This is a genomic window from Bradyrhizobium sp. 215_C5_N1_1 (assembly GCF_052075935.1).
GTDB classification, from domain to species: domain Bacteria; phylum Pseudomonadota; class Alphaproteobacteria; order Rhizobiales; family Xanthobacteraceae; genus Bradyrhizobium; species Bradyrhizobium barranii.
In genome coordinates this window covers 3,455,692-3,563,793 of record NZ_CP197228.1, presented here as the reverse complement: position 1 = coordinate 3,563,793, position 108,102 = coordinate 3,455,692, and the positions used below count along the sequence as shown (strand labels likewise).

General features: G+C 63.3%; 129 protein-coding genes and 1 pseudogene (1 of these 130 only partly in view). 73 read left to right on the top strand and 57 right to left on the bottom strand.

Annotated features, from left to right (window positions below; translation table 11 throughout):
- Positions 1-553 carry the 5' portion of a DUF2975 domain-containing protein gene (locus AB7G19_RS16950; protein ID WP_166342389.1) on the bottom strand. Its footprint begins 11 nt before the window's first position, so the window shows 553 of its 564 coding nt (coding positions 1-553); it begins with the start codon at positions 551-553; its stop codon lies off the left edge, out of view.
- A gap of 172 nt (positions 554-725) precedes the next feature.
- On the opposite strand from AB7G19_RS16950, the gene AB7G19_RS16945 reads away from it, so the two are divergent.
- Both AB7G19_RS16945 and AB7G19_RS16940 read left to right on the top strand, forming a co-directional pair.
- A complete protein-coding gene (locus AB7G19_RS16945; RefSeq protein ID WP_008549760.1) occupies positions 726-1,271 on the top strand; it encodes a response regulator in 546 nt (181 codons plus the stop codon).
- 31 nt (positions 1,272-1,302) lie between these two features.
- Complete coding sequence (locus AB7G19_RS16940; protein WP_166342390.1) at positions 1,303-1,881, top strand: Hpt domain-containing protein; 579 nt, start codon at positions 1,303-1,305, stop codon at positions 1,879-1,881.
- 176 nt (positions 1,882-2,057) lie between these two features.
- Here the strand turns inward: AB7G19_RS16940 and AB7G19_RS16935 are convergent, their stop codons facing one another.
- The 4 genes from AB7G19_RS16935 to folE (AB7G19_RS16920) form a co-directional block, all read right to left on the bottom strand.
- A complete protein-coding gene (locus AB7G19_RS16935; RefSeq protein ID WP_283016909.1) occupies positions 2,058-3,233 on the bottom strand; it encodes a DUF2336 domain-containing protein in 1,176 nt (391 codons plus the stop codon).
- A gap of 180 nt (positions 3,234-3,413) precedes the next feature.
- On the bottom strand, positions 3,414-4,433 hold the full coding sequence (locus tag AB7G19_RS16930) for a lytic transglycosylase domain-containing protein (RefSeq protein ID WP_224517342.1): 1,020 nt from the start codon (positions 4,431-4,433) through the stop codon (positions 3,414-3,416).
- Positions 4,434-4,572: 139 nt separating this feature from the next.
- Entirely contained in the window at positions 4,573-4,995 is a 423-nt protein-coding gene (gene hisI, locus AB7G19_RS16925; RefSeq protein WP_166342393.1) for a phosphoribosyl-AMP cyclohydrolase, read from the bottom strand.
- Between the two features lie 45 nt (positions 4,996-5,040).
- Positions 5,041-5,733, bottom strand: a complete 693-nt coding sequence (gene folE / locus AB7G19_RS16920) for a GTP cyclohydrolase I FolE (protein WP_166342394.1) — start codon at positions 5,731-5,733, stop codon at positions 5,041-5,043.
- Positions 5,734-5,974: 241 nt separating this feature from the next.
- Here folE (AB7G19_RS16920) and AB7G19_RS16915 point away from each other — a divergent pair, with 241 nt between their 5' ends.
- Positions 5,975-6,430 carry an iron-sulfur cluster assembly scaffold protein gene (locus tag AB7G19_RS16915; protein ID WP_014494348.1) on the top strand — a complete coding sequence of 152 codons (456 nt, stop codon included), beginning with the start codon at positions 5,975-5,977 and terminating at the stop codon, positions 6,428-6,430.
- Positions 6,431-6,542: 112 nt separating this feature from the next.
- Here AB7G19_RS16915 and AB7G19_RS16910 read toward each other — a convergent pair whose 3' ends face one another.
- Positions 6,543-7,439, bottom strand: coding sequence for a hypothetical protein (locus AB7G19_RS16910; RefSeq protein ID WP_441267975.1), 897 nt, complete (start codon positions 7,437-7,439; stop codon positions 6,543-6,545).
- Positions 7,440-7,687: 248 nt separating this feature from the next.
- Here AB7G19_RS16910 and yidD point away from each other — a divergent pair, with 248 nt between their 5' ends.
- Together yidD and AB7G19_RS16900 are read left to right on the top strand one after the other, a co-directional pair.
- Entirely contained in the window at positions 7,688-8,026 is a 339-nt protein-coding gene (yidD, locus tag AB7G19_RS16905; RefSeq protein ID WP_085405345.1) for a membrane protein insertion efficiency factor YidD, read from the top strand.
- A gap of 100 nt (positions 8,027-8,126) precedes the next feature.
- Positions 8,127-8,336 carry a hypothetical protein gene (locus AB7G19_RS16900; RefSeq protein WP_085405563.1) on the top strand — a complete coding sequence of 70 codons (210 nt, stop codon included), beginning with the start codon at positions 8,127-8,129 and terminating at the stop codon, positions 8,334-8,336.
- A gap of 128 nt (positions 8,337-8,464) precedes the next feature.
- On the opposite strand, the gene AB7G19_RS16895 is transcribed toward AB7G19_RS16900, so the two are convergent.
- Complete coding sequence (locus AB7G19_RS16895; protein ID WP_175627366.1) at positions 8,465-9,673, bottom strand: hypothetical protein; 1,209 nt, start codon at positions 9,671-9,673, stop codon at positions 8,465-8,467.
- 2 nt (positions 9,674-9,675) lie between these two features.
- A complete protein-coding gene (locus tag AB7G19_RS16890) occupies positions 9,676-11,043 on the bottom strand; it encodes an APC family permease (protein ID WP_283016910.1) in 1,368 nt (455 codons plus the stop codon).
- Between the two features lie 329 nt (positions 11,044-11,372).
- On the opposite strand from AB7G19_RS16890, the gene AB7G19_RS16885 reads away from it, so the two are divergent.
- Entirely contained in the window at positions 11,373-12,698 is a 1,326-nt protein-coding gene (locus AB7G19_RS16885) for an alpha/beta hydrolase (RefSeq protein WP_166342397.1), read from the top strand.
- 168 nt (positions 12,699-12,866) lie between these two features.
- Complete coding sequence (locus AB7G19_RS16880; protein ID WP_166342398.1) at positions 12,867-13,193, top strand: GrlR family regulatory protein; 327 nt, start codon at positions 12,867-12,869, stop codon at positions 13,191-13,193.
- 60 nt (positions 13,194-13,253) lie between these two features.
- Here the strand turns inward: AB7G19_RS16880 and AB7G19_RS16875 are convergent, their stop codons facing one another.
- On the bottom strand, positions 13,254-13,631 hold the full coding sequence (locus tag AB7G19_RS16875) for a hypothetical protein (RefSeq protein WP_028150242.1): 378 nt from the start codon (positions 13,629-13,631) through the stop codon (positions 13,254-13,256).
- 91 nt (positions 13,632-13,722) lie between these two features.
- Positions 13,723-14,898: an MFS transporter gene (locus AB7G19_RS16870; protein WP_166342399.1), complete on the bottom strand. Its 1,176-nt coding sequence runs from the start codon at positions 14,896-14,898 to the stop codon at positions 13,723-13,725.
- 185 nt (positions 14,899-15,083) lie between these two features.
- On the opposite strand from AB7G19_RS16870, the gene thrS reads away from it, so the two are divergent.
- From thrS to AB7G19_RS16855, 3 genes are all read left to right on the top strand, one after another.
- On the top strand, positions 15,084-17,126 hold the full coding sequence (gene thrS / locus AB7G19_RS16865) for a threonine--tRNA ligase (protein WP_166342400.1): 2,043 nt from the start codon (positions 15,084-15,086) through the stop codon (positions 17,124-17,126).
- A gap of 93 nt (positions 17,127-17,219) precedes the next feature.
- A complete protein-coding gene (locus AB7G19_RS16860; protein WP_028154760.1) occupies positions 17,220-17,783 on the top strand; it encodes a nitroreductase family protein in 564 nt (187 codons plus the stop codon).
- A gap of 63 nt (positions 17,784-17,846) precedes the next feature.
- Positions 17,847-19,109, top strand: coding sequence for a serine hydrolase domain-containing protein (locus AB7G19_RS16855; protein WP_441267974.1), 1,263 nt, complete (start codon positions 17,847-17,849; stop codon positions 19,107-19,109).
- On the opposite strand, the gene AB7G19_RS16850 is transcribed toward AB7G19_RS16855, so the two are convergent.
- The gene (locus AB7G19_RS16850) at positions 19,095-21,557 is read right to left on the bottom strand and encodes a putative bifunctional diguanylate cyclase/phosphodiesterase (RefSeq protein WP_283016912.1); all 2,463 of its coding nucleotides are present in this window, start codon (positions 21,555-21,557) and stop codon (positions 19,095-19,097) included. The two genes, AB7G19_RS16855 and AB7G19_RS16850, sit on opposite strands and share 15 nt — an antisense overlap.
- 872 nt (positions 21,558-22,429) lie before the next feature.
- Here AB7G19_RS16850 and AB7G19_RS16845 point away from each other — a divergent pair.
- From AB7G19_RS16845 to AB7G19_RS16810, 8 genes are all read left to right on the top strand, one after another.
- Positions 22,430-23,614, top strand: a complete 1,185-nt coding sequence (locus AB7G19_RS16845; protein WP_441267973.1) for a tyrosine-type recombinase/integrase — start codon at positions 22,430-22,432, stop codon at positions 23,612-23,614.
- A 125-nt stretch (positions 23,615-23,739) separates the two neighbouring features.
- Positions 23,740-24,195, top strand: coding sequence for a hypothetical protein (locus tag AB7G19_RS16840; RefSeq protein ID WP_231142062.1), 456 nt, complete (start codon positions 23,740-23,742; stop codon positions 24,193-24,195).
- Between the two features lie 67 nt (positions 24,196-24,262).
- Positions 24,263-24,496, top strand: a complete 234-nt coding sequence (locus AB7G19_RS16835) for a hypothetical protein (protein ID WP_231142061.1) — start codon at positions 24,263-24,265, stop codon at positions 24,494-24,496.
- 124 nt (positions 24,497-24,620) lie between these two features.
- A complete protein-coding gene (locus AB7G19_RS16830; RefSeq protein WP_441267972.1) occupies positions 24,621-26,297 on the top strand; it encodes a hypothetical protein in 1,677 nt (558 codons plus the stop codon).
- The gene (locus AB7G19_RS16825; RefSeq protein WP_231142059.1) at positions 26,294-27,343 is read left to right on the top strand and encodes a helix-turn-helix domain-containing protein; all 1,050 of its coding nucleotides are present in this window, start codon (positions 26,294-26,296) and stop codon (positions 27,341-27,343) included. Before AB7G19_RS16830 ends, AB7G19_RS16825 begins: the two co-directional genes overlap by 4 nt.
- A gap of 137 nt (positions 27,344-27,480) precedes the next feature.
- The gene (locus AB7G19_RS16820) at positions 27,481-27,867 is read left to right on the top strand and encodes a hypothetical protein (protein ID WP_231142058.1); all 387 of its coding nucleotides are present in this window, start codon (positions 27,481-27,483) and stop codon (positions 27,865-27,867) included.
- Complete coding sequence (locus AB7G19_RS16815) at positions 27,864-28,214, top strand: hypothetical protein (RefSeq protein ID WP_354102299.1); 351 nt, start codon at positions 27,864-27,866, stop codon at positions 28,212-28,214. The genes AB7G19_RS16820 and AB7G19_RS16815 overlap by 4 nt, the downstream gene beginning before the upstream one ends.
- Before the next feature lie 70 nt (positions 28,215-28,284).
- Positions 28,285-29,343, top strand: coding sequence for a hypothetical protein (locus AB7G19_RS16810; RefSeq protein ID WP_231142057.1), 1,059 nt, complete (start codon positions 28,285-28,287; stop codon positions 29,341-29,343).
- Positions 29,344-29,680: 337 nt separating this feature from the next.
- Here the strand turns inward: AB7G19_RS16810 and AB7G19_RS16805 are convergent, their stop codons facing one another.
- The 5 genes from AB7G19_RS16805 to AB7G19_RS16785 form a co-directional block, all read right to left on the bottom strand.
- Positions 29,681-30,241, bottom strand: coding sequence for a hypothetical protein (locus AB7G19_RS16805; protein WP_231142056.1), 561 nt, complete (start codon positions 30,239-30,241; stop codon positions 29,681-29,683).
- A gap of 55 nt (positions 30,242-30,296) precedes the next feature.
- Positions 30,297-30,959, bottom strand: coding sequence for an SOS response-associated peptidase (locus tag AB7G19_RS16800; protein WP_231142055.1), 663 nt, complete (start codon positions 30,957-30,959; stop codon positions 30,297-30,299).
- Positions 30,960-30,974: 15 nt separating this feature from the next.
- Positions 30,975-31,451, bottom strand: a complete 477-nt coding sequence (locus AB7G19_RS16795; RefSeq protein ID WP_354102296.1) for a hypothetical protein — start codon at positions 31,449-31,451, stop codon at positions 30,975-30,977.
- Positions 31,452-31,579: 128 nt separating this feature from the next.
- A complete protein-coding gene (locus tag AB7G19_RS16790) occupies positions 31,580-31,993 on the bottom strand; it encodes a hypothetical protein (protein ID WP_231145304.1) in 414 nt (137 codons plus the stop codon).
- Positions 31,994-33,827: 1,834 nt separating this feature from the next.
- Entirely contained in the window at positions 33,828-34,019 is a 192-nt protein-coding gene (locus AB7G19_RS16785; RefSeq protein WP_231142052.1) for a hypothetical protein, read from the bottom strand.
- 453 nt (positions 34,020-34,472) lie between these two features.
- On the opposite strand from AB7G19_RS16785, the gene AB7G19_RS16780 reads away from it, so the two are divergent.
- Positions 34,473-34,637, top strand: a complete 165-nt coding sequence (locus AB7G19_RS16780; protein ID WP_354122516.1) for a hypothetical protein — start codon at positions 34,473-34,475, stop codon at positions 34,635-34,637.
- A gap of 545 nt (positions 34,638-35,182) precedes the next feature.
- Here AB7G19_RS16780 and AB7G19_RS16775 read toward each other — a convergent pair.
- From AB7G19_RS16775 to AB7G19_RS16765, 3 genes are all read right to left on the bottom strand, one after another.
- Entirely contained in the window at positions 35,183-35,392 is a 210-nt protein-coding gene (locus tag AB7G19_RS16775) for a hypothetical protein (protein ID WP_011087399.1), read from the bottom strand.
- 470 nt (positions 35,393-35,862) lie between these two features.
- Complete coding sequence (locus AB7G19_RS16770; RefSeq protein WP_354102295.1) at positions 35,863-36,111, bottom strand: hypothetical protein; 249 nt, start codon at positions 36,109-36,111, stop codon at positions 35,863-35,865.
- A 764-nt stretch (positions 36,112-36,875) separates the two neighbouring features.
- The gene (locus AB7G19_RS16765; RefSeq protein ID WP_354096242.1) at positions 36,876-38,492 is read right to left on the bottom strand and encodes an alpha/beta fold hydrolase; all 1,617 of its coding nucleotides are present in this window, start codon (positions 38,490-38,492) and stop codon (positions 36,876-36,878) included.
- A 152-nt stretch (positions 38,493-38,644) separates the two neighbouring features.
- Between AB7G19_RS16765 and AB7G19_RS16760 the strand changes: the two genes are divergently transcribed.
- The 3 genes from AB7G19_RS16760 to AB7G19_RS16750 are packed head-to-tail and all read left to right on the top strand — an operon-like array spanning position 38,645 to position 40,164.
- Positions 38,645-38,908 carry a hypothetical protein gene (locus tag AB7G19_RS16760; RefSeq protein WP_166340950.1) on the top strand — a complete coding sequence of 88 codons (264 nt, stop codon included), beginning with the start codon at positions 38,645-38,647 and terminating at the stop codon, positions 38,906-38,908.
- Between the two features lie 50 nt (positions 38,909-38,958).
- Positions 38,959-39,741, top strand: a complete 783-nt coding sequence (gene mddA, locus AB7G19_RS16755) for a methanethiol S-methyltransferase (protein WP_207794761.1) — start codon at positions 38,959-38,961, stop codon at positions 39,739-39,741.
- A gap of 21 nt (positions 39,742-39,762) precedes the next feature.
- Complete coding sequence (locus AB7G19_RS16750; RefSeq protein WP_038944930.1) at positions 39,763-40,164, top strand: nuclear transport factor 2 family protein; 402 nt, start codon at positions 39,763-39,765, stop codon at positions 40,162-40,164.
- Positions 40,165-40,233: 69 nt separating this feature from the next.
- Here AB7G19_RS16750 and AB7G19_RS16745 read toward each other — a convergent pair whose 3' ends face one another.
- Positions 40,234-41,082, bottom strand: coding sequence for a LysR family transcriptional regulator (locus tag AB7G19_RS16745; RefSeq protein ID WP_166353227.1), 849 nt, complete (start codon positions 41,080-41,082; stop codon positions 40,234-40,236).
- Positions 41,083-41,185: 103 nt separating this feature from the next.
- Between AB7G19_RS16745 and AB7G19_RS16740 the strand changes: the two genes are divergently transcribed.
- Positions 41,186-42,178 (top strand): zinc-dependent alcohol dehydrogenase family protein, encoded by a 993-nt coding sequence (locus AB7G19_RS16740; protein WP_346283366.1) that lies wholly within the window; start codon positions 41,186-41,188, stop codon positions 42,176-42,178.
- Positions 42,179-42,222: 44 nt separating this feature from the next.
- Here AB7G19_RS16740 and AB7G19_RS16735 read toward each other — a convergent pair whose 3' ends face one another.
- Positions 42,223-42,453: a hypothetical protein gene (locus AB7G19_RS16735; protein WP_014494328.1), complete on the bottom strand. Its 231-nt coding sequence runs from the start codon at positions 42,451-42,453 to the stop codon at positions 42,223-42,225.
- Between the two features lie 288 nt (positions 42,454-42,741).
- The gene (locus AB7G19_RS16730; RefSeq protein ID WP_231142216.1) at positions 42,742-43,725 is read right to left on the bottom strand and encodes an aldo/keto reductase; all 984 of its coding nucleotides are present in this window, start codon (positions 43,723-43,725) and stop codon (positions 42,742-42,744) included.
- Between the two features lie 103 nt (positions 43,726-43,828).
- Between AB7G19_RS16730 and AB7G19_RS16725 the strand changes: the two genes are divergently transcribed.
- Positions 43,829-44,722, top strand: coding sequence for a LysR family transcriptional regulator (locus AB7G19_RS16725; protein ID WP_166342404.1), 894 nt, complete (start codon positions 43,829-43,831; stop codon positions 44,720-44,722).
- 275 nt (positions 44,723-44,997) lie between these two features.
- Here the strand turns inward: AB7G19_RS16725 and AB7G19_RS16720 are convergent, their stop codons facing one another.
- Positions 44,998-46,071 carry a hypothetical protein gene (locus tag AB7G19_RS16720; protein WP_166342405.1) on the bottom strand — a complete coding sequence of 358 codons (1,074 nt, stop codon included), beginning with the start codon at positions 46,069-46,071 and terminating at the stop codon, positions 44,998-45,000.
- A gap of 245 nt (positions 46,072-46,316) precedes the next feature.
- Here AB7G19_RS16720 and AB7G19_RS16715 point away from each other — a divergent pair, with 245 nt between their 5' ends.
- Entirely contained in the window at positions 46,317-47,360 is a 1,044-nt protein-coding gene (locus AB7G19_RS16715) for a patatin-like phospholipase family protein (protein ID WP_063982500.1), read from the top strand.
- A 19-nt stretch (positions 47,361-47,379) separates the two neighbouring features.
- Here the strand turns inward: AB7G19_RS16715 and AB7G19_RS16710 are convergent, their stop codons facing one another.
- Both AB7G19_RS16710 and AB7G19_RS16705 read right to left on the bottom strand, forming a co-directional pair.
- Positions 47,380-47,808, bottom strand: coding sequence for a CBS domain-containing protein (locus AB7G19_RS16710; RefSeq protein ID WP_166342406.1), 429 nt, complete (start codon positions 47,806-47,808; stop codon positions 47,380-47,382).
- 190 nt (positions 47,809-47,998) lie between these two features.
- On the bottom strand, positions 47,999-48,805 hold the full coding sequence (locus AB7G19_RS16705; RefSeq protein ID WP_166342407.1) for a rhomboid family intramembrane serine protease: 807 nt from the start codon (positions 48,803-48,805) through the stop codon (positions 47,999-48,001).
- A gap of 466 nt (positions 48,806-49,271) precedes the next feature.
- On the opposite strand from AB7G19_RS16705, the gene AB7G19_RS16700 reads away from it, so the two are divergent.
- From AB7G19_RS16700 to AB7G19_RS16690, 3 genes are all read left to right on the top strand, one after another.
- A complete protein-coding gene (locus tag AB7G19_RS16700; RefSeq protein WP_041958462.1) occupies positions 49,272-49,826 on the top strand; it encodes a PAS domain-containing protein in 555 nt (184 codons plus the stop codon).
- Positions 49,827-49,890: 64 nt separating this feature from the next.
- Positions 49,891-50,319 (top strand): cupin domain-containing protein, encoded by a 429-nt coding sequence (locus AB7G19_RS16695; protein ID WP_028150261.1) that lies wholly within the window; start codon positions 49,891-49,893, stop codon positions 50,317-50,319.
- Between the two features lie 143 nt (positions 50,320-50,462).
- Positions 50,463-51,257 carry a Crp/Fnr family transcriptional regulator gene (locus AB7G19_RS16690; protein ID WP_283016914.1) on the top strand — a complete coding sequence of 265 codons (795 nt, stop codon included), beginning with the start codon at positions 50,463-50,465 and terminating at the stop codon, positions 51,255-51,257.
- Positions 51,258-51,549: 292 nt separating this feature from the next.
- On the opposite strand, the gene AB7G19_RS16685 is transcribed toward AB7G19_RS16690, so the two are convergent.
- Both AB7G19_RS16685 and AB7G19_RS16680 read right to left on the bottom strand, forming a co-directional pair.
- Positions 51,550-52,041 (bottom strand): phasin, encoded by a 492-nt coding sequence (locus tag AB7G19_RS16685; RefSeq protein ID WP_224517346.1) that lies wholly within the window; start codon positions 52,039-52,041, stop codon positions 51,550-51,552.
- Between the two features lie 529 nt (positions 52,042-52,570).
- Complete coding sequence (locus tag AB7G19_RS16680; protein ID WP_166342408.1) at positions 52,571-52,957, bottom strand: COG4315 family predicted lipoprotein; 387 nt, start codon at positions 52,955-52,957, stop codon at positions 52,571-52,573.
- Between the two features lie 145 nt (positions 52,958-53,102).
- Here AB7G19_RS16680 and AB7G19_RS16675 point away from each other — a divergent pair, with 145 nt between their 5' ends.
- Both AB7G19_RS16675 and AB7G19_RS16670 read left to right on the top strand, forming a co-directional pair.
- Positions 53,103-53,609, top strand: a complete 507-nt coding sequence (locus AB7G19_RS16675) for a GNAT family N-acetyltransferase (protein ID WP_283018892.1) — start codon at positions 53,103-53,105, stop codon at positions 53,607-53,609.
- 117 nt (positions 53,610-53,726) lie between these two features.
- On the top strand, positions 53,727-54,023 hold the full coding sequence (locus AB7G19_RS16670; RefSeq protein ID WP_135216652.1) for a hypothetical protein: 297 nt from the start codon (positions 53,727-53,729) through the stop codon (positions 54,021-54,023).
- Between the two features lie 77 nt (positions 54,024-54,100).
- Here the strand turns inward: AB7G19_RS16670 and AB7G19_RS16665 are convergent, their stop codons facing one another.
- Positions 54,101-56,074: a DEAD/DEAH box helicase gene (locus AB7G19_RS16665; protein ID WP_354096239.1), complete on the bottom strand. Its 1,974-nt coding sequence runs from the start codon at positions 56,072-56,074 to the stop codon at positions 54,101-54,103.
- A 244-nt stretch (positions 56,075-56,318) separates the two neighbouring features.
- Between AB7G19_RS16665 and AB7G19_RS16660 the strand changes: the two genes are divergently transcribed.
- The 3 genes from AB7G19_RS16660 to AB7G19_RS16650 all read left to right on the top strand — a co-directional run bounded on the left by AB7G19_RS16660 (position 56,319) and on the right by AB7G19_RS16650 (position 57,862).
- Positions 56,319-56,648, top strand: a complete 330-nt coding sequence (locus AB7G19_RS16660) for a hypothetical protein (RefSeq protein WP_354096238.1) — start codon at positions 56,319-56,321, stop codon at positions 56,646-56,648.
- 54 nt (positions 56,649-56,702) lie between these two features.
- Positions 56,703-57,443, top strand: coding sequence for a metallophosphoesterase family protein (locus tag AB7G19_RS16655; RefSeq protein ID WP_354125865.1), 741 nt, complete (start codon positions 56,703-56,705; stop codon positions 57,441-57,443).
- A gap of 65 nt (positions 57,444-57,508) precedes the next feature.
- Positions 57,509-57,862, top strand: coding sequence for a cupin domain-containing protein (locus tag AB7G19_RS16650; protein WP_166342411.1), 354 nt, complete (start codon positions 57,509-57,511; stop codon positions 57,860-57,862).
- 23 nt (positions 57,863-57,885) lie between these two features.
- Here the strand turns inward: AB7G19_RS16650 and AB7G19_RS16645 are convergent, their stop codons facing one another.
- From AB7G19_RS16645 to AB7G19_RS16630, 4 genes are all read right to left on the bottom strand, one after another.
- Positions 57,886-58,398, bottom strand: coding sequence for a hypothetical protein (locus AB7G19_RS16645; RefSeq protein ID WP_063982492.1), 513 nt, complete (start codon positions 58,396-58,398; stop codon positions 57,886-57,888).
- A 95-nt stretch (positions 58,399-58,493) separates the two neighbouring features.
- Complete coding sequence (locus AB7G19_RS16640; RefSeq protein WP_166342412.1) at positions 58,494-58,910, bottom strand: VOC family protein; 417 nt, start codon at positions 58,908-58,910, stop codon at positions 58,494-58,496.
- Between the two features lie 105 nt (positions 58,911-59,015).
- Positions 59,016-59,498, bottom strand: a complete 483-nt coding sequence (locus AB7G19_RS16635; RefSeq protein WP_166342413.1) for a DUF5680 domain-containing protein — start codon at positions 59,496-59,498, stop codon at positions 59,016-59,018.
- 3 nt (positions 59,499-59,501) lie between these two features.
- Complete coding sequence (locus AB7G19_RS16630; protein ID WP_166342414.1) at positions 59,502-60,653, bottom strand: zinc-binding dehydrogenase; 1,152 nt, start codon at positions 60,651-60,653, stop codon at positions 59,502-59,504.
- Between the two features lie 176 nt (positions 60,654-60,829).
- On the opposite strand from AB7G19_RS16630, the gene AB7G19_RS16625 reads away from it, so the two are divergent.
- The 6 genes from AB7G19_RS16625 to AB7G19_RS16600 all read left to right on the top strand — a co-directional run bounded on the left by AB7G19_RS16625 (position 60,830) and on the right by AB7G19_RS16600 (position 66,386).
- Positions 60,830-61,309: a GNAT family N-acetyltransferase gene (locus AB7G19_RS16625; protein WP_166342415.1), complete on the top strand. Its 480-nt coding sequence runs from the start codon at positions 60,830-60,832 to the stop codon at positions 61,307-61,309.
- A 37-nt stretch (positions 61,310-61,346) separates the two neighbouring features.
- Positions 61,347-62,144 (top strand): alpha/beta fold hydrolase, encoded by a 798-nt coding sequence (locus tag AB7G19_RS16620; RefSeq protein WP_354097534.1) that lies wholly within the window; start codon positions 61,347-61,349, stop codon positions 62,142-62,144.
- Positions 62,145-62,286: 142 nt separating this feature from the next.
- Positions 62,287-63,534 (top strand): MFS transporter, encoded by a 1,248-nt coding sequence (locus AB7G19_RS16615; protein WP_354097533.1) that lies wholly within the window; start codon positions 62,287-62,289, stop codon positions 63,532-63,534.
- A 51-nt stretch (positions 63,535-63,585) separates the two neighbouring features.
- Positions 63,586-64,752, top strand: a complete 1,167-nt coding sequence (locus AB7G19_RS16610; RefSeq protein WP_166342418.1) for an MFS transporter — start codon at positions 63,586-63,588, stop codon at positions 64,750-64,752.
- Positions 64,753-64,820: 68 nt separating this feature from the next.
- Positions 64,821-65,432, top strand: a complete 612-nt coding sequence (locus AB7G19_RS16605; protein WP_063982484.1) for a PilZ domain-containing protein — start codon at positions 64,821-64,823, stop codon at positions 65,430-65,432.
- A gap of 330 nt (positions 65,433-65,762) precedes the next feature.
- Positions 65,763-66,386: a transglutaminase-like cysteine peptidase gene (locus AB7G19_RS16600; protein ID WP_028154093.1), complete on the top strand. Its 624-nt coding sequence runs from the start codon at positions 65,763-65,765 to the stop codon at positions 66,384-66,386.
- A 119-nt stretch (positions 66,387-66,505) separates the two neighbouring features.
- Here AB7G19_RS16600 and AB7G19_RS16595 read toward each other — a convergent pair whose 3' ends face one another.
- The gene (locus AB7G19_RS16595; RefSeq protein WP_441267971.1) at positions 66,506-68,269 is read right to left on the bottom strand and encodes a CYTH and CHAD domain-containing protein; all 1,764 of its coding nucleotides are present in this window, start codon (positions 68,267-68,269) and stop codon (positions 66,506-66,508) included.
- A gap of 451 nt (positions 68,270-68,720) precedes the next feature.
- Entirely contained in the window at positions 68,721-70,073 is a 1,353-nt protein-coding gene (locus tag AB7G19_RS16590) for a metal-dependent hydrolase family protein (protein ID WP_166342420.1), read from the bottom strand.
- Between the two features lie 358 nt (positions 70,074-70,431).
- On the opposite strand from AB7G19_RS16590, the gene AB7G19_RS16585 reads away from it, so the two are divergent.
- On the top strand, positions 70,432-70,638 hold the full coding sequence (locus AB7G19_RS16585; protein ID WP_063982481.1) for a hypothetical protein: 207 nt from the start codon (positions 70,432-70,434) through the stop codon (positions 70,636-70,638).
- A 14-nt stretch (positions 70,639-70,652) separates the two neighbouring features.
- Here AB7G19_RS16585 and AB7G19_RS16580 read toward each other — a convergent pair whose 3' ends face one another.
- A complete protein-coding gene (locus AB7G19_RS16580) occupies positions 70,653-71,360 on the bottom strand; it encodes a GntR family transcriptional regulator (protein WP_354097530.1) in 708 nt (235 codons plus the stop codon).
- A gap of 268 nt (positions 71,361-71,628) precedes the next feature.
- On the opposite strand from AB7G19_RS16580, the gene AB7G19_RS16575 reads away from it, so the two are divergent.
- The 6 genes from AB7G19_RS16575 to AB7G19_RS16550 all read left to right on the top strand — a co-directional run bounded on the left by AB7G19_RS16575 (position 71,629) and on the right by AB7G19_RS16550 (position 77,214).
- Positions 71,629-72,615, top strand: coding sequence for an ABC transporter ATP-binding protein (locus AB7G19_RS16575; RefSeq protein ID WP_063982479.1), 987 nt, complete (start codon positions 71,629-71,631; stop codon positions 72,613-72,615).
- Between the two features lie 42 nt (positions 72,616-72,657).
- Positions 72,658-73,947: an ABC transporter substrate-binding protein gene (locus AB7G19_RS16570; protein ID WP_028150047.1), complete on the top strand. Its 1,290-nt coding sequence runs from the start codon at positions 72,658-72,660 to the stop codon at positions 73,945-73,947.
- Positions 73,948-73,951: 4 nt separating this feature from the next.
- A complete protein-coding gene (locus AB7G19_RS16565; RefSeq protein ID WP_041958636.1) occupies positions 73,952-74,911 on the top strand; it encodes an ABC transporter permease in 960 nt (319 codons plus the stop codon).
- Between the two features lie 3 nt (positions 74,912-74,914).
- Entirely contained in the window at positions 74,915-75,793 is an 879-nt protein-coding gene (locus AB7G19_RS16560) for an ABC transporter permease (RefSeq protein WP_166342422.1), read from the top strand.
- 20 nt (positions 75,794-75,813) lie between these two features.
- Positions 75,814-76,545, top strand: coding sequence for an aspartate/glutamate racemase family protein (locus tag AB7G19_RS16555; protein WP_166353239.1), 732 nt, complete (start codon positions 75,814-75,816; stop codon positions 76,543-76,545).
- A gap of 177 nt (positions 76,546-76,722) precedes the next feature.
- Complete coding sequence (locus AB7G19_RS16550; RefSeq protein WP_166342423.1) at positions 76,723-77,214, top strand: hypothetical protein; 492 nt, start codon at positions 76,723-76,725, stop codon at positions 77,212-77,214.
- 221 nt (positions 77,215-77,435) lie between these two features.
- On the opposite strand, the gene AB7G19_RS16545 is transcribed toward AB7G19_RS16550, so the two are convergent.
- The 15 genes from AB7G19_RS16545 to AB7G19_RS16475 all read right to left on the bottom strand — a co-directional run bounded on the left by AB7G19_RS16545 (position 77,436) and on the right by AB7G19_RS16475 (position 85,033).
- A complete protein-coding gene (locus AB7G19_RS16545; protein WP_354097529.1) occupies positions 77,436-77,798 on the bottom strand; it encodes a hypothetical protein in 363 nt (120 codons plus the stop codon).
- Positions 77,799-78,004: 206 nt separating this feature from the next.
- The gene (locus AB7G19_RS16540) at positions 78,005-78,535 is read right to left on the bottom strand and encodes a gamma carbonic anhydrase family protein (RefSeq protein WP_166342424.1); all 531 of its coding nucleotides are present in this window, start codon (positions 78,533-78,535) and stop codon (positions 78,005-78,007) included.
- Positions 78,536-78,615: 80 nt separating this feature from the next.
- A complete protein-coding gene (locus AB7G19_RS16535; protein ID WP_014494286.1) occupies positions 78,616-78,945 on the bottom strand; it encodes a DUF6949 family protein in 330 nt (109 codons plus the stop codon).
- Between the two features lie 196 nt (positions 78,946-79,141).
- Positions 79,142-80,260 (bottom strand): tyrosine-type recombinase/integrase, encoded by a 1,119-nt coding sequence (locus AB7G19_RS16530; protein ID WP_441267970.1) that lies wholly within the window; start codon positions 80,258-80,260, stop codon positions 79,142-79,144.
- Between the two features lie 83 nt (positions 80,261-80,343).
- The gene (locus AB7G19_RS16525) at positions 80,344-80,622 is read right to left on the bottom strand and encodes a helix-turn-helix transcriptional regulator (protein ID WP_441267969.1); all 279 of its coding nucleotides are present in this window, start codon (positions 80,620-80,622) and stop codon (positions 80,344-80,346) included.
- Between the two features lie 276 nt (positions 80,623-80,898).
- On the bottom strand, positions 80,899-81,312 hold the full coding sequence (locus tag AB7G19_RS16520) for a hypothetical protein (protein ID WP_441267968.1): 414 nt from the start codon (positions 81,310-81,312) through the stop codon (positions 80,899-80,901).
- Entirely contained in the window at positions 81,296-81,640 is a 345-nt protein-coding gene (locus AB7G19_RS16515; RefSeq protein ID WP_441267967.1) for a hypothetical protein, read from the bottom strand. The genes AB7G19_RS16520 and AB7G19_RS16515 overlap by 17 nt, the downstream gene beginning before the upstream one ends.
- A gap of 13 nt (positions 81,641-81,653) precedes the next feature.
- Positions 81,654-81,908 (bottom strand): hypothetical protein, encoded by a 255-nt coding sequence (locus tag AB7G19_RS16510; protein WP_441267966.1) that lies wholly within the window; start codon positions 81,906-81,908, stop codon positions 81,654-81,656.
- A 162-nt stretch (positions 81,909-82,070) separates the two neighbouring features.
- Positions 82,071-82,238: a hypothetical protein gene (locus tag AB7G19_RS16505; RefSeq protein WP_441267965.1), complete on the bottom strand. Its 168-nt coding sequence runs from the start codon at positions 82,236-82,238 to the stop codon at positions 82,071-82,073.
- On the bottom strand, positions 82,238-83,167 hold the full coding sequence (locus tag AB7G19_RS16500) for a hypothetical protein (protein ID WP_441267964.1): 930 nt from the start codon (positions 83,165-83,167) through the stop codon (positions 82,238-82,240). Before AB7G19_RS16500 ends, AB7G19_RS16505 begins: the two co-directional genes overlap by 1 nt.
- A gap of 1 nt (position 83,168) precedes the next feature.
- A complete protein-coding gene (locus AB7G19_RS16495; RefSeq protein WP_441267963.1) occupies positions 83,169-83,462 on the bottom strand; it encodes a hypothetical protein in 294 nt (97 codons plus the stop codon).
- Entirely contained in the window at positions 83,459-84,391 is a 933-nt protein-coding gene (locus tag AB7G19_RS16490; protein WP_441267962.1) for a PD-(D/E)XK nuclease-like domain-containing protein, read from the bottom strand. The genes AB7G19_RS16495 and AB7G19_RS16490 overlap by 4 nt, the downstream gene beginning before the upstream one ends.
- Positions 84,388-84,597 (bottom strand): hypothetical protein, encoded by a 210-nt coding sequence (locus AB7G19_RS16485; RefSeq protein WP_441267961.1) that lies wholly within the window; start codon positions 84,595-84,597, stop codon positions 84,388-84,390. Before AB7G19_RS16485 ends, AB7G19_RS16490 begins: the two co-directional genes overlap by 4 nt.
- Positions 84,594-84,839, bottom strand: coding sequence for a hypothetical protein (locus AB7G19_RS16480; RefSeq protein ID WP_441267960.1), 246 nt, complete (start codon positions 84,837-84,839; stop codon positions 84,594-84,596). Before AB7G19_RS16480 ends, AB7G19_RS16485 begins: the two co-directional genes overlap by 4 nt.
- A 2-nt stretch (positions 84,840-84,841) precedes the next feature.
- Positions 84,842-85,033 carry a hypothetical protein gene (locus AB7G19_RS16475; protein ID WP_441267959.1) on the bottom strand — a complete coding sequence of 64 codons (192 nt, stop codon included), beginning with the start codon at positions 85,031-85,033 and terminating at the stop codon, positions 84,842-84,844.
- 539 nt (positions 85,034-85,572) lie between these two features.
- Here AB7G19_RS16475 and AB7G19_RS16470 point away from each other — a divergent pair.
- The 4 genes from AB7G19_RS16470 to AB7G19_RS16455 all read left to right on the top strand — a co-directional run bounded on the left by AB7G19_RS16470 (position 85,573) and on the right by AB7G19_RS16455 (position 89,317).
- Positions 85,573-85,944, top strand: a complete 372-nt coding sequence (locus tag AB7G19_RS16470) for a hypothetical protein (protein ID WP_441267958.1) — start codon at positions 85,573-85,575, stop codon at positions 85,942-85,944.
- A 4-nt stretch (positions 85,945-85,948) separates the two neighbouring features.
- Positions 85,949-86,470 carry a hypothetical protein gene (locus AB7G19_RS16465; RefSeq protein WP_441267957.1) on the top strand — a complete coding sequence of 174 codons (522 nt, stop codon included), beginning with the start codon at positions 85,949-85,951 and terminating at the stop codon, positions 86,468-86,470.
- A 9-nt stretch (positions 86,471-86,479) separates the two neighbouring features.
- Positions 86,480-88,549, top strand: coding sequence for an AAA family ATPase (locus tag AB7G19_RS16460; RefSeq protein ID WP_441268829.1), 2,070 nt, complete (start codon positions 86,480-86,482; stop codon positions 88,547-88,549).
- Positions 88,550-89,098: 549 nt separating this feature from the next.
- The gene (locus AB7G19_RS16455) at positions 89,099-89,317 is read left to right on the top strand and encodes a hypothetical protein (protein WP_441267956.1); all 219 of its coding nucleotides are present in this window, start codon (positions 89,099-89,101) and stop codon (positions 89,315-89,317) included.
- A 145-nt stretch (positions 89,318-89,462) separates the two neighbouring features.
- Here AB7G19_RS16455 and AB7G19_RS16450 read toward each other — a convergent pair whose 3' ends face one another.
- Positions 89,463-89,702 (bottom strand): hypothetical protein, encoded by a 240-nt coding sequence (locus AB7G19_RS16450; protein ID WP_441267955.1) that lies wholly within the window; start codon positions 89,700-89,702, stop codon positions 89,463-89,465.
- 468 nt (positions 89,703-90,170) lie between these two features.
- On the opposite strand from AB7G19_RS16450, the gene AB7G19_RS16445 reads away from it, so the two are divergent.
- The 3 genes from AB7G19_RS16445 (at position 90,171) to AB7G19_RS16435 (ending at position 91,459) form a co-directional block, all read left to right on the top strand.
- Positions 90,171-90,320, top strand: coding sequence for a hypothetical protein (locus AB7G19_RS16445; protein ID WP_441267954.1), 150 nt, complete (start codon positions 90,171-90,173; stop codon positions 90,318-90,320).
- Between the two features lie 250 nt (positions 90,321-90,570).
- On the top strand, positions 90,571-90,882 hold the full coding sequence (locus AB7G19_RS16440; protein ID WP_441267953.1) for a hypothetical protein: 312 nt from the start codon (positions 90,571-90,573) through the stop codon (positions 90,880-90,882).
- Entirely contained in the window at positions 90,869-91,459 is a 591-nt protein-coding gene (locus tag AB7G19_RS16435; RefSeq protein WP_441267952.1) for a hypothetical protein, read from the top strand. Before AB7G19_RS16440 ends, AB7G19_RS16435 begins: the two co-directional genes overlap by 14 nt.
- A 545-nt stretch (positions 91,460-92,004) precedes the next feature.
- Here the strand turns inward: AB7G19_RS16435 and AB7G19_RS16430 are convergent.
- Positions 92,005-92,223 (bottom strand): hypothetical protein, encoded by a 219-nt coding sequence (locus tag AB7G19_RS16430; RefSeq protein ID WP_441267951.1) that lies wholly within the window; start codon positions 92,221-92,223, stop codon positions 92,005-92,007.
- 234 nt (positions 92,224-92,457) lie between these two features.
- On the opposite strand from AB7G19_RS16430, the gene AB7G19_RS16425 reads away from it, so the two are divergent.
- The 6 genes from AB7G19_RS16425 (at position 92,458) to AB7G19_RS16400 (ending at position 97,596) form a co-directional block, all read left to right on the top strand.
- Positions 92,458-92,820 (top strand): hypothetical protein, encoded by a 363-nt coding sequence (locus AB7G19_RS16425; RefSeq protein ID WP_441267950.1) that lies wholly within the window; start codon positions 92,458-92,460, stop codon positions 92,818-92,820.
- 57 nt (positions 92,821-92,877) lie between these two features.
- On the top strand, positions 92,878-93,249 hold the full coding sequence (locus tag AB7G19_RS16420) for a response regulator transcription factor (RefSeq protein ID WP_441267949.1): 372 nt from the start codon (positions 92,878-92,880) through the stop codon (positions 93,247-93,249).
- A 255-nt stretch (positions 93,250-93,504) separates the two neighbouring features.
- Complete coding sequence (locus AB7G19_RS16415) at positions 93,505-94,311, top strand: ParB/Srx family N-terminal domain-containing protein (protein ID WP_441267948.1); 807 nt, start codon at positions 93,505-93,507, stop codon at positions 94,309-94,311.
- On the top strand, positions 94,304-95,206 hold the full coding sequence (locus tag AB7G19_RS16410) for a hypothetical protein (protein WP_441267947.1): 903 nt from the start codon (positions 94,304-94,306) through the stop codon (positions 95,204-95,206). Before AB7G19_RS16415 ends, AB7G19_RS16410 begins: the two co-directional genes overlap by 8 nt.
- Positions 95,199-95,582: a hypothetical protein gene (locus tag AB7G19_RS16405; protein ID WP_441267946.1), complete on the top strand. Its 384-nt coding sequence runs from the start codon at positions 95,199-95,201 to the stop codon at positions 95,580-95,582. Before AB7G19_RS16410 ends, AB7G19_RS16405 begins: the two co-directional genes overlap by 8 nt.
- Before the next feature lie 334 nt (positions 95,583-95,916).
- Positions 95,917-97,596: an arylsulfatase gene (locus AB7G19_RS16400; protein WP_441268828.1), complete on the top strand. Its 1,680-nt coding sequence runs from the start codon at positions 95,917-95,919 to the stop codon at positions 97,594-97,596.
- 286 nt (positions 97,597-97,882) lie between these two features.
- Here the strand turns inward: AB7G19_RS16400 and AB7G19_RS16395 are convergent, their stop codons facing one another.
- From AB7G19_RS16395 to AB7G19_RS16385, 3 genes and pseudogenes are all read right to left on the bottom strand, one after another.
- Entirely contained in the window at positions 97,883-98,116 is a 234-nt protein-coding gene (locus tag AB7G19_RS16395; protein WP_441267945.1) for an RHS repeat domain-containing protein, read from the bottom strand.
- A 1-nt stretch (position 98,117) separates the two neighbouring features.
- A pseudogene (locus AB7G19_RS16390) lies at positions 98,118-98,426 on the bottom strand (DUF6876 family protein); the annotation flags it as partial.
- Between the two features lie 126 nt (positions 98,427-98,552).
- Positions 98,553-99,056 carry a hypothetical protein gene (locus AB7G19_RS16385; protein WP_441267944.1) on the bottom strand — a complete coding sequence of 168 codons (504 nt, stop codon included), beginning with the start codon at positions 99,054-99,056 and terminating at the stop codon, positions 98,553-98,555.
- Between the two features lie 30 nt (positions 99,057-99,086).
- On the opposite strand from AB7G19_RS16385, the gene folE (AB7G19_RS16380) reads away from it, so the two are divergent.
- The 14 genes from folE (AB7G19_RS16380) to AB7G19_RS16315 all read left to right on the top strand — a co-directional run bounded on the left by folE (AB7G19_RS16380) (position 99,087) and on the right by AB7G19_RS16315 (position 107,039).
- On the top strand, positions 99,087-99,875 hold the full coding sequence (gene folE, locus AB7G19_RS16380; RefSeq protein ID WP_441267943.1) for a GTP cyclohydrolase I: 789 nt from the start codon (positions 99,087-99,089) through the stop codon (positions 99,873-99,875).
- Positions 99,866-100,285 (top strand): 6-pyruvoyl trahydropterin synthase family protein, encoded by a 420-nt coding sequence (locus AB7G19_RS16375; protein WP_441267942.1) that lies wholly within the window; start codon positions 99,866-99,868, stop codon positions 100,283-100,285. The genes folE (AB7G19_RS16380) and AB7G19_RS16375 overlap by 10 nt, the downstream gene beginning before the upstream one ends.
- A complete protein-coding gene (gene queE / locus AB7G19_RS16370) occupies positions 100,261-100,938 on the top strand; it encodes a 7-carboxy-7-deazaguanine synthase QueE (protein ID WP_441267941.1) in 678 nt (225 codons plus the stop codon). The genes AB7G19_RS16375 and queE overlap by 25 nt, the downstream gene beginning before the upstream one ends.
- A complete protein-coding gene (locus AB7G19_RS16365; RefSeq protein WP_441267940.1) occupies positions 100,935-101,522 on the top strand; it encodes a hypothetical protein in 588 nt (195 codons plus the stop codon). The genes queE and AB7G19_RS16365 overlap by 4 nt, the downstream gene beginning before the upstream one ends.
- A gap of 7 nt (positions 101,523-101,529) precedes the next feature.
- Complete coding sequence (locus AB7G19_RS16360; protein ID WP_441267939.1) at positions 101,530-103,398, top strand: terminase gpA endonuclease subunit; 1,869 nt, start codon at positions 101,530-101,532, stop codon at positions 103,396-103,398.
- Positions 103,399-103,410: 12 nt separating this feature from the next.
- Positions 103,411-103,884 carry a helix-turn-helix domain-containing protein gene (locus AB7G19_RS16355; protein ID WP_441267938.1) on the top strand — a complete coding sequence of 158 codons (474 nt, stop codon included), beginning with the start codon at positions 103,411-103,413 and terminating at the stop codon, positions 103,882-103,884.
- Positions 103,881-104,189, top strand: coding sequence for a hypothetical protein (locus AB7G19_RS16350; protein WP_441267937.1), 309 nt, complete (start codon positions 103,881-103,883; stop codon positions 104,187-104,189). The genes AB7G19_RS16355 and AB7G19_RS16350 overlap by 4 nt, the downstream gene beginning before the upstream one ends.
- Positions 104,179-104,427, top strand: a complete 249-nt coding sequence (locus tag AB7G19_RS16345) for a hypothetical protein (RefSeq protein WP_441267936.1) — start codon at positions 104,179-104,181, stop codon at positions 104,425-104,427. Before AB7G19_RS16350 ends, AB7G19_RS16345 begins: the two co-directional genes overlap by 11 nt.
- A gap of 136 nt (positions 104,428-104,563) precedes the next feature.
- A complete protein-coding gene (locus AB7G19_RS16340; RefSeq protein ID WP_441267935.1) occupies positions 104,564-104,704 on the top strand; it encodes a hypothetical protein in 141 nt (46 codons plus the stop codon).
- Positions 104,705-104,716: 12 nt separating this feature from the next.
- Complete coding sequence (locus AB7G19_RS16335) at positions 104,717-105,466, top strand: hypothetical protein (RefSeq protein ID WP_441267934.1); 750 nt, start codon at positions 104,717-104,719, stop codon at positions 105,464-105,466.
- Between the two features lie 132 nt (positions 105,467-105,598).
- Positions 105,599-105,808, top strand: coding sequence for a PRC-barrel domain-containing protein (locus tag AB7G19_RS16330; RefSeq protein WP_441268827.1), 210 nt, complete (start codon positions 105,599-105,601; stop codon positions 105,806-105,808).
- 116 nt (positions 105,809-105,924) lie between these two features.
- Positions 105,925-106,137, top strand: coding sequence for a hypothetical protein (locus tag AB7G19_RS16325; RefSeq protein ID WP_441267933.1), 213 nt, complete (start codon positions 105,925-105,927; stop codon positions 106,135-106,137).
- Positions 106,138-106,305: 168 nt separating this feature from the next.
- Positions 106,306-106,545, top strand: coding sequence for a DUF6894 family protein (locus tag AB7G19_RS16320; protein WP_441267932.1), 240 nt, complete (start codon positions 106,306-106,308; stop codon positions 106,543-106,545).
- 77 nt (positions 106,546-106,622) lie between these two features.
- Positions 106,623-107,039 (top strand): hypothetical protein, encoded by a 417-nt coding sequence (locus AB7G19_RS16315; protein ID WP_441267931.1) that lies wholly within the window; start codon positions 106,623-106,625, stop codon positions 107,037-107,039.
- 86 nt (positions 107,040-107,125) lie between these two features.
- Here the strand turns inward: AB7G19_RS16315 and AB7G19_RS16310 are convergent, their stop codons facing one another.
- On the bottom strand, positions 107,126-107,407 hold the full coding sequence (locus tag AB7G19_RS16310; RefSeq protein WP_441267930.1) for a LuxR C-terminal-related transcriptional regulator: 282 nt from the start codon (positions 107,405-107,407) through the stop codon (positions 107,126-107,128).
- 126 nt (positions 107,408-107,533) lie between these two features.
- Positions 107,534-108,046: a phasin family protein gene (locus tag AB7G19_RS16305; protein WP_441267929.1), complete on the bottom strand. Its 513-nt coding sequence runs from the start codon at positions 108,044-108,046 to the stop codon at positions 107,534-107,536.
- Positions 108,047-108,102 lie beyond the last annotated feature (56 nt).

Here is a 108,102-nt window from a genome sequence, read left to right as displayed (position 1 = left end):
CGCTGTTCTCGTGCCACATGCGAACGGCATCGGCCATCACGGTCGCGAAGGCGACGAGCGCGAGGCCACTCAGCACCGACAGCACATGCGACTGCTCGATCCCGAACATGACCACGAGCTGGCCCGGCTGGTTGGCCCGCGTCAGGTTGAGCGTGGTGAGCATCTGCACCAGCGGCGACATCAGCGCGTTGACGATCAGCGCGAGGCCCATCCGGCGGATGCGCCAGGCGTTCTCGGTCACGAAGACCTCGCCGCGCGCGAAACGGGAGAACAGCATCGAGAGCTGCAACAGAGCGTAGAGGACAGGCGCAAGTCCGATCAGGCTGATCAGGGCGCCGGCGAGGCGCGTACTGAGGTTGAGTGTGAAGGGCCGTGCCCCCAGCGGGGATTGGGTCGCGATCCAGTGCCGGAGCATCTCGTCGCTCGACCAGAGCAGCGGCACCGCAAGCACGGCGCCGGCGACGCACAGGAGCGCGCCGACGGCCACGATCCGTCCGATGCGCCGCAACCGCGGCTCGACCGGCGCAGGAAAAGGAAACGCGACGACGCTCATCGGACCAGCTCCCATTTAATTGTATATTTTTATCGTTTTACAATAAAAAATGGCAGAATTACGATATTAAACCCTTCCCTCGTCACGTACTCCGCGAAATGCCGACAGCAACCCTTCCTTAACCCCCGCCGCGATATGGTTAACGAAAGTTGACCGCTCCGGCCCAGGCGTCATGTTCCGCATCGATTTCAACAAGCTGCGCTTCCTCGTCTGCGACGACAATCCGCACATGCGCCGCATCCTGCGGACGCTGCTGCACTCCTTCGGCGCGCGCGAGGTTTACGAGGCCGAGGACGGCGCCACCGCGCTGGAAATGTACAGCCATTACGTGCCCGACATCGTCATCACCGACTGGGCGATGCCGATCTTCGACGGGCTCGAGCTCGCGCAGATGATCCGGCAGCCGGAATCCAAGGGCAATCCTTACGCGCCGATCATCATGCTGACCGGTCATTCCGAGAAACGCCGCGTCACGGTCGCGCGCGATGCCGGCGTCACCGAATTCCTGGCCAAGCCGATCTCCGCCAAGGGCCTTTACCAGCGTATCCTCAACGTCGTCGCCAATCCCCGGCCCTTCATCAAGACCAAGACCTATTTCGGTCCGGACCGGCGCCGCAACACCAACTCCGCCTATATGGGCCCCGAGCGCCGCGTCGGCGAAAAGCACGAGGTGCTCCAGCAACCCTCGCTGCTCGACAAGGCTCGTTCCTCCATCTAGCGCAACGTCTCACGCGATCGGGGCAGACATCATGGCGAAGAACGGCGCAAAGGACATCGAGGTCACGGCCTTCGCCACGCACCAAGTGATCACGCAGCCCAATCCGCTGCGCAAGGTTCTGCGCCGGGTCGAAGAAAAGGACCTGGACGATCCGGTCGCCCGCGCCGAGCGGGCGCTCGCGGGCCTCTCCAGTGAGTTCAAGGACTGGATGACGACCGAGGTCAATCGTCTGTCGGCCGCTTACGTCGCTGTTCGCCATGAGGGCTTCACCAAGGAGCGGCGTGACGAGCTGTTCCGCGCCGCGCACGACATCAAGGGCGACGCTGCGACGTTCGGCTATCCGGCGGCGGCGGGAGTTGCGGAGAGCCTGTGCCGCGTCATCGAGCACGCGCCCGATCTCGACAAGGTGCCGGCCGAGCTGTTCACGCACCACATCAACGCCATCCTCGCCATCGTGCATGAAAACACCAAGCTCGACAGCATCAGCGTCTCCGCCGAGCTCAGCCGCCGACTGCGCAAGGTCGCCGACGACTACCTCGCCCACGCCAACCGCGACCGCCCCGAGCATCTCGAGGTGATTTTGGCACCGAGCATCGCGCCGGCGGAGTAGCGGCTCCCGCTCTCTCCTCTCGTTATTGCGAATGCAAGTGTCGTAGGGTGGGCAAAGCGACTCGTCCGCCGTAGCTCGAAGAGCGAAGGCGGAAGCGTGCCCACCTACTAATATAAGCCGTGCGGATCAATGGTGGGCACGGCGCTACGCGCCTTTGGCCACCCTACGGCGTCTCGCTACGCCGCGATCAAATCGTCATACACGGGATCGAGCGCGTCATCCGCGACGAGCTCGTCGCAGAACAGCCTTGCCTCTTCGCGCGCGGATTCCGTGGCGAAGCGGCGGAGCAGGACCATCAGCGGTTCGGTGGCGCCACGGTCGGTCTCGCAATGGGTGAGCACGCGCTCGACCATGCGCCGGCGCAGCCGCGCCGCGCCGTCGTCAGTATCGACAAAACCTTGCTCGTGGCAGGCATCGAGCGCGACCTGGAACGCCGCGAAGGTCGCCTCGGGAAGTCCGGCGCGGCGGAGTAGCGCGTGCAGGCTGTTGCCGCCACGGTCGTGCAGCAGCGCGCAGACGCGTGCCAGCGGCAGGTCGGCGAGCTCGGCGAGCGCGGCATCGAACAAATCGAGATTGCTCGACAGCAGCGCACGCAAGATCAGGCCCGCGGTGAGCTGGCCGGTGACGCGCAGATGATGCACCAGGCCCTGCATATCCTCGCCGCGCGACCGCGCCGCGATGTTCATGGTGGAGCGATCGCGCGCCTCGACCGTGATGCGCTCGGCACGATCGGCGCTCAGCCAGTTCCGCGCCACGACGAATTGCGCAAGGGTCTCGGAGAGCTTGGCCACCAGAGCGGCGCGCGTCGCGGCCGGCAGATCCTCCAGCACCAGCATCGCCTCGCGGATCGCGGCGAGATGGCCGTGGCGCTCGACGATGCGATTCCAGGAGAACGGCGCGAGCTCGGCGTGGGGATTTTCGATCAGCTCGAGGGCTGCCGCCGCGCAGCCGACTTCGGCAATGGCGGCGCAGACCGATACCGGCAACGCGATACGGCGGGCGACCGCGCATTGCACCTCGTCATTGCCGGTTGCGACGATGTCGACGAGATCGGCGTCGATCAGAAGCGGAGAATGTTCGAGCACGGGCAGCGCGACGGTCGGCTGGTCCGCCGACAGCGCCCGCACGATCGATGCCGGCGCATCCGTGCTGCGCGCAAAGGCCTCGGCCATCGCCTGCCGCACCAGCGGCGAGGGATCGTCGAGCAGCATCAGGAGCGCGCCTTCGGCCGCGATACGGTCGTCATGGGAAAGGTCTGAGATCAGCCAGGCCCGGGCCAATGCCCGCGTCGCCTCGGCCCGCTCGCCGGCGGGCGCCGTCCTGATCCAATTGATGAACTGCCGAACAATCATGCTGCTTCCGGCTTACACAACAAACGAAAACGGTGACGGCTTGTCACCTGCAACACAAAATAAACCACGACGCTTAACAAAGCGTTCACCATAACTGGCTGGTTTTATTGACGTTTTGTTAAGGGAACAAAGGCGCCTGCCACGCGTCCGGGACACGAGAGCGGGTTATTCGCGCGACGATCAGCTCGAGAACGTACCGCTGCGATCGCTGAATAGATCGAGCGGTTGCGGCGGGCGCACGTCAGGCGTCGCCGATGCGATCGAAGCAAGCGAGGCGTTGTTGCCCCACAATTTCTGCACCGTGGTCGAAACCGGCTGCGTGGTATCGCCGGGCTGATAGATCGAGCGGAATGCGGGTGTGATCGGCGTGTTGTCCGCAGCCGTTGACGACGACGTCGCACTCACCGGCGTCACGCCGCGCGCCTCCGGAAAGGTCTGCAGATAGGCGGCGTTGTCGATGACAGGCGCGGTGGGCTGCACGCCGTTGGCACTTGCGACCTGCGTCGTGGATGGCGATTCGCCATACATCGCCATTGCGCTGCGGGTCGCTTTCGAATTCGCCGCGTTGGCGTAGCGCGAGTCGAGCACCGAATAGACCTCGGAGACGCTGCGGGCGCGGCCGTCCCTGGCGTAGAAGATCGAGCGGTTTGCGGAGGCCGCGTTAGGAAACAGCCGCGCACCGACCGCTTGCGGATTGTCCTCGGCATTGGCGATCAGCTTTGCGGCGCCGCCGACACCCATGAAATGCGCCATGTAGAGTTCGCTGTCAGACGGCCTGCGGCCGAGCAGTCCGGTCAGCTTGAAACTGTTCGACTGCGTCAGCGCCGCGGCCATGTTGGAGGCGGCGTCCGGATCGTCGCGCAGCTTCATGATCGACCGCTTCATGGCGGGATCATCGACCGCGTAGCTGCCCGACGATGTCCTGGTGATGGCGTCGGAATAATTGCCATAGCCGAGCTGGGTGCCCGCCTCCTTCACCGTACCCAGCCAGGTCTGGTCGATGAACTGGTAGAGCCCGTGCGCGGACGACGTGGTGGCTCCCGCCGTCGGATCGAAATCCGATTCCATCTTGGCGGTGGTCAGCATGTACTGGAAGCTGACGCCCGTCCGGTTGGAGACCTGCTTGATTGCGCCGGCGACGCGTGCCCGCGACGGATCGAGACCCGTCGTCTGAGAGGCACTGGAATTGTCGACCGACATGATGGAGTGCCCGCCCCGTGCGGCGTTGAGCGACGCCGGCAATTCGGCGCCTGTCGTCTCACCGTGGGACAGGTATGGTTAATGCGGGGTTAATCTGCCCCTCCCCGTCATTGCGGCCCGAATTCGGGGTGACGGCCGGCTATTTCTTGTAGACGGCGTCCGGATCGAACAACCTGTCCGCATCAATGAAGACCAGCTTGGCGCCGCCGCCTTCGGCCTCGACCTTGCGGTAAAAGCAGGACCGGCGGCCGGTGTGGCAGGCCGCGCCGATCTGCTCGACACGGATCCAGACCGCGTCCTGGTCGCAATCGGTGCGGATCTCGACCACGCGCTGGGTCTGCCCCGACGTCTCACCTTTTCGCCACAAGGCATTGCGCGATCGGCTGAAGTACCAGGCCTCGCCGGTCGCAATCGTCTTGCGCAGCGCCTCGTCGTTCATGTGCGCGACCATGAGCACGTCACCGGTGGCGGCGTCGGTCGCCACGCAGGTCACGAGGCCGGCGGCGTCGAACTTCGGCAGGAAAGCGAGGCCTTCCTCGATCTCATGGGAGTGAGCGGACACGGGCGTCCTCGCTAGCGCATGACGCGGACATAGACCTTCGCGAGGTCAGCGCGTCGTGCCTCGCACCAGGGACAGGAAACGGGCTTGCTCCGCCGGATTGTCACGGAACATGCCTGTGAAGCGGCTGGTGAAGGTCGAGGCACCATGCTTGGCAACGCCGCGCACCGACATGCAGGTATGCTCGGCCTCGATCAGCACGGCAACGCCGCGGGGCTTGAGGATCTCGTCGATGGCCGCCGCGATCTGCGCCGTCATGTGCTCCTGGGTCTGGAGCCTGCGGGCGAAGATGTCGGTCAGGCGCGCAAGCTTCGACAGGCCGACGACGCGTTCCACCGGCGTATAGGCGATGTGCGCCTTGCCGTAGAACGGCATCATGTGATGCTCGCACTGCGAGGTGAACTCGATGTCGCGCACCAGCACGAAGTCGTCATAGCCGGCCGTCTCGCCGAACGTGCGGTCGAGCACCTCGGCCGGGCACTGGTGGTAGCCCTGATAGAGTTCGTCGAAGGCCTCGACCACACGGCGCGGCGTGTCGAGCAAACCTTCGCGCGCGGTGTTCTCGCCGATATAGGCGAGCAGCGTCTTCACCGCTGCTTCCGCCTCTGCGCGCGCGGGGCGCGGCTGGTCGGCGCGGACGGCGGCCGCGAGGAATTCGGCTGGGTCGAGCTCAGCCGGGCGGCTCTCGGGCTGGCGGTCGGAGGGCTTGCCCGGGCGGATGGATGTGATCGCAGCGTCCATGTCTACTCCGTTCGACGGCCTCACGGCCGGAGTGTCACCGGCAGACGGGGCGGCAAGCCGCCGGACGCCTGAAGAGAACAGTTTTGACGAAAAAGGCCCTTGGGTCATCACGCGGGCAGCGCAGATCTGGACCGCTGCCGCCGCACCGCTGGACTGTTTTTCCGCCAGTTCCGACCCTATATAGGACCGTGGACGGCGCCCGCCAAGGCCGATCCGGTGCGGAAGTGTTGGACTCCATCACATGCTGAACGACATCTATAACAAGCGGATCATCGAACTGGCCGGGAATATTCCACGCCTCGGACGGCTGCCGGACCCCGACGCCACCGCCACCGCCCACTCCAAATTGTGCGGCTCGACCGTGAAGATCGACCTCAAGATGGAGGGCGACAAGGTCACCGACTTCGCCCATGACGTGAAGGCCTGTGCCCTCGGACAAGCCTCTTCATCCATCATGGCAAGTCGCGTCGTCGGCTCGACCGCGAGCGAACTCCGCGAGTTACGCGAAACCGTTCGCAAGATGCTCAAGGAGAACGGCGCGCCTCCTGAAGGCAAATGGGAAGAGATCAAGTTCCTCGAGCCGGTCCGCGACTACAAGGCGCGCCACGCCTCGACCCTGCTGACCTTCGATGCCGTGGTCGATGCCATCGGCCAGATCGAGGCGAAAGCCAAGCAGCCGGCCGCGGCGCAGGGCTGATTTGGTCGAGGTCATTCCGACGCCTGCGCCTGCGCGAACCCGGTCGCGCTACGATATCTGAATTCCGGCTTCGTCGCTTTGCGAACGCCCCGGAATGACGATCAGGGAAATCCTACTTTTGCGAGCCTGCGCTTTGCGCTGCACCGGTCGGCACCAAGGCTTCCGCCGTCTTGGTCGATTTGACGGGCTGCGGTTCCGCTTCCGCGCCGAACCTCGCCTGCGTCTTCGGTGCAAGTTCCGCCACCGCGGGCGCTGCGACGTCCACATGCGGCAACACGTCGGCCACCAGATTGGTGGTCACGAGATTGGTGAGCTTCAGCTCGCCAGCATCCAGTTCGTGCAGATCTTCCCACGGCGGCACGCTGAGCGCGAGCGAGAGCAGGTCGCCGGCGCCGCCCATATCGAAGGTGTATTTGGCGAGCCGGCCGATGTCGCGCTCCACGATCATCAGGTCCTGCGCGCTGTAGCTCGCCGCCTTGGCATCGTCGGCACGATCGCCCATCCAGATCTGGTGGACCCGGACGTGAGCTGCTTCCGGCACGTAGCGCTTCTTGCCGGCCAGCAGCAGGAACACGCACATGGATTCGCAATAGGCTTCGGACGCAACCGCCGGACGGGCCGACTGCCCGCTGCGGTTCTGAACGCTGATGCCGACGGTGGTCGAAAGTCCGAGATTGCGGAAGCGCCGGCCGAGCGTGATCGCGTCGTTGACGGAACCGCCGCTGGAGTCGAGCACCACGGTCGCGCCGCCAAGCTGGCGTCCGCGCGAAAACTCCTCGAAATCCCTCGGCGTATCGGCGGTGATGATGCCGACCGCGCTGACCCAGCCGCGGCAGTTCGGGTCGCAGGCGACCCAGGTGAACTTCATCGGCAGCTTGCGCTCTTCGAGGGCGGCACCGGCATGAGCCGTTGTGCCGGTCGTGGCGACAGCTCCGAAGAGCGCGGCGCCAAGCGCGGCTGCCCCAAGCAACAACCAGCCGCGACGGTCGAGGGAGTTCAGAAGTCTCAATCTGGTTCCTTCCCCAAGCCCCAAAGGTTCCCCAACAGTCCTCGGTAGCGCCCTCTGAGTCCATCATACGGGCGTATGTTTCTACACACGGTCGTCATAAAAATGGTATCCGGGGGAATACAGATCGTCCACAGGTACTTGCTGCACTGCTCCCAAAAAGCACGGGAAATATGGCGCAGAAACAACAACTTGCGGTTCCCTGCGCCGGAACCGCGCAATACCTCGCTCACGATCGCAGCACAGCGCCCATGAAGCATTCAACCTGCGAGCACTGTTCCACTCCCATCGAGGGCGCGCTCCGGCTCCCGCGTCGATTCGGCCGCGCACTGATCTGGCTCTACCGCCACACGCTCTCGCCGCTGGTCGGCTACAATTGCCGGCACCTGCCGACCTGCTCGGTCTATGGCGACGAGGCGATCGAACGGTTCGGGCTGTGGGCCGGCGGCTGGATGACGCTCGCGCGACTGCTTCGCTGCAATCCTTTCGGCACATCGGGAATCGACAACGTGCCCCTCACCGCACCGCAAGGCGCGCACTGGTATCTACCCTGGCGCTACGGCCGCTGGCGCGGCGTCAACGCGTCCTGATATCACCAGGAACGCCGCGGCGCTTCGCGCATCGCTGCCTTGAATGGAACCGGAACTTCCCCCTCGCGTTGTTGTGATGCTCCTACGGGAGGAAACAAGAATGCGCTGGAAAATCAGCCCTCATTTTCACTTCAGGCTTGGTCCACATCCTGGTTCCAGAGGGCATCACGACCCAAGAACCCTCGACATGATTGCCATCATTGCGCTGCTTGCGCTCGTGGTCGGCTCCGGCTGGTATCTGGCGACGAGCCTTGCCACGGCGCCGAGCACCACGGCCTTCATCGTGCCGAGCCAGAGCGTGCACTGGTAGGCTGGACGTTAGAGATCGAGCACCAACCGATCTGCACCGGGTTTGGCGACATATCATCAGATGGCGTTCGCGTTCGTACGGCTGCTTGTCATCGCCCGGAGCGCGTGACACCCGCCTCAACAGGCAACCTAACGAAACCAGAAAAAGCGCCCGGGCGGGATCGACTCGGGCGGACGCAGCCGCTTCGGACGCGGCGGCTTTGGCGACGGCTCGGCGGACGAGGTGTTCTCCGCAGCCGGCGCCGTCTCGCTTCCCGGCACCCTCACCGACAGCAGCAAGTTCGATTCATGCGTCCGCCAGCGATAGCCGACGCCGAAATCGATCGGCTGGGCGCGCGTGAACAGTTCGGCGTAGCGCTCCTGGTAGCGGCCGGGGAATTCGTCGATCGGTCCGAGATAGCGGCCGAACGGGAAGAACCGCCACTGTTGCGCATTGTAGTTCGCAAGCGGAATGCCGGAATCGTCCTGGATGATGGTCGCGCTGTTGGCCAGCAGCCAGTTGCGAGCGACGGAGAAGTCGCCCTTGTGTAGGAGATAGGACGCGCTCTTGAGCAGGCTGTTGCCGGGCCCGAGCGTCTCGCAGAATTTCAGAAATCCCGTGTTGCGCGCGCTGGCATTGGAGAGATCGGTCGAGAAATAGTACAGCGTGCGCGCCTCGCCGTCGCTTCCGGCAAAGGTGATGCGGACACCGCGCGTCGCGTTCCGTCCCGGATTGTCGCCTCCCGTATGCACCCCGCCCTTGTCGTCGAGCGCGATCATCTCGACATTGCGGATGGTCTTGCCGGAGCGCGCGAGGAAGACATAGAGGATCGGCAACGTGCCGTTGACCTGGTTGGCGTGCAGGTCGACCTTCATGTGCTTGGTGATGAAGAAGGAGAAGCTCAGGATCGAGCCGAGCGAACGCTCGACATTGTAGAGCGCGGCACCGACCGAGCCGCGCGGCAGCCGCGTCAGGTCAGGCACCGCGCCGACCGGCTCCAGCGCGCCGAGCACGTAGGTGCTGGCCTTGGAGTAGAACGCATCGGCGTAGAGGAAGTCGGGGCCGCTGAACAAGTAGAACATGGTCGGCCGGGGCGCGGCCAGATTGACGTCGGCCCAATTGCGGATCTTCGAGAGCTGCCGTTGCTCGAGCTGGGCGAAGGCGCCGTCGAAGAATTTTGCGTGGCGCTGCCAGCCCGGGTCTTTGGTGAGCGGCACCAGCGGCGAGTCCGGCGAAGGCTGCATGCCCGCGAGAAAGCGCGCGGTATCATCGAAGGTGACGTCGGCGGCACGTGCAGACGAGACGGCCGCGGCCAGCAGGGCAAGAGCGACGGCCGCAATTCTCATGGGTCGAAACATGTCTATTCGCGGTGTGATGACGTACCAGCGGCGACCGGCCGCCTGCGGAAAACAGCATAGATCAACAGGCCCGAGAGCATGAGGAGCATCCCCGCCAGCGACTGCAGCGGCCGCTCGGTCAACAGGTAGTACATCATGAACGCGGTCACGAGCAGGAAAACGAGCGGCGTGAACGGGTATCCCCAGGCGCGATAGGGCCGCGGCAGGTCGGGATCGGTGATGCGCAGCTTGACGACGCCGGCGACCGTGAAGAACGAACAGAACAACAGCGCGAACTGGATGAAGTCGAGCACCGCCTCGAAGCTGCGCGTGAACAACAGCAGATTGGCGACGGCAAGCTGAAACAGGATGGCATAGGCGGGCGCGCCGCTCACCGATCGCTTCGAGAACACGCGCAGGGCCGGAATGTCTTCGCCCATCGTCATCATCACGCGCGGGCCGATCCACATCATCGCGCTGATCGAGGAGATCAGGCCGACGCAGATCATCGCACCGACGATCCGGCCGCCGAGGCTGCCGAAGATCGCGCTGCCCGCGACGCTGGCAACGTCGAGCTGGCCGGCCAGCGCACTGACCGGCGTCGAGTAGAGAAACACCGCATTCAGCGCGACGTACAGGACGAGCACGATCAGCGTGCCCGCGAGCAGCGCGCGCGGCAGATCGCGTTGCGGCATGTTCATCTCGCCGATGATGTAGGTCGCGGCATTCCAGCCCGAGAACGAGTACATCACGAAGACGAGCCCGATCGCGAAGGGCGCGCTGACGATATGCGCGAGATCACCCGGCTGCGGCGTGAAGGCAATCGGCTGCGGCGTGCCGATGACGAAGCCGGCGAGCAGGAAGGCGACGATCAGCACGACCTTGAGGATGGTCGAGATCAGCTGGAAGGTCGATGAGTGCCTGACGCCGGTCAATTGCACGATCGAGACCAGCCACACCACGCCGATGGCGAGCGGGATCGGCGGCAGATCGGGAACGACCGATTTCGCGTATTCGCCGAACGCCATCGCCGCAAGCGCGACAGGCGCTGCGAAGCCAACTGTCGCCGAGACCCAGCCGGCGAGAAAGCCGAAGGCGGGATGATAGGCGCGGCCGAGGAAATTGTACTCGCCGCTCGAGCGCGGAAACATGGCGCCGAGCTCGCTGTAGGAGAACACCCCGCACAGCGCGACGATGCCGCCGATGGTCCATAGCAACAGGATCGAGAAGCCGGACGGGATGTCCTTGACCTGGAAGCCGAGGCTGGTGAAGACGCCGACCCCGATCATGTCGGCAACGACGATGGCGGTTGCGACCAGAACGGAGACCCCCGGCCCGCTCCCCGTCAGCCGGCCAGTCCAGGGCGCGGGTCCCGCATCTGATGCCGTCATCGGGGTCCTCAACCTCAGGCGTCACGTGTCGTGGAGAGCATCGTGCAGTCTGGTCCAGTCAATTCAAGCAGGGTTAACAAGGGTTAAATGAGGCGCATGGAATCGGTATTGCGGCACCTTTTGTGCACGATCCTGGGCAACAAAGCTCCGTAAACACCTGAGAATCCCGTTTTGCACCCCCACAATCAGGACACGATTGCATGGTCCCCTTGAGCATTCCGGATTTGGGGAAGTTTCTCCGGACACTTAACGTCGCCTAAACGCCAGTCGGCTCAATTAGCTTGAATATTGCCGCTGGGCTTGTGGACATGACTTGGGGTCATGGGTGGATGGTCGGGGCCGCTCCGAAATTGAGAGCTGACATTCGTGCTGATCGGACGCTGTCCGGCGCGCGCAGTGGTGCGCGCCGGATCGCGCTGGCCTCAGCCTTGGTGCCGCTGTCGCTCACGCTGGTTCAATGCGGCAGGGCCCCCAACCCGGCGGCGCTCGCGGCGAACTCGCAGGCCAACGTCCAAATCGTCGCGAAGACCAATCCTCAGGTCGCAAGCAGCGACACGTTCGAGGATCGCTTCCCCGCCCCGCAATTCAAGGAGCGCTTCCCGTCGGCGAGCGAGAGTCTTCTGCAACGGCAGATGTCGGACTTCTCGCCCAAACGCGCCGTCCAGCAGCAGCCTCAGCCGGAGCAGGCGCCGTACAAGGTCGCCTCACTCGCACCGCAAATCCCCTACCAGCGTCCGGCACGTGAAGACCTGACGACACTCGTCAGCATGAAATCGTCGGCCTTCCCCTATTTCGGCAACAACCCCGCCTCCGACGCGCCGTTCCTCAACATCTCCAAGGGCGATCGCCGCGGCCACCGCAGCTATTCCGGGCGCGTCTACTGGCAGGACGAGACTTACAGCGACAGCCGCGTGCTGATGCACGTGCCCGAGCATTTCGACGTGCGCAAGCCCGGCGTGATCGTGGTGTTCTTCCACGGCAACGGCGCAACGCTGGAGCGCGACGTGCGCGACCGCCAACTCGTACCGCAGCAGGTCACCGATTCCGGCGCCAACGCCATCCTGCTGGCGCCGCAGATGGCGGTCGATGCCGCCGATTCCAGCGCCGGCAAGTTCTGGCAGGCGGGCGGCCTCAAGCGCTTCATGGAAGAGTCGGCGGCCCATCTGGCCCGGCTCACCGGCGATCCCAACAACGCCCGCGCCTTCGCCAACATGCCGATCGTGATCGTCGGCTATAGCGGCGGCTTCCTGCCGACGGCCTGGAGCCTCGAGGTCGGCGGCATCAGCGACCGCGTCCGCGGCGTCGTCCTGCTCGATGCCGTCTACGGCGAAATGGACAAGTTCGCCTCCTGGATCGAGAGCCACCGCTCCGGCTTCTTCGTCAGCTCCTACACCCGCTACACCGCGCGGCGCGACCGCGAGCTGATGAGCATGTTGCGGCAAAAGGGCATCAGCGTCTCCGAGGACATGGACGGGCCGCTCCGTCCCGGCAGCGTGGTGTTCGTCGAAACCGGCGACGGCATCACGCATCGTGATTATGTGACGCGCGCCTGGACCCGGGACCCGCTCAAGGACGTGCTCGTGAAGATGTCGGCGACGCCGTCGTTGGCGCTGACGCGCGTTGCGTCCACCAATCCGGCCGCATCGAGCCGCTAGCCGATATTGCGCGCGCCGGCATTTGGCCGCGCTGCCCGCAATTGCCGCAGGCTTTGATCAAAATGTGATGTTGATGGCCGACATCCCCGGGAGCCACCGGATTGCTTCCGCTGGCAACGCTCATAATTTGCCGGCCAAGTTTTAGCTTGAATTCTGCGGGGACAGACGGTGCGTCAGGGACTGTATAAGGTCGACTTCCACACGGTTCATGGAACCGGCTGCGGCGTCGTCTATGTGACGGATGGCAAGATGCGCGGCGGCAATTCCGCCTTCGCTTTCATCGGGACCTCCGTCGGGGAGGGCGACAGCATCAAGGTCAAGATTTCGACCCAGCGCTACAACGACGATCCGTCCTTCAAGCCGCTGTTCGGGCACGACAGGATCACGCTGACGCTGGCCGGCCGTGAGGACGGCGACACGGCGGAATTCGAAGGCACCGCGCTGCAGGTGCCGGGCGTTGCGTTCAGGGCCGTGCTCAGCCGGATCAGCGACTAGCCGTCCGGCTTCCAGACCTCGGCTCTTGATCTTCAGGTATTGATGGTCAGGTCTTGATGTTCAGGTCTTGGGCAGCTTCGGAATGCTCTCGGCGAAGCCGTTGAAGCAGGCCAGCCGCTCGTCCTCTTCCTTGAAGAAGCGGCAATCGGCGTAACCCTTGGCCTTCGCCGGTTTCGGCTTCGGCTGCGGCGCGATCACGGCGTCGTAGCAGTTGAGGCGGTCCTTGGTGCCGTCATCGAGGTCGAGGCAGGCCTGGAGCCGGGCCGCAATCGACTGCGGTTTGCCCTTCGGCGCAGCGGCCGGCTTGGCCGCGGCCTCTTTGGTCCCCTTGGGCGTGACCTGCACCAGCGGCTTGTCCCCCACCATGGGTGGCTTGTCGGTTTGTGCAAACGCGGAGGCTGAATAGAGCACCGCGGCAACCGCCAGAATCATCCTCATGTCAGTCAACTCTCTTTGGTCCCCATGCCTCGCCTTCTAGCGCTCCCGCGCGTGGTTTGCCAAGCACCTTGCGCATAGGAAAACGCACCCTTCAGGCCGTGGTGGCAGCAGCCGGCCGGGGTCGGGTCAGAACCACGAGGATCAGCGCCAGGACGACGAAGCCGACCGCGACGAAACCAAGCGGATGCAGCAGTTCGCGGGCGAACAGCAGCCCGCCGATGGCGGAGCCGACAGCCTGGCCGACATAGAGGACGGAGGTGTTGAGCGCGACGGTCGCCGATGCGAGCGGCGGCGCAGCCGCGACCAGCCGCACTTGCTGCATCGAATTGGTTGAGGCAAAGCCGAGGCCCCAGATCGCGACCGCGAACGCCATGAACACCAGGCTCCCCGCACCGAGCGCCCAGCCGGTGATGCCCGCAAACAGCAGGCAGGTGAACAGCAGCGACGTCCGATAAGGCCCCCAGGTGTCGACGATGCGGGTCGCGATGACGACGCCGAGGAAACCGCAAACGCCGTAGATGCCGAACACCATGCCGATTGCATCCGGGCTCGCCTCGGTCAGCTTCTTGAGCAGCGGACCCATGAAGGTGAACACCACGAACTGCCCGGACATTTGCAGCATCGTGATCGCAAGCAGCAGCAGGATCGTCCTGCTGCGGCCGACCGCGCTCCAGGTCTTCAGGTCAACAGGCGTGCCCTTCAGGCCCGCCGGCAGGCGCAGCAGCAACAACAGGAAGCTGATGCAACCGAGCGCGCCGATCCCGCCATAGGCCGCGCGCCAGCCGTAGCGGCTGGCGATGAAAGTGATCAGCGGGAGACCGACGGCCGCAGCTAACGACCAGCCGAGAAAGATGTAGGCGATGGTGCTGCCCCGCCGCTTCACCGGCACGATCAGCGCCGCCGTGCCCGCAGCCTGCGGCGTGTAGAGCGCGCCGACCGCCAGCATCAGCAGGCGAATGATGAGGAGGCTCGTGTAATCGGGCGCAAAGGCCGAAGCGAGATTGCCCAGCGCCAGCACCGCCAGTGTCGTCGCGAGCAGCGTCCTGCGGTCGATGCGGCTGGTGAGCCAAGCCGTCAGCGGCGAGCCGATGCATAGCGTGACCGCACCGAAGGTGATCAGCAGCCCGGCCGCGTGAATGCTGACGTCGAGCCCCGTTGCCAATTCCGGCAGCATCCCCGCCGGTGCCAGCACCGAGCAGCCGGTGACGAGATTGCCGAGCATCAGGGCGGTTGCGGTGAAACGGCCGGCGGCGGGCGGATTTTCCATGCAAATGCATGTAGAGCAGGCCTGCGACCAGTTAAAGGGCGCGTTGCGAAATAGTTGGAGTATCGCCCAAGCTTTTGCGCGCGACTTTCTTGGAAATGCCGGATTGCACAGGCCGAATCGCCTGATATATCGCTCGTTCCCGCTTACCTGCGCTCGTTCGCAGGAGTGAGCCTCAGGAGAAAAGCATGACCGACCAGCCCAAATCCGAATCCGGCTTTCAATACAGCCTCAGCAATCTGAGACCCGTGACCCCGCCCGAAAAGATCACCCTCACCTTCCCCGACGGCGCCCGGCGCGAATACGCCAAGAGCATCACCGGCCTCGAGATCGCCAAGGGCATTTCGCCGTCGCTGGCCAAGCGCACGGTCGCGATGGCGCTCGACGGCGAGGTCGCCGACCTCGACGATCCCATCGAAGCCGATGCCAAGATCGAGCTGATCAACCGCGACGATCCGCGCGCGCTCGAGCTGATCCGCCACGACTGCGCCCACGTGCTCGCGGAAGCCGTGCAGACGCTGTGGCCCGGCACGCAAGTCACCATCGGTCCCGTGATCGAGAACGGCTTCTACTACGACTTCTTCCGCAACGAGCCGTTCACGCCGGAAGATTTTGCCGCAATCGAGAAGAAGATGCGCGAGATCATCGCGCGCGACAAACCTTTCACCAAGGAAGTCTGGGACCGCGAGAAGACCAAGCAGGTGTTCCGCGACAAGGGCGAGGCGTTCAAGGTCGAGCTGGTCGACGCCATTCCCGGCAACGAGCCGATCAAGATCTACTACCAGGGCGACTGGTTCGATCTCTGTCGCGGCCCGCACATGACCTCGACCGGCAAGGTCGGCAACGCCTTCAAGCTGATGAAGGTGGCCGGCGCCTATTGGCGCGGCGACAGCAACAACCCGATGCTGACCCGCATCTACGGCACGGCGTTCGCGAAGCAGGAGGACCTCGACGCTTATCTGAAGCAGATCGAGGAAGCCGAAAAGCGCGACCATCGCAAGCTCGGGCGCGAGCTCGACCTCTTCCACTTCCAGGAAGAAGGTCCGGGCGTCGTGTTCTGGCACGCCAAGGGCTGGACCATCTTCCAGCAGCTGATCGCCTATATGCGCCGGCGCCTCGCCGGCGACTACAGCGAGGTCAATGCGCCGCAGATCCTCGACAAGTCCTTGTGGGAGACCTCGGGCCATTGGGGCTGGTATCGCGAGAACATGTTCGCGGCGCAGTCCGCCGGTGACGAGGCCGAAGACAAGCGCTGGTTTGCGCTGAAGCCGATGAACTGCCCCGGCCACGTGCAGATCTTCAAGCACGGCCTGAAGAGCTACCGCGACCTGCCGTTGCGCCTCGCCGAGTTCGGCGTGGTGCATCGCTATGAGCCCTCCGGCGCCATGCATGGCCTGATGCGTGTGCGCGGCTTCACTCAGGACGACGCGCACGTCTTCTGCATGGAAGATCAGCTCGCCGACGAGTGCCTCAAGATCAACGATCTCATTCTGTCGACCTATGCCGATTTCGGTTTCACCGGCGATCTCACGGTGAAGCTCTCGACCCGGCCCGAGAAGCGCGTCGGCACCGATGCGATGTGGGATCACGCCGAGCGCGTGATGGCGACGGTGCTGCGCGAGATCCAGTCGCAGAACAATCACATCAAGACCGAGATCAATCCGGGCGAAGGCGCCTTCTACGGGCCGAAGTTCGAATATGTGCTGCGCGACGCCATCGGCCGCGACTGGCAGTGCGGCACCACGCAGGTCGACTTCAACCTGCCGGAGCGGTTCGGCGCGTTCTACATCGACCATGACAGCGGCAAGAAGGCGCCGGTGATGGTGCATCGCGCGATCTGCGGCTCGATGGAGCGCTTCATCGGCATCCTGATCGAACACTATGCCGGCAACTTCCCGCTCTGGCTGTCCCCGGTGCAGGTGGTGGTCACCACCATCACCTCGGAGGCCGACGAGTATGCCAAGCAGGTGCTGGAACAGGTCCGGCGCGCGGGGCTCCGGGCCGAGATCGACCTGCGCAACGAGAAGATCAACTACAAGGTCCGCGAGCACTCGCTGGCCAAGATTCCGGCGCTGCTCGTGTGCGGGAAGAAGGAGGCCGAGACGCAGTCGGTCTCCGTCCGCCGGCTCGGCAGCGAAGGCCAGAAGGTGATGACGACGGTGGAGGCGCTCGCCGCCCTCGTCGACGAGGCCACCCCACCGGACGTCCGGCGGGCGCGCGAGGCGGCCTGATCCCTGAAATCGATCTAAACTCGCTTTCGGTTGCGGGCGTGCATGCTTATCTCGGCATGGCACGCCCGACGACCAGCCGAAGAGGACATCGCAGTGCCCGACGCCATCGAACTCCTGAAAACCCGTCGCTCGGTCAAGCCGCGCGAGATGACCGGGCCCGGCCCCTCCCCCGCCGAGCTCGAAACCATCCTCACCATCGGTGCGCGCGTGCCCGACCACGGCAAGCTCGCGCCCTGGCGCTTCATCATTTTCGAGGGTGACGCCCGCGAGCGGGCCGGCGAGGTCATCGCGACGGTCTTTGCCCGCAAGAATCCGGACGCACCGGCGGCGAACATCGAGACCGAGCGCAAACGCCTCACCGACGCGCCGCTGGTGATCGGTATCGTCAGCTTCACCAAGCCGCATCCGAAGGTGCCGGCGTTCGAGCAGGAATTGTCGGCCGGCGCCAGCGTCATGAACATTGTCACGGCCGCGACCGCGCTCGGCTACGGCGCCTGCTGGCTGACCGGCTGGTTCGCCTTCGATCGCGACGTGCTGGACGGCCTCGGCCTCAAGCCGGACGAAAAGCTCGCCGGCCTCGTCCATATCGGCACGCCGACCAAGCCCAGCGAAGACCGTCCGCGACCGTTCCTTTCGGAAATCGTGACGCGTTTTTAATCGATGTATTGTTGACGCCTCCAGCGTCTTGCGGCTTTGATCCCGGCGAGGGAGGAAGCCCGGATGAAGCGTCGTGAATTTCTGGTCGGGGCCGCGCTGCTGGCCGGCACGATGGGGCGAGGCGGCGCCGCCACCAACATCCCTACTCCGTCGGCTGACGGGCTCGACCGCATCACCGCCTATTTTGACAACGAGGTGACGCTTGGCCGCCTGCCGGGCGCGGTGGTCCTGGTGCAGCAGCACGGCAAGCCGGTCTACCTCAAGAACTTCGGCGTGCGCGACACCAGGACCGGCCTCGCCATGACGCCGGATACGATCTTCGCCATCCACTCAATGACCAAGCCGATCACGTGTCTCGGCGCGATGATGCTGATCGACGAGGGCAGGCTCGCGCTCACCGACCCCGTGTCGAAATACGTCCCGCTCTTCGCCGACACCAAAGTGGGCGTGGAGCCGGAGGGCACCTCGAAGGTCGAACTCGAGCCGTCGATCCGTCCTGTCAACATCGAGGATCTGCTGCGGCAGACCTCGGGCATCAGCTACGACTATATCGGCGCCCCATGGGTGATGCAGGTTTACCAGGCCGCCAATATTTTCGAGGGGCCCTTCAACAACAGGCAATTCGCCGACCGCATCGCCAAGCTGCCGCTCACGCGCCAGCCCGGAACGCTGTGGCGCTACGGCCATTCCACCGACGTGCTCGGCGCCGTCATCGAGATCATCTCGGGCCAGACGCTGTATGAATTCCTCAAGCAGCGCATTCTCGATCCGCTCGGAATGAACAGCACCAAATTCGTGCTGAAAACGCCGGAGGAGCGCGCCCGGATGGCGCGGCCGCTGCCGAGCGACCCGGTCCTGCTCGCCGGCGAGCGCGACCGCCTCGACCATCCCGAATGGGAATCCGGCGGCGGCGGGCTGCTCTCGACCATCACCGACTATCAGCGCTTCTCGCAGATGCTGCTCAATGGCGGCGAGTTCGAGGGCAAGCGTTACCTCAGCCCCGCCGTGTTCAAGGCCATGACGACCGATCACGTCGGGCCCGGCTCCGGCGTGGGGCGCGACTATTTCTATTTCCCGGGCGACGGTTTTGGCTATGGCTACGGCATCGGTGTACGCACCGATCCCGGCAATGCGAAGCCGCCACCGGCCGGATCGATCGGCGAATTGAAATGGGACTCAGGAAGCGGCACCTATTTCGGCGTCGATCCCAAGCTCGACATGGTCTACCTCTTGATGCAGCAGACCCAGAACGAGCGCAGCCGCATCACGCCCGCCTTCAAGGAACTGGTCTACGGCTGCTATCCTGAAGGACTACGCCGCCCGTGAGGCGCGCTGGCCGAAATCGGCCAGCAGCCTTGCGATCTCGGCGGCGGGCCGCGCCGCGCTGAACAGAAACCCTTGCACCTCGTTGCAGCCTTCGGCGCGCAGCCAGTCGAGCTGATCCTCGGTCTCGACGCCTTCAGCCGTCGTGGTGATGTTGAGGCTGCGGCCAAGCCCCGAAATGGCGCGCACGATCGCGACGCAATCGGGCCGCTGCGCCAGATCCTTCACAAACGAACGGTCGATCTTGATCTTGTCGAACGGGAAGCTACGGAGATAGCTCAGGCTGGAATAGCCGGTGCCGAAATCATCCATGGAGATGCTGACGCCGAGCTCGCGCAATTGATGCAGGATGGCGAGATTGGCATCGGTCTCTGCCAGGAAGATCGACTCGGTGATCTCGAGCTCGAGCCGCTTCGGCGACAGGCCGGACTGCGCAAGCGCGGAAATCACGACCTGGACCAGGTTGCGGCTGCGGAATTGCGCCGGCGACAGATTGACTGCGACCTTGACGTCGACAGGCCATTTCACCGCCTCCGCGCAGGCCTCGCGTAGCACCCACTCGCCGAGCTGGGTGATGAGGCCGATGTCTTCGGCGACCGGAATGAATTCCGCCGGCGAGATCATGCCCTTGTCGGGATGACGCCAGCGCAAGAGCGATTCAAAGCCGGAGATGCGGTCGGACGCGATCGACACCAGCGGCTGGTAGTGCAGCTCGAACTCGCCATTGGCGAAAGCGCGGCGCAGATCGAGCTCCATGTCGCGGCGCTTCTGCGCCTGGAGGTCCATCTCGCGCTCGAAGAAATGGTGCACGCCGCCGCCGTCGGACTTCGCCCGGTACAGCGCCATGTCGGCATTGCGCATCAGCTCCTCCGACGTCGTGCCGTCGCCGGGCGACAGCGCGATGCCGATGCTGGCGCCGATCACCATCTCCTGGCCGTCGAGATCGTAGGGCGCCTTCAGCATGTCGATCAGCAAGGTCGCGCAGGCGCTGGCTTCGTTCGGCGAGACGTCGGCTGCCAGAATCACGGCGAACTCGTCGCCGCCAAGCCGGGCCGCGAGATTGCCGCCGCGGACCGCGGTGGTGAGGCGTTCGGCAACTTGCTTCAGCAGGCGATCCCCCACCGGATGCCCGAAGGAATCATTGATGTTCTTGAACAGGTCGAGATCGATATAGAGCACGCCGACCCGTTTTCCGCCGGCCTGGTCGAGCGCCTGCTTCAAGCACTGCTGGAAATGTTCGCGGTTCGGCAGATCGGTGAGCCCGTCATGGTGCGCCATGTGGGCGATCCGCGCCTCGGCCTTGCGCCGCTCCGTGATGTCGACCACCGCGACCAGATAGCCGTCGCGATCGTCGAAGGCGACGCGGCGGCCGAAAGTGAGCACCTCGATCTCGCTGCCGTCGGCACACAAATGGCGCCAGTTGCGCGAGGAATGATAGGTGTCGCCGATGCGTTCGAGCGCCTCGGCGTGGCTGTCCCACTCGTCCTCGGGCCAGATCTCGTGCAGCTTCATCCGCAGGAAGGTGGCGCGGCTGTAGCCGTAATGCTGGACCGCGGCATCGTTGACGCTGAGGAATTCCTTGGTCTGTGCCTCGAACACCCACATCGGCATCGGGTTGTTGTCGAACAGCAGGCGAAACGATGCGTCGCGCCGCTTCAACGCGGTGACGTCGGAGATCGTCAGCGAGACCAGATCGGCGAAGGCGGTGGCACTGAGCCGAAGGTAACGTCCGTCGTCTTCGATCTCGAGCTGCTCGCCGCGGCCGCCGGAGACGACCTTGAGCAGGAAGTCCATGATTTCGGGCGCGGCCAATAGCGTGTTCCCCTCGCCGATCCGCCGCCACAACAGGCCCGCGCTCGCGACCTTCAGCAGCGCACCGGCGCTCTTGTTGTGATGCACGATCTGGAGATCGAACGGCTTGCCTGCGGCATCGCGCAGCGTCGCCAGCGAAACCACGGCGTCATCGGTCGACGAGAAGATCGCGTCCAAGAGATTGTATTGCGCGCCGCGCTCGTTGATGTAGGCGCCAACCAGCGTGGCGCCCCAGCGGGAGGCGGTCGGCAGCGCCAGCACATCGTAGGTCCGGACCATGCCGTCGCGCACGCAATGCGCGCTGGCCTGGTGCGGACGTCCGTTCTCGAGCGCGCTCGCCACAGCTTCCGACAGCGCCGTGGCGCAATCGGGCGAGAGCTCGGCGACCGGGATATCCCAGCGCTCCTCGCCGAGCCATTTCTGCACGTAACGCCCGCTGCGCGACAATTCGAGCGCGCCATCGTTCTTCAGCAGCGCGATGTGGTCGGCGAGCCGTCCGAGGCTCCCAAGCATCACGTCCTCATAGCGCGGCAGCCGTTCGCCCGGCTTCAACGCGGCACGCCATTTGCGTTGAAGCACCGGGATGTCGTCAAACATTTCGGCGGCCGGTTTTCCCGGCATCTTCTTCGCGGCAGTCATTGCAGTCCCCAACGCACTTTCCCCGCGCATCCAATGCAGCCGCGCTTAATGCCGTGTAAAAAGGACGCAGCCGCGGGTTCCATTCGGCGATTATGACAGTTTTAAGTCAGGTGTTGGTTAGTGCGCGTTAGAGACTATGACGGTTGCCTAAAATGCGATGCGTGCGCGTGAGAGTGAAGTTATGCTGCACAGCTGCTTCATCCTCGTCATTGCGAGCGCAGCGAAGCGATCCAGACTGCCGCCGCGGAAAGATTCTGGATCGCTTCGCTGCGCTCGCAATGACGGAGTGCGCAGGAGCCGCGCCCGCCTCTCTCGAGTCCCGGACGCGACGCAGCGCGTAGCGGTGCGGTGCAGAGCCGGGACCCAGCAGATGACACAACACACTGACGCATGGGCCCCGGCTCTGCAGCGCATCACTTCGTGCTGCGCAGCGTCCGGAGCACGAGAGCGTCGTTGAGTGACTGACATGGGCTCGCATCCTCGTGGCGCATTTCGCCCGAGCTTTGCCTGATCGCCTCACCCTCGAATGAAAGAGGGCGCAGGGAAGACCGGGAGCCCGCTGGCACCCGAGGTCCACTGTGCGGAGTTGTAGTGAGAAGTCTGCACAGCGGCATACAGGTGTAGCCAGGACATCCCGGCCTTCCCTGCGCAGAGGAAAATAAATACTCATATGGGTTTGTAGAGAGGCGCGTAGAAAGCGTAACTCGTTGATCCCTCACGTCTTATCTCCGTATAATGCCATACGCATCTCTAGGCATTTACAGACACAATCGCGACACTTCGCGAGACACGGGGCACGATCAATGGCACGCAAAGTCAGTTTCAGCGCACTCGAAAGCCGCAGCGCACGGCTGCGATTGAAGGTCCGTCGGTTGCCCTACAGCGGGCCGACGCTCGCACGCGGCATCTCGCTGATGTACCGCCGCAACAAGACCAACGGCACATGGGTGCTGAAGGCCAGCGACGGGCACGGCGCATATTGGACCAAGGGCTTTGCGCTGGCCGACGACTTCGAGGATGCCGACGCCAAGACCGTGCTGACGTTCTATCAGGCCCAGGACGCGGCGAAGAAACTGGCACGCGGCGAGGACGGCAGCGCCAGCAACGCGCCGATCACCGTGGACGGTGCGCTGAAGGACTACAAGCGCGATCTGGAAGCCCGCAGCGCCAACCCCTACAACGCCGAGCATCCGCGCCTGCATCTCACGCCCGCGCTGCTGTCGAAGCCGGTGGCATTGCTCACGGCCACCGAGTTAAAGCGATGGCGCGACGGGCTGCTGGGCACGATGGCACCGGCCACGATCAACCGACTCTGCCGCTGCGTCAACGCTGCGCTGGCGCTTGCGGCGCAGCACGATGCGCGCATCAAGAACCGTGCGGAATGGGAAACCGGGCTCGCCGGTCTGCCTGACGCCACAGAGGCACGCAACGTGATCCTCCCTGACGACAAGGTTCATGAATTCGTCGCCACCGCCTATGGGCTTGATGACAAGTTCGGCTTGCTCATGGAGACGCTGGCGATCACTGGCGCGAGGCCAAGCCAAGCTGTCCGCCTCCGCGTCGAGGACCTGCACGACCACCCGATCCGCCCAAAGGTCATGATGCCAAAGTCCGCCAAGGGCGGCGGCAGAAACCGCAGCCAGAAAAAGATCGAGCGCTACAGCGTCCCGATTACGGTGCAATTAGCCACACGGCTGAAATTGGCGGCTAAGGGTCGTGCCGACGATGCGCCGCTGCTGATGCAGAGCGACGCCAGTCCGTGGGACAAAAATCCTGGCCAAAACTATCACCGCCAAGTGGACAAGGTCGTCACCGCCATCGGGCTCGATCCTGCCGACGTGACGGCATATTGCTTGAGGCATTCGAGCATCGTTAGAATGCTGAAGATGAGCGTGCCGATCCGACTGGTAGCATCGTTGCACAACACCAGCGTCGCGATGATCGAAAAGCATTACAGCAAGCACATCACCGAGCATTCCATCGAGGACATCACGCGCGCCGGGCTGCTGTCAGAACCTGCGCCTGCGGCTGGCAACGTGGTCGCGATGGTGCGATGATAGCGATCGGGTCGGGGCGCTTCCAACGCCCCGCCCGATCTGACCAACCCAGTGGGATGAACACATGGGCAAGGCTACAGCCGAGCATACACCCGATGCCGCCATCGAAAAGATGGGCGCGCAGCATGGGTAAGCTCACAGACCTAACGATTGAGGGTTTCCGCAGGCGCTTTGAAGCTGGCGACCCAAAGGCATTGCTTGAGGCTCTCGACCTCTTTTGCAGGTCCGGCGACAAGATGCCGTTGTGGATGCGCGAAGCCCTCATTGCCCGCCTCGATCCGTTTCTCCGCTATGAGATAAAGTCGCTCGATCAGGCATTCGATGTCGAGCGGAAGCGCGAGCGCATTTCCAGTCGCAAGATGCGTCTGGCGCTGCAACCGGCTGTGGCTTGGGAAGTGATCACACTTCACAGGGAGGAGAACCTGCCCATTGACAACGCGCTGTTCGAACGGGTCGGCAAGAAGTTCAACATCTCGATGGGGACGGCGCGCGATTTCTATTACAACGACAATCCGGCGAGAAAGCTGTTCGAGGCAATGCCGACCGAACCTCCAGCGACTTCCAAGTTAAGTGGCCGTTAACTCGGAAATACTTCCGCACAATTTCGGGTGATCTTCTGCGCATCGACACGCGTTCGGAGGATCAAGTATGGCACGCGCCGAAGTGACTGGCCGCAAGGCATTTGCAGGTGGAGACGAACCCGACGCCTTCAGCATCGTCCAGTTTTGCAACCGCCACGGCATCAGCCCTCAGCTTTTTTACAAATTCAAAGACCAGATGCCCGTGACGTTCCGCATCGGCACGCGCGTGTTGATTTCAAAGGAATCCGCTGCTCGCTGGCGCGCTGAGCGCGAAGCCGCCAGCGCCGCCGAAGTCCAGTAAAAAGCCGGGGCGCTGCGAACACAGCGGGCCCGGCCATATCTTTGAGGCACTTGAAACTGCCCCTGCATATGGACCAGCGCGCGATTTGCCGCAAGTCCCGGCCTCCAACTGAAGGGAGGCCACCATGACTACGGAATATGAGGCGAGCGACACCGACGTCCCCGCTCCGCGCCATCCCAAAGGTCGCGCTGACCTGTTTGCGTTGGCGGAGAAACTGCGTCGTCGCCAAGAGACCCTTTACACTTTGGGCTCGCCCAACGACCCGTGGATGGCCGAAGCCGATTTCCGATCCAAGCATGCGTACTGGATCGCGGACATTTTCGAGCGCTTCGACATCCGCTCCCGCGTCCATGTCCGGAGAGTTCACTATAGACTTGTGTCGCAGGAGCCGCCGATCCTGCAGGTGGACGGCGCGCCATATGTGAACAGCTTCGATTGCTTTAACCGCTTGTGCGACGCCATCCGCGATGCCCGCTATCTCGACCTGATCTCCACGGACGTGGTCATCGACCGGCGCAACCCGGAGCCGGTCATCAACCGTAGCGACGACGACGACACCGCCGCTGAAATTGAAATCATTGGCGGCAGTGTCGAACGCCGCGATTTCGGCCCGTCCTATGCCCCGCCGGATGTCAATTTGCCGGAGGTGTTGTTCAGCCAAGAGCCGAGCATCGGCCAGCCTTATCATCTCGAAATCTGGATCGAGAAGTCCTCGATGGACGAGGTCTTGTTGCCCCTCAGCCAAGAGTTCAGGGTAAATGTTGCACGGTTCATCGGCGAGGTCTCGGCCACGGCGTGCAAGGACCTTGTCGAACGTGCCATCGCCAGCGGCAAGCCCGTGCGCATCGGCTACATCAGCGACTTCGATCCTGCCGGTCTCAGCATGCCGATTGCCGCCGCCGTCAAAATCGACTGGTTTGCCAAGAAGTCTGACGTTGACCTCGACATCCGCCTCGAACCTCTTGCTCTGACGGAGGCGCAATGCCTGCAATACCAGTTGCCCCGGACGCCGATCAAAAAGACAGAGAACAGGGCGGCGGGCTTCGAGGCGCGCTACGGCAGCGGTGCGACCGAACTCGATGCGCTTGAAGCCACGCACCCCGGCGTGCTGCGGGAAATCTTGGTCGAATTCATTGACCGCTACTATGACCACGATCTCGATGAAGAGGTCGAGCATGCGGTCGAGCAGTACCGGGATGAACTCGACGGCGCCCGATCCGAGATTGAGCAGCAGTTCTCCGAACAGCTCAGGAGCCTCAATGAGGACCGCGAGCGGATCGCGGCGGCGTTCGAGCTGATCAATGACCCCGCCGCAGCCGACTATCGGCGTGCCGTTGCCGAAGCGTGGCGCATCTATAACGAGGCTCTGGAGCGGGGGCGTCCCGAAATCGCAGAGATGGAGCACCGCCTCATCATGCAGGCCGAAAGCGTGCTCGCGCGAATGAAGGCCGCGCTTGATGAGTCCGTGCCCGACGCGGAGCTGTTCGACTGGCCCGAACCTGCCGAAGGTGATGAGGACGACGACGCCCTGTACGCTTCGACGCGCGACTATGTCGAGCAGGTCGATGTCTACCGCGCCCACAGGGGCAACGACGAGGAGGTCGGTCTGGCTGCGGACCGGATCGTGCCCAAGACCTGCCAGTTCTGCGGCGAGAGTTTCAACGGTGCCAATCCGAAAAAGGTCTATTGCAGCAAGGCTTGCACCAACAAAAGCTTCAAAAACTTACTTCGAGCGCGGGGTGATGCCGGTCCATCGCAAGCTAAAAAGCAGCACGACGGCGGTTCTGGAGCCGCATCATGACCCGCGCCAAGCACATCGCTCGCCCCGACCTTGAAATTCCCGTTGAGGCATGGGGCACAATCAAGAGCGCGACCGCCAAGCTGGCATGGTTCGCGCAGGTCGATGTCGCCATTGCCGCTGGCATGGTTGGAGGATCATTCGCCCAGCTCGCGATCAATATCGCCACAAATCCGAAAGGGGTGAACAGCCAGACCGGCCTGACGTGGCGCAGTGCGCGGACGCTCGCCGACGACACCGGTCTCACCAAATCGACCGTTGACCGTCTGCTGAAGGAGGCTGTCGCCGCCGGGCTGCTGTTCGTCGTTCGGGAGGGCAGACCGGGGAGAGACGGGCAATCCACCATGTTCCGGCTCGCTATGCCGGAGGGCGAAATCGCCCCACCAGTGGGACATTTCCCGCGCAAGAAACGCCCCACCCATGGGACAAAAAACCACAAGAAACGTCCCACCCATGATGCAGGAAATGTCCCATCTGGACCGCAAGAAACGTCCCATCTGGACCGCAACAAACGCCCTATCAGTGGGACACATCTCCTAAGAGATATAACTCCTAGTGATTTAACTCCATTAGAGCGCGGCTCCGCCGCGCAGTCTGCCCGTGTTGAAAGAGGGAATGTAACGGAGACAGAAACCACCGTCTCTGACGCGCCTCTGAACCCAGCTTTCGACACCGTCGATGCCGCGCCGGTTCCCGAGCCGCTGACACCTGTCCCCCGCGCTGACGCGCGGACAGAACCTGTCGCATTGCAAAAACAACCACCACCTTCCAGCGCGTCAAAAAATATAGGTCGCCCCGTCATGAACGGCGCGGACGCCGATGCCGATGTCGAGCGCGCAGCCGTGCTTGATCATGGTCGCAACGTGCTTGGCGCTGGGTTCGATGCACTCACCGCAAGGCTACTCGATGCCGAGCGCGCGCTCGATGCGCTCGATGCTGCCCAGCGCGTTCTCGATGCGCTCGATGCCGCCGCAAATGAGGACGACCCGCATGCCCACATCGAGAACGAGATTGCAGTTACCCTGCACGTCCAAGCCACGCACCAGTGACCGACCGGCAGGCAATGAGGACCGAACGAGAACCGAGAGACACCACCGGCCCGTCCCGAAGGCTGGATAGTCATCGCTGGACCAGACTGCCACGATCAGACATGATCGCATGAGCAACGTGACCGGGAGGTGGTGACATGAGCACCCGTCACGAACGTCGCCGTTACCGGCGCGAGGCGTCCGGTGCGCTATTGACCTATCTGGTCGATATCGATGATCCGCTCGATGCTCATCCACTTTTGCAACGCGCTGCACGCTACTGGTGTGATGGTCTCTCGATACCCCCACATAGAGAATGCGTCACCTGCGGCGTTCAGATGTCAGGCAGGAAGTATGTCGGGGCATTGCTGCTCACCACGCCAGCAATCATTAAACCGACTACCGCCAGCGTCTTCGGGGTCTGTCGCGAGTGCTGGCTTATTCGCGATCTTTCACTTGAGGTGATAGAGCGTAAGGCAACGGGGGTGCTGCAGCCGGTGGTGCCCAACGGGAGGTTCGAGCCTCTTCGAGACACGCGACGATGAAGCCGGTTCGACCATCAACATTTCTAGGCGCGTTTCCGGTCGGTCGCGGGCATCCCACGCCCGCTGAAATGCTGTCGCGAGACGAGCGCGACCGATATTTGATCGCGGCGGCGGATCGATATTGCATCGGACTGAGCGACAATGAAGCGGCGGACATTCTGGTCGCCGGACTGACGAGATTTCGAGAAGCCGCATGGCGCAACGATGGTCCAGAGGCGCTTTGTCCCCCTCGCCATCGAAACACCATCCGGGAATTTTTCTGGATGATCCTGAAGGCCCGTGACCGTCTGCCGAGCGAGAGGCTGGTCCGCGAGGTGCTGCGGGCAAGCGAGCGAGATCGGGGCTGAAACGGCCCCGGTATTTTTTGCCAACTGCCTGCGTCACCGTGTGTCTCCGATCATCATCATGGAGGCGCACATGAGCTTCGAACCTGGACCCGCAAACCCGCAACCGTTTTCTGCTGGGATACATCTCCAGTCGCAACCCGACGTGATCGAGTGGCTGCCCCCCGCTGCTGCCGAACGGCTGCGGCTGCTGCGCCAGCGTGCCGCCGATGCGCATCGGCTCATTCCAGAGTTCGAGACTGTTCGTGAAGCGAGCGCGAGGAAGATCGAAGCCGCGAATGAATTGAAGCGGCTGACCGATCACCCGCAGGATTTTGGCTTCAACTTCAAGCCGGATGACCCGCGCGTCAAAACCGCAATTAAGCATCTCGAAAAGATGACTGCCGATTTGAAGCGACTGACAGAATTGCGAGAGGTGCGGACGGCGGCATGGCATGCAGCATCCGCCGCGCTGGCTGCCTGCGAGAGCTGGCTGCGCGATGGCAGGCCGCACGGCACCACGCTTGAGGAGGTTGAGACCGAGCCGCCGAAGCTGAACAAGGGCGAGGACGTTCTGTCGGGCATCGAACGCTTTCGCCGTCGCGTCCGCGAGTTGCGCGCCGATCTGCATCGCATCGCGAGCGCACCGTTCCCGTCGAGCTACGCCAAGGCGCAGATGCGCGCGCAGGTCGAGGCACTGGCGCGGCGTGGAGCGCCATCGGTCTCGCGCCTTGTCGAGCTTGATGGGCCGGTGGATTTCCAGATGCAGAGCCTCACATCGGAGGTTCACGCGGAGCGTCGTTCACTTGCCTTCGCCGAAACAGCCGACGCGCTCGCGCTGGTCGCATGGCTGCATCGTGATGCTCTGATCGCCGCGCTTGATCGCGAGATCAGTACCGAAGCCGACGACAAGGCCGCATTGACGCACGAAGCGCGTCAGAAGGGCGAAGCAGAGGTGCAGGGCGACTTGCTTGCGGTCGAGCGTGATGAGTGTGCGCTGGTCTGGACGGCGCAGGCGCAAGGTCTGTCGATCGAGCATCGCGGCGGCGACATCAGCCCGCTTGCGCTGCTTGGTCTGCGGCTGATCACGACACCGCGCCCAGACGCATCGCCGGAAACATCGCCGGGGCTTTCGTGGACGTTGCGCCGATGAACACCAATCGTGCTGTCGGAGGGCTGCTGCCTGCTTCCTCGCCGGCATGCACGGGCGCGGGACTGGTTCTGTCAAGCAACCCTGTCCCGCGCCACCTCTATCACGAACCGCGCGATCGGGCACGCAGCATGCCCGGCAGCGCGCAGAACGAGGCATCCCGCCAGCGGATGCCCTGGCTCTCGGGCGGAGTGGTTGCTCCTGCTGCTCCGCCCAACCAACGCGACGGCGGCAACCCGGTGTCGAGACCGTGGCGTCGGGCCACGTGGCTGACGGTCAGGGCGTCGACCCGCTTCGAGACGATGAAGCATCGGACACGCGAGCCATCCCGGCCTACGCTTTAGGTCGGCCTACCAGACAGCTTAGGACGCTGCGGCCATGTGTCGTCAGTATTGTCTTTGCCCATCGTAAGCTTGAATGTCAGCGCAAAGGCAAATCCGCCAATTTGACGAATTTGTTTTTCGTAGTGTCCATACTCAAGCAGAATGTCGCGCCCTTCTATTTGCGCGGCGTTTCGATTTCCAAAATGAGAGAGTGGGAGCATCTTGTGGGTGCCGTCCGCTTCGGTGAAAGACATCAACGGAGCGTGTATTCCGACGTTTCTCTGCTGAGAAAGCATCTGATCAGTTTGGTTTAGAAGCCAGATAAGCTCTTCAAGGCCCCTCTTATTCCACTGGAGCTGCGTTTCGGCCATTGCCCTGAGTAATCTGCGCTGAGTTCGATCACTGTCCAGGCAGTGCCAAATCGCGAGCGCAGTCGCGTGATGAGATTTGGTGAATAACCTAGCGAACAGTTCGCCCAACGTTTCATGAAATTCGTTCCACCCCATAGCGATCTTGCCTATCGCAAGGGCGTGCGCGTCCTTGTTTTCCTGCCCGTGAAACTTAGGTTCGTCGGACATATGCAGGTCCTTAGCTCGCGGGGTTCGAATTCAGACCGTCATTCAGAGGCGAACTTCATGCCGCAGCCGTGTCTTCCTTGTCGGCGCCACGCATGACGATCCTGAGCGCATCATCCGGCAACGGTCGTTGCAACGCCTTCGCTTCATCCCACGGCGCGCGCATCCACACGTCGCGCTCCTCGTCGGTGGTCAGGATTACCGGCATAGCCTTGGGATGGATCGGCTCGACCACCGCGTTCGGCGATGTCGTGAGGAAGCCGTATACCTGATGTGGCCCCGGCAACGGCTTAGGCTTCGTGCCGCGATCACCGTTGAACGTCGTCCAGATGCCAGCGAAGGCGAATAGGGGCCGGTCATCGCCGAGCGCGAACCAGACGACGTCCTTCTTCTTGGTCTCCGGGTTCGGCTTCGGCGCGTACTCGGCGAAGCTGTTGGCTGGGACCAAGCAGCGGTTCTCCGACTTGAGCCAGCCGCGCCAGTGCGGTGATGACGTATTGCGGATGTTCGTGACCGGCGGCCCGCCCGTGCGCAGCGGCGGTGGCATGCCCCAGCGCATCATGGCCAGCTCGCGCCCAGCGTCGGTGTTGCGCACCACAGGAGCCGGATAATCCGGAAACACGCCCGGCATCGGCGCGAGATTGCCGACATAGCGATTGACCACGCGGAAAAGCGCAATGATGGCGGCTTGGTTGGTCGTGATGCTGTAAAGGTTGCACATCCGGACGCGGGCTGGTCAGGTCTTGTATGGCGTCGGCCTATACGTCTTGTGGTCGGGATGGGGACTTCCGTTTAGATAAAGGACAGACGCACAGTCGTTGCACACCAGCACGTTGCATCTACCGGGGTTCCAAGTCTGGCTCTGCAATATCCCGATGTGCCGGTCACCGAAGCAACTAATGCACACCTCGACCGATGGTCCATTTTCCGCTTCTGATTGCTTGGTGCGGTAAACCCGAATGCCCGGCTCCAGTTCAACAAGCTCGTACTTCGTCTTTTCTACCTCCCAATCCTCGAAGGTCTTCAGCTTCGCTTCCAACTCATGAATTTTTTCCGACGCTTCGGCGTACCTTGTCTGGGCAGTAAAGATATGTTCCCAAAGCTCCGATACAGCTTTGTTGCGAACGTTTTCATCGTTCATGTCCTTCATCGACTTCGCGATGTTGAACATTGAATTGAATGCGCTCAGACCTGCGAAAACCTCAGCCACCATCTATTTCTGCCCTGCTTGTCTGGACCGGGGTTCAATATGGACCACTGTAGAAAGATACCACGTCTGTTACCAGAGCGAGCAATGAAAGGTGCTCGATCCACAAAAGTTGCAATGCCCTGGGACTGGTTCTACCTTTCACCCGGCCACCAATGCGACGGCGGATCGCTGGCGCTGATCTTCGTCGGTCGCAGCGCGACCAGATGGCTGCGCTTATACGGATAGCCCCGGACCTGCGAGCAGTCCTTGCACCGCATGTATCGCTCCAACTCGTGGATTGGCGTCGCCTTCGGTCGCCGCACGATGTCCAGGGCGACGGTCTGATTGGTGTCGCACCCGAGACAGCGCACTTCGAGGTAGCGGTAACCGGCATTGAGCGCATCGCCCAAGGTCGGCGATGGCTGCGCTGGCCCCTGGAAGCCGAGCATACGTGCGTTCCACGCCGCAACCGCGAGCCGGTCAGCCTTCTTCCGCGCTTCCGCCGCTTGCTCTGCCGCCGCCCGGACGGACGCGCCGTAAAGGGTCTCGCGTGATTTGGTCCCCATGCGAGACAAGATCGCCGGGCCGCGCGAGACCGGCAAGCCGCTACAGATTGCGGTGAATAGCGCGACGGGCACAACGGCGCGGGACACCCCCAGCATCGGCATCAGCCCGCGCCATCGGCGACGACGATCAGGCCTGCCCAGGCCCGCGCGATCGTCGCGGCCAAGGTCGCGGGCAAGGTCGTCGTTGTCGCCGTCGCGCTCCCTCCAACATCGCCTTTATTGGATGGAGCGGCCCGATCCCTGGCCCAGTCCGGTATCGTCGGTGCGAAGTCCTCCAGCAGCGACCGCAGCCGATGGCGGCAGCGAAGTGACAACCCGCGCGGGACTTCGGCGACCTGCACATGACGCGGATCGCGTTGCCCACCATCAGCCGGGCTTCACCGATGGACTTAGCACACGCTGGCCGGTCGCAAGTTTGGGCGCGGTCTCGACTACTTCCGCGAAGTCGGCGCGAAGCTGGTCCCGCCGCCGACAGCCGATGTCCCTACGAGGACGAAGCCTACCGGCTATGGGCGATCAAGCAGCGCGGCAATGGGCTGATCTGGTTGGTCGGAGTGCTTGATGTCCGCATGTCCCCCGGTAGCGGCGCAGAAGCGGACATGCCCAGAGGTTCAATAGCAGGGCGGATAGGGAGCGTATCCACAAGCCCTGCGGTAGCCATACGCTCCGTAAGCCGCAGCTCCCGCCGCTGCACCATAGTAAGCTCGCCGATGCACCCTGCGATTAACGCCTGCTACGCTCATCGGTGTCAGTGGTCGCCCAACTCGCGCTTCAGCACGGTCAAGGGATGCGGATAGCACTTTCGCCGGTGAGTAATGGAGCGACAACGGAGCTGCCGTGAAGAGCGCAGCAGTCACGATCAATCCAAGAAGCTTGGCATTTCTTGTCATGTTGTTCTCTCCCTGTCGGGCGATGATCAAACACAACGTGACATGCCGCCTTGCGTCTCGCCGTTGATCTGGATCAATAGGCACCCACTTCAAATGCGCCCCCGGAATGGGAAGAGGCCTTTACCGTCGTGGGACGGCATCGGTGTTGTGCGATACGGCGAAATCTGACACGGCGATGACCGCTCCGGGTCAAAATCCGAAGAACTCGCTTGGAGCACAATTCGTCTGCTCCGCCTCCCGAAAGCTGACTTCACATTCGGTTTCGCGGCAGCGCCGCATAGGCTGGAGCTACTACAAGCACTGCACCGGGACGATGAGCGGAGGTGGGGACCTATCGACCCACTACGCTCCAGCCGAGCTACTTAGCTGTCCCCGTCGTAACTCCTGGCTCCGTCGTAACACCGCGCCGCACTTGGCGCGCTTCACGGCGACCCTCGCGGCGCACTTGGCGCGCGTCACGGCGATCCTCGCGGCGCTCGCGTCGCCCCTCACGTCGATCTTGACGCCTTTCCATGCCAGCGGTCTGCGCCTCCGCGTCAGGGATCAACAGCATGGTCGGGAACGCGGCTATTGCAGTCGCCAAGCCCAAAGAAGAAAGAAGCTTCCGCCGAGAGATCATGACTACCTCCCTTGCTTGCTGGACTGCCCCAAGACTTAATAGTTTACTCGCTTTGCCCGTCCCCGTCTTGATCTATGTCATTGTTGCACTCAGATCCGCCGTCCTGCGACGGTCGCGCCAGCGGACGAAGCCTACCGGTTGTGGGCGGTCAAGCAGCAGGGCAAGTTGAGCGAGACATTATCGCCCGTCGTCCTGCCAAGGCCCTCCTTTAACGACAGCACTGATGACCGGAAGCGGGTCACTTCCGGTAGTGGCACCAAACGAACATGGGCTCGGCAGCGCTTGTCTGCTGTTGACCCGAACAACGATAGGCTCGGCGAGCGGCTTAGGCTGAATGTCGAAAAGAACTTCCATAATGCTTGAAGAAGTTATCAAGCTTCACTGGTTCGCCGGTATGTCGCCAGAACAGTTTTTTACCAACGCTAGCCGCCACCGCGAGGCGGTGGTGGCCGCCGATTAGAGTATGGTCATCGGATGCTGTGGCGATGATCTCGCCGTCTTCGTCCACGATGATCATGTGCTGCCTCCAATCCGGCGCACGGTCAGCGCCGCCGCGATGGTGCGCAATCCATCAAACCCGTGCCGGTCCCGGCGTTCCAATCCATGAAGATCACGGCTTCCGTATTCGACCTGCGCCAAATGGCGCGCCGCCTGATCGCCTCCACCTGCCGCCGGATTTGTTTCACCAGCGCCGCCGGTCGTCAACCGATCGGCAGTGCCATCGCCATCGGCAAACCCGTCAGGTCAGACCGATTTGAGCGTTGCCGCCCCCCCGAATTCGAAGCCACGATCGAGGGCGAAAACCGGCTCTCACAGAAAGATGTGACTGTGAGATTGGGCTACGCAATCTGGATAACACCCGGGTTAAATATCTTCACGGCATGCCGTTGCGCGGTCCCCCCACAAATCCATGCCCCTAAGAGGACCCCAGTTTCAGAGGGGGAATATGTCGGGGATGTCTCTGCTCTCAATGTCGCGCATCGATCATCAGCGGGCGGAGCCTACGCTCCAGCGCCACCGCGTCACCATCCGCAAGCGAACCCTTCCGTTTCTGAAACCTTTCGGCGGGACCGGCATCACGGCATCGCGTCGTCACCACGGCGAGCGCGACAGTGTCACGACGAAGCGGGCGTAACGCCCTCAGTGCCTTGGTTCACACGGGCAGCGGCTCGCAGCGCCACCGCGTCACCATCGCCAGCCGTCGCGCGCATCACGTCATCTACGGTCGCAGGCTGCTACCGTTACGCGCGCCATCGTCACGGCGCGGACAGGCGCGGCATCACGTCATCGCGCCACCACCAGCCGTCGCGGCTGACTTCAGTCGCATCGGTCACAGACAACCGGACAGTGCCCGTTAGCACTTCGTTAACCTGTCGGGAGGACCATCACCTCCGTCCCATCTGGGACACTGCGTGCAATGAGACCACGGAGCCGTCACCGTCCCCAACCCCCCGGTGATGGCTCCGACCAGCACGCCAAGCATTGGGCATCGCTAACCGACAGCGGACGGCATCACGGCATCGCGCAATCACCACGCGGCGGCGGCAGGCAGCGCGCAAACGACGGGCCACGCGAGCGTCGAGCCGTCGTATCACGTCCACCACGTCATCGAGCGCGTCCCATCGCACCGGGCGATCAGACTGCGGTGCAGGAGACGGTATGTGCAGAGGGCTCAGTCGTTCAGAGATGAGCACGCGGCAATAGCCATCCCATGATCTTCTCATGCGGATCGCGACGACTGCGGACGAATGCTTTCTCGTTCTGCTGAGCGGCGGTCCTGGCGAATTCAGAAATCCCCTCCATAGACTGCCGTTTATCCTTCGGAAGCTTCGCCCATTGGCGAATGATCTTCCGGCGGGCTTCGCGTTGCTTTTCCCTTACGTCATGCATCGGCACGCTCCTTGAAGTGGATTGTTCCGGCTCGGCCTAGTATTATGCGATAATACCATAATTATTATTTCGGCGCGCCGACATACGAACACCCTGTGTTCGCGTCGCGCGGTCCCCCCATTTCTTTCCCTCTCTCAGAGGACCCCAGCCCCGATTGGGTCCAGAGAGGCCCCCAATCGCAATGGGGACATCGGTCGGTCGCTTCATGTTGCCGCCATTTTATCTCAAAAGAAGAGGCCGCCTGCGTTGCCACAGGCGGCCCAAGTCTAGGGAGGAAACGCCCAAGGAGGGCAGCGATAGCGAGGTGGCTACCGCATGCCCCTAGCTAAGACGATCGTGATCAGCGGCTCAATTAACGTAAGGGATGACGGACCTATACGAACGTTTATGGCGCTCGCCCCTTGAGGCCGAGCACTTCCGCACTGGTGCCGCACGCCGATCATCCGCGTGGGTCAGCATCGCGGTGTGCCCTATTGTCGGTTCGTTGTGACCCTGCCGACGTTGCGACCGCCCGCATCATAGATCGTCGTCGCGTTGCCGGTCGTCGTCTCCCGGCTGATGACCCGGCCACGGCTGTCGTAGTTCGTGACCGTGCCCTGGCTGTCGGTCGCCGACCGAACGACGACCCTGCCGGAAGCGTCGTAGATCGTGCGCTGTTGCGCCTGCGCTGCGCCGATCATCGTGAGCATCAACAGCGCCAGCACGATCGTCTCGGTCATTGGTCGCATCATCTGGTGATCGTAACAGAAGCGGGTGCAGACCGTCTCGGGCGTCGTCGACAGACCCGCAGGGACGCCCCGTGATGCGTGTCTGCCCCGTCGCGCATCGAACGACACGCCCAGCCCGCAGACGCACCAGCGAACGCCCCTGTGAAACGAGGGAATTGCAACTACAGCGCAGGGCTAAAGCAGAATGCAAGCAACCAATGCAGGCCGCGTATAAGTAGAATTATGCACAGCTATCGGTCGCTCAGCGGATCGCGACACAAATGACGACACTAAAGTCACATCGCATTGATTTATAAAGGGTTTTTGTTGCCAAACACTTCATGCGCAGTGGTTGGAACGGCGTATGTCGTGCTCTCCCCGGGGAGCGATGCACTATTGCCCCCGTCGCCTTGCGGATGGCTGATGCGCGCGCCCGGTTGGGCAACACGCACCACCACAAGACTTGGCGCACAGACCCCGGGCGCCAGGACGACACGATCTGGCCGTACGTGGATCACACCGGTCGTGCGTGCGACGTGCTTCGCTCACGGCTGCCCGCCCTGCGATCACCTTCGCACCAGTGTGGCCCACGTCCACCGCCGCCCGGCCCGCGTTCGTGACGATCGCGATACGCCCCTCTTCCTTGGGCCGAAGTGAGGCAACACATACGCCGTTTCCGAATTCTTATAAAGCGAATTATTTTCGTTGAAGGCGATTGACAGCGTTCTGCCCTGAGTTCGGTGTTTTGCCCGTCGGGCAAAACTCGATAAGCACGATCACCGACAGCGATCGGGCGCGAGAAATCTTCTTACACTGTCCAGAAATACCGACCAGGCCGGCTCGGTCCCCAGCAAGATATGATTGGGGCTCTCGAGCGGAACGAATGTTGCGCCTTTAATCCGAGCAGCGAGTTCCTGCCCCTCCGTGAACTTTACGCTCGCGTCGGCACGAGCGTGCAACACCAGGGTCGGCGTTCGTACATCCTGCAGCAGATGCCGCACATCGATTTCGCCGAAGATATTCGTAAGCTTGAAGGCGTTCTGCGGCGACGTCGTAATCCGCTGCAGATCGTTGAACCACTGCGCCTGCTCGGCATTTGCTTCAGGAATGAAGAGGGACGTGAATATCTGGCGAAACACCGGACTTTCTTGCCCCCACCCCTCGAGGACCAGAGTTGTCAATGCCTCCCGGCGGGCCACGTTTGACGGGTCCTGATGGCGCCAACCCTTTGCGTATCCGCCATAAAGAACGAGATGACTGACACGCTCCGGGTGCTTCACGGCGTAGGCTATCGAGATCGCGCAGCCCTGAGAAATGCCAAGCAGGGGAAAACGTTCGAGCCCCGCCGCATCGACGACCGTCTCGAGATCACGCACGAAGGCGTCGAAGGAGATGTCGAAGACATCCCAGTCCGACAAGCCCGTACCGCGTTCGTCGTAGCGCAGGAACGTGTTGTCGCGGCTCAACGCCTCGATCCAGTGCTGCCAGACCGGGCTCGCAAAGTCGAATTCCAGATGATTGAGCCAATTGGCGGCTTTCACCAGCGGCGGCCCGGCGCCGACCGACGCATAGGCGATGCGCACCCCGTCGCGCGCGGTGCAGGTTCGAACGTTCTGCTTGAGCTGCCTCGGCGAAGCCGCCGGCTCAGCGGCGGCCACATCCCCGGGCGGCACCCGATGCTGCGACCGATGTCGCAGGAGTTGCTGGTAGAGCGCCCTCGTCTCCTGATCCGGCTCGACGTTGAGCTCTTTGCGCAGGATCGCCTCGCAGCGCTTGTATTGCCGCAACGCCAACGCGGTCTGCCCCTGCTCGGAGTAGAGCCGCATCAAGGCGCAATCCACCTCTTCCTGCAACGGATCGATCGCCAACAAACGGAGCGCCAACGCGATCGCCTCCTCCCGTGCGCCGATAAGCTGTAATTCCCGCAGCAGCGTATGGAAGGCAGAGGTGGCGACGGCGCGCAATCGGGTCCGCTCGCCCAATAACCACTCGTCGAAAAGATCGGACCGCGCGTTCAGTCCCTCGAGAAAGGGGCCGCGATACAACTCCGCTGCACGTTTCAAATTGGCGATGGACGGATCGGATACTGCATCCTTGAATTCGACGACGTCGGTCGTGACGGCGCCGATATCGAAGCCAAGCAGGTCGTGATCGGCGGACAGCGGCAGCTCGGCGCAATCATGTCGCAGCATGCTGATGCATTGGCGCAAGCTTTGTCGCGCAGCGTCCTCGTGACTGTCGGGCCAGAGCAACGCCGCAAGCCGCTCACGAACATGGACGACCCCAGGGTTCATGGCCAGAAATGCCACGAGGGCCTGCGCCTTCTTGTTGCGCAAGGTGACCGGCCCGCCCCGGTCCATGGAAAACGAACCAAGCAAGGTCAACCGCGGCATTCCCACCCTCTCGGCATCAAATGGCGCAATTCTAGCAGCCTCGACCGCGTTTTTGACGGTTTTTTCACGCCTGCCCTGACGAGCCGCTCACCGCCGTCCTCTAGAAAGGAGACAACGCGCTACCCGGCGCACATTTGAAAAGGCACAAACACGTGACCCTGATTTCCCTATCCACATCAAGCCTCGCGGCGCCCTTCGGGCGCCGAGGCATTCCGCTGCTTCTCGCGAGGTTCCGGCGCCTGCTGAACGGTTGGATCGCCGCCGCCATTGCCCATCACGAGCGCCGGGCGGCGCTCGTCGCCCTGCGCCCGCTGGACGACCGGGCGTTGAAGGATGTGGGTCTCTATCGCGGCCCGTTCGATGACCTCATCGAACGCGCTGCACGGTCTCGATGGAGCCGCTTCTGGCAGGCGTGAGACGACCACATCAGTTCAATTCGATCCTCGCCAAAGACCAGGAGAAGATGATGTCTATCACGATTCAAAACGGGCCAGGTACAGCACCCACTCGCCCCTTCGCGCTGGCGATGAAGTCCGCGGCCCTCGTCTACGGGACCAGTGCCTATTTGATCTTTCTGGGCACGTTCCTCTATGCCATCGGCTTCGTCACGCAATATATCGTGCCCAAGACCATCGACACCGGCGCGCCGACCTCGCTAACCAACGCGCTCGCCATCAATCTGCTGTTGCTATCGACCTTCGCGGTTCAGCATAGCGGCATGGCGCGGCAGGGGTTCAAGCGGCTGTTCGCGCGCTTCGCTTCGCCGGTCATCGAGCGCTCCAGCTACGTGCTGCTGGCAAGCCTGACGCTCTTGCTGCTGTTCTGGCAATGGCAACCGATTCCGACGGTCATCTGGAACATCGAGTCTCCCGCCTTGGCCGGGCTCGTGATTGCGGGCGAGTTCCTGGGCTGGCTGATTGTGCTCTACAGCACATTCCTCATCAGCCATTTCGAACTGTTCGGCTTGACACAGGTTATCAGCCATTTCGCCGGCCGGCTCACCGCGCCCGTCAAGTTCAAGTCGCCGGGCCTGTATCGCCTCATCCGCCACCCGATCTATCTGGGGTTCATCATCGCCTTCTGGTCGACACCGGTGATGACGCTCGGACACCTGATATTCGCATCAGTGACAACGACCTATATCTTCGTCGGCATCTGGCTCGAGGAGCGCGATCTGGTGGCGCTCTTCGGCGACGAGTACCGAAAGTATCGGGAGCGCGTCGCGATGCTGTTGCCGGGCCTTTTCTGAACAGATTGGAAAGGCACCATCGTGACCGGACAGGATTTGATCGATCGTGCAAAAGCCTTCGTCGCGGCAGTCGCCGCGGCGAAGCCCCGCCAGACCGTCGAGGCCTTTTATGCCGATGATATCGTGCAGGAGGAATTTCCAAACCTTCTCCTGCCGCAGGGCGCAGTGCGCGATTTCATCAACTTGCGAGCGTCTTACGACAGATCCCGTTACATCCTTGCCTCGCAATCGTTCGAAATCGTCAACGCCCTTGCGTCAGGCAATTGCGTGGTGATGGAGACGATCTGGACTGCAACACTGGCGGTCGGCGTCGGCAAGCTTGCTCCCGGCGACACTATGCGCGCCCGTTTTGCGCAGTTCTTCGAATTCCGTGACGGGCTGATCTTCAGGATTCGCAACTACGATTGTTTCGAGCGAATCTAGTCCGTAGGGTGAGTTACGCCTGTCGACTGAGCTTCGCACGGCCGAAAGGCTAATCCACCCTGCAGGCCGTCATGCCAACCGTTCGATCACGAGATCGAGCAGCGCGCGCAGGCGCGCCAGACGCCTGAGATCGCGGTGATAGCCGACAAACGTGTCGCGGCCGGGCGGCGTTGCGCCGATGTCGAGCGCGACGAGACGGCGATCGCGGTCGCCGAGGGGGCGTGGCAGCACGGCGAACCCGCCGCCGCCGGCACACAGCTCCGCCTGCGCCTGGCGGTTGTTGCTGCGCGAGGCGATCTCCGCATTCGGCAGCGTGCGCTTCAACCAGATCGCATCTGGCATGTCGGCGAATTCGGCATTCATGGTGACGACACGGGCGCCGCTTCCGTCGCCGGCGCGCGGCGGCTTGCTGCCCTTCCTGCCATACAGCGCGTAGGGAATGTGGAGCAGCTTTCTCGATATTACCTCGGGCTCGCTGAACGGCTTGATGCGGAAGACGAGATCGGCCTCGCGCCGCGGCAGGCTATAGAGGCGCGCATCGGTCAGGAGCTCGACGATCACCTTGGGATGGCGCTTGCCGAAGGCGGCGATCACCGGCGACAGCATCACCGTGCCGAACCAGTCCGACGACGACAGCCGCAGCATGCCGTCGAGCTGCGTCTCCGCACCCGAGGCGTGGCGCTGAAGCGCGAGCGCCTCCTCCTCGATCCGCTCGGCGTGGCGCAGCACGGCGGCGCCCTCGTCGGTCAGCACAAAACCATCGGCGGTGCGCTGGAACAGCGTTTGTCCCAGCGCGGTTTCGAGCGCGCGAAGCCGCCGCCCCATCGTCGGCTGGGTCTGGCCGATCTTGCGCGCGGCAGCTCCGAGTGTGCCTTCGCGCGCAATCGCCAGGAAGATGCGCAGATCGCTCCAGTCCATCGAAATGACCCCATACAGAAATGCACGATCATCGTACATTCTTGTTCCTTCTCATGCAAAATTTCATGAGCATATTGGAGGCCGACAACGGAGCAAGACGATCATGACGAGACAATCGACGATGCGGGCTGCGATCCTGGAGACCCACAACGCGCCGCTGCGCCTCTCAACCGTCTCCACGCCCGAAGTCGGCCCGCGCGAGGTGCTGGTGCGGGTACGTGCGAGCGGGGTCAATCCGCTCGACACAAAGATCCATGCCGGTGCGGCGGCGCATGCGCGTCATCCGCTGCCCGCCATTCTCGGAATCGATCTCGCCGGCGTGGTCGAGCAGACCGGGCGCGACGTGACGCGGTTCAAGCCGGGCGACGAGGTCTATGGCATGACCGGCGGCGTCGGCGGCGTGCCGGGATCGCTCGCCGAGTTCGCCGCGGTCGATGCCGACCTGCTGGCGCCCAAGCCCGCCAATCTCAGCATGCGCGAAGCGGCCGCCCTGCCGCTGATCTTCATCACGGCCTGGGAAGGCCTGATCGATCGCGCGGCGCTGAAGGCCGGCCAGAAGGTGTTGATTCATGGCGGTGCCGGCGGCGTCGGCCATGTCGCGATCCAGATCGCGCGCGCCATCGGAGCAGACGTGTTCGCGACCGGCTCGGCAGCGCAGCGCGCCACCATCGAAGGCTTTGGCGCGACATTCATCGAACGCGACACTGCGATCGAAGCTTACGTTGCAGAGCATACCGGCGGCCGCGGCTTCGACATCGTCTACGACACCGTCGGCGGCAAGGTGCTCGATGCATCCTTCGAAGCCGTGCGCCGTTTTGGCCATGTGGTGAGCGCGCTGGGCTGGGGCACACACGCGCTTGCGCCGCTGTCGTTCCGCGCCGCCAGCTATTCCGGTGTGTTCACGCTGCTGCCGCTGCTATCCGGCGAAGGCCGCGCGCATCACGGTGAGATCATGGCGGAGGCAACGCGCCTGGTTGAAGCCGGCAAGCTCGCGCCGCTGGTCGATGCAAGGCGCTTCACGCTGGAGAGTGTTGGCGATGCCTACGCTCTGATCCGGGATCACGCCGCCAAGGGCAAGCTGGTCGTCGACATCTGAGGTGAGGCTCGTAGCCCGGATGGAGCTGTCTGCTGCACCCGCCGCTAGTCCTCGCTGGCCGCCGCGGAGCGGTTGCGCAAGTAAGCCTGCGACAACAGGAAGAACAGTGCGCGCTCGCCATGATATTTGGCGGACGGCCGGGTGCGCTCGAAGCCATCGGCAAATATCTTGCCGGACTGGCACACCTGCCATCGCCAGCCAAACCGCTTACGCCTGGTGATGATCACTTCAAACATGCCGACGGGCTTGGTCCCCTGCTTCTGCCTGTCTCGCAAGGGATGCGCCTGCTCCGGCCTCCCCCGTTAGACGGATGCCCGACATATAGCGCAGCAGGACGGAAAGAGAATAAAATTGATTATCGGAAATCCGTATCTTCCACCGGCTATGACGAAGTCGCGACGCTTGCGGAATAAGCCTGTGCTGGCGGTGTTAATCGATTCCTTCAACGCTGCTTGCAACGCTGCTTGCAACGCTGCTTGGTAGCGCTGGCAAAGGTATTCAAGTCGGAACACAAGACGCGTATGCCCGGTAAGCGAACGCTCACCGGGCATTCACGCCGCAGCTCAGCGGCCGACTCGCGCCTGGAGATGCGCAGGATAGCGGTCGCCCTGCACGGCTACCTTGGACAGCACCCCTGCAATTGCAGTGAGGTCCGCGTCCGACAGCGTCACCGCAGCCGCGCCAAGATTTTCCTCGAGCCGGTGCAGCTTGGTGGTGCCGGGGATCGGCACGATCCACGGCTTCTGCGCGAGCAGCCAGGCCAACGCGATCTGCGCCGGAGTCGCTTTCTTCATTGCGGCGATCTCGCCGAGCAGATCGACGAGGGTCTGATTGGATTTGCGTGCGCTGGATGAGAAGCGCGGCACGATGTTGCGGAAGTCGCTCGCATCGAACGTCGTGCTCTCGGTGATCGCGCCGGTCAGAAAGCCCTTGCCGAGCGGGCTGAACGGAACGAAGCCGATGCCGAGCTCTTCCAGCGTCGGCAGGATCTCCTGCTCCGGCTCGCGCCACCACAGCGAATACTCGCTTTGCAATGCGGTCACGGGCTGCACCGCATGGGCGCGGCGAATGGTCTGCGCGCCCGCTTCCGACAGGCCAAAATGCAGCACCTTGCCGGCCTGGATCAGGTCCTTGACCGCGCCCGCGGTCTCCTCGACCGGCACGTCGGGATCGACGCGGTGCTGGTAGAACAGATCGATGCGATCGGTCTTGAGCCGCTTCAGCGCAGCCTCCGCCACCGCCTTGACGTTGGCGGGCCGGCTGTCGAGCCCGGCCTCGACCTTGCCGCCCTTGAAGCCGAACTTGGTGGCGATCACGACCTTGTCGCGGAATGGCTGAAGCGCCTCGCCGAGCAGCTCCTCGTTGGCAAAGGGCCCATAGGCCTCGGCGGTGTCGAAGAAGGTCACACCGCGCGCGACGGCGGTCCTGATCAGTGCGATCGCCTGCGACGTCTCGGTCGCCGGGCCATAACCGTAGCTCAGGCCCATGCAGCCGAGGCCGAGGGCCGAGACCTCGAGGCCGCTCTTGCCCAATGTTCGCATCTGCATCGTCAGCTCTCCCTGAGGTTCATGTTCGGCAGCGAATTTAGGCCACGCACCGGCCTGCGATTAGATGATAAAATCGGTATGTACTGATGAGATGGATTCATGAATGACCCGCACCAACGTCAATGACCTCCTGGCCTTCCTTGCGGTCGCGCGCGAGCGCAGCTTTACCCGCGCGGCAGCCCAGCTCGGTGTGTCACAGTCGGCGCTCAGCCACACTGTGCGCGGCCTGGAGGAACGGCTCGGCCTGCGGCTGCTCACCCGCACCACCCGCAGCGTCGCGCCAACGGAAGCGGGCGAACGTCTGCTCCGCAATGTCGGGCCGCGCTTTGCGGAGATCGACGCAGAGCTGTCGGCGCTGACCGCGCTCCGCGAGACGCCGGCGGGCACCATCCGCATCACCACCGGCGAGCACGCCGCACAGACGGTGCTGTGGCCGGCGGTCGCAAAGCTGCTGCCGCGCTACCCCGATATCAAGGTCGAGCTCGTCGTCGACTATGGCCTGACCGATATCGTCGCCGAGCGCTACGACGCCGGCGTGCGCCTCGGCGAGCAGGTCGCCAGGGACATGATCGCGGTGCGGATCGGGCCGGAGATGCGCATGGCCGTGGTCGGCGCGCCCGCCTATTTCGCCGCGCGGGGCAAGCCGAAGCTGCCGCAGGATCTCACCGAGCATAATTGCATCAACCTCCGCCTGCCGACCTATGGCGGGATCTATGCCTGGGAGTTCGAGAAGCGCGGCCGCGCGATGAAGGTGCGGGTCGACGGCCAGCTCGTGCTCAACACCGGCCTGCTCAGGATGAATGCCGTGCTGGCGGGGCTTGGTCTTGCCTATATCCCCGACGATCTCGTGAAGCGCGAGATCGCCGACGGCCGGCTGATCCGCGTGCTCGCCGACTGGTGCGCACCGTTTGCGGGCTATCACCTGTATTATCCGAGCCGTCGGCAGCCGACGCCGGCGTTCGCCGTGCTGGTGGAGGCGCTGCGCTATCGGAAGTGACGGGGCGCGGCCCTCCTCCTCGTCATTGCGAGCGCAGCGAAGCAATCCAGAATCTTTCCGCGGAGGTACTCTGGATTGCTTCGCTGCGCTCGCAATGACGGTGGGGAAACAGCTGCGCGTCGAAACGGCGCTCTCGTGCCCCGGACGCGGCGCAGCGCTCCTTCAGCGGTGCGCCGCTGAGCCGGGGCCCATCTATCGAGATATGTGCTTGTGGCTTCCTGGGTCCCGGCTCTACGGAGCGGCATTGCATGCCGCACCGCGTCCGGGACACGAGACTAGCGCGCGACGACTTCCACTTCGCCGTCGACGCCGTTGACGACGTTGAAGCCGCGCTCGTAGACCTTGCCCTCGTTCTTGGCGATGGCGCGGTATTCGCCTTCGGAGAGCACGACGCGCGGGAAGGCGCCGATCGATTCCTTGATGACGTCGCCGCCGGGGGTCAGCACCGACCAGGCGGTGTTGGCGAGCGCCTCGCCGCCCCTGTCGCTGACGAGCTTCAGCGTGATCACGGCGGCGCGGTGGGTGATGGTGACATCGGTGAGCTTCCCGGCCTGGACGCGGATGTCCGAGCGCACCACCGAATTGGCGTCGCCATAATTGGAGATGATGTAGTAGGTGCCCTCCGGGATCAGCACGACGTCGCCGGCGGCGACGTTCGGGACCAGCGAGGCGCGCTCGCCGGACTCGAACTGGCTGCCCTTGTAGATCGCGAACGAGATCTGGTTCTGCGGAATGCGGCTGGTGCCGACGCGCCCCTCGATGCGCAGGCCGCCGGCCGGCAGCACGAAGGATTCGCGGTCGGTCTCGGCCTTCAGGCTGACGGTGCGCACCGCACTGACGAGGCCGAAGGCGACGTGCACGACGTAATTCCCCGGCGGCAGCACGATGTTCGGCGTGGCGTTCCGATCCTCGCGGATCAGCTTGAAGGTGCCGTTCTCGTCAGGACGGTCGGCAAACACGCGCCAGACCAGGCCGCTGGTGATCGCGGGTGTGTCCTTGCCGTATTTCGCGGTCAGCGACAGAACGCCCTGGCCGGGCACGGCCGCGTTGAGCGGCGGGGCCGCCGGCACGGTGCTGACCGCGGGCGGCGGCATGCTGGGCGTGTTCGGCTGCAGCAGGGTCGGCGGCAGGCTCGGCGGGGCAGCGCCCGGGCCGGTGGGGGGCGCGAGGCTGACTGCGCCGCCGGGGTCGGGCACCGAGGCGGGCGGCACCGGGGGCGGACGATCGGAGAAAAGCTGCGCCAGCGCAGCATTTTGGCCAAGGATAGAGAGGCAGGCAGCAAGAAAAAGCGTCGGCAGCAGCGATGTGCTGCGCCGCCATCCGATGATGCCGTCACCCCCGAGAGTCATGCCACCTGCTTTTCACCGAAAACGCGGCAAATTCAAGCCTCCGAATCCCCAAGGAATACCGCCCGATACGGTTCTTTGGAACCCGGTTGACGCCTGCGTGATTAAACGGGAGGCAGCCTCTCCTCGCCACACTCCTGCCCCCTGCTTCCCCGAACGGTATAAACCATGCTTTGCCCTCGTTCTGGCGGAGCGGAAGTACGGCGCCTACTCTGCTGTGAGGGCTGGCCCGGGGTAGGAGGGTTTCGGTGCTTGATATCTTGAAGGGTCGGGGCGCGAACGGCTCCAATGGAGAGAAGGTCGGTCTTGGCAGCGTGCGACGGCCGGTCATTGGCTTGGCGCTCGGCGGTGGCGCGGCGCGCGGCTTTGCCCATATCGGCATCCTCAGAACCCTGGCCGCCAATGGCATCGTGCCTGACGTCGTGGTCGGCACCTCGATCGGCGCCGTGGTCGGCGGCCTCTATGCAGCCGGCCGGCTCGATACGCTGCAGGAGTGGGGACGCAGCCTGCAGGGGATGCGCAACATCCTCGGTTATCTCGACATCCGACTGAGCGGCTCCGGCCTGATCGGCGGTGAGAAGCTGGCGACCCGGCTCGAGGATGCGGTCGGCCAGACCCTGATCGAGGATCTTCCGATCAAGTTCGCCGCCGTCGCAACCGAGGTCCGTACCGGCCACGAGATCTGGCTGACGCGCGGGCGCGTGGTCGACGCCATGCGCGCCTCCTACGCCCTGCCCGGCATCTTCTCGCCCGTCCTGATCGGTGACCGCTGGCTGGTCGACGGCGCGCTGGTGAATCCGGTGCCGGTCTCGGCCGCCCGCGCGCTCGGCGCCGAAATCGTCATTGCCGCAAATCTTTCCAGCGACATCTTCACCCATTCCACGACGATCTATTCGCACGGCGCGGTGCCCGAGACGGTCCCGCCGGCGGCGGAGGCGACCACGGCGAAGCGGCGCTTCCCGCGATTGTTCTCGCCCGAGAAGACCATGAAGCGCGAGTTCTTCGGCGGCGCCGGACGGCCCGGCATCTCCTCGGTGATGGTCGACGCCTTCAACATCATGCAGGACCGCATTACCCGCGCGCGCCTCGCCGGCGATCCGCCCGATCTCCTGATCACGCCGCGGGTCGGTCATTTCGGCTGGTTCGACTTCCACCGCGGCGAGGATCTGATCGCGCACGGCACGCGCGCCGCCGAGCGCGCGCTGGAGTCGATCCAGGAGGCGATCGAGGTGCTCGCGCCGGCGCCCGCGGGCAGCGCGCCCAAGGCGGGCGAGCCCAAGGCAGACGAGTGAGGCCGACGAGTAAGGCCGCTCAGGCCGTCTTGATGTAGTCGCGCAGGGCTTCCTGCTCGGCCTCGTATTCCTGGACGCGGCGCTTGACGATGTCGCCGATCGAGATCAGGCCGACCACCTTGCCGCCGTCGACGACGGGCAGATGCCGGAACTTGCCGGTGGTCATCGTCTCCATGAGTTCGGCGACCGTGTCGGTCTCCTTGCAGGTCACCACCTTGCGGGTCATGACCTGAGAGACCGGCTCCTCCAGCGCGACGGCGCCGCGCTCGCCGATCACGCGCACGATGTCGCGCTCGGACAGGATGCCTTCGAGCCGGCTCTGGTTCATCACCAGCACCGCGCCGATCTTCTTCTCGCCGAGCAATTTGACCGCGGCAGCCAGCTTGGCGTCGGGCTCGACGCTCATGATCTGGTGGCCCTTGGTGTTGAGAATGGAACGTACCGTCATTGTCGGCCTCCCTGAATCGGATCCGTCCGCATTTCGCGGACCGGACTTGTTCGTCGAGTCTTCAACTAACAGTTTAGGCGCCGGTTGCACGCTGAGGCGCTTCGCGAAGCATCGCCGCTAGCGGCTTGTCGCTTCGGAACATTCTTCTCGGGAATGATGGATGAATTCGGGCGGCGCCGCAAGCGCCGCTTCAAATGCGGTTTGAAATGTCCTGTGATGACGCATCCGCAGCATCGTTTCGCACGCGCGGCACGGGATCGAACAGCGCGAACAGCAGAAGGCCCGCGAAGAAGCCGCCGATATGCGCCTGCCAGGCGACGCTCGTGGTTTCGGAATCGACGCCGATCGCGCCGACGCCGAAGATGATGTTGACGCCGAACCAAACGGCGAGGAAGCCGACCACCCGCCCGTCGCGCAGTGCGCGCGACAGTGGCAGTGCCGGAACCCTTGCGGCGGTATCGGCGTCTGATCGGCTGAACGACAGGAAGCTGCCGCGGACAAAGGCAAAGCGGATCGCCGCCGCCATCGCGCCGGACACCGAGGCCGAGGCGCCGATCATCGGCGCCACCGCGTGCTCATGGGTGACGAGATGGGCGAGCGCGCCGGCCGCTGCCGTCACCGCGAGAAACAGGAAGAACCTGATCGCGCCGAAGCGCCGCGCCAGCGCGCTGCCGAACGGCAGCAGCCACAGCACGTTGAAGCCGAGATGGGTCAGATTGGCGTGCAGCAGCGAATAGGTGACGAAGGTCCAGACCTTGGCGCCGGCCCCGCCGGGGATCTGCAGGTTGAGCAGCGAGGAATCGTAACGTTTCGGGATGAAGCCGAAGACGTCGATGGTCCAGTTCTCGAGCTCCGGCGGCAGCAGCACCCGCAGATGGATCACCGCCAAAAGGAGGATATAGGCGGTCAGCGCGACCGGCAGCGTCAGGATCGGCTCGCGCGGAGCTTCCTCGACAACGGCCGGTATCTCCGGCGGAAAATCTTGCGGGGAATCCAAGGCAGCTTCGCTTTCAGGCGCGATCGGAGCGACAGGCTTAACGACAGCCTTGGAGATAGTCGCCTTTGCCGGCCTTGCGCAAGTGCACAAAAGGAAAAGGCAGGGCCCTGGGAAAGCCCTGCCTGTCCGTGTCGGTCTTCCGGTACCCAGAGGAATAAGGAGTATCCCCACCCCTCCCCGCGGCCCGCGACCAAACTGTTTGACGCCCGTGTACAGGCCCCGCCGAGAACCTGGATGAAAGCGGCGAGGCTTGCGACCGCGATCACCATAGCAGCGGCGCGCCGGACGGAAAGCGGATAGTTAATTTAACGTTAACGACGCAAAGACCGCCTCCGGGGGCCCGAAAACGCCTCCACGGCATGGACGCTGCAAATCCCCTCCTGCACAACAACAGAAGGGATCGCGGGTGCACTGAAGCGGGACAGGTTTGTCCCGCGAGCTAGCGCCCCGGGGTAAGCGTTCAGTCATGAAACATCCGTCGAGCCGCGCGTTCTTCGCGTATTGGGACAAGAAGCGCGGCACTGCGCGGGCCCCTGATCGGGCCGATATCGATCCAGCCGCTGTCCGCGGCCTGCTCGGCGATATCTTCGTGCTGTCCTGCGAACAAAACCTCGGCTTCCCGTTCCGCGTCGCTGGCACGCGCGTCTGCGCGCTCGCGGGGCTCGACCTCAAGGACCAGAGCTTTGCGGCGCTGTTCACCGAGGCCAGCCGCAGCGAGATCGAGGAGATCACCACGATCGTCGCCGACGAGACGTTAGGTGCGATCGCCGGCGTCACCGCCGCGCGCGAGGATGGCAGCAAGGCGCATCTCGAGCTGCTGCTGCTGCCCTTCAACGCCCGCCCGCATACGCCGGTGAGTGTCACCGGCGTGCTCGCACCGTTCAACGACGAATGCGGCGCGTTGTCCGCATTCGCCCTCACCTCCTGGCGCTATCTGCATCAGCCGGAGAAGCTGCTGCCGCGCGCAATCCGCAAATTGCAGATCGCACGCGGGCTGATGGTGTATGAGGGGCTGAGGTAGCTTTCGTTTCGACGAGGGCGAACGCCGCGACCTCGATGCAGCCTCTCACCGGAATGACACAGCCATGTCCGACATCATCAGTTTCGGTACGCTTCAGCTCCGCTTCCTGCACAGCAAGGACGACACCGGCGGCAGCGTCGACATCTTCGAAATGACGCTCCAGCCGAATGCGCGGATGCCGATCCCGCATTATCACGACCGCTGGGACGAAACCATCTACGGGCTGTCCGGCGTATCGACCTGGACGATCGACGGCAAGCAGAACGATCTCGGCCCCGGAGAATCGGTCTTCATCAAGCGCGGCATCGTGCACGGCTTCACCAACCGTTCGACGGGACCGGCAACATGCCTGTGCATCCTGAGCCCCGGGGTGCTGGGCCCGCAATATTTCACGGAGATGGCCGCACTCCTGTCGGCCGGCGCGCCACCCGATCCCGCAAAGATGAAAGAGACGATGCTGCGCTACGGACTGGTGCCCGCGCCGGCAGCGTGAGCCAGGCTCGCGATCCATCATTGGAACCTTACCTGCTGCAGGACGTTTAGCTGTTTGCCGGGCATATGCCTGCACGGCAACGCGGCTCGGCCGGAGACGATGCGTTTGCTCGCCGCCGGGCCTCCGTCGAGGGACGATTCCCCGTGATGGAGCACGCGACCAGAGTTGGTAATCGCCTGTTAGCTGCATTACCGCCGGCCGACTTCGCTTTGCTTGCACCGTATCTCCGGAAAGTACCGCTCCAGCACGATGCAGTCCTGGTTCGATCGGGGGACCGGGTCGAGCACCTTTGCTTCCCGTGCAGCGGCGCGATCGCCCTCATCATGGAGTTGCCGAACGGACAAACGGCCGCAACCGCCGTGATCGGCAACGACGGCGTCGTCGGCCTCATGACGGCGCTCGGCCCCGTCCGATCCCCCCTGACGGCGGTTGTCCGCGTGGCCGGGACCGCACTGCAGATCTCGCCCGCGCGATTTCAAGCGACGCTCGAACGCAGTCCCGCCCTCGCAAGCGCGGTTCAGATTGTGACCAGGGCGATGATGACGCAATTCCTGCACGTCGCGGCCTGCAATGCCCTGCACTCCGTCGAGGCCCGCCTCGCCCGCTGGCTGCTTCACATTCACGATCGGACGGAGGGCAGTGGTGACGTCCTGCACCTGACGCAAGAGACGTTGTCGGAATTGCTCGGCGTCCGGCGGACCACCGTCACGCACGTCGTGAGCGCACTTCGAACCTCAAGGGCCCTGAAATCCAGTCGGCGCGGCCAACTCGAGATCGATCGGCCCCGGCTCGAGGTCGTCGCCTGCGAGTGCTACAAGGTGATGAGCCGCAGGATCGATCGGATCGTTTCGCAGGATGCCGTCAGGCGGCTTCACACCGCGCCCGCGCGGAATGGCTGCCCGCCCCCGGACTTCCCGTTCGCCAAGACCGATTCATAGACCCAGGCCTCTCTGGCGAACCACTCATGCGTCGCCGCGCACATCCCGCAATATGTGCGCGAGAAGAACACCGTACTGCACCGAAATCTTTCGCGATCCATCTCGATGCCCGTCGGAATGGCGTGGCCCGTTTCCGGGCATTTGATCATCACCATACCCATCCTGACTTCCTCCAGCTTGGCATCACCTCACGGCAAGGCTTCTCACGGCAAGGCTTCACCGCCTCGGCTGGACCGCGCCCCTTCTGGCGAAGACGCTCGTCCAGCCGATCCACGCGGCCAGTAGCCTCGATTCAAGCAGCCCTATGCAGAACCAGGTTGAAACTCTTCTTGATCGGCTCGGCCGTCTCGGTTGCGACCTTCTGGGCGAGGTCCCAAAGCTCCCGGTTTTGGCGAGAAGCCGCTTCAAAGGTCTTGCGGCTGTGGCTGGTGGAGAGGTTCACGACATCCGCAAACGACCTCACATCCGCAAGCTGGGACATGAACTCCAGCGCCGAGCTGGTATTGATGTTTGATATTTCGATGACCTTGGTGCCGTAATCGGCGGCACGCGTGGCATTGGTCGAACAGGCTTCGCGGAGCGCTTCGGTGATCTCCTCGGAAGCCGCCCTCATCCGCTCTAAATTTGCCTTGGCCCGGGCGGCGCCCTGCTCGGCGAGATCGCCGAAGATCGCCTGGAAGTTGAAAAATGGCATGTCGAACCTGGGCATTGCACCGCCATTCGCCGTCCCATTCAGTGCAGTGGCGTTCGTCTCGGCTTTCAGATTGGCATCATTCATGGTCATTCATCCCCTCACGCGAAACCAGATAATGGATTGAAGACTCCCAGAAGCTCCCAGGTGCGGACCGCACCGGGAAACCAGTGCCCCTACTCTCAAATGGAGGGATGCTGCTGCCGATATGCCGCTCGCGCCCCCTGCCGGAACCAACTATGACCAACCAAAATCGGGCCTTCGGTTCGCTTTCGGACTCTCGACTTGAATAAATTCGATTCAAGCGACGGCGCGCCACGGGCGGCATTCTCTCTTCTTCGAAGTTGTCGCGATTACTCCCGCCAACTTGAGATCAGTCCGGCGAGCGGTTCGGAGGCGCCGGCGCCGGTGGCCTTCCGCTGGGGCGCGGCGAGGATTCGGCCGTTTCCAGATGGCGCCCTGTCATTGATTGATTGCGAGTTGATGGAGCCGCACCGCAGCGCACCGCATTGAACGATACGTCGCATCGCCAATGCGGCGTTGCGCTGCGTCCGAGGCACGAGACCGGTGGCATCCCGTCAATGTCAGACACCACCTCGCATTGCCGCGGCGGATTGTCCGCTCACGGCATCGCCAGATGCCAGGCGCCGTTCAGAAAGCCGTCGCCGGTGATGTCGCCGGGCTTCTGGTCCTTGGCGAAGGTGTAGAGCGGCTTGCCCTTGTAAGCCCACTGCCTGGATCCGTCGTCGCGCGCAATGACGGTGTAGCCGTCGGCCGCGGCATCGCTCGCCTCGGCCTTCAGCACCGGCCAGTTTGTCGCACACGGTCCGTTGCAGGCAGACTTGCCGTCCGCATCCTTGTCGAAGGTGTAGAGCGTCATGCCCTTGGCGTCGGTGAGCACGTTGCCCTTGTCGGTCTTGCCGGTCTTGGTCGGCGGCGCGGCGAAGGCGGCGGGGATGATGGCGAGCGATACGGCGAGCGTGAGCGCGAGGCGGATCGAGGACGTCATGGGTTCTCCTGTCATGCAATTGGCTTGCATGGGGTAGGACGCCGCGCAACGCTTCGTATTCCTGGGACGCCGGCAAAGATATTTTCGCTGCGCGCATCGTCGCGACGGAATAAACTGAATGGGTGAGACCGACCAACGGACCGACATGAGCAAGCCGCATTGGCGTCCCGCGCGCGCCTCCGACCTGGTCGCGATCAGCGCGATCGCAGCGCGGATCCATCCCGATCTCCCTGAGAGTCCCGACGTGTTCGCGGAGAAGATGCGGCTCTATCCCGATGGCTGCCGACTGCTCATCGCCGACGAAGAGATCGCCGGCTACGGGCTCGCGCATCCGTGGAAGCAGCACCGCATTCCGCCGCTCAACGGCTTCCTTCAACAACTGCCAGATGATGCGGATTGTCTCTACGTGCACGACGTCGCCGTGCTGCCCGATTTCCGCGGTGGCGTCGCGCGCGATTATATTGCCGCTATCGAGAAGCTCGCGCGCGCATCACACATCACAACGCTCGCGCTGGTCTCGGTCTACGCCACGCGGCCGTTGTGGGAGCATCTCGGCTTTCGGCCCGTCGCGGCGGATGCGGAAGCGCGTGCAAAGCTCGCCTCCTATGGCGAAGGCGCGACCTACATGCTTCGCGACCTCGCTGCGACATAACGTCCCCGCCCGGCTCACGCGGGCGTGAAGCCGTCCCTCGAACCGCCTTCGATCACCCCCCGTCGAAGGTGTGCGCGGGCCGTTCTGGTCTCGCCTAACCGAGACTGGAGAATTTCCATGAAACTCACATTGTCGAAAGTTGCTTTGATTGCATTCGCTGCGGCGGCCGCGTTCAGCGCGACCAGTGCCAACGCGGCGCAGGTCCGGACCTACGGCTGCGATTCCGCCTTCTTCGAGGGCTGCGGTATCCTAGTCGAGACGCCGACCCCGGGTGGCAGAAGCCGCGTCAACCTCACTCACGACACCTCGCCCATCTACATGAAGCAGACCGACCCCCGCTACAGCTCGTCGATGCGTGATGCCGGCGGTGGCGGCGGCGGAGGTGGTGGCGGCGGCGGCGGCGGTGGCCGCTGAGTTCGCAGCTGACTTTTCAGATGATGTCGCCGGCGCAATCCGGCGGCATCATTGCTGTCTGCACAATCAGGCGCAGTTCAGCCCCGATGCTTTTTCTTCGCCTTCTTTTTTCCAGGCGCGCCCTTCAACGGCCACGGCGTGACCGCCGGCTCGGCATGGCCAGGCTTGTTCTTGTGCTTCTTTTTCTTTCCGAACGAAGGAGCATCGTCGAATTTCGGCCTGCGCTCGCCGTGAGCCTTGTCGCGGGGCTTGAACCCAGCTGCATCGCGCGGGCGATCGTCGCGACGTTCACGATGATCGCTGTCGCCGCTCTCGCGCCGGGGCGGCTTTGACCGCTCCTCCGAAGGCGCCTGCCGCTGCGGCGCATCGGTCATCGGCTCGAGGCGGATATTGTCTTCCTTGTCCGGACGCTTGATCTTGGCAGCGAAGGATTCCGCGACCCGCTCGGAAATTTCGAACTCGGTCGTCGTGTCCATGATCTTGATGGCGCCGATGTCGCCCTTGTCGATGCCGCCGCGGCGGCAGATCATCGGCAAGAGCCAGCGTGCTTCCGCATTCTTTCTTCGTCCGATGTTGGCCCGGAACCAGACGCTGCCGTCTGCCATGCCGTGTTTCGCCGACGATTTTCCTGATTTGGGTCGGGCTCTTTCGGGGCGATCATCGCCGCGCAAAGTACGGGCATCGTCGCGCGGTGCGCGGACATTGTCGCGCCCGCGATCGTCGCGCGGCCGGCCGGCCCGCTCGCCGGGATCGATGATGTCTTCGGGCGACGGCAGCCGTGCGCGATAGAGCCGCGCGAGTGCGGCTGCGATATCCTCGGCCGACCGCTCGGCCAGTAGCGCCTGCGCCAGCACCAGATCGTCCGCGGTCGTCTCCTCGGTGAACAACACGTCCTTCATGCGGTCGTGATCGAGCTTGCGGATTTCCTCAGCTTGAGGCGCCGTTCCCCAGACCGCGTCGATCCCCGAGACATTCAGCAGCATTTCCGCACGTCGCCGCCGTACAGGCGGCACCAGCAGGATGCTCGTCCCCTTGCGGCCCGCCCGCCCGGTGCGGCCGGAGCGATGCTGCATCACCTCGGCGTCGTTGGGCAGATCGGCATGGATGACGAGATCGAGGCTCGGCAGGTCGATGCCGCGGGCGGCGACGTCGGTCGCCACACAGACGCGAGCGCGTCCGTCCCGGAGCGACTGCAGCGCCGTGGTCCGCTCGTTCTGCGTCAATTCGCCTGACAGCGCGACCACGGAGAAGCCGCGCTCCAGCAGCGCCGCCTGCAAATGCCTGACGTGATCGCGCGTGCTGCAAAACACCAGCGCGCTCGGGGCCTCGAAGAAGCGCAGCACGTTGACGACGGCATGTTCGACATCACCGGGGGCGACCCGGATGGCACGGTACTCGATGTCGGCGTGACCGCCTTCATCGCCGGCGACCTCGATCCGAAACGCCTGCTGCTGATATTGCTTGGCCAGCGCCACGATACCGCGCGGAAACGTCGCCGAGAACAGCAACGTGCGGCGTGTCTCCGGCGTGGTCTTGAGGATGAATTCCATGTCCTCGCGAAAGCCGAGATTGAGCATCTCGTCGGCCTCATCGAGGACGACCACTTTCAATTCCGTGATGTCGAGACGGCCGCGACGCAAATGGTCGCACAACCGGCCGGGCGTGCCGACGACGATGTGAGCGCCCGCCGCAAGCTCGCGCTGCTCGCGCCGCGGATCCATGCCGCCGACGCAGGAGACGACCCGCCCGCCGGCATGCCCATACAGCCATGCCAGTTCGCGCTGAACCTGCAAGGCGAGCTCGCGGGTCGGCGCCACGATCAGGGCGAGCGGCGCACCCGCCTGCTCGAACCGCTCGGCATCGCCAAACAGATCCTTGGCCATGGCGAGGCCATACGCGAGGGTCTTGCCGGAGCCGGTCTGGGCCGAAACCAGGAGGTCGCGGTCGGCGGCTTCGTCCGCGAGCACGGCGAGCTGGACGGGGGTGGGTGAATCATAGTTCCGCTCGGCCAAAGCGTGGGCGAGCGGCGGGGTCAGGGCCGGAAAAGACACGGGATGGAGAACCTTGGTTAATGTCAGGCGCGGAACGGTGAACCGGCGGACCTGAGTTGCGTGCGCGGCAAACGGCCCGGCCGCACGCTGGATGTGATCAGGGCGCTCTTTACGCCAAGTGCTCTTGAATCACCATGCCTATGATGCATGGCTTGACGGAAAGAACCGCGCCTGAAGGTTGCAGCGGACGTTCGCGGCCACCTCCGTTAACCTGAAGCCAACCGGCTTAGAGGGGGACGACCACGTGACGCCTTCCGCCAAACGCGCCTGCGGCGATTGCACGCTTTGCTGCAAGGTCATGGCCATCGAGGCGCTGGCCAAACCGGCTGGAAGCTGGTGCCGGCACTGCAAACCCGGCCAGGGCTGCGCGATCTATGCCGAACGCCCGGCCATCATGGGCCAGCGCATGATCCTCATCACGCCGGACCGCGAGTTCGATCTCGGTATCGTCGGGCCGGACGAGCGGATCGTGCGGGAGCTGGAGGGGACCAAGGTCGTCGGCGCGACGGTGGTGAAGGAACATCAGATCAGCCATGGCTGGTTGGTGAACGTCCCATCAGCCGATGCTAGATAGGTCCGGTGACCTGGCAGAGTTAAGTTCAGGCAAAGCAGCACGGGGAGCATGACGATGCGATTGGCAGTCATTTCCGATATCCACGGCAATCTCGCTGCGTTGGAAGCGGTGCTGGCCGACATCAAGGCGCGCGGCGTCGATCGTACGGTCAACCTCGGCGATTGCGTCACCAGCCCGCTGTGGCCAAAGGAAACTTTCGAGGCTCTCCAGTCGCTGTCGTTGCCGACGGTGCGCGGAAATCATGATCGCTGGATTGAGGAGTTTCCAGACGACAAGCTCTCGCCGGCAGGTCTGTTTGCGCGTAGCGCATTGACCGCGGAGCAGCGCCGCGCACTTCACAGCCTGCCCTCCCAAATACGGCTGGACGACGGGATCCTGGCCTGCCACGGCACACCCGACGACGATACGACGTGCCTGCTCGAAGAAGCGCTCGAGGACGGCCGCTTCGTGCCGGCGCGTCGCAACGTGCTGACCGCGCGCCTTTCGAGCGCGCCAATGGCGCGTGTCGTGCTGTGTGGTCACAGCCACCGCCAAGCGGCTGTTCAGGGCCCGGGCGACCGCCTGGTCCTCAATCCCGGCAGCGTTGGTTGCCCGGTGTTCGCGGACATTCCTTTTGCCGCAAACCTGGAGCATCGCTCGCCTCACGCCCGCTACGCGATCCTCACGAAACGAACAAGAGGCTGGCAAGTCGAACTGCTGGCCCTGGAATACGACTGGGAAGCCGCGTCCGCGCAGGCGCTCGCCAACGGCCGCCCGGAATGGGCGGAGGCCATGTTATCAGGACATGTCAAATAGCTGGCCTTGCCACGTCGGTCATTCGATCTCAAATCGTACCTCACGAGAGAGCAACGGGGTGAAACATGGGCGACAAGATATCGCTTGCCGACAAACTCGCGACCTTTGGGGATTTCTGGTCGCCGCGCACGGTCACGACCTTCAACGATTGCGACGTGATGGTGGTGAAGGTGAAGGGCGAGTTCACCTGGCACAAGCACGATGACACCGACGATTTCTTTCTCGTCCTGAAAGGCAGTCTGGACATCGAATTGCGGGATCGCACGGTGACGCTCGGCCCGGGCGAACTCTATGTCGTGCGCAAAGGGGTCGAGCATCGCCCGGTGGCACGCGAGGAGGTTCACCTCCTGCTCATCGAGCCCACCGGCACCCCGAACACGGGCGACAAGGCCACCGCCGCAGCACGCAAGCTCGCATAGAGGACAACGCGCTTGGCGCGCGTCTAATCCCTGGAGGTCGCCAGCTTGCTGAAGCGGCCGACCAGCCTCGCCTTTACCCGTGCAACTGTGTCCCTCGCCGCGCGGCTCAGGGCGCGGATGGCGCGCCAGGCGTCGGTTGCCTGCAGCCACGCCTTCACCTCAGAGAACTTGCCGTACGCCCAGGCGAACGCCGGAATCCGCATCAGCTTGTCGCGCGTGAGATGGAACAGGCGCTCGACCAGCACGAGCTTGAGCAGTTCGCCGATGATGAAAGTCACGGCGGCGCTCACGACCTGACCCGTTGCAGCGAGGTAGGCCGCCACGGGCTTGATCGGCTCCAGAATGATCACGGGCACGGAAAACAGGGCGAGCGAGGGATAAGGGGACAGCGACCTGATCCAGGTGCGCAACCACTTGAATTCGAAATGCCGCCCAATCCAGCGCGCCATTGGCCGCGCGACGGCCATGAAGACGGCATCCACCAGGAAGTAGATGGCCGCCAGGATGTAAGTAACGGGTTTCAGGATTCGCTTCACGATACCTCTCCCGTGAAGTGAAAGTCGGAACCTGGGCCTAAGTTTCACCTTAACATGGATAGATCGGGGATTCCCGATGGAACTTTTTGGGCGCCTCAGATCTCGGCATAGACCTCCAGCAAATTGCCGTCGGGATCGCGAAAAAACAGCGTCCGGTGTCCGAACGACTGGTTCGTCGGCGGTGACAGCAGCGCCACGCCCTGCCGCACCAGTTCATCGGCACATTGATCGACCTCGGTCGCGGACACCTTGAAGGCCAGCTGCAGCGAGGCGCTGCCTGCCGGTGTCGGCGCGTCGGCCGCGGTCCGGCTCGGTCTCGCCAGCGCCAGCGTATTGCCGCCGAGGCCGTACTCGATCCAGTTCGGCGAGAGCTCGCGCAGCAGCGGAAAGGCGAGAACGTCCTCGTAGAACCGGCGCATCGCCGCCATGTCGCGCACGAAGATGACGGTGTAGTCGATCGCGCCAATGGCGCTGAAGGGGGAGCGGGTGTGCGGGTTAGGTTCGTCTGTCATTGTAGCCCTCATTCCAAACTTAGGCTCGTAGCCCGCATGGAGCGGAATGCGGGACCGGCGGCCCCGGATTGCGCTGCGCTCCATCCGGGCTACAAGGTTCAAGAATTATCGCAACAAACCGCCGCTATAGCGCAGCTCGTACAGCGGTGCGCCATCATGCCGCGAGATCGTCTCGACGCCGTGGAAGCGATCGAGCGCCCTTTCGACCTCGTTGCGGTAAGTCATGCCTGCCTGCTCGAACAGGCGCGGTCCCCGATAAGGCTCCTCGACGCTTACGCCCAACAGCGCCCGGCGCAGGAATTTGTAGATCTCGAGCAGCGTGGACCGATCCGTGATGTCCGCGCGGGCGCCGCCGCTGTAGCTCATCGACCAGATGACACGGTCATCCCGTGACACGGTCTCTTGGCCAACGAAAAACCCCATCCCGAAATAGATATCGCGATAGGCAAAAGGTGGCGCGCGATGCTCGAGCTGCTTGGAGCCGGCGAGCAGCGGCGCGGCCACGGTCGCGTCGTCGTCCAGCCCCGCATAGGTGCGCCGCTTGGCTTCGACCAGGAACGCAGCGAGATCGGGTGGAATGGACGGCATTGTCTAGTCCACCAATTCCGGCCACGGCACGATGGTCGATTTCACCGTCTTCATCGCCATCGCATCCCTCACTGCCTGCGCGACGCCCACTTCCGTGAACGGATAGATCGTCTGCATCTTCAGCCAGGGATATTTGTCACGCGTGCGGTAGAGCATGTCGACGCCGAGCGGGAGATCATTACCGGTAAAGCCCCAGGATCCCAGCACGTTGAGGTCCTTGGTGCAGATGCGGTGCCAGGAGGTCTCGATCGAGCCGGCATCGGTGAACTGACCCATCTCGACATAGGTGCCGCCGTCGCGGAGCATCTCGATGCCTTCGGGGCCGGCGGTCGGATGTCCCGAGCAATCCATCACGAGATCGGCGCCGAAGTGGCCTATGATCTCGCGCACACGGGCGATGCGCTCCTGCGGCGATTTGATCTCCTCGATGTTCACCGTCGCCTCCGCGCCGAACTCGCGCGCGAGCTTGAGCCGCGGCTCTTCCGGCGCGCCGACGCAGATCACACGCCCTGCCCCCATCTCCTTGGCGGCCGCGACCGCGAGAATGCCGATCGGACCCGAGCCCTGGATCACCACCGTGTCGCCCCAGGAAAAACCACCGGCGCGACTGGCGCGGTTGAAGGCGCGGATGCAGGACGTTAGCGGCTCCGAGAGCGCGCCCAGCCGCAGCGACATGTCGTCGGGCAGCTTGTAGATCTTGGTGCCCGGCAGCATCTCGAGATCGACATAGACATATTCGGCCCAGCCGCCCCACATATGCGGCGCCTTGTCGAAGCCGAGATAGCGGCCGTAATAGACCGGCGTCAGGCACTTGTTGGCGGTCTGCGGATAATGGATGCAGTAATAGCAATGGCCGCAGGGCATCAGCGGCGGGATCATCACTTTCGAGCCGACCGTCAGCGGCTTGCTCATGAAGTCCTCGGTGAATTCGTCGCCGCATTCGACGATGATTCCGCCGAGCTCGTGGCCGAGCGTGAACGGCCAGGGCAGCGGCTTCGGCCAATGCCCTTTGAGAATGTGCAGATCGGTGCCGCAGACGCCGCAGGCGCCGACCTTGATCAGCGCAGCCTTTTTGCCGACCTTCGGCCATGGCACGGTCTTGATGACGGGCTCCGAGCCCGGTCCTGCGTGAGTGCAGACGCGGATCTGGTCCATGGGTGTTTCCTCGCTGCCCGTCTGTTATGATTGATGGTGCGGGCGTGAGGCAAAGCGTATGTGAGATGCGCGGTCGTGCCAAGCGTGTGTCTCGTAGCCCGCATGGAGCAGCGCGAAATGCGGGACCGGCGGCCCGGATTACGCTTCGCTCCATCCGGGCTACAAGGACAACGTCGATGCTACGTGACTATCAGCCAACGGATGCGGAAGCGATCGTGCGCGTCGCTCTCGCGGCATTCGCGGAGTTCGAGCAGCACTATTCCGACTGGCCGTTGTTTACGACCCATGTCGCGAAGATGCCGGAGCTTGCCAAAACCGGCGAGATCATCATCGCCGAGGATGGCGGCCAGATCGTCGGCGCCGTCGCCTATATCGGACCGCAAGCCCCGAAGCCGGCCTTCTTCGATCCGGCGTGGCCGGTCATCCGCATGCTGGTGGTCGATCCGGCCGCGCGCAGCAAGGGCATCGGCCGGCAATTGACCGAGGAATGCCTGCGCCGCGCCGAACGCGACCAGTCTCCGGCCATTGCCCTGCATACGACGCCGATTATGACGGTCGCGCTGCCGATGTATCTGCGGATGGGGTTTACCAGGGTTCGCGAGGCGCCGGATATTTTGGGCGTGCCGTATGCGGTTTACGTCAAGGCGCTGGGGTAGGATGGCGTCGGCGTTGATTCTTTGACAGTCGTTGCGAATGACAAACTGGACGAGCCGAACCTGCGCGGCAAATGGCATCGACATCCATTATTTACGGACCGGGGACGACAAGCCTGCGCTGATTGCACTGCATGGTCTGACCGGAAGCGGCGCCTGCTGGACACCGTTGGCGCGCGCTCTCGAGGACGGCTACGACGTCATCATGCCCTCTGCGAGAGGACATGGCGCGTCGAGCGCACCGTCCGGCGGGTATCGGTACTGCGATCTCGCAGCCGACGTCATCGGCCTCATTGACGCGCTCGGGCTGACTGCCCCGATCCTGCTCGGCCATTCCATGGGCGGCATGACCGCCGCCGTGGTTGCGAGCGAGATGGGTACGGCCATTCGCAGCGTTATCCTCGCCGATCCGACTTTCTTGGCACCGGAGCGCCAGCGCGAGGTTTACCGGAGCGACGTCGCCGAGCAGCATCGCCGGCTTCTCGCTCGGGACAAGGATGAGGTACTGGCCGAGGCCCGGCGGCGGCATCCGCACCGCTCATCCGAGCTGCTTGACCTGATCGTTGATGCGCGGCTGCGGACCGAGATCAGCGCCTTCGAGGTTCTCACGCCGCCGAACCCGGATTATCGCGAGCTTGTCAAAGCCATTGCCGTCCCGAGCCTGCTTGTCATCGGAGACAATGGCGTTGTCTCCGTCGAAACGGCGCGGGAGCTGCAGGGGCTCAATCAACACCTCAGCCATGAGGTGATCGCGAATGCGGGCCATGGGTTGCCATATGACAAGCCGGATGAGTTTGCTGCGGTGGTCAGGTCGTTTCTGGCGACGGAGATCGCGTGACTCGCCGCTTCGTAGCCCGCATGGAGCTCTGCGGAATGCGGGGCCGGCGGTCCCGGATTGCGGGCCACGGACACACACCCAAGTGTCTTGAGCGGCCGGCGGCGAACGTGTATGGCCCCAAGGGTCTCACCCTGGTGATCGCTTGAACCCCCTTCCCCAAAATCCTGTTGTCGCGTCCGGATCGTTCGCGGCGATGAAGTCGGTGCCGTACCGGCTCCAGTTCATCGCCTACGTGCTGGCGATGATGGCGGACAACATCGAGCATGTGATCAGCTATTGGGTGGTGTTCCAAAAATTCCATTCGCCGACGCTGGGGGGCTTTGCCGTGCTGTCGCACTGGCTGCCGTTCCTGCTGTTCTCGGTCGCGGTCGGCGGGCTCGCCGACCGGTTCGATCCGCGGCGCATCATCCAATGCGGCATGCTGCTGTTCATCGTGGCCTCGGCCGGATGGGGCTTCTTCTTCATCACCGATACGATCCAGATGTGGCACGCGATGCTGCTGCTGGTGATCCATGGCTGCGCCGGCGTGCTGTGGCAGACGCCGAACCAGCTTCTGCTCTACGACCTCGTCGGTCCCGCGGATCTTCCGAGCGCGGTGCGCCTGAATGCGATGGCGCGCTATCTCGGCATCCTGGTCGGCCCCGCCGTCGGCGGCGCCATCATGCTCACGCTGGGCACCTCGCACGGCATCATCTTCAACACGCTGTTCTACCTGCCGATGCTGCTCTGGCTGTTCTGGGCGCCGGTACGCGACAAGAGTGTCGCGGTGCGGCGCTTTGCGGTGCGCGGCCTTGCCGATATCGTGCTGACGATGCGTGCCATCGGCACGCAGCCGGTGCTGACCGCAATGACGTGGCTCGCCGGCCTCACCTCCTTCATGATCGGCAACGCCTATCACGCCCAGATGCCGGGCTTTGCCGGCGATCTCGGCCACGGCGATCCCGGCGTCTCCTACAGCGTGCTGCTCGCGGCCGACGCAGCAGGTGCACTGCTTGCGGGCATCGCGCTGGAATCCTGGGGACGGTTGAAGGGCACGCCGCGCACCGCGATCACGCTCGCCATGCTGTGGAGCGTGGCGCTGCTCGGCTTCGCCGCGGTGCGGATCTATCCGGTCGCGATCGTGCTGCTGTTCTTTGCGGGCTTCTTCGAGCTGTCGTTCAACACCATGGCGCAGGCGCTGGTGCAGTTGAACGCGCCGCACGATATCCGCGGCCGCGTCGTCGGCCTCTACAACATGGCCGGGCTCGGGATGCGGGCCTTCAGCGGCATCACCGTCGGCCTGTTCGGCGCGGCGATCGGCATTCACTGGTCTCTCGGGCTCTCGGCCGCGGTGCTGCTGGCGCTGCTGTGTCTTCTCTATGGGCGCGCGACGAGGAAGACGGCCGGTTGACTATCGTCCCTCCCCACCGCACCCTCGAGATGGGCCTGAGGAGATGAGGCGTTGCGCAATCGCTGGGGCATTCTTGCGATCCTGTTCGTCGTGCGCCTCACCATCGCGTTCCAGTTCCAGAGCGTGGCCGCTGTCGCGCCGTTGCTGCAACAGACCTTTGGCGTCGGGCTCGCCGATATCGGCATCCTGATCGGACTCTATTTCACCCCCGGCATCGTGCTGGCGCTGCCGGGCGGCGCGATCGGCCGGACTCTTGGCGACAAGCCGACGACGATCGCAGCGCTGCTGCTGATGACCGCGGGCAGCCTCGTCATGGCCACCACCGACATCTGGGGCTGGCAGATGGCAGGCCGGCTCGTCTCCGGCGCCGGCGGCGTGCTGTTGACGGTGCAGCTCACCAAGATGGGCACCGACTGGTTCGCCGGGAAGGAGATCGCGACCGCGATGGCGATCTTCGTCAACTCCTGGCCGGCCGGCGTCGCGATCTCGCTGCTGGTGCTGCCGGCGATCGGCACGGCCTATGGCGCAAGCGCGGTGTTCCTGACGGCGGGCGCACTCACGGCCATCGGTATCGTGCTGATCACGCTCTATCAGTCGCCGCCGGGAGCCACAGTCAGCGCGGCCGGCCCAGGCCGGCTCGATCCCCTCGCACTGCTGGCGGTGATCGTCGCGGGCCTGATCTGGGGACTTTTTAATGTCGGCTTCGCCATGATCTTCTCGTTCGGCCCCTCCCTGCTCGCCGAGCGCGGCTGGAGCATTGCGGCGGCAGGCTCCGCGATCAGCCTCGTGATGTGGCTGTCGGTGATCTCGGTGCCGGCAGGCGGCTACCTCGCCGACCGCTTCAAGCGTCCGCTCACGCTCGCGACCGCAGCCAGCCTCATCGTGGCCGGGCTGCTGGCCTGGTTGCCGCGATCGGATGCAGTGATCACGGTCCTCGTCCTGATCGGCCTGATCGGCGGCCATCCGGCCGGCCCGATCATGAGCCTGGCCGCCCGCGTGCTCGCGCCGGAAACAAGGGCGATCGGCATGGGCGTGTTCTACACTCTCTTCTATGCCGCGATGATGCTGGGGCCGGCGGTGGCCGGCCGGCTGGCCAAATCGGCCGGGACGGCCGCGGTGGCGCTCGACCTCGGCGCGCTGACGGTGCTGGCCTGCCCGCCGTTGATGTGGCTTTTCGAGCGCATTGTGTCTGTCCGTAATCGACGCGCCCAATCCTAACGCGGCGTTAACCCTGTGCACCTTAGGGTCGTCCCGGACTCCGCCAGGCGGGGGGTCGGGTTGTGAAAATGGCGTTGGCGAACAAAAAATTTCTTCCGGCCGCCGAGGAGCGTCGGCGTTTCCAGCGGGTGAAGGTTCATCTGCTCGGCCGCTACATGCTGCCGGACCGCCGGGAATTCCCCTGCCAGGTGATCAACATGTCGCCGGGCGGACTGGCGCTTCTGGCCCCCGGCATCGGCAATGTCGGCGACCGCGTGGTCGCCTATCTCGACCATATCGGCCGGGTCGAGGGCAAGATCACCCGCATCATCGACAACGGTTTCGCAATGACGGTCGGGGCGACGCCCCGCAAGCGCGACAAGCTGGCGGCCCAGCTCACCTGGCTTGCCAACCGCGACATCCTCAATCTGCCGGAGGATCGCCGCCACGACCGTATCGTGCCGCGCAACCCGATCGCGGTGCTGACGCTCGAGGACGGCACCAAGATGACCTGCCGCATCATCGACCTCTCGCTGTCCGGTGCCGCCATTGCCGCGGAGAACCGCCCGCCGGTGAAATCGATCGTGCTGCTCGGCCGGGTCCAGGGCCGCGTGGTCCGAAACCTCGAGGACGGCTTCGCGCTGGAGTTCATGCACGAGCAGCCGATAGAGACTCTCGAAGAGAGCGTTACCGCGCGGTAAAGCGCAAGGACGCTAAAACGCCTGTATTTCCAGCCCTGAAGGCGGCTTCCGCGATGCGGACGCCGCCTTTTTCGTGTCCGGCGACCGCCTCGCGCGGGTTAACGCGAGGGCCGCGTGCGCGCGCAAACAACAGTTCCGCCAGCGTTTCCGCGTTAATAGATAAAATTTGAATCAATTGAAGTCATTTCAAATCTTAGTCGAATTCGATTCAAGTATAGATCGAATTCATCGCGCCTTTTACTTGTATTCGTCTCGACTTGACTTGGCCGACTTAGCGGCAACTCAAAAGCTCCATGCGAAATGTGGTCCCAACAAGAAACGGGGGCCGCAATGTTGGACTTCAGGGGACAGGGGAAAGGGCTGGCACTGGCTGCCATGCTCTTCGGGATCAGCGCGGCAGCGCAGGCCGGCGAAGGCCGTCTGCTCTACGCGAGCCTCGGCGACACCACGCGTGCGCCGATCGGCTGGGTCGAGTTCTGTGCGGATAATGCCGCCCAGTGCCAGGGCGCGCCGACGCAACCGCGCGACATCGTGATGTCGCAGGCCGCATGGCGCGACCTCGTCAAGGTCAATCGCTGGGTCAACGAGACCGTCAAGCCTCTGACCGACCAGGAGCACTGGGGCGTGATCGAGAAGTGGTCGCTGCCGACCGACGGTTACGGCGATTGTGAAGACTACGTGCTGCTGAAGCGCAAGATGCTGATCGATGCCGGATGGCCGCGCGAGGCCCTGCTCATCACCGTCGTGCGGGACAAGAAGGGCGAAGGACACGCGGTGCTGACGGTGAAGACCGACAAGGGCGAGTTCGTTCTCGACAATCAGAACGAGAACGTCGTTGCCTGGACGGAGACCGGCTACCGCTTCGTCAAGCGCCAGTCACAGAGCGATCCCAACGTCTGGGTCTCGCTCGGCGACACCAAGCCGGCGGTCTCCACCGCCAGCGCCAAGAACTAGCAGTCAGGAAAACGAGTTACGCGGCCCGGTCACATCCCCACCCCTCCCCGTCCCAGACCGGTTCGCGCGCGGCCAGCCATCCCCCAATGGCTGGCCGCAACTTTTTTTGGGGCGAGCAATCAGCCCTGCGACGACCAGGGCACGCGCGCGGCGGTGAAATCGCGCCACGTGCGTTGCAAAGCGGGCTGCACGCCGATCGATGCACGGGCCTGCCAGCCGGCGATCGCCGCAGCCGCGACGGCGCTGTCGCGTTCAGTACCGAGCCCATCGAGCAGCGATGCCGTGACCGCCATATCGTTGAATGCGCCAAGCTCCTCCTGCAAGGCTGCGAGCCTGCGCGAGAAACGTCGCGCCGACTTGCGATCCTCGTACAGCGGCAGCAGGAACTCGCTGAGATAGCGCAGCCGCTTGGTCGCGAGCCGCACCCGGTGCAGCTCTTCTGCAGGAAGCGACTTGAAGCGGCGGCCGCGCTTGAGCACCTTGGCGTATTGCTCCGACAAGATGCGTCGCGCGAAGTCGACGGCAGGTTCGGCGAGCTGGCCGAGATCTTCGGCGGCAACGTCGTTGCGCCAGCCTCGCGTCTCGATCCAGTTTCCGAGGCCGATCAGGAACACGGCGCAGCGGCGATCGTCGAGCGCATCATGCGCCTTGCGATAGGCGTCCGACTGGCGCTCGGCCGCAGCCCGGCCCAGCGCATCGAAGCCGGCGACCAACGGACAGGCCTGTGCGATCGTCGGCAAGGTATCGAGCTGGAACACGTCCCAATCACGGGCGGCGGAGAGGTCTTGCGCCAGCCATTTGACCTCCGACCGCAGCGCGTCGAGATTGCTGAGCGTACCGACCGACCTCATCAGGTCGAGCGCCGATCGCAGCCGGCGCAGCGAGACGCGGAGTTGATGCACGCCTTCCGGGTTGCGCCCGTCCTCGGCGGCCGGCAGCGACTGAAGCAGATGGAGGAAGCAGGAGCGCAGGATCGTCGCGAAGGCCTCGTCGAGCGTGACCGACGCATCGAGGCGAAGTTTTCGCGGGCGACGTGCCGGGGGCGGCTCATCGGCGGCAAGATCAAAGCCGCGCGCCGACTTGGTACGGATAGACGGCTTCACCGCACCCTGCTCCGCGAGCCGCAGCGCGACCTCGTAGATCGTGCTGGCGCTGCCGCTCTTCAGCTCAAGCTCGATCTCGCTCACCTGTAGCGTGCGATCGCCAGCCGTCAGCTCGCCTTGATCGAAGGCGATTTCGACCGCGCCGGACGACAAGTCGATCATCCTCGCGTGACGACGGATGTCGGCGGTGAAGACGGCTTCGAGCGGCTGCGTCACGAGGTTGCTACGAAGCTTCTCCGGAATGAAGGGCATCGCCAGAGCGAGATCGGGCGCAAGCGATGACACGCTCGCCTCCCACTCGCCACGGCGCAACGGATCGTCCGCGGCGTCCGTCTTCACCGTCTGCACGAAGCGCGCGCCGCTCTGGCGGACGCGCAGGCTCAGGCCATTGCGCCGAAGCAGGCGCTCGGCCGTGTCGTAATAGACCGACTTGAGATGCTTGCGCGTGCCCTTGTTGCGCGCGTTGGCCGTGATGACCGGCGCGGCGTTGAAATGCGCCATGCGATCGGCATCGACGAGCAGCTTGAGCTCGATCTCACCGGCGGGACGCGCAGCAGTGCCGGACTGGGCTGGCTCCGGTGCAGGCGTCGTGTCTTGCGATGGCGTCTGATCAATCACAGCGCCCTCGACGATCGCATGTTCCGGGTCGGGCTCGGCTGCGTCACGTTGCCTGAGGAAGCCGGCGACGACTTGCGTTCTCTTGTTCCTGTCCTTGAGGATAGGATTCCCATCCGGCGCGCTCATGGTTTTGCGAGCCGGCGTAGCGTCTAATTTCAACATTTCCGGTGACATGACAGTTTGATGACAGAGCGCAGCATATAGCTCGTCAGGCCCGCAAGGAATAGCAACGTTACGTCGCAACGCATCATCGTCCACATGCGCCATGCGCGACGCTAAAGATCGGGCAGGACTGTCATAATTCGTCCGGCGTGACGAATTAAATTGCCGCCGCGTACAGTAAGTGATCGAATTGATAGCGAATCTCGTCGTTCTCGAAACCGAGATGAACGCGTCAGCGAGCTTGACTCATGCTAGCAGAAAAATTCTTTCTGGTTTTGGAGACGCTCAGAAGTCACGCCTCCGATGGTGACAGGCCGGAGATTGTGACAAGCCCCGCGCGGCCTCCTGCGCTCCCGGAGATCGCAAAAGGCTCTCGACCAGGAAAGCCGGTTCCTGACCAGCGAGACTAGAGGCGATTGAATTTCGCGGGCTCACACCTGCCCAGCGCGCATCAATGCGCGAGCCTGTTCTTGTAGATCCTGCCGTCCTTCATGATCACCACAAAATTCTTCGCGGGATCTTCGACCAGCTTGATGTCGTCGAGCGGATTGCCGTCGACCAGCAGGAGATCGGCGAGCGCGCCCTCCTCGACCACGCCGAGCTTGCCGGGATAGGGATTGCGCAGGCCCGACAGGCTCAAGAGTTCAGCGTTGGTCGACGTCGCCATCGTCAGCGCTTCGGCCGGCGTGTACCAGCGCGTCAGTGCGGCCAGCATCGAGCCCTGCTTGTCCGCCAATGCCTTCGAGAACAGGACGTCAGTGCCGAACGCGGTCTTGATCTTGTACTTCTTCGCCAGCGCATAGACGCGGTCGGTGCCGGCAACGACCTGCCGCATCTTGTCCTGCTCCGACGGTCCCAGCGCCGCGGCGCCGGAGATATCAAGGAACGGTTGCGTGCTCAGCCAGACGCCCTTCTCCGCGATCAGCTTCGCGCTCGCCTCATCCATGAGATGTCCGTGCTCGATGCATCTCACGCCGGCTGCGATCGAGCGCTGGATCGCGACCGGCGTATAGGCGTGCGTGGCGACATAGGTGCCCCAATTGTCCGCGGCCTCGACAGCGGCGCGCAGCTCGGGCTCGGTGAAGGTGGAGACATCGAGCGGACTGAAGGGCGATGCGACGCCGCCGCCCGCCGTGAGCTTGACCTGCGACGCGCCTTGCATCAGTTGCTCGCGCGCGCGCACGCGCACCTCGTCCGGGCTGTCGGCGACCAGGCTGCCGCCGATCAGCTCCATGCGGCTGAGCATGCCGCCGATGGTTCGCGGCAGATCGGTGAGCTGGCGGAAATCGCCATGACCGCCGGTGATGGTGATGATGGCGCCGGACGGATAGATGCGCGGACCGGCGACGAGACCCTCGTCGATGGCCCGCTTGAGGCCGAAACTCGGCCCGCCCATGTCGCGTATGGTGGTGAAGCCGCGCATCAGCGTCGCTGTCGCCTCGCTGGCGGCGAGCAGATTGTTGTAGCCGACATCGCCGAGGGCCGCGGCCGGCGTCGGGCGCACCAGCATCGCGTGCCAATGCGCGTCGATCAGTCCCGGCATCAGCACCCGGCCGCCGCCGTCGATCACCTGACCGGTGGCCGCGATATCGGCGGTCGAAATCTTCTCGATCTTCCTGTTCCTGATCAGGACGTTGGACGCGGCCGAGAGCGTGGCATTCTTTCCGTCGAAGATCCGAACGTTGCGGAACAGGACGGCGGAGTCCTGCTGGGCTTGTAAGGGCAACGGGCTGCCGAGGCTTCCAATCGACACAAGCAATGCGGCGGCTCTGAAGAGTCCGGCCGGCGTGGTCCAACCCCACATGTCCAATCTCCACGCAGATCCGGGCGAACGCCAGCCAGCTGACGCCGCGCGATGCAGCTATGGATTGATGCCTGCAAACCGCATCGAGTCAATTTGCAACCACAGGGAGGTTTTGCAAATCAGCCATACGGACGCGAAGAGAAGCGTCCCCATCAAGTTGGATAGGCGAATGGGTAAGTGCACCTGTCGCACTCGCGTCGAACTCAAATTAAAAACGCACTATCGATTTCGACCCGCCAGCAACGGTAGATTGCAACTTTCTCGCTCGGGAGTACGATCCTGCGCGGTCTACGCGATTTGAGCCACTGGGCAGGAGGGGCTTGCGGTCGTCTGTAGAATTCAAATGACGAGGCGTAACATGGTGGCGCAAACGAGTGACGGACGCATCCTGCTGGCCAAGAAGCTCGGCGGGCTCATCGCAATCATCTTGGGATGCCTGCTGACGGCCGTAGGCGTGACGTTCGAATACAGCGGCATGACTTTCGTCGGCGTGTTGTTGCTCGTCCTCGGAGCCGTCCTGCTGGTGCTCAAGATCATGAGGCGAAATCAGGAACGTCCGTTCTGACAGACGGCAGGCGGTCACACGCCCAGCACGTCGGCGAGCCGCAACTCGTCGGCGGCGGGATCCTTCAAGAACAGTTCGGCCTCGATCTCGTCCAGATGCGACAGCATCTGCACGCGCGCAGCCTGCTTGTCGCGCTTGCGGATCGCGGCGACGATGCCGGCGTGATGATCGGTGCCACAGGCCGGCGTGTCGTGGCGGCGGTAGAGCAGGATGATGAGCGAGGAGCGCGCGATCAGCTCTTTCAGGAAGCCGAGATAGATGCTGTGGCCACTCATCTCCGCGACGAGGCGATGAAACTCGCCGGAGAGCCGGACCGAGGCGCGCGCGTCACCGCGCAGCTCCGCCTCGCGCTCCTCGGCGAGATGCTGATGGAGGCGATCGATCCAGGCCGGTGACACCGCATCAATCGCGTGATCGACGATGGTCGGCTCGATCAGGCGGCGCGCCTCGAACACTTCACGGGCATCGCCCGGCGTCGGCCGCGCGACGAAGGCGCCGCGGTTCTTCTCGATGTTGACGATGCCTTCATGCGCAAGCTGCTGGAGCGCCGTGCGGACCAGCGTGCGGCTCGCGCCGTAGATCTCGCCGATCTCGTCCTCGCCGAGCTTCGTACCGGGCAGCAGGCGATGCTCGAGGATCGCGGCGGTCACCCCCTCACTGATACGGCTGACGCGATCGCTCGCATCTGGCGCGTCGGATTTCGGGGGAGTCTTGGCGGCCATCAGTTCGAAGGGTTGGGTGTGAGGGCTCGATCGGCGACGTTCAGCCTTGAATGTTAGTCGACGACCTGTATCCAATCACAGGCAAAAGTTTATACAATCCGCGCCCGTTTTGTGTGCAGCGAGACAGACGGGTGCTGGGACGGCCGAAGGCGGCGGATTCGATCTAACGACCTGACTCTGCTGCACAGTTCTGGAATTCAGCCGGCCAAGGGCGGTTGGCACGGACCTTGCGGAGAGACGGGAGCATCGCCCCTCCCTTGGACACGCCATGGCCACTCCCGCCGCTCTCGAACTGGTCGCCGTCACCAAGCGCTACGACACGACGCTGGCGGTCGACACCGTCAATTTGAAGATCCCGGCCGGGACCTATTGCTGCCTGCTCGGCCCCTCCGGCTGCGGCAAGACCTCGACCTTGCGGATGATCGCGGGCCATGAGGCGGTCAGCAAAGGCGACATCATTCTCGGTGCGCAGAACGTGACCGACCTCGAGCCCGCCAAGCGCGGCACGGCGATGATGTTCCAGTCCTACGCGCTGTTTCCGCATCTGACCGTGCTCGACAATGTGGCGTTTGCGCTCAAAATGCGAGGCGTCGACCGCGCGACCAGGCACAGGCGCGCCGGCGAATTGCTCGAGCTGGTGGCGATGACACCCTATGCGGGCCGGCTCCCGGCCCAACTCTCCGGCGGCCAGCAGCAGCGCGTGGCGCTGGCTCGCGCACTGATCACCGAGCCGCAGATCCTGCTGCTCGACGAGCCGCTCTCCGCGCTCGATCCGTTCCTGCGGGTGAGGATGCGCGGCGAGTTGAAGCGCCTTCAGCGCGAGCTCGGCATCAGCTTCATCCAGGTCACCCACGGCCAGGAAGAAGCGATGGCGCTCGCCGACCACATCGTGGTGATGAACCAGGGCAGGATCGAACAGCAAGGCACCGCGCGCGAGATCTTCCACCGCCCCCGCACTGAATTCGTGGCGCGCTTCATCGGCGGCCACAACGTCCTCAGCGACGCCGGAAACCTCATCGCCGTGCGCGCCGATCAGCTCGGCATCGCGCCGTTCGCCGAGGGCGCGTTCGGCGCGCCGGCGCTGCTGACCCAGACCGAGTACCAGGGCTCCTACATCGCCGTCTCGCTCACGCTCGACGACGGCACCGCCCTGTTCTCCCACCTCCCCGAGGCCGCCTTCGACGTCCACCCGTTCCGTCCGGGCGATCGCGTGCTGGCCACCTGGGATCCTGCCAAGGCGCAACGCCTGCAATAGCGCCGATCGATCACTGGAATGCGCAACAGAGGAGTGACTGATATGACCGAGACCACCAGGACGAAGGGCGTCAGCCGCCGCACGCTGCTCAAGGGCACCGCAGGTCTCGCGGGCCTCGCCGCCGGCTCCGGCGCCATCACCGGCTTCCCCTATGTGAAATCGGCCGATGCGAAGGTGCTGCGCTATCTCGGCACCGCCGTGAACGAGGGCGACGACATCTCCAAGCAGTGCCTCAAGGACACCGGCATCAAGATCGAATACATCACCGCGACCACCGACGACGTCACCAAGCGCGTGATGACCCAGCCCAACTCCTTCGATGTGCTCGACACCGAATATTTCTCGCTGAAGAAGATCGTGCCGTCGGGCAACATCCTTGCCCTCGATGCCAAGAAGATCAAGGAATTCGACAACATCACGCCGGTCTTCACCAAGGGCGAGACGCCCGGCGGCAAGAAGATCGGCGGCCAGGGCACGGCGCCCTGGAAGGTGCTTTATCTCGAAGGCAAGGACTCCAAGAAGTTCGCGACGTCGGCGACCGAGTTCGTCACGCTGATCCCGACCGTCTACAACGCCGACACGCTCGGCATTCGTCCCGACCTGATCAAGCGCCCGATCAGCTCGTGGTCCGAGCTGCTCAATCCCGAATTCAAGGGCAAGGCCTCGATCCTCAACATCCCCTCGATCGGCATCATGGATGCCGCGATGGTCGTGGAAGCCACCGGCAAGTACAAATATGCCGACAAGGGCAACATGACCAAGGAAGAGATCGATCTCACCATGAAGGTGATGACCGAAGCCAAGAAGGCGGGGCAATTCCGCGCCTTCTGGAAAGATTTCAACGAAAGCGTCAACCTGATGGCTTCAGGCGAAACGGTGATCCAGTCGATGTGGTCGCCGGCCGTGACGAAGGTGCGCTCGATGGGCATCCCCTGCACCTTCCAGCCGCTCAAGGAAGGCTATCGCTCCTGGGCCTCGGGCTTCTGCGTCTCCAAGGGCGTGTCGGGTGCGAAGCTCGAATGGGCCTATGAGTTCGTGAACTGGTTCCTGTCCGGTTATGCCGGCGCCTATCTCAACCGCCAGGGCTACTACTCCGCCGTGCTCTCGACCGCGAAGGCGCACATGGAGCCGTACGAGTGGGCGTACTGGATGGAAGGCAAGCCGGCCGAGAAGGACATCAAGGCACCCGACGGCTCGCTGCTCGAGAAGGCCGGCGCGGTGCGCGACGGCGGCTCCTACGAGGACCGCATGGGCGGCGTCGCCTGCTGGAACGCCGTGATGGACGAGAACGACTACATGGTCCGCAAGTGGAACGAGTTCATCGCGGCCTAACGTGATGGACACGTCAGAGGACATCCTGCAACAGGCGTCCCCGGGATTGATCCCGGGGTCGGGCACGGCGCGCGCCGCGAAAGCGACGCGCCTGTCGCCGTCCTTCATCTCCTGGCTCCAGGCCGGGCCGATGATGCTGGTGTTTCTCGCCTTCTTCCTGATCCCGCTGGTCTTCGTCGTCATCGTCTCGTTCTGGGACTACAACGAATACCAGCTGCTGCCGGCCTTCTCCGGCCGCGGCTACACCGACACGTTCGAGGGCTGCATCGCGCAGCTCCCCGATCTCTGCACCATCGCCAAGACCTATCTGAAGACGCTGAAGCTGTGCTTCCTGGTCTGGGTCATCACGCTCTTCATCGGCTTCTGGGTCGCCTACTTCCTCGCCTTCCACGTCAAGTCCAAGACCTGGCAGATGGGATTGTCGCTGCTCTGCACGATCCCGTTCTGGACCTCCAACGTGATCCGCATGATCGCCTGGATCCCGCTGCTCGGGCGCAATGGCCTGGTGAACTCCGGACTGGTCAAGAGCGGATTGATCAACCACCCGCTGGAATGGCTGCTGTTCTCTGAATTCTCCGTGGTGCTGGCGCTGGTCCACCTCTTCACCTTCTTCATGGTGGTGCCGATCTTCAATTCGATGATCCGCATCGACAAGTCGCTGATCGAGGCCGCCTATGACGCCGGCGCCACCGGTTTCCAGACGCTGGTCAACGTCATCATTCCGCTCTCCAAGCCCGGCATCGTGATCGGCTCGATCTTCGTCATCACCATCGTGATGGGCGATTTCATCACCATCGGCGTGATGGGCGGCCAGCAGATCGCCGCCGCCGGCAAGATCATCGAGACGCGGGTGAACGCGTTGCAATTCCCGGCTGCCGCCGCGAACGCCGTGATCCTGCTCATCATCACCTTCCTGATCATCACCATGATGTCGCGCATCGTCGACATCAAGAAGGAGCTCTAGAGCATGAAGGAAGGACGCCCGCGCTCGTTCTACGTGCTCGCGATCTTCTTCGCGGCCTATGTGGTGTTTCTCTACGGTCCGATGATCGCGATCTACGTCCTCTCGTTCCAGGGGCCGCAGGGCGGCCTCACTTTCCCGATGAACGGCGTGTCGACCTTCTGGATCGCAAAACTGTTCCAGGGCACCGGCATCGTCGATCTCGGCGCGGCCTTCCGCCGCTCGCTGCTGCTTGGCCTGATCGTGATGGTCGTGACCGTCGTGCTGTCGGTCGCCGCCGGCATGGCCTTCCGCCGCAAGTTCAAGGCGCAGGGCATCTTGTTTTACTCGGCGATCGCGAGCCTCATCGTTCCCTCGATCATCACCTCACTCGGCATCTCGCTTGAATTCCGCATCATCGACGACCTGATCAAGGCGCACTGGAACGAGAATTTCGAGACCTCGATGGGCCTGTTGACCTCGGGCCTCGGTGCGCACCTGACCTGGACGCTGCCGTTCGGCCTGCTCATCATGTTCGCGATCTTCAACCGCTTTGATCCCAGGCTCGAGGAAGCCGCGCGCGATCTTGGCGCGACGCCGTGGCAGGCCTTCCGTCATGTCGTGCTGCCGATCATTCTGCCCTCCGTGATCGGCATCGGCCTGTTCGGCTTCACGCTGTCCTGGGACGAACTCGCCCGCTCCAGCCAGGCGATCGGGGCGGTGAACACGCTGCCGCTCGATCTCCAGGGCCTCACCACCACCGTGACGAACCCCGACATCTATGCACTCGGCACCGTGATCTCGGCGGTGTCGTTCACCGTGATCGCCCTTGCACTCGGCACCATCCACATGCTCAACAAACGGCAGGCGGCCAAGGGCTCGGATGCCGGCCAAGGGCTTGTCTGACAAGGGGCTTGTCTGAACTGATGCGGCTGCACGTCGTCAATCCCAACACCACCGCGTCGATGACGGCGAAGATCGCCGCTGCGGCACGCAGCGTCGCCCTGCCCGACACTTTGATCGATGCGCGCCAGCCCGCGATGGGCCCGGTCTCGATCGAGGGCTTTTACGACGAAGCCTTCGCCGTGCCCGGCATGCTCGGCTGCATCCGCGACGCCGACCGCGACGGCGCCGACGCCCACATCATCGCCTGCTTCGACGACACCGGCCTCGACGCCGCGCGTGCCGCCGCGAAAGCGCCGGTGATCGGCATCGGGGAAGCCGGCTTCCACATGGCGAGCCTGATCGCGGCGCGTTTTGCCGTGGTGACGACCCTCGGTGTCTCGATCGTGCCGATCGAGCATAATTTGCGGAAATACGGTCTCGCCGAGCGCTGCGCTCGCGTCCGCGCCGCCGAGGTCCCGGTGCTCGCGCTCGAGGAGCGCAATGCTGATGCTCTCGGCAAGATCTCCGCGGAGATCACCGCCGCGGTCCGCGACGATCGGGCGGAAGCCATCGTGCTCGGCTGCGCCGGCATGGCTGACCTCGCCGCCGAACTCGCCGCCACACATGGCCTGCCCGTGGTCGACGGCGTCGTAGCGGCGGTCACGCTGGCAGAATCACTGGTGCGGCTGGGACTGAAAACCTCCCGACTCGGGCCCTATGCGGCGCCGCGCTCGAAAACCTATTCCGGACCGTTTTCGCCGTTCCAGCCTTGATCCCGGCTCTTTTCGAGGACCTTGAGGGGTCCCAAGACCAGCTGATTGCTGGTTTTTTCCCGTTAGCCTCTTTTTGGTCCCATTTGTTGCCGAATGGTAACACTTTCGGGACGTCCCGGCGACCTCTGGTTGCCGCACTTCGCCACTCACCAAGTTTCAATTTGGGTTTTGTCAGCGATGATCGATCTCGCCCAGGACAGGCCGTCCAATCCCCTCCTTCGCCTTGGCGCCCAGCCGATCGCGCTGACCGCCGCAGCCCTCCTGCTCCTCATCGCGGGCGTGAGCTCGATCGCGATCTGGCGCGCCTATACCGGCGCAACTCCCGAGACCGACCGGGTGGTGGCGTCGCGGCAGCTCCAGGCCCGCACGGCCCAGGCCTCCGAGCAACTCGTCGAGAAGACCAAGGGTCTCGAGGCGACCCAGCAGGAATCGATCGACCAGCTCCAGGTCGTGCAGGACCAGCTCCAGACGGTGAAGAAGCTGCTCGCATTCCAGCAGGCCGACACCAAGCGACTGTCCGAGCAGGTCACGACGCTGAACGAGTCCATCGACAGCCTTCGGCAGTCCTTTGCCAGCGCCCGGGCCACGGAGGCGGAGACACCTTCGGTTACCCGCAGGAAACCGTCGCGCCGTGTCCACGCCAGCGCCCGCAAGCGCTCGCGCGGCTAGCCGGGTCAGGGTCCGCGACTTAAATTTTTCCACATGTGAACTGGATCACATTCCCCCGTATGATTCCGCGCCATGCTCGCGGTTACCGGATGGCGTGAGCCGATTTCAATGTCCGGGGCTGGCAAGGTCGTTGACGGTATACTGCGTCAACGGCCTTGTTCTTTAGTGGGTCCAGTCTTTTGGCAGATCTGGCTTCCTAGTCTGGCTGAGCCTCGTGGCCGCTATTCGCAGACATCCACGCGGCGGACACGCCAGCCCGACGGCGTCATGACACGCTTCCGCGCGACATAGCAGCCGCCATAACCGCCATCGTCGTAGCCGGTACCAGAGTAATAGGGATCGCCGTAATAGGGGTAGCCGTAGCCGTAATAGCCGCCATAGTAGCTGGCGCCGGCGAGACCTGCCCCGATCGCCACTCCGGGCCAGAAGCCGCCGCCACGCCAGTGACCGCCATGGCCCCAACCGCCACCATGGCCCCAGCCGCCGCCGCCATGACCGAAACCGCCCCGCGCCTCAGCCGCCTGCGGCGCCGACAAGCCGACTGCCGCGACGGCCAGCGCCGCCATCATCATCTTGCGTAACATCACTCGATCCTCCGCGTGGAGACGTTCCACGCTCAAAGCGGGACCAAGCTAACGTCACCCGCGCCTTCCTGACAGCCTCACTGTCTCACTTCCGCGCGAGCATCAGCAGCCGCGATCGAAGCATGTGAATCCGGAGGAAGCTGACGCGCTGCGCGCGCGGACCGCTATGCGGCGGCCGCCATCTTCTCGGCGGCCCACGGCTATTTTCAGCCGATCCGCTTCAGGCCTTTCTTGAAGCGCGGGCCGTTGGCCACGTAGAACCTCGCCGCACTCCCCATCTTCTGCACCTGGGCGTCGTCGAGCGTGCGGATCACGCGCGCGGGTGAGCCGATGATCAAGGAGCGTTCGGGAAATTCCTTGCCCTCGGTGATGACCGAGCCCGCGCCGACGATGCTGTTGCGGCCGATCTTCGCGCCATTCATCACGATCGAGCCCATTCCGACGAGCGCACCCTCCTCGATCGTGCAGCCGTGCAGGATGACGTTGTGGCCGACGGTGCAATTCTTGCCGATGACCATGGGGAAGCCGAGGTCGGTGTGGCAGGTCGAGCCATCCTGCACATTGGCGCCATCGCCGATCTCGATCCATTCATTGTCGCCGCGCAGCACGGCGCCGAACCAGACGCTCGCACCCGGCTTCAGGCGCACGCGGCCGATCACGGTCGCGGTCTCGGCGATGAAGTAATTCCCGTCGGCGGGAAGATCGGGTGCCTGTCCGTCGAGCTCGTAGATCGCCATGGGGTTCTCCTGTCGCGTCGACCCCAGCCATAGCGAAACGGCGACGCGGAGGCAAAGGGCCGCCGCGCCACGCAGCTCTGTCAGACCAGAACGCCGGCGGCGCGTAGCGTCATCAGGAAGAAGGTGCCGCTCATCATGCTCCAGAAGCCGGCGATGACGGTCGCCATCATCACGAATTCGACGCGGCGGCTTTCCACCCGCATGCCGCGCAGCGTGTTGCGCATGATGATGAAGGGCGCCGCGAACACCAGGAACGGAACCGCGGCAAACGTCTTCGGCGCCACGCCGTCCTGCAACAGGCCGAAGCCCGCCGGCCGCTGCGCAAACGCCTGGTATCCGTTCACGAGCGCGCCCGCGAGCGCGAAACCGATGCAGATCGAGAACAGAGAATTGAAGGCTTCAGGTGTCATCGGAACGGTCCGCCCTTACGCAACGCCGGAGCCTTCCTGTGACAAAGAGTGCCGGTTAACGCTACATTATCCTTAAGGGAAGGTTAACGCGGGCTCTAGTGATTTCAATGACTTCCCATGGGGTGATTTCCCACTTCCGTCCATTGCTTTCCGTAGTGATCCGCCGGGCGATCGATTGCCTGGGGCGGAGTTGGTGCTACTTCACGACCGAGATGCTTGCTCGACGATGCCGGAGCCTCTCCTGGGCCTTGCGCGCCCGCTCGTCATTCCAGGCCGCGATCATCATCTCGTTTGCCCGACGCTTCTCCGCCTGCTCCGCATAGTAGAGCGCGAGCCTGTCGGTCTTGTGCCCGGTCTGCGACTTGATCCCCTTCACCCCAACGCCAGGGAGAAGCGAGATTTCGCAAGCGCCGGTATGCCGCAGGCCATGCATGGTGAAGCCCTTCTTTTGCCGCTTCTTCCGGACCCCGATCCTCACCAGATGCGCCTTGATCGCAATGCTCAATGACCGAGCCCTGGTCCAAGAGCATCCCCACTTGTTAACGAGGATGTACTCCGATTTGAAATCGGCTTCGGCCGCGATCTTCTTCGCCGCCTCAAGCTCCTGGATCAGCTCGTCTGGCAACAGGTGATAGTTGGGCTCCGCGATGACACCCTTCTTCGTCGTCTTCTCGGGCCAGACGTGGATGCCTTTCCCGTCGTAATGCGACCACTTGATCTTGATCGCATCGCCGCCACGCTGCGTCGTGAAGTGAAGCAGTCGGCGAGCAAGCCGCAGATTGTCCGGCGCCGTCGCGTCGAATTTCTCTTGAACGTCCTCTGGCCAGATCAGGTGAGGCACGCTGTCAGATGTGCTGTGCTTCCGTTCGATCTCCATCGTCGGGTTCGGCAGGTCGCTGATGCCGAACTCTTCATCCTCCCGCACCGCGATCCAGATATTCGAAATCAGGGTGAGGTAGAGATCAGACATCGAGGCCCTGCCGTCCTCCTCGAAGATGCCATTGACGAAACGTTGCGCGGCTTTTCTGGTCATCTCGCGCAGCGGCTCATAGCCGATCTTGGCTTTCATCTTTTCGAGGAGCGGGATGTAAACCTCGTGGGTCGCTTTCTTCTTTTTCTTGAATGCCTGCGAGTTGCGATAAATCCCGATCGCCTGACCGATGGTACCGGTCTTTGCCTTGGCAACCTTCTCAGGCCTGGGCTTGGGCGGCTCGGGAGGACCGGCATCGATCTGCATCCTGCGCAACTTTTCAGCGCAAGCGTCATACTGCCGCTTGAACTCCGCCGACGCCTCATCGATGGGCAGCGGGAACAATCTGCCGCCGACCTCCTTCGGCATTCGGAAATATAGATAAGGCCGCCCCTTCACGACCTTCCTGTAGAGGTAGTCAGTCCTTTTTATTTCGACCTTTTGCATTTGGCTTCGTCCTCAAGCTCACGCAGGCGTCGCAGCAGCGAACTCTCACTTCCCGGTTCGTCCTTCAGATTGTCGAAGGCCGCATCGAGTTCGAGCCGATCCCACAGCGAGGCGTTGCCCACCTTCACTGGGGGCGGCATCTTCTCGTCTTGCACCATCTCGTAGAACTTGCTGGTCGACATCGAGAGATAAGCCGCTGCTTGCTCTGCCCGCATTGCACGCGGTGGGTATGCAAGACCATCCTGCAATTTCCGCCCCATCCGGCCCCTCCTTTTTACTAGAATTATCCTCCCTAGACCACCTGAGATTGGTGCTCGTCAAGACTTCTTTCATCAATACTTTCAGTGATTTAGATAGCGACTTTTTCATCTAAGTGCCACGGCGGCGGGCTTGTCCGCAGTTCGCCGCCGTGGCCCTTGCCGGTGCCCGGTTTGCCGCCGCCACCGGCTGCAGGCCGTTGTTTCTTTCCCGCCACCACCTGCCTGCTGGGCAGCGTCTGGCCCTTCTTCGGCACCCGGCCAGCTCGGGTCGAAGCCTTACGCCGAAGCCCTTGCGCGCTCGCCACCTTCGGTGACGTGCACGATCTCGCTCTGCTGCTGCCGCATCTTCGCGACGAGCCCATGCAGGCGCTCGGTCTCGTTGTGAACGTAGCGGCAGATCGAGGCATGCCCATCGATCTCATGCTGCACCTTCGCGGCGCTGATCAGCATGAGCTGCTCCATCTCATCCAGTTCGGCGCGGAGCGCGGCGAGCGCCTTGCCGTTCTGCTCGCTCATGCCGACGACGATCGCCTTGATCGCATCGCGCGAGCTGTCGCCATAGGCGGGCGGCTCGACATGCCCCTGGTGCGCATCGTGGGTCTCCGCTGCCTGCTCTTGCGGAAGCCCACGCATTGACGCGGCGTCGCCATTGAGCCTCATCTCGGGAATTGTCTCAGCAGTTCGTTGCATCGTTCGTCTCCTGTTTGTCGATCGCCGAAAAGTGGTCGCGCGGGCAGAAGCGGCGGCGCGTCGCCAGCATGCCCAGGTAGGACCGCGCGGTCTTGAGCTTGAGGTGCATCACGTCGGCGACGCGCTGCTCCGACATGCCAAGCGCATGCAGGCGCCGCGCGACGGTGGCGCGGGCCTCGACCACCTCCTGCGTGCGGCTGTTGCTCTCGATCAGAGCCGGGTCCATGTCGTAGTCGGCCGCGACCTCCCGCACGATCGCACGGCGCAGCGCGCGCGGCGTCATCGGCGAAATCGGCAAGACGCCGGACGTATCGATGATCTCAACCATTGGCGATCCCCCTTTACTGGATGGTCTCGGCGAAAAAGCCCTTGTTGGCACCGGTCACGAGCACGTAGTTGCAGCCGCGCGCCTGGATGTCGGTGACGGCGCCGCACGCCTCGCACTTCCCGGCCAGGAAGAACTTGTTCGGCACATCCATGGTCTGGCGAGACCCGCAGCGGCGGCAGGTGAATTTCTGGTGCACGGTGTGCCCGGCCTCGATGTACTGCGATGCCTGCTGCACCACTTCGGTGAACGGGAAGTCTTTGGTCGTCATGGCTCTCCTCCTCACTGTTGTGGTTTGCCTTCGCGCAGCCAGCGCTCGGCGAGCTGCAGCATCTTGATCCACTGGCGCAGGGTCTCTGGCTGCCGGACGATGTCGTTGGCGACGGCGCGCTGCGCTGGCCGTCGCTTGTGGTGCGCTCTAGCTCCACCTTCATCACTCCCCCTCGATCGGTTCTTCGGCGGCGTAGCTGTCGGGACGGTAGCGGCGCATCTTGTCGCGATGGCACTTCGGGCAGGCGCGGCAAAGCTCGATGCCGCGCGCGTCGTACTGCCACGCGCTATCGAGCCCGCTGCCGCATGGACGAGGCATTGTCCGCATCATCAGCGGTCTCCCGCTTCTGCAAATGCCAGGGCGACCGCGCCGTCGTCGGGGGCTGGGGGGCAGTTCGACGGCAGCGCGGTCTCGGCGGGTGCCGTGGCATCCGCCGGTCCAGTGGCATCACCCTTGCTGGACCTCTTGGGATCGGCAGGCGTTGCGGCTGCAATCGCCTCCTCGATCGAACTCTTGTCGAAGCCCTCGCCAGTCGGGCCGCGCAGCCGCTCGCGCAGCTTCGGCGAGGTGTCGCGGCTCACGTCCTTCATCGGCTCTGCGACGCCATCGCTCTCCTCGACCTCGCCACGCGCATAGACGCCGCCGAGAATGTCCGGACAGAAGATGCGGCACCAGTCGCGACACGTGTCGTAGAACATCTGCACATCGGGCTTGCGCACCCACAGCGGTGAGCCCTTGATCTGGCCGCGCTCATTCGTCCCTGGCCGCAGGTCGCCCAGCCGCTCGCTGGTGATCTCGCGCACGATGGTCTCGCCCGTGAAGACGCCCCACACACGGCACCTGCGATCGTCGCCAGTGCCGATGATCTCGTGCTGCAGCCGCTCCTTCAGCGGCGCCTTCGCCTCGATCACGGCATGGTAGAACTGGCTCTCATAGGCGACGCGACCGTCCTTGCCGAGATAGGTCCAGTTGGCCAGGGTGAGCGGCGAGATGTTCAGCTCGATCGCGCGGACGATGATGCCCCAGCATCCGCCAACGTTGCCACGCAGCCATTCCGGCAGCATCGGACCTGCGGTCGCCATGATCTTCGCCGCCTCTGCGATCTGCATCGCGTTGGTGAAGTCGAAGCCGAAGTCCGCGATTGGCACCTGGGACGTGCGGTCGGAAAGCACCTTCTCGACCTTGCCCTCGGCCAGATCGCGCCGCGTCACCCGGCCGCCATCCATCGGGCGGTCGCCCGGAAACGATTGATCGCTCATATCACCTGTCCCTGTAGCCGTTGATTGCTTCCGACACGCGCCCGTGGTCGGTGCCGAACATCACCGCGATCTCCATCAGCCCGAGATGCCGGTTCGCAGGATCGGCAGCGAAGGCGCGCATCTTGGCCCTGACCGCCGGGCTCATCCTGGGCTTGTGCGCCCTCACGCGCGGGCGCTTCGACGGTTTGCGCTTGGTCTCTTCGGCCAGGACATGCAGCTCGGCCGCGATCTCGGGATCAGCGACGAGGTCGGCCAGCTCATGCAGGCGCGCGCGAATGGCGGGGATCGTTTTCATGCGGCCTCCCGCAGCTCGAACTTCAGCCGCTCATCGATCTGCGCGCGCTTCCAGTCGGGCAGATCGACATATTCGGCATCGTCGCGATCATCACCGGGACCCGGCCAGACACCGGAAGACAGGCAGTCGGCGAAGGAGCGCATCGCGGCGCGGTTCTGCTTCATGCCGCGCGCGATGTCCTCGTCCTTGAGCTGCTGCGCGCGCACGCAGAACGGCGCCGATTTCTCGACCCAGATCAGCGTGAAAGAATTGGCCTCCAGGCCCAGCGCCATCGCGCCCTCAAGGACAAGCGCGGCCTGCTGATGGTAGCCAAACGTGGCGACCGAGGACTGCAGGTCGCGGTACAGCACCGAAGGGGTGGTCTTCAGGTCGGTGAAATCGCCGCTATCGTTCGGCGTCACGTCCGGACGGGCCTTCAACCAGAGCCCGGTCTCCTTGTCCTTCCAGATCAGGCTGCGCTCGATCAGGCCGTTGAGGGCGCCCGCCTGCACCAATGGGAAAGCACCCAGCGAGACGGCCATGCCCTTGATCACCTCGACCTGCGCGGCGGTCACCACGGTCAGGCCCTCGCGCTTCTTCGCGGCCAGCCAGCGCTTGCACTCCTTGCGGTTGCCGTTCCACTTCTCGCCCTCGAGCGTCTCGGGCCGCACCACGAACTGGTCAGCGAAGCCGATCTCGGCGGTCAACAGGTGATGCGCGGCCCGGCCCAGGACGAACGCCTCGTTGTCGGCCTCCTCGACCCGCGCGGGGTTGAGCGCGCAGTGCGCCCAGGCATGCGCCGGGGAATTCTCCCACAGCTTGCGCAACACGGTCGACGACACGCTCGGGCCGTCGCAGATGTCGCCGCGATGGTAAGCGGGAAGCGGCAGTTTCGTGTAGAGGCCCGGCTGCGTGATCGCGTTGCCGTCCCAGCGGATGCTCTGGATCACGGTGCGTCCCCCTCAACGATGCTGGTCGGCCTGCCCATCACGGTGATGTTGAGCGCGCCGCCGCGAAGCTGCCGCAGCAGATCGTCGGCCAGCTCGGTGGCGCGCATCTCGGTGCCGCAGGTGAACACCAGGGCGACGCAATTGCCCCGCTGCTCGATGTCAATCCGGTGCCCCAGATTGGGATGCGAGAAGCCGCGGTCGCTCATGCGTCGAACCCCCAGCTCTCGTACCCGTGCTGGGAAAGCCACTCGTGCGACGCCAGCCGCACCGGCAGCGGAAGCGACGGGATCGCGGTGCGCAGCTTGTGCAGCGTGATCACGGCCACGTCCCGGTTCGACGGGCGATGCCCGTACTTGGCGGAAAACGCGATCAGGGCATCGACCCCTGCGGTGACCGCTGCATCGCGCTCGGCGATGTACGCGGCGATCATGTTGTCCTGGCCGCTCATCGTCACACCCTCAGCGCTTCGAGAATTTCGGTGCGGTACGCGTCCATCAGCTCGACGGCGAGCGAGCCGATCTCCCCGTGCTCGTCGGGCCGCTTCAGCTTGGCGACTTCGGCCAGCATGGGCGCCGAATGCGCTTCGGCCAGCAGCGCGGCGGCGAGAGCCCTGCCGATTGCAGCGATCGATTTGTCAGACATGACGCGATGTCCCCTTCCAATTCGAGGATGATAGCGCGCCAAAAAAATTTGCGGGCGTCACCGAGGCGACGCTCTCTGCAAATAAATCCCATGTAACGCGATCTAACGGAGCGCCGTAAGGCGCGTAACGATCAGTGTTTGTCGCGGAGATACACGGGAGGTCGCGCCATAGGCGCTCCCGTATCCACAAAACAGATAGTAGTTATTAAAACTACTGCGCGCGCACACGCGATTGCATAGGCCGTGCCAGCCGCGTCGGCGTCGTTCCGAAAACCGGAAAAATAAAAGATGTAACGGAGATCGCCTAACGGAACGTGGCGACGCCTGGGCTGCAAGATCGCGCCAGTCACACGTGCGATGCAGCGAGTAACATCGGCGACCCACTAACTCGCCCTAACTTTTTTTCGCGCTTGATTTTCGATTTGCGCGTGGCGCAACATCGTCGACGGCTGTCCATCATCACCTACCTGACGAGTTGACGATCGCGCGCGCATCGCCGCGCGCGACGCCGCTCGCGCGCAACATCGGGAGATGCCGCAATGGCAAAGAACGCCGCCGAAAACACCCCATCAGCCGAGAACATCAAGGACGCGGTCGCTGCGATCGAGAAGATCGACGCGGAGCTGCTCCAGGAGAAAATGGCCTACATGAAGCGCTGCAAGGTCATCCGCGACCGCCGCGCAGACCAGTTCGATCACGCCGCCGATCGCGGCATCCGCAAGAAGCTGCTCAAGGCCAAGATCAAGGAGCGCGGTCTGCGCCGCAAGGCCGACGCCGTCACCGACGACTTCGAGGACGACGACCGCGACGAGTACCAGATGCTCAGCGAGAAGCTCGGCGACTTCGGCGATCTGCCGCTGGGTCAGGCGGCACTCTCGCGCGCTGAGGGCAGGACCGCAGCACAGGCGTGACACCATGCCCGTGCTCGCCCTCGACCTAGCGTCAAGAACCGGCTGGGCCGTGGGCGAGCCGGGCCAAACACCAACGCACGGCTCGATCCTGTTCGCCAAGCCGGGCGCCTCTCACGAAGCAATCTTCTCCAATGCATGGGGCTGGATGTACAGCATGCTCGCTGACTTCGGCCCGAGCACCGTGGTTTGGGAAGCGCCGATGCCGACATCCTTCAACCGTGGAAAAAGCAACGTCAACACAACCACGTTGCTCTACGGGCTGCCCGCCATCATCGGCGCCTGCGCCTATCGCTGCGGCCTCTATGACATCCGCAAGGCCGACACCCGTGACGTGCGGCTCCACTTCATCGGCTGCAATCCGAAGCGCGACATGGCGAAGTCGATGGTCATGCGGCAGTGCCGGTCGATGGGCTGGGAGGTCGAAGACGACAACGAGGCCGACGCACTCGCAACTTTGCACTACATGTGCTCGCTCATCCGGCCCCAGCTCGCCCTCGTCACCACCCCTCTCTTTGCGAAGGCGTAACGCGTGAACATGCACGAGCCGGCGACATCGTTTGCGGTTTACATGGAAGCCATCGCGGAGGAGCTGCTGGGCGCACCAAATGTGCGGCTCTCATCCGATGGCGATCGACGCTACGGCAAGCACGGCTCACTCTCGATCGACGTGGAGACCGGACGCTACTACGACCACGAGAGCAAGACGGGCGGCGGCGTGCTCGATCTCATTTCACGTGAAACGGGACGCGATCATAAGGCGGCGATGCAGTGGATGCGCGAGCACGGCTATCTGGAGCAACGCGAGCGACAGGAGAGCAAGCCGCAGCAACTCGGCAAGGAGGTCGCGCACTACAGCTACACCGACGAGAACGACGAGCTGCTCTTTCAGGTCGTGCGCTTCGAGCCGAAGACGTTCCGGCAGCGCCGCCGTCCCCTGCCGAGCGATCCGCTTGACAAGATCAAGCACGGCTGGGTCTATGCCGTGCGCGGCATCAGACACGTGCCCTATCGCCTACCGGAGCTGATGGAGGCCATCGCCAACGGCCACACCGTGTTCGTGGTCGAGGGCGAGAAGGACGCCGACAATCTTGCCAAGATCGGCGTCATCGCGACGACGAACCCCGGCGGCGTCGGCAAGTGGACGCCCGGCCTCACGGCATTCTTCCAGGGCGCCGACGTGGTCATCATTCAGGACAACGACCCCCAGGCAAAGAACCCCGATCCGCCGAATGGCGACGGCGCGCTGCGCTTCCAGCCGGACGGCAGACCGGTGCTGCCCGGCCAGGATCACGCGCAGGAGGTCGCCAAGGCGCTTTCCGGCACCGCCGCCAGGGTGCGCGTGCTCGATCTCTCGAAGAGCTGGCCACACATGCCGCCCAAGGGCGACGTATCCGATTGGATCAAGTCTGGCGGCACGCCCGACGCGCTCCACGCGCTCGCCGACGCGACGCTGGACTGGTCACCGACGCCGTTCCGCTCGCGCTTCGGCGGCATGCGCTGGGAAGAGATCGCAATCCTGGGCCATGCGTCGGGCTACGGTTGGCTGATCGAGGACATCGTCCCTCTGGACGAGATCACCCTCATCTTCGGGGACAGCGGCAGCGGCAAATCGTTCGGCACCTTCGACATGTCGATGGCGGTGGCGCGCGGGCTCACCTTCATCGGCAGGAACACCGAGCCCGGATTGGTGGTCTATGTCGCGGCAGAGGCGGGCAAGGGCTTCAGCAAGAGAAAGCTCGCCTACGTCATCCAGCACGAACTGACCTACAGCAAGGAGCCGATCCCCTTCTATCTCTGCACCAAGCGCCCGGACTTCTTCAGCTCCGACGACGATCTCACCGCACTGATCGCCGAGATCGAGGCGGTCGCCAAGACCTACTCGCAGCGGCTGGTGCTGATCGTGGTCGACACCCTCAGCGCCTTGGCACCCGGCATGAACGAGAATGCTAGCCAAGACGTGTCGATCGTGCGCAAGCGGCTGGTGACGCTGCGGCAGCACTTCGGCAGCGCCGTGATCCTGGTCCACCACAAGCCGAAGGGCGGGGCCACCCCGCGCGGACATTCGTCGCTCACCGCCGATTTTGAGACCACGATCGAATTCGAGATCGTGGCCGACAGGCGGACCTCCAAGGGCGGCAACATCCACCAAGCCACCGTCCGCAAGCAGCGCGAGGGAAAGTCGGGCATCCGCTGGGAGTTCACCTTGCCCGTGATCAGCGTCGGCCGGAACAAGTGGGGCAACGAGGAGACCTCCTGCGCAGCGGTCGCCTTCGATGCCAGCAACAAAGAGGAGCGCGGCGGCTATCAGGCCACCAGCAACCAGCGCCTGCTTATGCATGCCCTGTACGACGCACTGGCCGAGCACGGCGTGCCACCGCCCTTCCCGCTCCCGGCCAGCATCGGCAAGGTGGTCAATTTCGCCTACGTCCGCGACTTCATGCGCAGCAAGTTTGTCGATGGCGACCCTGACGTGAAGGCCGCCGACAATCGCTTCCGGGGTGCCTTCAAGCGCGCCGGGGACCGGCTGCGCGATGCGGGCGTCATCGGCGTCAACGGAGAGTTCTGGTGGGCCACGGGCAAGCCGGTCGCCGGGATGGGAGGCTGATCATGCGGAAGGCTCCTAACAAGGCGCACGCAGTGAAAAAACACAGAGAGCAATGACTTACAGGCGCGCGTAACGGGATGTAACGGTGCCGCCTAACGGAATGAGGCAAAACCATGAGGCTGTTCTTCGACCCTGCCGGACCGCTGTAGGACGGCTTCCCCCCACGAATTCGCGTCCTTCAAAGGACCCAGGCTGGGGTCCACCATTCGACGATCCTGGGGGGCGTTCGCGCCCAACAAACGGCACAGTGGTCTGTTTTTGATCTTGCGAACCAAATAACCGGCCGGGCATTTTACCCGGTATGGCTACTCGACAGAAAGAGCGCACATACCGCCTTCAAGTGCATCTGTCAGATGACGAGCAGCGCGCTATTGAAGACTTTCGTTTCCGAAACCGCCTTCCGAGTAAGGCGGCTGCTGTTAGGGAATTGCTACGGCGCGGCCTCCTGAGCGACGACAGGGAAAACACTTCAAAAGTGTCCTGAGGAGTTTAGAAGGGCCGCCCTAACTCCCGTTGGCCGACTGACCGGAACACTTCTGCGGGATACGCATGTTTCTGGAACAGGTAGCGCGGTCGGCTGCCGCCGCAAACGAAGCAGGGTGCGGAACTATGTGTGAAAAGTGCGACGATATCGACACGAAAATTATCCGCTACAGGCGGATTGCATTCCAGATCAACGACAAGATGGTTCACGACGGGCTTGCCGACCTAACAGAGAAAATGTTGGCTGAGAAGGCCTCGTTTCATCCCGATCAGGACAAGAAGTAACGCCGCCTCAGAACGCCGTTAAATGGGCGCAGATGTTTGTCCAAGCCGAACTTGAGCACAACATGCTGTCTGCGCACTCGGACAAGCGGGCAGTTGCCGATGGCGCCGGCGGGGCGCTTCTCGCCTTTAGGGCCTCGCGGCATATCTAGTCCTCAAGGACGGATTTCGTGGCGTCGAATATCTGCTCGGCGGTACCCTTGATCGTGCCCTTCTCCCAAGCCTGAAACACGGCCACGTAAGCGGACTTATAAGCAACATCGTCGGCAGAAAAGTAAACGTCGCCGGTGGCAGGGTCTAAGACAAGCGCCCCTTTATCAATACATATTTCCTCGATTAGAACTAGGCGCACTTCGTGTTCGGCTAGATGACGCTTTACAATGCTCATTGGAACTCCATGCTTTGCGCTAAAAATAGCAGGCAGGCACTGAAACGCCAAATAATGACGCGGTCAGGCCGCAGGTCAGCGGCGACGCCGCTCTGAGGCAGTCGCGTCGGCACCATCGGCACCGTGACGGAGCGGGACAACGGTCGCGGGCTCGCGCGTCTTATCGGCTGATCGTTTGGTGTCCTGCAGCGCTTTCAACGCCATGCGGGCATGGCGGGCAGCGTTCTGATCGCCCGATTTTTCGATTTCCTCGAGCGCCCAAGTCAAATACTGCACGGCGGCAGAATGAGCCTCAGTATCGCGGCGATCTGTTATTGCGATCCGTTCTAAGACTTCCGCGCTACCTCACCTTACAGCGGACAGATGGCTGGGTCGGTTCAAACCTGAACACAAGCGCGACAGGCAACACGCGTCGCCGCGCCAGCGGTCACGGCGATTGGCAAGGCGCTGGGCACTGCGACGACTGACGTGTTCATCATCGATCCATATGCCGACGCCAAGGTGCTGACCGACTATGGTGCTCGCGCCCGACAACGTGTCGGTTCGGCTCTTGGCCGAAGCAGCTATGGCAAGTCGCTGAAGCCAGCGTCGGAACACTGGGCGCAGCAGATGAAGTAGCCGCTTGCGGCGCGGACCAGTGCACCGCGCAGCCCGCATGATCGGCTGATCCTGATCGACCTCGCCGACAAGATCGAGCGGCAACTGGGCAGGTGCTGAAATGACCGCTCTCATTCCCAAAAGACGCGTCGCCATGTGTGCTTGCTCCAGGCTTTGTGGCGCTGATCGGAAGGGGTGGTGCCGCACGGCGCCGCCCCTTTGCCGTTTCAGGGGCGGCGGCAAGCTGGGCTGATTAATGGAGGGGATGGCCATGCATGACATAAACGACGCCACCGGGATCGAGTACGGCCCCGAGACCGCCGATGCACTGAGCGAGTTCGAATTCGAAGAGGTCGCCACCAACGTCGAGGAGCGGTTTCGCCGTGCCTATGACGCCAACAAGGTCGGCAGCGCCAGGGTCGAGAGCCAGATGGATTATGAGCTGGTCTCACTGGGCTGGTGGCTGGTGATCAAGCGGCTTGGGCTGGCGCTGTGGATCGGCAAGGACAAGCCCGCGATCGAGAGTGGCGATCTGTTGCGCATCAAAATTAGCCGGGCCGAACCGCGCCATGTTCAAAATTGAGTTCGACTACGACCAACTCTTGCAGCCGGCCAAGAGCATCGAGGGCGTCGCCGACCAATTGCCCTATGCCTTATCGCTTGCCATGAACCGCTCCGCTGACGTCACCCGCAACCTGCTGATCAGGTCCACATGGCCGACCCATGTGAAGCAGCGCAACGCATCCTTCATCTCCGCATCGCTCACCACACGGGATGCACGGGCAAGCAAGCAGTCCCTGGCGGTCGAGATATACGACAAGCTGGACCGGGGTAATCTTCAGATGCAGGCCAAGGGCGGCACCCGGTCACCACAGGGTGGATCGAACCTCGCCGTGCCAGCCAGCAACGTGCCAAAGACCTCGCGTGGCGTGCCCGCACGATTGCGTCCGAAGAACATGCCGGCCGCCGTCCGCAAGGGCGACGTGCTCTATGCCAAGGACAAGAAGGGCCGCCTGCGCTTACTCTATGTGCTGAAGCAGCAGACCAGGGTGCCGAAGCGCGTGCCGTTCTATGAGGACTTCGCCGCGTCGATGCAGCGTGAACTGGAGAGGAACATCCCGCTCGCTGTAGCGAAGGCGATGGCCACCCGGAGGCGTTGAACGTGGTGCACCCCAGACCATGCGCACGGTGCGGCGCTGGCGTCAGCGGCACAAGGCGCTACTGCGCTCCATGCGCCGATGAAAGGCGGATCGAGGCCAAGCAAAAGCAGAACCGGAAGCGCAAGCACATCGTGCCCGATGCCACTGCTGTTCGCTACGTCGGCACCAAGCGAGGCATGTTGAAGGTGCGTCGATGAAGGATGTGCTGCGTATCAAGCAACGGCAAGCAGCGATGCGTCAAACGCAACGAGGCGGCACCAACCCGCCCGCCGATCGAACCCGCACCACGGGCCGCCCCATTCGATTTTCGGGTCCCTCGGGGGCCAGGGCTAAACGCGGGGACCGCGCGACTGCGCACCTTGAGGATATTTGTGGTTTTTGATTTTCGAATTTCTTTTCGTACCATCTCTCACGCAGGCTGGCGCGCAATGTGGAGCCGACCGGCGCGGCATCATGAATTGCAAAATCTTCCTACGGCGGGGTCGCGCGGTCGCCCGATCTCTTTCCCTCTAGAGGACCCCAGCGATGACGGCGTGTGCCTCGGCTTACTTCTTCTCGTCCTTCGGAGCCGGTGCACCGTCCTTGTCCCGTTTGATATTGCCCTTGGCTGTGCTCATGCCGGTCGTATCCATCGAACCATCTGGCTTGGCGCCGTCCGTCGCTCCGGGTTTCTCCATGCCGGTCTGGGGAGCGGGGCCAGTGTTTTGGGCAAAGGCTGTGCCGTACGTGAGCGCGAACGCGGTGACGGTGATAAACTTCTTCATAGGTTCCTCCTTAGGACAATAGGTTTCTCCTTTGGATGAATGACCTACGAATAATGCGGCGCGCAAAATGGTGGTTCCTGAATTGGCGACTGCGTGGCGCATCCCTTTTGCGTCCGCGCAAGGCGTCTCGAACGATCGGCCGCGAGGAAACCGAAAACCGCCAGCCAATTTCCCGCGCTTCAATTCGCCGTGCGTCGGTCGGAACCTCCGCATGGCCGGAGACGTTTCCCTCCCATGCGCACGACATCAAACATGATCCTGGCCAGCCTCCTGATCGCCGCCTCAGGCAGCGCGATCGCGCAGGCCCCGCCCGCGCCCGCGACGCCGCCGCAAGCGACCGCGCCGCCATCGGCCCAGCACGCCGCCAATTGCATGCCGCAGGACCGCCCGAACCGCGCCACCGCGCCCGACGGCACCACCACCGGCCAGTCCCGGGAACCGCTCGGCGACAAACTGGCCAAGTCCGACGGCGTGCTCTGCCCGCCCTCCGGCGTCGACCCCGACATGCACGCCCCGGCCCCCTCTACGGACGGTGCCATGCCGGTCATCCCACCCCCCGGCAGCCCCGGCGGCGACCCCACGGTGCGGCCGAAATAGAGTTGCCAATTCGCAGGCGATTTTTTCGGCTCCGAGACACGTCGGTGACAGTCAGGGATGCAGGATCAAAAAATCGTTCTGGTCGTGGATGACGACCCTGGAATGCTGAAGGCTGTACAGCGGCTCCTTCGAGCGCACACCTACGAACCCATCACGTTTTCATCTGCGCAAGCTTTCAAAAGCTACCCCGCCATCGAGAAGGCGGCTTGCGTCATTCTGGACATCGACCTGCCGGACGGATCAGGCATCGATCTGAGACGTGATTTAAAAACCGCAGGCGTATCCGTGCCAGTTATCTTCATCACAGGCAATGAGAACCCTGCCGTTCGCCAAGCAGCGCTCGGCTCTGGATGCATCGCCTTTTTGACAAAGCCATTTTCAACGCATGAGTTGATAGAACCGCTGAAGAGAGCTTCCGCCGCATCATAGGCACGTCGCCAGCGTGATCGACCCGGTCACCGTCAAAGCCGCAGGAAAGCCCTCCAGCGGCCGCCCGGCGCGGGGCTACCGCGCAAGCCGCGCCAGCAGTGAACCGCAACGCCGGTCCATGAGTTTTTCCAGCGCCTGTGCTACAGAGGCGGCCCGGAGTTCGGGCACCTCAGCGGCCTTCCCAGGGGTCGCAGGCTTTCCGCATATTTCGGATTTTGATTTTTTGGGTTTAGTCCACTAAAGGGGAACACCTTAATGGACGAGCGCATCAAAAGTGCTCCCGGCCCCGCCTGGGCGATCGAAACACGCAAGGTCAACGAGCTGATCCCATCGCCTCGCAATGCGCGGTTGCACTCCGACGAACAGATCGAGCAGATCGCCGCCTCGATCTCGCAATTCGGTTTCACAGTCCCGCTGCTCGTCACCGAGGACGACACCATCATCGCAGGGCACGGCAGGCTCGACGCAGCGAAACATCTGGGCTTGCTTGAGGTGCCGGTCATCGTTGCACGCGGCTGGACCGACGCCATGATCCGCGCATACGCGCTGGTCGATAACCGCTTGCCCGAGCTGGCGACGTGGAACCTCGACCTTGTGAAGCTGGAGGTCGAGGCGTTGCGGCTCACCGACATGCCGATCGACCGCCTGGGCTTCTCCGACAAGGATTTGGGCAGCATGCTCGCCGCCCGGCAGTTTCACGACGAGCAATTGGTCGACCCGCTGCAGGGCACGATCGACAATCGGGGCGACCTTCTCGCCCGGCTTGAGATCACCATCGCCGATCCCCGCCACGCCATCGAGCGCGGTGACCATTACCGCCTGGGCCGTCGTCATCACCTCTTGTGCTGCGGCGTCATGGTCGAATGGGAGCGCTGGAAACCATTGCTGACCGGCACCACCATCTTTTGCCCGTATCCTGGGCCGTTCGTCGCCTTCGGCGAGAAGGCCGACAAGTACGATCTGTTGCTGGTGCAGCCGGACCAGTACACCGCTGGCCACATCCTCGACCGGTACGAGGACATCCACGGCACAGGCTCCGTCGTCAGGATCACCAATGATTAGAACCGGCGGCAATTGGGACCCGGAAGCGTGGCCCATCTATTTCATCGCCAGCGAGCCCAAGACGCTCGCCCATGCATACACCGTCAACAGGCACCTGCTGGTCGCCGTCAATGAGATCCACACCGACGAGCATTTCGGCATGCTCGATACCTTCATCGCCGCCGGGACCGATATCTTCATCGACAGCGGCGTCTACAATCTCGCCACCAAGCACGCGCACGCGCACCGCATGTCGATGGACCGCGCATTGTCGCTCGCGCCGGACGACATCGACGACTTCACCGACCTGTTCGACCGGTACGTCGCGATTGCTCGCCGCATCGGCGATCGGGTCTGGGGCTATATCGAGATCGACCAGGGCGGGCGCGACAATAAAATCAAAACGCGGACCAAGCTCGAAGAGATGGGCCTGCGCCCGGTCCCGGTCTATCACCCCTTCAATGACGGATGGGATTACTTCGACTATCTGGCCGAGCGGTACGATCGCATCTGCTTCGGCAACGTCGTGCAGGCAGACATGGAGACCCGGCGGCGCTTGATCGCCACCGCCTGGGAGCGGCGGCGCAAATATCCCAGGCTCTGGATACACGCCCTAGGCCTCACCGCGTCGGAACTCACCACGGCCTGGCCGCTCAATTCGTGCGACAGCTCGACATGGCTCGCCGCTGTTCGCTGGGGACGGCACTTCGCCACGGTCGCCAACAAGCGATGCTGGCATGTCGGCTCCGGCTTCAACTATCAGCCCAGCGAGCCTATCAGCGCGCCCATGGGCCACGAGGCGGCGCGCACCATGTGCGGCTATGAAGCCCACTTCGTCACTCGCACCATGCGGCAGATGATCGAAGAAATCCGACAGGCGCTCGGTGCTGATCCGACGGGAGCATTCCATGAGTGAAGCAACGATCTTTGTCCGGTTCACCTTCGCGGGCTTTCATCGCTGGGCTGGCGCGCCCCCCGGTCGAGCCTATCTCGCTGACCGGCATCGCCATCTATTCCACGTCGAGGTGCGCATGCAGGTAGCTCACGACGATCGCGAGGTCGAATTCCACGATCTGCAGGACCAGGCGCGCACCATCTTCGAGGGCTTCAGCGTCAATGGAGATTTTGGTTCGCATTCGTGCGAGATGCTGGGCTGTGAGCTCGGCAGCGCGCTCGTCGAGAACTATCAACGGCCGGTCACCGTCATCGTCTCGGAAGACGGCGAGTGCGGCGCTCAGGTCGAGGCCGCACCCGCACGAGCAACAGAAACGGAAGCACACGAGCAAGAATAAGCTGCGCAAGCAGTGCAGGGCCTATCGCCCGCGGCGCTCAATTCCCTCGGCGGGCCCGACCCCTTGATCTAGATCAATGGGATCTAGACCGCTTTGTGCCGGTCTCTCACCGAGCACTCGCCGTGCCCATGTGGCACGGCGAGTGCTTCACGGTTCTGAGCAAGCTTCACATGCATTTGGCGCGGGCGCCTTTAACGCCCGCGAAAAAGGAGGTGACGTCATGTTTTACTGCACACGCAAAGATGCAAAATCGGGCATCCCAAACCTGCTGCGCAACGTTGCGGCAGGTTGGCACAAACGATCCTGCGCCGCGCTTCTCGGCGCCACGACACTGATGTCGGCGTCGCTATCCGGACCGGCGGTAGCGCAAACACCGCAAAAACCAAACATTCTCTTCATCATGGGCGACGACATCGGATGGATGCAGCCGCGCATCTACCATCAAGGGCTGATGGTCGGCGAGACGCCCAACATCGACCGCATCGGACAAGAGGGCGCCAAGTTCATGACTTACTACGCCGAGCAGAGCTGCACGGCAGGGCGCAATGCCTTCTTCACCGGCATGAACCCGCTGCGCACGGGCATGATCCCGCCGCAGCTGCCGGGAAGTCCGACCTACCTCAAGCCGGGCACGCCGACGCTCGCGTGGTTCCTGCGCGACCTCGGCTACAACACCGGCGAGTTCGGCAAAAATCACTTGGGCGACCACACCGATGCGTTGCCGACCGCCCATGGCTTCCACGAGTTCTGGGGCTATCTATACCACCTGGATGCGATGCAGGGCGTGAGCTTCCCGGACATTAACAAGACCCCGACCCAGCAGACCGTCGCCCCACCCTGCAGGAACACACCGATCCCGGGTCTTGCGGAAGTGCCCGGCGCGGTGGATCCGAAGATGGTGACGAAGACAAAGACCTGCCTGACGCCGCCCCGTCCGGTCATCTGGTGCAAGTCCTCCGACGGCACGGCGAAGAACCAGACCTGCCAGGACCAGGGCCCGCTGACCCTGGAGCGTTCGAAGGGGGTGGACGAGGAAATTTCGGCCAAGGTCATCGACTTCCTTGACCGCAACGATCCCAAGAAGACCAACAAGCCGTTCTTCGTCTGGTACAACCCGGCGCGCATGCACGTCACGACCGTGCTCAACGACAAGTACATGGCCATGGTCGGCGAGCCCGGCGGCAAGGACTGGGGCGTCAACGAAGCCGGCATGAAGCAGATGGACGACAATATCGGCTACGTGCTGCAGAAGCTGCAGGAGATGGGCCAGCTCGACAACACGATCATCGTGTTCACGACCGACAACGGAGCCGAGACCTTCACCTTCCCCGACGGCGGCGTCACGCCGTTCAAGGGCTCAAAGATGAACACCTGGGAAGGCGGCATGCGCGCGCCGTGCGTCATCCGCTGGCCGGGCGTCATCAAGCCGGGTACGGTGAAGGACGAGATCTTCGCCTCGCTCGACTGGCTGCCCACGCTCGTCGACATCGCCGGCGGCCCCAAGGGCGACGGCCTCAAGGCGCAAATCGAGGCCGGCAGCTACCCGGGCATCGTCAAGACCACGCTCGACGGCTTCAATCAGCGCGACTATCTGGAGGGAAAGACCGAGAAGTCCGCGCGCGAGGTCTTCTTCTACTATTCCAGCAGCCATCCGTCGGCGGTGCGCTACAAGAATTGGAAGATGTATTTCGCGATCGCGCCCGAAACCGCGACGGGGTTCGTGAACCCGGGAGTTCAGACGATGTTCGCAGCCGGCATGGTAAACCTCAAGCGCGATCCATTCGAGATGGGGTGGGGTGATGAGAAAAAGGCTGCTTTCTGGTTCAGCGGCGCGCTCGCCGCGCCGGCCACGGCCTACATATACGACTGGAACCTATTGCCCATCGGCCAGGCGCTGTGGCTCGCGGAGCTTGAGACCTACAAGACGTTCCCGCCTATGCAGGATCCGGCAAGCTATAACCTGGATCAGGTCATGGAACAGCTCAAGAAGGGTCAGGGGCACCCGAGCCAGTAGGGTAGCCGACCGCGCGTAACACGACTACGCGAGGCGCCCCTATGGGGGCGCCCGCACGCGACAGGTGAAGCGTTGGTCCGGATGTGGCCTCGGAGTTTTCACACAGCCTCGGCCCAAAGCGGACCATGCAGATCGCCGCATAGAATGTCCGCTTTTGGGGGCGAGGCGGACGTGTCGAACATGCCCAAGATGCGCTTAAAGCGTGTAGCGATAGACGTTTACGCGCGGCGCCCCGCTCATGCTAGCGCCCCTGCAGTGCCCGTGCCGCATTGGTCGGGATTTCAAGTTATTTGCTTATGGCGCCGGTGCGGCGACCGGCGGCGTCGTAGATCGTGGTGGTGTTGCCGCTGATGGATGACCGTGCAGTCACCCGGCCAGCGGCATCGTAGATCGTGGTGGTGCCCTGGCTGTCGGTGACGGCGCGGCCAGCATTGCGCCCGGCGGCGTCGTAGAGCTGCCGTTGCTGTGCCACCGCCGCACCCGAAACCAGCAGCACGGCGGCGATAACGATCCATTTCATCTTAGTGCTCGCTCGGCAGTAGGATCACATTACCCTCGACCCATAGCTCGATTTCATCGAGCGGGAAGTCGGTGAAGTCGATCACCTCCGAATAGACGATGTTGTGGTTGCCATCGTCACAGGTCAGCACGGCGGTCCGATCCTTGACCTTCAGTTTCCACGATTGGAACTCCTCGGCTCTGACCTTCGGTTCGAGCTGCAACGTGGCGACCTTATCGACCAGCCAATATGCGCCGTCGGTCTCGGCGAGATATTGCACGCCTTCGGTGTAGGTCATGCTGCGCATAAGGCTGTGGCGGAACACCTGCTCGCTGCCGGTGAACTACCTGAGATCGGCGTGAGTTAGTTTCGACATTTGCGAATTTCTTTTTCAGTCGTTGTAGATGCGAAGGGTGATGCAGCCGTTGGCTTGGCTGTCCCTGCAGAATTTGTTTGCTTACTTCGCGGTCAAGAAGTAGGTCACCGCGCGACCGTCGCGCTCGACCTTCAGCTTGTAGCCAAAGCGGTCAGCGACGCCGGTCTTCTTCGGATTAGAGAAGAACCACTTCCACGGTGCACCCTTCCACTTGGAATGCTCATTGAGCTGGGCGGGCGTGACGCCACTCGCGCGCAGTGCTAGCTTCACAAGCTCAGCGGTCATCCCGCTGGGCTTGTCGCTGTCGCGCTTGGTCGCGGCGGCCTTCTTCTTAGCGGGCGCTGCCGTGGCCTTCTTCTTCGCTGGCTTCGTTTTCTTCTTCGCCGCCGCCTTCTTCGCAACCTTGGCCTTTGGCGGCTTCACGGTCGCGAGCAGCTTGTCGGTCACCGCGTGTCGAATGGTCACCGGCTTGCCGGTTGCCTTCGCTTCTTTGTCGGCGGCGGCGCGTGCTTCCGTGCCGGGGACCAGGGCGTCGCCGTTTTCGCTGGTGACGGAGACGGGCTCTTTGCTGGTTTCGAAGTTCATTGTCAGTCCTTTTTCGGATTATCCCGGCGGGTGGAATTGCTCGCCCACCGAGAACCTAGACGGCTATGCAACCACAGACAACGATCGAAAATGCAGGCTAATCCATTGAACGATAAGCAGAAACTGGCTGTGATGACCCCCAAGCCGGGCGAGACCGTCCGAAATCGGCTCAAATCAGCGGGCCGGACCTATCTGGCCAACGACAACATTTCCGACGCCCTGCTGCCCGGTGATCTCGCGGCCATCGAGCACGAGGTCGAGCGCTGCGCTGGTGCGATGCTCGACGCCCTGGTGATCGACACCGAGAACGATCACAACACGCGCGGCACCGCGAAGCGGCTCGCAAAAATGTTCGTGCATGAGGTGTTTGCTGGGCGCTATCTGCCGCCGCCGACGTGCACCGACTTTCCGAACGTCAGATCGATGGACGAGATTTACGTTGTCGGCCCGATCACCGTTCGATCAGCGTGCTCGCATCACCTCTGCCCGATCGAGGGCGAGGTCTGGTTCGGCGTCATTCCTGGCGAGCGCGTGATCGGCATCTCGAAGTTCTCGCGCATCGCCAACTGGATTTTGTCCCGCCCTCAGATACAGGAAGAGGCAATCATGCAGCTCGCCGACGAGGTCGAGCGCATCATCGCGCCGCGTGGTCTTGCCGTGGTGCTCAGCGCACGCCACTCTTGCATGACATGGCGCGGCGTGAAGGAAGACGGCACCACCATGACCACATCCGTGATGCGCGGCATCTTCCGCGACGGCCCGGCCGCCCGCGCCGAGGTGCTGGCGCTCATCCAAGCAAAGGGCTTCCGATGCCAGTAATCCGCGCCACCCGGTATCACGACATCTCGTGCGGTCACCGCGTCGTTGACCATGAGGGCAAGTGCCAGTTTCTGCATGGCCATAACTATCGCGTGCACTTCCGCTGCGAGGCCGATGCCCTCGATCACCTGGGTCGCATCATCGACTTCGGCGTCATCAAGTCCACCCTCTGCCAGTGGCTCGAAGATAACTGGGACCATCGCATGGTGCTCTGGCATCGCGACCCGCTCCTGCCCGCACTGCTGGTGATCGAGCCGTCGATTGTCACCGTCCCGTTCAACCCGACCGCCGAGAACATCGCGGCGCATCTCCTGACCGTCGTCGGCCCCCAGGTCTTGCCCCCGACCGTCCGCTTGGTCCGGGTCGTAGTCGATGAGACCCGCAAATGCTCATGCGAAGCAGCGATCTGATGCTCCCGGTCAACGAGCTGTTCGATACCGTCCAGGGCGAGGCCACATTCACCGGCATGCCCTCGACTTTTGTCCGGCTGCAGGGCTGCGATGTCGGCTGCCCCTGGTGCGATACCAAATACACCTGGGAACTGAACCACACGCCGCCCGATCCGCTCGCCATCATCCTGGGGAAGATCGAGCCAAGCCCGAGCTTTGCCGCCGTGTCGATCGACGATCTGGTGCAGACCCTGTCGCGATCGCAATCCCGGCATCTGGTCCTGACCGGCGGCGAACCGTGCATGTATGACCTTACCGAGTTGTCGGGCCGCATGATCGCCGACGGCTGGACTGTGCAGGTCGAGACCAGCGGCACCGAGCCGATCCGCATCGATCCCCGCGCCTGGGTCACCGTCTCGCCTAAGCTCAACATGCCCGGCGGCAAGACCTTCCGCGCCGAGGCGTGGCAGCGCGCCAACGAAATCAAGATGCCGATCGGCAAGAAAGCCGACGTCGAGGAGCTGCTCGCCCTGGTCCGCGCGCATGGTCCGGCGCTGGTCTGGCTCCAGCCGCTATCAATGAGCAAGAAAGCCACGGAGCTTTGCATGGAGGCGGCCCGCCAGAACCGGTGGCGCATTAGCGTTCAGACCCACAAATTCCTGGGCGTGCGGTGAGCAACGAAGAAGACATCGGCGACGACCAGCCGCCCGCGGGCGATCGGTTCGTCTCTGTCACAGAGTTCGCGGCATTTGCTGACTACACGGCAACCTATATTCGCCAGCTCCAGCGTGAAGGCTCGTTGCCTCGCGGCGGGCGCGGAATGATCCCGTTCATCGCAGGCGTCCGCGCTCTGATCCGCTTTCTGCGTGACAGCGAGCGTCGCAGCAGCAAGAGTGCCGCCGACAGCCGGGTGCGCGATGCCCGCGCTCGCGAAATCGAATTACGAAATTTGGAGAACGAAAAGCGGCTGGTCGAGATCGAGGACGTGAATGGCCTCGTCGATGAGATGGTCGGCAGCTTCCGTTCCGAATTGGCAGGATTGGCGGCCCGCGTCACGCGCGACCTCAGCTTCCGCCGAACGATAGATCAGGCGCTAAATGACATCCTCCATCGCCTTGCGGATGCTTTCAACGAAAAGGCAAACCTTCTGGGCGCGCGCAGCGCTGCTGCTGGTCCCGTCCAAGGAAGTGACCCCGGACGTTTGGGCAGCGGAGAACCGCATTTATCCGCGCACGGCGGCAATACCGGGACCGCGTGATCCTTTATTGACGCCCTATATCGTCATGCCGTCGAGCCTCATCGCGTCGGCCGAATACAAGCGCATCGTGCTCGCTTTCGGAGCGCAGACCGGCAAGACCGAAATGATACTCGACGTCGTCGGGCAGCGCCTCGACCAGCGCCCGGCCCCGATCCTGTATGTCGGGCCAAACAAGCAATTCCTGAGCGAGCAGTTCGAGCCCCGCGTCATGGCGCTACTCGACGAGGCGCCCACGCTCACCGCGAAGGTCGCGCGCGGCAAGCGCATGACCAAAACGCGCAAGGTCGTCGGGGGCGTCCCGTTTCGATTAGCGCATGCCGGGTCCTCGACCGCGTTGAAATCCGATCCCGCCGCACTCGCGCTCGTCGATGAGTACGACGAGATGAGGAACAACGTGAACCACCAGGGCGGCCCGCTCGGACTGGTCGAGCGACGCGGCGACACCTATGCAGACTTCGTCTGTGTCGTCACCTCGACGCCGAAGCGCGGCAGGTTGGCCACGGTCAAGGACGAGACCAGCGGCCTGTTTTTCTGGGAGGTCGCGGTGGCCGAGGACATCGAAAGCCCCATCTGGCAGCTCTGGCAACAGGGCACCCGGCATCACTGGTGCTGGCCGTGCCCGCATTGCGACGAATACCTTGTGCCGCGCTTCGACCTGTTGCGCTTCCCGCTCAAGGCCACGCCGCTTGAAGCCGCGCGCGAGACCTTCCTCGAATGCCCCCGCTGCCATGGCATCATCGAGAACCACCACAAGACCGAGATGAACGCGCGTGGTCGCTATGTCGCGCCTGGGCAGACCATCGACAAGGGCGGCAACGTCCACGGCGCGCCGCCTGACACCATGGCGGCATCGTTCTGGGTCAGTGGGCTGGCGTCGCCGTTCGTCAGCTTCGGCGAGCGCGTCGCGGTGCTGGTCGAGGCGCAGCAGAGCGGCGACCCCGCCATGGTGCAGCAGGCGATCAACGCAGGCTTCGGCGAGCTGTACTCACCCGGCGGCGGCGAGGTGCCCGAATGGATGGAAATCAAGACCAAGTCGCAGCAGGCCACCTACAAACGCGGCGAGGTGCCCGACGATGTGCTCTATCTAACCCTCACCTGCGACGTGCAGCGGCAGTCGATCCCGTGGGTGATCCGCGGCTGGGGCGCACGCGCGACATCGTGGCTGATCAATTACGGCTATCTCCGTGGCGACACTTCCGAAGAGGAAATCTGGGCCGCGCTCGGGGATCTGGTGTCGCAGCCGATCGATGGCTTGCCGATCCGGCTCACCTTTGTCGACAGCGGCTTCCGACCCGGCAAGACCGACACCCTCCCGCTCAACCGGGTCTATGAATTCTGCCGCCGCTTCATGCGCCGGGTCCGGCCGACCAAGGGCAGCAGCTCGCCGATGCGCACGCCGCTGATCTTTTCCAAGCTCGAGGTCAGCCGCAAGGACGGGCGCGCGGCCAAGTACGGCCTGGAGCTGGTCCGCCTGGACACCGATCACTGGAAAAGCTGGGTGCATGAGCGGCTGCGCTGGCCCGAGGGTCACATCGGCGGCTGGCATGTGTTCAAGAATGTCGATGACGATTACTGCCACCAGCTCGTCAGCGAAGCCCGGCTTAAGCAGCCGACCGGCAGGGTCGAATGGGTGCAGCGCTCACGCGACAACCATTTCTTTGATTGCGAGGCGATGCAGGCGGCAGCGGGCTACCTGCTCAACGTGCAGCGCATCCCATTGCAAAAAAGTCATGACAGGAATAAGGATGGCGTTGGCACGCAGCCGGAAACCCCATCCGAGGTAGAGAGCGCTCGCGAAGCGCCACCCGTTCCTCCCGCAATAACGCGCGGTCGCAGGATCAGGCGCATCGTCAGATCGAGCTATCTCGGAGCCTAGTGGCTCCGTGCCGTGCCAGCAGACCAACCCCGTGCAGAGTTGTCGAGCGCGCAGCAGCTTGCGCTGGCGCGCGCGCTCGATCCGCGCCGCCGCCAAGCCAAGGCCACGCCGGAAGAGATCGTCTCGCAGATCACTGCGCTGAAGACGCGAGCCTTGAACGCAGCGATGAGCAGCCACATCCTTCACTCTGCGCACATGAGAATGGCGGAATACTTTCTCGCCCGCTTTCCCCGCGCCGACCAACAGGAGCTGCTGATCCCGGCCACGCCGAAGCACTATGGCGAGCTGAACAACATGGTGCGGCAGACTGCGCACAGGGTCATCAACGACTTTGAAGCCTCTGGATTGCTCACGCGGCGCGAAGAGGGTCGCAGCTACCTTCTCAATCGCGCTGCGCTGGAGGAGTATCTGCAATGGGAGAAGAGCCCCGTGGCCAACACGGCTCATGAGTTCGCGCACTTCCTGATCGGGAGAAAGAAGAAATGAAGCGGTTGAAGCTTGGAGTTGCGAGCGACAACGCGGCAACCCTCGTCAGCGACGATGACATCATCACAATCGCCTGCGATAGGGCCAAGACGGTCGCGGAACGCATAGCTCGCGCGCTCAACCACCACGACGCCCTGGTCGCGGCGCTCACGCCTTTCCGCTCAAGCGAAATGGGCGACGCGCTGGTTTATATGATCGATGCGCGCGAGCCAAACAGCGAGGCGGCCCAGGCACGGCTGATCCAGCTCGTCGCCATGATTGACGTGATTTTGGACAGCGTCGAGGAAGCCGAGAATGCAGCGTGATGACAGCATCGCGCTCGTGACGCGGATCTGCGAGCTGGCCTTGCACGGTCAAGGTCCGGACGTTCAAGGTGCGGTGCTAGTCGATCTGGTAGCGATGTATTTCGCAGGGCATCACCCCGCGATGCGCGAGGAGATGATCGAGGTCTTCGTCAACGGCATGCGAAGCCTGATCGGCGTCAACGAGCAAATCCTTTTCGAACGGCATGGCGGGATGCCGGAGGGATGGAGCAAGCAGTGATCGAATACCCGACGACGTGTCCGCACTGCGGATACCGCACCGATGGTCTGGAAGCTCTCGATGACCTCAATGGAGCCGAGCCCTCCCCCGCGACGGCGAACTGTCGCTGTGCGACGAGTGCGGCGAGTGGAGCGTGATGGCCAAGAGCGATCCCGGCGGCCGGCGCAAGCCAAGAGCAAAGGAGCTGCGCGCAATCATGCGTAGCGAGAACTGCGCCAAAGCCAGCAAAGACTGGCGCGGCAGAAAAACCGAGCAGCACTTCAAGGGTCACGCTTAGGAGCAAGCAAGCATGAACAACGAGCTGGTGGAAATCGCGACGGCCGAGTTGAAGCAGCACGGCATAAAACCAGAGGTGACACACACCAACGGCGGGCACGTCCAGATCATGTGGCGGGTTGTCCCGGAAAAGGAACTCCGATGCGTCACCACGGCGAAGACCGGCAGCGATTGGCGCAATCGCATGAACATCAGGGCCGACGTTCGCAGGCTCCTCCGCGCCGACAACGTGACGCGGAAGCGCGAAGAGCCGAAGCCGAAGAAGCACCCCGCGCTGGCGAAAGCGCTGAGCCTGCCGAAAGAGATGGTGCCGATCCCCGATCAGATATCCGCCCTGCGCGGCGAGGTGGCGGACCTCACCGAGCTGATGGTGCGGACTTTCAGGATGGTCGGCAACATGCGCGAGACGATCGCGACGCAGACGCCTCCACCGCCGCCGCCGGCACCGCCGCCCGAGCCGGCCAGCAGCAGGAGCGTCAAGATCAAGGAATATTTGGCGCTCGATCGATGGGTCTCACTATCGGCACTCGCGCGCGACACCGGGCTATCGGCAAAGCAGATCAAATTGAAGCTCTACTACCTTGAGCGGCTGGGCGAAGTGGCCGTCCATCAAGGACAGGCGAAGCTAAACGCGGTCGAGCCACGCCCGAAGAAGCCACGTGGACGCGCGGCGCACGAGGCGAGGATGAAGACGAAGAAGGCCAACGGGCGTGCGGGGGCGCACGGCGCGAACGGTCTCAAGCACCGGGTCGCTGTCACATGAAGGAGAAGGCCGATGGATTTCCTGCCTAGGATGCGATGCGCGACGCCGGCATCTAGCACCCGTAGGAACCCTGCTCAGCTTCCCAGGTTTGCATGCGAAGTCGCTCTGATGCGAATGAGACAGACCGAGGCAATGCCCCGAGCCAAAACGCACGCCGCCGCTATTCTGCGGGAGTATCACAAAGCCGAGACGGAATTGATCGGCAAGGCCGTGGTGCTAACGGACGGGAAGGCAGGGACTGTCGAGGGGCTGTACTTGGACGAAGCGCACGGTTTGCGTCTTTCCGTCGCTGGCCATCTCGGGAAGTGGCCCGTCTCGACGATCAAGCTACTAGAGCAATAGTGCTTACCAACCGGCGCGTGTAATGGCCTGATGTTATCGGCTAATCGCAGCGCCTCGCTCAGCACGATGCAGCTTTTGCCGAGACCGATCTTTACTGGGCTGTTCTTGAGACAACCATGACCGACTTGATGAGCGGGCAGCACAGCGATCCGCTGCGCGCGGTGATGTTCAACCCCGACACCAACCAACGCGAGGATGTTTCGCACGCCATCGCGCAAGAAATACTGCGCCGCGTCGGCATTGAAGGCCACGACGTGCCGTCAGACTGCAAGACTTTCGACCGCCACGTCGGCCCGGATCGCCAACTGACCCTGCGGCTGGCCAGTTAGGTTGGCTGCGCCGTCCCATACGTGCCTCCGTCAGCTCAAGTAGAGCATCATCAAGCCTCCGGGAAAACTCGGCAGTCGGCTGAGAAAACCCAGGCATCTTGAGCTAGAAGCATTGCCAAGCCTCCGGGAAAATTAGGAACCCGGCCCGGTCGTGCAAGTTGGTGCGGCATGCCAAGGTTTTACTTCGACTACCGCAGTCCGGCCGTCGTTATTGATCATGAGGGTATCGATCTTGCGGACCTTAAGGCCGTCGAACGGTTAGCGCGCGAATTATTAGGAGAAACCATCATTTTTGGTGCTGGCACAGGACCTATCGAACTCGAGGCAAGAGACGAGTTTGGCCCAATACTGCGCGTGACCGCTACGATAGAGGTCAAAAGGAGCACCGAACACGGCGGCCGAACGTGATCGCGTTTCGGAAGCGACCATTCTTTTTCCTGACAGGCGCGGGAACATAGCGTAGGCGCCGCAGTGCGCAGGTTCGATTGATCTACATCAACCTCCTGCGCGGAGAGAGCCGCAATCTCGCGAGCGGGGCTTATAGAATTCTTGGAAGGGTTTCTGTCATGCTCCGCTATATTCTCGCTCCTCTTGCCGCTTTCGTTTTGCTCATCGCCTGCTTGCTCCCCGATGATGCCGAGGCTCGGCGCGGCGGAGGTGCCTATCGGGGTGGCGGCGGTTACCGCGGCGGTGCGGTCGCAGTTCGAGGACCGCGGGGCGGCGGCGCTGTTGCAGTGCGCGGCGCAGGCTACCGGGGCTACGGCTATCGGGGCGGCTATCGCGGCTACGGCTATCGGGGCTACGGTGTCGGAGCGGCAGCAGTAGGCGCGGCTGCCGTTGGCGCTGCTGCGTACCGCCGCAGTTGCTACGATGCGTACGGAAACTATATTTGCGCCTATTAATACGTGGCGACGCGCGATAGCGGTCCTGCAACTGCAACCACGGATTTTCTAGCAGCAGATATTCTCGACAATCATGCAGCCGAAGTTCAGGACGGCGGTTCGCAGCCGCCGTTCTCGCTATGCTGCAGCTCGTCGACGACCGTAGTGAATTTGTAAGATGGCCAAGACGCCCACTGCGCGGCGGCTTCTGCAATTTCAGACTGGGAACTGATTTGCAGTTTCTGCAGCAGGCGTTTCCGCTGTTCGCCAACTTGTTCTGGTCTTCCGCCGATCTGAACCCCAATGGCACGATCAGAGTAGCCTCGGGCTAGACGCCGCAAAATGCGCTTCTCGCGCGGGCTCAAAAAAGGGACGCTACCGTTGATCAATTTTGACCTCTGCAATAGCGCGGGACCGAGCGTATCCCGGTAGCCACCGGCAGTCACTGAAATTCCGGTGGCCCAATGTGATCGCGCCGACCGGACGACCGGCGTAGGGGCCGGAGCGGCCTGCAGTTATCGTCCCGGCAGAGCCGTGGGCTGCCCGGGCGGCTCGATGCGCCAGAACGGATATGCCGCCAGTTCTCTCGAATGCTGCCCGAACATATCGACCCGTCTACTTGTAAACTCCGTAATGACGCCGAAAAATTCAGTTGGTGACCTGATCGTCGCAAGTCTTAGGCCGAATTCAAGCGCAAATTGCGCGTTGGCCCCGGCCATCTCAAGTAGCTTCGCTTGATACGCCTGCATGTTTGCCGTCGCTAAAGCAAAGCCTTTCGTTGGATCGCTACCCGTCATTCTCTGACTGACGTCATCTGGTAAGGCATTCACCCGAGGCTCAATGACAGGAACCTCGTGTTTAGGATCATCATGAAGCTCAGGAGGCGGTTCAATCGAGACTGCCGCAACAGAGCGAAGTAAATTCTCTTTCGGGCTTCTGACAATGGCCTGCTTGTTCCGTTGGGCCCGCGCGGCCATTTTCGGATTGCGGGCGCGCTTTGGTACTGTCGCCGGTTTGCGCTTGCTCATCTGACGCTCCAAAAAAAATGGGGGGTGCGACCACAACGGTCATTTCTGGAAGGACA

Excerpts from the sequence above, each read along its gene's own strand:
- AB7G19_RS16425 (WP_441267950.1), top strand. The coding sequence starts at position 92,458 with ATGCGCACGACATCAAACATGATCCTGGCCAGCCTCCTGATCGCCGCC.
- folE (WP_166342394.1), bottom strand. The coding sequence starts at position 5,733 with ATGGACGCTGCGATCACATCCATCCGCCCGGGCAAGCCCTCCGACCGC.
- AB7G19_RS16620 (WP_354097534.1), top strand. The coding sequence starts at position 61,347 with ATGACAAACTGGACGAGCCGAACCTGCGCGGCAAATGGCATCGACATC.
- AB7G19_RS16945 (WP_008549760.1), top strand. The coding sequence starts at position 726 with ATGTTCCGCATCGATTTCAACAAGCTGCGCTTCCTCGTCTGCGACGAC.
- AB7G19_RS16930 (WP_224517342.1), bottom strand. The coding sequence starts at position 4,433 with ATGTCGGTCGACAATTCCAGTGCCTCTCAGACGACGGGTCTCGATCCG.
- AB7G19_RS16940 (WP_166342390.1), top strand. The coding sequence starts at position 1,303 with ATGGCGAAGAACGGCGCAAAGGACATCGAGGTCACGGCCTTCGCCACG.
- AB7G19_RS16535 (WP_014494286.1), bottom strand. The coding sequence starts at position 78,945 with ATGACACCTGAAGCCTTCAATTCTCTGTTCTCGATCTGCATCGGTTTC.
- AB7G19_RS16680 (WP_166342408.1), bottom strand. The coding sequence starts at position 52,957 with ATGACGTCCTCGATCCGCCTCGCGCTCACGCTCGCCGTATCGCTCGCC.
- AB7G19_RS16515 (WP_441267967.1), bottom strand. The coding sequence starts at position 81,640 with ATGGTTGAGATCATCGATACGTCCGGCGTCTTGCCGATTTCGCCGATG.
- AB7G19_RS16510 (WP_441267966.1), bottom strand. The coding sequence starts at position 81,908 with ATGACGACCAAAGACTTCCCGTTCACCGAAGTGGTGCAGCAGGCATCG.
- AB7G19_RS16775 (WP_011087399.1), bottom strand. The coding sequence starts at position 35,392 with ATGCATGACGTAAGGGAAAAGCAACGCGAAGCCCGCCGGAAGATCATT.
- AB7G19_RS16635 (WP_166342413.1), bottom strand. The coding sequence starts at position 59,498 with ATGCCGTCCATTCCACCCGATCTCGCTGCGTTCCTGGTCGAAGCCAAG.
- AB7G19_RS16740 (WP_346283366.1), top strand. The coding sequence starts at position 41,186 with ATGACGAGACAATCGACGATGCGGGCTGCGATCCTGGAGACCCACAAC.
- AB7G19_RS16495 (WP_441267963.1), bottom strand. The coding sequence starts at position 83,462 with ATGAAAACGATCCCCGCCATTCGCGCGCGCCTGCATGAGCTGGCCGAC.
- AB7G19_RS16575 (WP_063982479.1), top strand. The coding sequence starts at position 71,629 with ATGGCCACTCCCGCCGCTCTCGAACTGGTCGCCGTCACCAAGCGCTAC.
- AB7G19_RS16685 (WP_224517346.1), bottom strand. The coding sequence starts at position 52,041 with ATGACCATGAATGATGCCAATCTGAAAGCCGAGACGAACGCCACTGCA.
- AB7G19_RS16595 (WP_441267971.1), bottom strand. The coding sequence starts at position 68,269 with ATGTTGAAATTAGACGCTACGCCGGCTCGCAAAACCATGAGCGCGCCG.
- AB7G19_RS16570 (WP_028150047.1), top strand. The coding sequence starts at position 72,658 with ATGACCGAGACCACCAGGACGAAGGGCGTCAGCCGCCGCACGCTGCTC.
- AB7G19_RS16475 (WP_441267959.1), bottom strand. The coding sequence starts at position 85,033 with ATGTCTGACAAATCGATCGCTGCAATCGGCAGGGCTCTCGCCGCCGCG.
- AB7G19_RS16655 (WP_354125865.1), top strand. The coding sequence starts at position 56,703 with ATGCGATTGGCAGTCATTTCCGATATCCACGGCAATCTCGCTGCGTTG.
- AB7G19_RS16385 (WP_441267944.1), bottom strand. The coding sequence starts at position 99,056 with ATGAACTTCGAAACCAGCAAAGAGCCCGTCTCCGTCACCAGCGAAAAC.
- AB7G19_RS16840 (WP_231142062.1), top strand. The coding sequence starts at position 23,740 with ATGGGTAAGCTCACAGACCTAACGATTGAGGGTTTCCGCAGGCGCTTT.
- thrS (WP_166342400.1), top strand. The coding sequence starts at position 15,084 with ATGACCGACCAGCCCAAATCCGAATCCGGCTTTCAATACAGCCTCAGC.
- AB7G19_RS16345 (WP_441267936.1), top strand. The coding sequence starts at position 104,179 with ATGCAGCGTGATGACAGCATCGCGCTCGTGACGCGGATCTGCGAGCTG.
- yidD (WP_085405345.1), top strand. The coding sequence starts at position 7,688 with ATGAAGCATTCAACCTGCGAGCACTGTTCCACTCCCATCGAGGGCGCG.
- AB7G19_RS16320 (WP_441267932.1), top strand. The coding sequence starts at position 106,306 with ATGCCAAGGTTTTACTTCGACTACCGCAGTCCGGCCGTCGTTATTGAT.
- AB7G19_RS16340 (WP_441267935.1), top strand. The coding sequence starts at position 104,564 with ATGGCCAAGAGCGATCCCGGCGGCCGGCGCAAGCCAAGAGCAAAGGAG.
- AB7G19_RS16455 (WP_441267956.1), top strand. The coding sequence starts at position 89,099 with ATGTTTCTGGAACAGGTAGCGCGGTCGGCTGCCGCCGCAAACGAAGCA.
- AB7G19_RS16890 (WP_283016910.1), bottom strand. The coding sequence starts at position 11,043 with ATGACGGCATCAGATGCGGGACCCGCGCCCTGGACTGGCCGGCTGACG.
- AB7G19_RS16485 (WP_441267961.1), bottom strand. The coding sequence starts at position 84,597 with ATGAGCGACCGCGGCTTCTCGCATCCCAATCTGGGGCACCGGATTGAC.
- AB7G19_RS16470 (WP_441267958.1), top strand. The coding sequence starts at position 85,573 with ATGGCAAAGAACGCCGCCGAAAACACCCCATCAGCCGAGAACATCAAG.
- AB7G19_RS16460 (WP_441268829.1), top strand. The coding sequence starts at position 86,480 with ATGCACGAGCCGGCGACATCGTTTGCGGTTTACATGGAAGCCATCGCG.
- queE (WP_441267941.1), top strand. The coding sequence starts at position 100,261 with ATGCTCATGCGAAGCAGCGATCTGATGCTCCCGGTCAACGAGCTGTTC.
- AB7G19_RS16805 (WP_231142056.1), bottom strand. The coding sequence starts at position 30,241 with ATGTCCGACGAACCTAAGTTTCACGGGCAGGAAAACAAGGACGCGCAC.
- AB7G19_RS16545 (WP_354097529.1), bottom strand. The coding sequence starts at position 77,798 with ATGTTACGCAAGATGATGATGGCGGCGCTGGCCGTCGCGGCAGTCGGC.
- AB7G19_RS16405 (WP_441267946.1), top strand. The coding sequence starts at position 95,199 with ATGAGTGAAGCAACGATCTTTGTCCGGTTCACCTTCGCGGGCTTTCAT.
- AB7G19_RS16795 (WP_354102296.1), bottom strand. The coding sequence starts at position 31,451 with ATGGTGGCTGAGGTTTTCGCAGGTCTGAGCGCATTCAATTCAATGTTC.
- AB7G19_RS16420 (WP_441267949.1), top strand. The coding sequence starts at position 92,878 with ATGCAGGATCAAAAAATCGTTCTGGTCGTGGATGACGACCCTGGAATG.
- AB7G19_RS16555 (WP_166353239.1), top strand. The coding sequence starts at position 75,814 with ATGCGGCTGCACGTCGTCAATCCCAACACCACCGCGTCGATGACGGCG.
- AB7G19_RS16885 (WP_166342397.1), top strand. The coding sequence starts at position 11,373 with ATGGTCGGGGCCGCTCCGAAATTGAGAGCTGACATTCGTGCTGATCGG.
- AB7G19_RS16480 (WP_441267960.1), bottom strand. The coding sequence starts at position 84,839 with ATGAGCGGCCAGGACAACATGATCGCCGCGTACATCGCCGAGCGCGAT.
- AB7G19_RS16875 (WP_028150242.1), bottom strand. The coding sequence starts at position 13,631 with ATGAGGATGATTCTGGCGGTTGCCGCGGTGCTCTATTCAGCCTCCGCG.
- AB7G19_RS16710 (WP_166342406.1), bottom strand. The coding sequence starts at position 47,808 with ATGACGGTACGTTCCATTCTCAACACCAAGGGCCACCAGATCATGAGC.
- AB7G19_RS16305 (WP_441267929.1), bottom strand. The coding sequence starts at position 108,046 with ATGAGCAAGCGCAAACCGGCGACAGTACCAAAGCGCGCCCGCAATCCG.
- AB7G19_RS16375 (WP_441267942.1), top strand. The coding sequence starts at position 99,866 with ATGCCAGTAATCCGCGCCACCCGGTATCACGACATCTCGTGCGGTCAC.
- AB7G19_RS16415 (WP_441267948.1), top strand. The coding sequence starts at position 93,505 with ATGGACGAGCGCATCAAAAGTGCTCCCGGCCCCGCCTGGGCGATCGAA.
- AB7G19_RS16650 (WP_166342411.1), top strand. The coding sequence starts at position 57,509 with ATGGGCGACAAGATATCGCTTGCCGACAAACTCGCGACCTTTGGGGAT.
- AB7G19_RS16335 (WP_441267934.1), top strand. The coding sequence starts at position 104,717 with ATGAACAACGAGCTGGTGGAAATCGCGACGGCCGAGTTGAAGCAGCAC.
- AB7G19_RS16625 (WP_166342415.1), top strand. The coding sequence starts at position 60,830 with ATGCTACGTGACTATCAGCCAACGGATGCGGAAGCGATCGTGCGCGTC.
- AB7G19_RS16915 (WP_014494348.1), top strand. The coding sequence starts at position 5,975 with ATGCTGAACGACATCTATAACAAGCGGATCATCGAACTGGCCGGGAAT.
- AB7G19_RS16450 (WP_441267955.1), bottom strand. The coding sequence starts at position 89,702 with ATGAGCATTGTAAAGCGTCATCTAGCCGAACACGAAGTGCGCCTAGTT.
- AB7G19_RS16810 (WP_231142057.1), top strand. The coding sequence starts at position 28,285 with ATGAGCTTCGAACCTGGACCCGCAAACCCGCAACCGTTTTCTGCTGGG.
- AB7G19_RS16550 (WP_166342423.1), top strand. The coding sequence starts at position 76,723 with ATGATCGATCTCGCCCAGGACAGGCCGTCCAATCCCCTCCTTCGCCTT.
- mddA (WP_207794761.1), top strand. The coding sequence starts at position 38,959 with ATGTCTATCACGATTCAAAACGGGCCAGGTACAGCACCCACTCGCCCC.
- AB7G19_RS16770 (WP_354102295.1), bottom strand. The coding sequence starts at position 36,111 with ATGACCGAGACGATCGTGCTGGCGCTGTTGATGCTCACGATGATCGGC.
- AB7G19_RS16670 (WP_135216652.1), top strand. The coding sequence starts at position 53,727 with ATGAAACTCACATTGTCGAAAGTTGCTTTGATTGCATTCGCTGCGGCG.
- AB7G19_RS16560 (WP_166342422.1), top strand. The coding sequence starts at position 74,915 with ATGAAGGAAGGACGCCCGCGCTCGTTCTACGTGCTCGCGATCTTCTTC.
- AB7G19_RS16465 (WP_441267957.1), top strand. The coding sequence starts at position 85,949 with ATGCCCGTGCTCGCCCTCGACCTAGCGTCAAGAACCGGCTGGGCCGTG.
- AB7G19_RS16730 (WP_231142216.1), bottom strand. The coding sequence starts at position 43,725 with ATGCAGATGCGAACATTGGGCAAGAGCGGCCTCGAGGTCTCGGCCCTC.
- AB7G19_RS16505 (WP_441267965.1), bottom strand. The coding sequence starts at position 82,238 with ATGATGCGGACAATGCCTCGTCCATGCGGCAGCGGGCTCGATAGCGCG.
- AB7G19_RS16850 (WP_283016912.1), bottom strand. The coding sequence starts at position 21,557 with ATGACTGCCGCGAAGAAGATGCCGGGAAAACCGGCCGCCGAAATGTTT.
- AB7G19_RS16565 (WP_041958636.1), top strand. The coding sequence starts at position 73,952 with ATGGACACGTCAGAGGACATCCTGCAACAGGCGTCCCCGGGATTGATC.
- AB7G19_RS16590 (WP_166342420.1), bottom strand. The coding sequence starts at position 70,073 with ATGTGGGGTTGGACCACGCCGGCCGGACTCTTCAGAGCCGCCGCATTG.
- AB7G19_RS16855 (WP_441267974.1), top strand. The coding sequence starts at position 17,847 with ATGAAGCGTCGTGAATTTCTGGTCGGGGCCGCGCTGCTGGCCGGCACG.
- AB7G19_RS16350 (WP_441267937.1), top strand. The coding sequence starts at position 103,881 with ATGAAGCGGTTGAAGCTTGGAGTTGCGAGCGACAACGCGGCAACCCTC.
- AB7G19_RS16630 (WP_166342414.1), bottom strand. The coding sequence starts at position 60,653 with ATGGACCAGATCCGCGTCTGCACTCACGCAGGACCGGGCTCGGAGCCC.
- AB7G19_RS16895 (WP_175627366.1), bottom strand. The coding sequence starts at position 9,673 with ATGTTTCGACCCATGAGAATTGCGGCCGTCGCTCTTGCCCTGCTGGCC.
- AB7G19_RS16410 (WP_441267947.1), top strand. The coding sequence starts at position 94,304 with ATGATTAGAACCGGCGGCAATTGGGACCCGGAAGCGTGGCCCATCTAT.
- AB7G19_RS16520 (WP_441267968.1), bottom strand. The coding sequence starts at position 81,312 with ATGCAACGAACTGCTGAGACAATTCCCGAGATGAGGCTCAATGGCGAC.
- AB7G19_RS16500 (WP_441267964.1), bottom strand. The coding sequence starts at position 83,167 with ATGAGCGATCAATCGTTTCCGGGCGACCGCCCGATGGATGGCGGCCGG.
- AB7G19_RS16790 (WP_231145304.1), bottom strand. The coding sequence starts at position 31,993 with ATGGGGACCAAATCACGCGAGACCCTTTACGGCGCGTCCGTCCGGGCG.
- AB7G19_RS16765 (WP_354096242.1), bottom strand. The coding sequence starts at position 38,492 with ATGCCGCGGTTGACCTTGCTTGGTTCGTTTTCCATGGACCGGGGCGGG.
- AB7G19_RS16605 (WP_063982484.1), top strand. The coding sequence starts at position 64,821 with ATGGCGTTGGCGAACAAAAAATTTCTTCCGGCCGCCGAGGAGCGTCGG.
- AB7G19_RS16820 (WP_231142058.1), top strand. The coding sequence starts at position 27,481 with ATGAGCACCCGTCACGAACGTCGCCGTTACCGGCGCGAGGCGTCCGGT.
- AB7G19_RS16585 (WP_063982481.1), top strand. The coding sequence starts at position 70,432 with ATGGTGGCGCAAACGAGTGACGGACGCATCCTGCTGGCCAAGAAGCTC.
- AB7G19_RS16695 (WP_028150261.1), top strand. The coding sequence starts at position 49,891 with ATGTCCGACATCATCAGTTTCGGTACGCTTCAGCTCCGCTTCCTGCAC.
- AB7G19_RS16400 (WP_441268828.1), top strand. The coding sequence starts at position 95,917 with ATGTCGGCGTCGCTATCCGGACCGGCGGTAGCGCAAACACCGCAAAAA.
- AB7G19_RS16720 (WP_166342405.1), bottom strand. The coding sequence starts at position 46,071 with ATGACTCTCGGGGGTGACGGCATCATCGGATGGCGGCGCAGCACATCG.
- AB7G19_RS16440 (WP_441267953.1), top strand. The coding sequence starts at position 90,571 with ATGCATGACATAAACGACGCCACCGGGATCGAGTACGGCCCCGAGACC.
- AB7G19_RS16580 (WP_354097530.1), bottom strand. The coding sequence starts at position 71,360 with ATGGCCGCCAAGACTCCCCCGAAATCCGACGCGCCAGATGCGAGCGAT.
- AB7G19_RS16430 (WP_441267951.1), bottom strand. The coding sequence starts at position 92,223 with ATGAAGAAGTTTATCACCGTCACCGCGTTCGCGCTCACGTACGGCACA.
- AB7G19_RS16785 (WP_231142052.1), bottom strand. The coding sequence starts at position 34,019 with ATGATCATCGTGGACGAAGACGGCGAGATCATCGCCACAGCATCCGAT.
- AB7G19_RS16395 (WP_441267945.1), bottom strand. The coding sequence starts at position 98,116 with ATGAAATGGATCGTTATCGCCGCCGTGCTGCTGGTTTCGGGTGCGGCG.
- AB7G19_RS16835 (WP_231142061.1), top strand. The coding sequence starts at position 24,263 with ATGGCACGCGCCGAAGTGACTGGCCGCAAGGCATTTGCAGGTGGAGAC.
- AB7G19_RS16675 (WP_283018892.1), top strand. The coding sequence starts at position 53,103 with ATGAGCAAGCCGCATTGGCGTCCCGCGCGCGCCTCCGACCTGGTCGCG.
- AB7G19_RS16700 (WP_041958462.1), top strand. The coding sequence starts at position 49,272 with ATGAAACATCCGTCGAGCCGCGCGTTCTTCGCGTATTGGGACAAGAAG.
- AB7G19_RS16325 (WP_441267933.1), top strand. The coding sequence starts at position 105,925 with ATGACCGACTTGATGAGCGGGCAGCACAGCGATCCGCTGCGCGCGGTG.
- AB7G19_RS16725 (WP_166342404.1), top strand. The coding sequence starts at position 43,829 with ATGACCCGCACCAACGTCAATGACCTCCTGGCCTTCCTTGCGGTCGCG.
- AB7G19_RS16745 (WP_166353227.1), bottom strand. The coding sequence starts at position 41,082 with ATGGACTGGAGCGATCTGCGCATCTTCCTGGCGATTGCGCGCGAAGGC.
- AB7G19_RS16830 (WP_441267972.1), top strand. The coding sequence starts at position 24,621 with ATGACTACGGAATATGAGGCGAGCGACACCGACGTCCCCGCTCCGCGC.
- AB7G19_RS16800 (WP_231142055.1), bottom strand. The coding sequence starts at position 30,959 with ATGTGCAACCTTTACAGCATCACGACCAACCAAGCCGCCATCATTGCG.
- AB7G19_RS16825 (WP_231142059.1), top strand. The coding sequence starts at position 26,294 with ATGACCCGCGCCAAGCACATCGCTCGCCCCGACCTTGAAATTCCCGTT.
- AB7G19_RS16330 (WP_441268827.1), top strand. The coding sequence starts at position 105,599 with ATGCCCCGAGCCAAAACGCACGCCGCCGCTATTCTGCGGGAGTATCAC.
- AB7G19_RS16815 (WP_354102299.1), top strand. The coding sequence starts at position 27,864 with ATGAAGCCGGTTCGACCATCAACATTTCTAGGCGCGTTTCCGGTCGGT.
- AB7G19_RS16935 (WP_283016909.1), bottom strand. The coding sequence starts at position 3,233 with ATGATTGTTCGGCAGTTCATCAATTGGATCAGGACGGCGCCCGCCGGC.
- AB7G19_RS16780 (WP_354122516.1), top strand. The coding sequence starts at position 34,473 with ATGTCGCGCATCGATCATCAGCGGGCGGAGCCTACGCTCCAGCGCCAC.
- AB7G19_RS16540 (WP_166342424.1), bottom strand. The coding sequence starts at position 78,535 with ATGGCGATCTACGAGCTCGACGGACAGGCACCCGATCTTCCCGCCGAC.
- AB7G19_RS16525 (WP_441267969.1), bottom strand. The coding sequence starts at position 80,622 with ATGGGGCGGAAATTGCAGGATGGTCTTGCATACCCACCGCGTGCAATG.
- AB7G19_RS16435 (WP_441267952.1), top strand. The coding sequence starts at position 90,869 with ATGTTCAAAATTGAGTTCGACTACGACCAACTCTTGCAGCCGGCCAAG.
- AB7G19_RS16640 (WP_166342412.1), bottom strand. The coding sequence starts at position 58,910 with ATGACAGACGAACCTAACCCGCACACCCGCTCCCCCTTCAGCGCCATT.
- AB7G19_RS16870 (WP_166342399.1), bottom strand. The coding sequence starts at position 14,898 with ATGGAAAATCCGCCCGCCGCCGGCCGTTTCACCGCAACCGCCCTGATG.
- AB7G19_RS16600 (WP_028154093.1), top strand. The coding sequence starts at position 65,763 with ATGTTGGACTTCAGGGGACAGGGGAAAGGGCTGGCACTGGCTGCCATG.
- AB7G19_RS16900 (WP_085405563.1), top strand. The coding sequence starts at position 8,127 with ATGCGCTGGAAAATCAGCCCTCATTTTCACTTCAGGCTTGGTCCACAT.